Annotated in this window: 94 protein-coding genes, 3 tRNA genes and 2 pseudogenes (1 of these 99 running past the window's edge); 65 read left to right on the forward strand and 34 right to left on the reverse strand. The window is 67.0% G+C overall.

Translation table 11 applies throughout. The features are described from left to right. The 3 genes from acs to HWX08_RS15440 all read left to right on the forward strand — a co-directional run. Positions 1-1668, forward strand: a 1668-nt coding sequence (acs, locus tag HWX08_RS15430) for an acetate--CoA ligase (protein ID WP_175869753.1), incomplete at its 5' end; no start/stop codon positions are given. A gap of 83 nt (positions 1669-1751) precedes the next feature. Next, entirely contained in the window at positions 1752-2096 is a 345-nt protein-coding gene (locus HWX08_RS15435) for a DUF4212 domain-containing protein (RefSeq protein WP_174922414.1), read from the forward strand. 3 nt (positions 2097-2099) lie between these two features. Further along, positions 2100-4115, forward strand: a complete 2016-nt coding sequence (locus HWX08_RS15440) for a sodium:solute symporter family protein (protein WP_174922415.1) — start codon at positions 2100-2102, stop codon at positions 4113-4115. A 63-nt stretch (positions 4116-4178) separates the two neighbouring features. On the opposite strand, the gene HWX08_RS15445 is transcribed toward HWX08_RS15440, so the two are convergent. The 3 genes from HWX08_RS15445 to HWX08_RS15455 all read right to left on the reverse strand — a co-directional run bounded on the left by HWX08_RS15445 (position 4179) and on the right by HWX08_RS15455 (position 6172). Next, on the reverse strand, positions 4179-4757 hold the full coding sequence (locus tag HWX08_RS15445) for a hypothetical protein (RefSeq protein WP_236858154.1): 579 nt from the start codon (positions 4755-4757) through the stop codon (positions 4179-4181). A 180-nt stretch (positions 4758-4937) separates the two neighbouring features. Then, positions 4938-5546: a DUF2939 domain-containing protein gene (locus HWX08_RS15450; protein ID WP_174922416.1), complete on the reverse strand. Its 609-nt coding sequence runs from the start codon at positions 5544-5546 to the stop codon at positions 4938-4940. Positions 5547-6081: 535 nt separating this feature from the next. Beyond that, a tRNA-Ser gene (locus HWX08_RS15455) sits at positions 6082-6172 on the reverse strand. Between the two features lie 186 nt (positions 6173-6358). Between HWX08_RS15455 and HWX08_RS15460 the strand changes: the two genes are divergently transcribed. From HWX08_RS15460 to HWX08_RS15520, 13 genes are all read left to right on the forward strand, one after another. Then, complete coding sequence (locus HWX08_RS15460; RefSeq protein ID WP_174922417.1) at positions 6359-6988, forward strand: LysE family translocator; 630 nt, start codon at positions 6359-6361, stop codon at positions 6986-6988. 45 nt (positions 6989-7033) lie between these two features. Then, positions 7034-7459 carry a hypothetical protein gene (locus HWX08_RS15465; protein WP_069257140.1) on the forward strand — a complete coding sequence of 142 codons (426 nt, stop codon included), beginning with the start codon at positions 7034-7036 and terminating at the stop codon, positions 7457-7459. 230 nt (positions 7460-7689) lie between these two features. Then, positions 7690-10467: a type VI secretion system Vgr family protein gene (locus HWX08_RS15470; protein ID WP_174922418.1), complete on the forward strand. Its 2778-nt coding sequence runs from the start codon at positions 7690-7692 to the stop codon at positions 10465-10467. A gap of 23 nt (positions 10468-10490) precedes the next feature. After that, complete coding sequence (locus HWX08_RS15475) at positions 10491-12755, forward strand: T6SS effector phospholipase Tle3 domain-containing protein (RefSeq protein ID WP_174922419.1); 2265 nt, start codon at positions 10491-10493, stop codon at positions 12753-12755. Next, on the forward strand, positions 12752-14233 hold the full coding sequence (locus HWX08_RS15480; RefSeq protein WP_084636026.1) for a virulence factor: 1482 nt from the start codon (positions 12752-12754) through the stop codon (positions 14231-14233). The genes HWX08_RS15475 and HWX08_RS15480 overlap by 4 nt, the downstream gene beginning before the upstream one ends. Positions 14234-14242: 9 nt before the next feature. Beyond that, entirely contained in the window at positions 14243-14506 is a 264-nt protein-coding gene (locus HWX08_RS15485) for a PAAR domain-containing protein (RefSeq protein ID WP_069257136.1), read from the forward strand. Positions 14507-14632: 126 nt separating this feature from the next. After that, positions 14633-15970: a virulence factor gene (locus HWX08_RS15490; RefSeq protein WP_174922420.1), complete on the forward strand. Its 1338-nt coding sequence runs from the start codon at positions 14633-14635 to the stop codon at positions 15968-15970. Between the two features lie 433 nt (positions 15971-16403). Beyond that, the gene (locus tag HWX08_RS15495) at positions 16404-17489 is read left to right on the forward strand and encodes a toxic anion resistance protein (protein WP_174922421.1); all 1086 of its coding nucleotides are present in this window, start codon (positions 16404-16406) and stop codon (positions 17487-17489) included. Positions 17490-17509: 20 nt separating this feature from the next. Continuing rightward, a complete protein-coding gene (locus HWX08_RS15500; protein WP_174922422.1) occupies positions 17510-18250 on the forward strand; it encodes a VWA domain-containing protein in 741 nt (246 codons plus the stop codon). Between the two features lie 43 nt (positions 18251-18293). Beyond that, positions 18294-19310, forward strand: a complete 1017-nt coding sequence (locus tag HWX08_RS15505; protein WP_069257132.1) for a DUF475 domain-containing protein — start codon at positions 18294-18296, stop codon at positions 19308-19310. A 102-nt stretch (positions 19311-19412) separates the two neighbouring features. Further along, positions 19413-20069, forward strand: coding sequence for a TerD family protein (locus HWX08_RS15510; protein WP_069257131.1), 657 nt, complete (start codon positions 19413-19415; stop codon positions 20067-20069). 54 nt (positions 20070-20123) lie between these two features. Next, positions 20124-21005 (forward strand): hypothetical protein, encoded by an 882-nt coding sequence (locus HWX08_RS15515; protein WP_174922423.1) that lies wholly within the window; start codon positions 20124-20126, stop codon positions 21003-21005. Between the two features lie 145 nt (positions 21006-21150). Further along, a complete protein-coding gene (locus tag HWX08_RS15520; protein ID WP_174922424.1) occupies positions 21151-21771 on the forward strand; it encodes an HAD family hydrolase in 621 nt (206 codons plus the stop codon). Between the two features lie 18 nt (positions 21772-21789). On the opposite strand, the gene HWX08_RS15525 is transcribed toward HWX08_RS15520, so the two are convergent. Continuing rightward, entirely contained in the window at positions 21790-22899 is a 1110-nt protein-coding gene (locus HWX08_RS15525) for a fatty acid desaturase (RefSeq protein ID WP_174922425.1), read from the reverse strand. 204 nt (positions 22900-23103) lie between these two features. Here HWX08_RS15525 and HWX08_RS15530 point away from each other — a divergent pair, with 204 nt between their 5' ends. Then, a complete protein-coding gene (locus HWX08_RS15530; protein WP_174922426.1) occupies positions 23104-24141 on the forward strand; it encodes an AraC family transcriptional regulator in 1038 nt (345 codons plus the stop codon). Between the two features lie 61 nt (positions 24142-24202). On the opposite strand, the gene HWX08_RS15535 is transcribed toward HWX08_RS15530, so the two are convergent. The 5 genes from HWX08_RS15535 to cysD all read right to left on the reverse strand — a co-directional run bounded on the left by HWX08_RS15535 (position 24203) and on the right by cysD (position 31118). Further along, the gene (locus HWX08_RS15535; RefSeq protein ID WP_174922427.1) at positions 24203-25252 is read right to left on the reverse strand and encodes a lactonase family protein; all 1050 of its coding nucleotides are present in this window, start codon (positions 25250-25252) and stop codon (positions 24203-24205) included. Next, complete coding sequence (locus HWX08_RS15540; RefSeq protein WP_069257125.1) at positions 25239-26606, reverse strand: MFS transporter; 1368 nt, start codon at positions 26604-26606, stop codon at positions 25239-25241. The genes HWX08_RS15535 and HWX08_RS15540 overlap by 14 nt, the downstream gene beginning before the upstream one ends. A gap of 283 nt (positions 26607-26889) precedes the next feature. Then, on the reverse strand, positions 26890-28077 hold the full coding sequence (locus tag HWX08_RS15545; protein WP_174922428.1) for a helix-turn-helix transcriptional regulator: 1188 nt from the start codon (positions 28075-28077) through the stop codon (positions 26890-26892). Positions 28078-28215: 138 nt separating this feature from the next. Further along, positions 28216-30138, reverse strand: a complete 1923-nt coding sequence (gene cysN / locus HWX08_RS15550; RefSeq protein WP_174922429.1) for a sulfate adenylyltransferase subunit CysN — start codon at positions 30136-30138, stop codon at positions 28216-28218. Next, positions 30138-31118 (reverse strand): sulfate adenylyltransferase subunit CysD, encoded by a 981-nt coding sequence (cysD, locus tag HWX08_RS15555; RefSeq protein WP_174922430.1) that lies wholly within the window; start codon positions 31116-31118, stop codon positions 30138-30140. The genes cysN and cysD overlap by 1 nt, the downstream gene beginning before the upstream one ends. A gap of 130 nt (positions 31119-31248) precedes the next feature. Between cysD and HWX08_RS15560 the strand changes: the two genes are divergently transcribed. The 4 genes from HWX08_RS15560 to HWX08_RS15575 are packed head-to-tail and all read left to right on the forward strand — an operon-like array spanning position 31249 to position 35379. Then, entirely contained in the window at positions 31249-32358 is a 1110-nt protein-coding gene (locus tag HWX08_RS15560) for a DUF1214 domain-containing protein (RefSeq protein ID WP_174922431.1), read from the forward strand. Then, on the forward strand, positions 32355-33548 hold the full coding sequence (locus tag HWX08_RS15565; protein ID WP_174922432.1) for a sulfotransferase family protein: 1194 nt from the start codon (positions 32355-32357) through the stop codon (positions 33546-33548). The genes HWX08_RS15560 and HWX08_RS15565 overlap by 4 nt, the downstream gene beginning before the upstream one ends. 41 nt (positions 33549-33589) lie before the next feature. Further along, positions 33590-34381, forward strand: a complete 792-nt coding sequence (locus HWX08_RS15570) for an SDR family oxidoreductase (RefSeq protein WP_174922433.1) — start codon at positions 33590-33592, stop codon at positions 34379-34381. A gap of 17 nt (positions 34382-34398) precedes the next feature. After that, positions 34399-35379: an acetyltransferase gene (locus HWX08_RS15575; RefSeq protein WP_174922434.1), complete on the forward strand. Its 981-nt coding sequence runs from the start codon at positions 34399-34401 to the stop codon at positions 35377-35379. A gap of 58 nt (positions 35380-35437) precedes the next feature. Here HWX08_RS15575 and HWX08_RS15580 read toward each other — a convergent pair whose 3' ends face one another. Together HWX08_RS15580 and HWX08_RS15585 are read right to left on the reverse strand one after the other, a co-directional pair. Further along, positions 35438-35866 (reverse strand): nuclear transport factor 2 family protein, encoded by a 429-nt coding sequence (locus HWX08_RS15580; protein WP_174922435.1) that lies wholly within the window; start codon positions 35864-35866, stop codon positions 35438-35440. A 13-nt stretch (positions 35867-35879) separates the two neighbouring features. Further along, positions 35880-36359 (reverse strand): SRPBCC domain-containing protein, encoded by a 480-nt coding sequence (locus HWX08_RS15585; protein ID WP_069257117.1) that lies wholly within the window; start codon positions 36357-36359, stop codon positions 35880-35882. Positions 36360-36680: 321 nt separating this feature from the next. Between HWX08_RS15585 and HWX08_RS15590 the strand changes: the two genes are divergently transcribed. Continuing rightward, complete coding sequence (locus tag HWX08_RS15590; RefSeq protein WP_174922436.1) at positions 36681-38159, forward strand: cryptochrome/photolyase family protein; 1479 nt, start codon at positions 36681-36683, stop codon at positions 38157-38159. Positions 38160-38181: 22 nt separating this feature from the next. On the opposite strand, the gene HWX08_RS34610 is transcribed toward HWX08_RS15590, so the two are convergent. The 3 genes from HWX08_RS34610 to HWX08_RS15600 form a co-directional block, all read right to left on the reverse strand. After that, a complete protein-coding gene (locus HWX08_RS34610) occupies positions 38182-38304 on the reverse strand; it encodes a hypothetical protein (RefSeq protein ID WP_279610513.1) in 123 nt (40 codons plus the stop codon). After that, positions 38295-39527 (reverse strand): MFS transporter, encoded by a 1233-nt coding sequence (locus tag HWX08_RS15595; RefSeq protein WP_174922437.1) that lies wholly within the window; start codon positions 39525-39527, stop codon positions 38295-38297. Before HWX08_RS15595 ends, HWX08_RS34610 begins: the two co-directional genes overlap by 10 nt. A 180-nt stretch (positions 39528-39707) precedes the next feature. Then, positions 39708-40649: a LysR substrate-binding domain-containing protein gene (locus HWX08_RS15600; RefSeq protein WP_174922438.1), complete on the reverse strand. Its 942-nt coding sequence runs from the start codon at positions 40647-40649 to the stop codon at positions 39708-39710. Between the two features lie 159 nt (positions 40650-40808). Here HWX08_RS15600 and HWX08_RS15605 point away from each other — a divergent pair, with 159 nt between their 5' ends. Beyond that, entirely contained in the window at positions 40809-41849 is a 1041-nt protein-coding gene (locus HWX08_RS15605; RefSeq protein WP_174922439.1) for an alpha/beta hydrolase family protein, read from the forward strand. A gap of 164 nt (positions 41850-42013) precedes the next feature. Continuing rightward, positions 42014-42769: a 4'-phosphopantetheinyl transferase family protein gene (locus HWX08_RS15610; protein ID WP_174922440.1), complete on the forward strand. Its 756-nt coding sequence runs from the start codon at positions 42014-42016 to the stop codon at positions 42767-42769. A gap of 21 nt (positions 42770-42790) precedes the next feature. On the opposite strand, the pseudogene HWX08_RS15615 reads toward HWX08_RS15610, so the two are convergent. Continuing rightward, positions 42791-43168, reverse strand: a pseudogene (locus tag HWX08_RS15615) (amino acid ABC transporter substrate-binding protein); the annotation flags it as partial. Between the two features lie 179 nt (positions 43169-43347). Here HWX08_RS15615 and hutH point away from each other — a divergent pair. The 10 genes from hutH (at position 43348) to HWX08_RS15665 (ending at position 55900) form a co-directional block, all read left to right on the forward strand. After that, positions 43348-44871, forward strand: a complete 1524-nt coding sequence (gene hutH, locus HWX08_RS15620; protein ID WP_069257111.1) for a histidine ammonia-lyase — start codon at positions 43348-43350, stop codon at positions 44869-44871. Positions 44872-44875: 4 nt separating this feature from the next. Beyond that, the gene (gene hutC, locus HWX08_RS15625) at positions 44876-45571 is read left to right on the forward strand and encodes a histidine utilization repressor (RefSeq protein ID WP_174922441.1); all 696 of its coding nucleotides are present in this window, start codon (positions 44876-44878) and stop codon (positions 45569-45571) included. A gap of 39 nt (positions 45572-45610) precedes the next feature. Continuing rightward, positions 45611-47299, forward strand: a complete 1689-nt coding sequence (gene hutU / locus HWX08_RS15630; RefSeq protein ID WP_174922442.1) for a urocanate hydratase — start codon at positions 45611-45613, stop codon at positions 47297-47299. Positions 47300-47301: 2 nt separating this feature from the next. Continuing rightward, positions 47302-47925 (forward strand): HutD/Ves family protein, encoded by a 624-nt coding sequence (locus HWX08_RS15635; protein ID WP_174922443.1) that lies wholly within the window; start codon positions 47302-47304, stop codon positions 47923-47925. Positions 47926-47929: 4 nt separating this feature from the next. Beyond that, on the forward strand, positions 47930-49153 hold the full coding sequence (hutI, locus tag HWX08_RS15640) for an imidazolonepropionase (RefSeq protein ID WP_069257107.1): 1224 nt from the start codon (positions 47930-47932) through the stop codon (positions 49151-49153). A 199-nt stretch (positions 49154-49352) separates the two neighbouring features. Beyond that, complete coding sequence (locus HWX08_RS15645) at positions 49353-50729, forward strand: formimidoylglutamate deiminase (RefSeq protein ID WP_174922444.1); 1377 nt, start codon at positions 49353-49355, stop codon at positions 50727-50729. 59 nt (positions 50730-50788) lie between these two features. Next, the gene (hutG, locus tag HWX08_RS15650) at positions 50789-51586 is read left to right on the forward strand and encodes an N-formylglutamate deformylase (protein ID WP_174922445.1); all 798 of its coding nucleotides are present in this window, start codon (positions 50789-50791) and stop codon (positions 51584-51586) included. Between the two features lie 743 nt (positions 51587-52329). Next, positions 52330-53136, forward strand: a complete 807-nt coding sequence (locus HWX08_RS15655; protein ID WP_174922446.1) for a gamma-glutamyl-gamma-aminobutyrate hydrolase family protein — start codon at positions 52330-52332, stop codon at positions 53134-53136. Positions 53137-53148: 12 nt separating this feature from the next. Next, positions 53149-54486 carry a glutamine synthetase family protein gene (locus HWX08_RS15660; RefSeq protein ID WP_069257103.1) on the forward strand — a complete coding sequence of 446 codons (1338 nt, stop codon included), beginning with the start codon at positions 53149-53151 and terminating at the stop codon, positions 54484-54486. 28 nt (positions 54487-54514) lie between these two features. Then, a complete protein-coding gene (locus HWX08_RS15665) occupies positions 54515-55900 on the forward strand; it encodes an aspartate aminotransferase family protein (protein ID WP_174922447.1) in 1386 nt (461 codons plus the stop codon). Positions 55901-56275: 375 nt separating this feature from the next. On the opposite strand, the gene HWX08_RS15670 is transcribed toward HWX08_RS15665, so the two are convergent. The 3 genes from HWX08_RS15670 to HWX08_RS15680 form a co-directional block, all read right to left on the reverse strand. Then, positions 56276-56350, reverse strand: a tRNA-Val gene (locus HWX08_RS15670). A gap of 61 nt (positions 56351-56411) precedes the next feature. After that, entirely contained in the window at positions 56412-56597 is a 186-nt protein-coding gene (locus HWX08_RS15675) for a hypothetical protein (protein WP_157126755.1), read from the reverse strand. After that, positions 56594-57496: a LysR family transcriptional regulator gene (locus tag HWX08_RS15680; RefSeq protein WP_069257101.1), complete on the reverse strand. Its 903-nt coding sequence runs from the start codon at positions 57494-57496 to the stop codon at positions 56594-56596. The genes HWX08_RS15675 and HWX08_RS15680 overlap by 4 nt, the downstream gene beginning before the upstream one ends. A 174-nt stretch (positions 57497-57670) precedes the next feature. On the opposite strand from HWX08_RS15680, the gene HWX08_RS15685 reads away from it, so the two are divergent. The 3 genes from HWX08_RS15685 to HWX08_RS15695 all read left to right on the forward strand — a co-directional run bounded on the left by HWX08_RS15685 (position 57671) and on the right by HWX08_RS15695 (position 62188). Further along, positions 57671-59422, forward strand: a complete 1752-nt coding sequence (locus HWX08_RS15685; protein ID WP_174922448.1) for an acyl-CoA dehydrogenase family protein — start codon at positions 57671-57673, stop codon at positions 59420-59422. After that, positions 59419-60621 carry a CaiB/BaiF CoA transferase family protein gene (locus tag HWX08_RS15690; protein WP_069257099.1) on the forward strand — a complete coding sequence of 401 codons (1203 nt, stop codon included), beginning with the start codon at positions 59419-59421 and terminating at the stop codon, positions 60619-60621. The genes HWX08_RS15685 and HWX08_RS15690 overlap by 4 nt, the downstream gene beginning before the upstream one ends. A gap of 151 nt (positions 60622-60772) precedes the next feature. Then, positions 60773-62188, forward strand: coding sequence for an MFS transporter (locus HWX08_RS15695; protein ID WP_174922449.1), 1416 nt, complete (start codon positions 60773-60775; stop codon positions 62186-62188). Positions 62189-62364: 176 nt separating this feature from the next. On the opposite strand, the gene HWX08_RS15700 is transcribed toward HWX08_RS15695, so the two are convergent. Together HWX08_RS15700 and argA are read right to left on the reverse strand one after the other, a co-directional pair. After that, on the reverse strand, positions 62365-62640 hold the full coding sequence (locus HWX08_RS15700; protein WP_006478357.1) for an oxidative damage protection protein: 276 nt from the start codon (positions 62638-62640) through the stop codon (positions 62365-62367). Between the two features lie 49 nt (positions 62641-62689). Next, a complete protein-coding gene (argA, locus tag HWX08_RS15705; RefSeq protein ID WP_069257098.1) occupies positions 62690-64069 on the reverse strand; it encodes an amino-acid N-acetyltransferase in 1380 nt (459 codons plus the stop codon). 23 nt (positions 64070-64092) lie between these two features. Between argA and hrpA the strand changes: the two genes are divergently transcribed. The 5 genes from hrpA to HWX08_RS15730 all read left to right on the forward strand — a co-directional run bounded on the left by hrpA (position 64093) and on the right by HWX08_RS15730 (position 72204). Next, entirely contained in the window at positions 64093-68301 is a 4209-nt protein-coding gene (gene hrpA / locus HWX08_RS15710; RefSeq protein ID WP_175807035.1) for an ATP-dependent RNA helicase HrpA, read from the forward strand. Positions 68302-68472: 171 nt separating this feature from the next. Next, positions 68473-69462, forward strand: a complete 990-nt coding sequence (locus HWX08_RS15715) for a YVTN family beta-propeller repeat protein (protein ID WP_174921648.1) — start codon at positions 68473-68475, stop codon at positions 69460-69462. Between the two features lie 16 nt (positions 69463-69478). Further along, the gene (locus HWX08_RS15720; RefSeq protein WP_174921649.1) at positions 69479-70453 is read left to right on the forward strand and encodes a sterol desaturase family protein; all 975 of its coding nucleotides are present in this window, start codon (positions 69479-69481) and stop codon (positions 70451-70453) included. A 111-nt stretch (positions 70454-70564) separates the two neighbouring features. After that, complete coding sequence (locus HWX08_RS15725) at positions 70565-71392, forward strand: EI24 domain-containing protein (protein WP_069257094.1); 828 nt, start codon at positions 70565-70567, stop codon at positions 71390-71392. Next, positions 71389-72204 carry a competence/damage-inducible protein A gene (locus tag HWX08_RS15730; protein WP_174921650.1) on the forward strand — a complete coding sequence of 272 codons (816 nt, stop codon included), beginning with the start codon at positions 71389-71391 and terminating at the stop codon, positions 72202-72204. Before HWX08_RS15725 ends, HWX08_RS15730 begins: the two co-directional genes overlap by 4 nt. Positions 72205-72319: 115 nt before the next feature. On the opposite strand, the gene HWX08_RS15735 is transcribed toward HWX08_RS15730, so the two are convergent. Continuing rightward, complete coding sequence (locus tag HWX08_RS15735; protein ID WP_069257092.1) at positions 72320-72784, reverse strand: rhodanese-like domain-containing protein; 465 nt, start codon at positions 72782-72784, stop codon at positions 72320-72322. 406 nt (positions 72785-73190) lie between these two features. On the opposite strand from HWX08_RS15735, the gene glnA reads away from it, so the two are divergent. The 4 genes from glnA (at position 73191) to HWX08_RS15755 (ending at position 79671) form a co-directional block, all read left to right on the forward strand. Next, positions 73191-74606 carry a type I glutamate--ammonia ligase gene (gene glnA, locus HWX08_RS15740; RefSeq protein WP_069257091.1) on the forward strand — a complete coding sequence of 472 codons (1416 nt, stop codon included), beginning with the start codon at positions 73191-73193 and terminating at the stop codon, positions 74604-74606. 160 nt (positions 74607-74766) lie between these two features. Beyond that, positions 74767-75909, forward strand: coding sequence for a nitrogen regulation protein NR(II) (gene glnL / locus HWX08_RS15745; protein ID WP_069257090.1), 1143 nt, complete (start codon positions 74767-74769; stop codon positions 75907-75909). Between the two features lie 46 nt (positions 75910-75955). Continuing rightward, positions 75956-77467: a nitrogen regulation protein NR(I) gene (ntrC, locus tag HWX08_RS15750; protein WP_107313969.1), complete on the forward strand. Its 1512-nt coding sequence runs from the start codon at positions 75956-75958 to the stop codon at positions 77465-77467. A gap of 89 nt (positions 77468-77556) precedes the next feature. Next, positions 77557-79671 carry a prolyl oligopeptidase family serine peptidase gene (locus HWX08_RS15755; RefSeq protein ID WP_174921651.1) on the forward strand — a complete coding sequence of 705 codons (2115 nt, stop codon included), beginning with the start codon at positions 77557-77559 and terminating at the stop codon, positions 79669-79671. A gap of 23 nt (positions 79672-79694) precedes the next feature. Here the strand turns inward: HWX08_RS15755 and xth are convergent, their stop codons facing one another. After that, on the reverse strand, positions 79695-80471 hold the full coding sequence (xth, locus tag HWX08_RS15760) for an exodeoxyribonuclease III (protein ID WP_174921652.1): 777 nt from the start codon (positions 80469-80471) through the stop codon (positions 79695-79697). Between the two features lie 181 nt (positions 80472-80652). Here xth and HWX08_RS15765 point away from each other — a divergent pair. Further along, positions 80653-80729 (forward strand) — tRNA-Met (locus HWX08_RS15765). 108 nt (positions 80730-80837) lie between these two features. Here HWX08_RS15765 and HWX08_RS15770 read toward each other — a convergent pair. Next, the gene (locus HWX08_RS15770; RefSeq protein WP_069257086.1) at positions 80838-81530 is read right to left on the reverse strand and encodes an aspartate/glutamate racemase family protein; all 693 of its coding nucleotides are present in this window, start codon (positions 81528-81530) and stop codon (positions 80838-80840) included. A gap of 137 nt (positions 81531-81667) precedes the next feature. Between HWX08_RS15770 and dinB the strand changes: the two genes are divergently transcribed. Beyond that, the gene (dinB, locus tag HWX08_RS15775; RefSeq protein WP_174921653.1) at positions 81668-82831 is read left to right on the forward strand and encodes a DNA polymerase IV; all 1164 of its coding nucleotides are present in this window, start codon (positions 81668-81670) and stop codon (positions 82829-82831) included. 61 nt (positions 82832-82892) lie between these two features. Here dinB and HWX08_RS15780 read toward each other — a convergent pair whose 3' ends face one another. The 4 genes from HWX08_RS15780 to fixL form a co-directional block, all read right to left on the reverse strand. Continuing rightward, the gene (locus HWX08_RS15780) at positions 82893-84980 is read right to left on the reverse strand and encodes a M3 family metallopeptidase (protein ID WP_174921654.1); all 2088 of its coding nucleotides are present in this window, start codon (positions 84978-84980) and stop codon (positions 82893-82895) included. Positions 84981-85220: 240 nt separating this feature from the next. After that, a complete protein-coding gene (gene folD / locus HWX08_RS15785; protein WP_069257083.1) occupies positions 85221-86081 on the reverse strand; it encodes a bifunctional methylenetetrahydrofolate dehydrogenase/methenyltetrahydrofolate cyclohydrolase FolD in 861 nt (286 codons plus the stop codon). Positions 86082-86322: 241 nt separating this feature from the next. Beyond that, positions 86323-86961, reverse strand: a complete 639-nt coding sequence (fixJ, locus tag HWX08_RS15790; RefSeq protein WP_006493245.1) for an oxygen response regulator transcription factor FixJ — start codon at positions 86959-86961, stop codon at positions 86323-86325. Further along, positions 86958-89474 (reverse strand): oxygen sensor histidine kinase FixL, encoded by a 2517-nt coding sequence (gene fixL / locus HWX08_RS15795; protein WP_069257082.1) that lies wholly within the window; start codon positions 89472-89474, stop codon positions 86958-86960. The genes fixJ and fixL overlap by 4 nt, the downstream gene beginning before the upstream one ends. Here fixL and HWX08_RS34695 point away from each other — a divergent pair. The 4 genes and pseudogenes from HWX08_RS34695 to lpdA form a co-directional block, all read left to right on the forward strand. Then, positions 89394-89611, forward strand: a pseudogene (locus HWX08_RS34695) (hypothetical protein); the annotation flags it as partial. The gene fixL and the pseudogene HWX08_RS34695 overlap by 81 nt on opposite strands. 136 nt (positions 89612-89747) lie before the next feature. Further along, complete coding sequence (gene aceE / locus HWX08_RS15800; RefSeq protein ID WP_069257081.1) at positions 89748-92444, forward strand: pyruvate dehydrogenase (acetyl-transferring), homodimeric type; 2697 nt, start codon at positions 89748-89750, stop codon at positions 92442-92444. Between the two features lie 69 nt (positions 92445-92513). After that, complete coding sequence (gene aceF / locus HWX08_RS15805) at positions 92514-94160, forward strand: dihydrolipoyllysine-residue acetyltransferase (RefSeq protein WP_175807033.1); 1647 nt, start codon at positions 92514-92516, stop codon at positions 94158-94160. Between the two features lie 275 nt (positions 94161-94435). Further along, positions 94436-96202 carry a dihydrolipoyl dehydrogenase gene (gene lpdA, locus HWX08_RS15810; RefSeq protein ID WP_174921655.1) on the forward strand — a complete coding sequence of 589 codons (1767 nt, stop codon included), beginning with the start codon at positions 94436-94438 and terminating at the stop codon, positions 96200-96202. A gap of 203 nt (positions 96203-96405) precedes the next feature. Here the strand turns inward: lpdA and HWX08_RS15815 are convergent, their stop codons facing one another. Further along, the gene (locus HWX08_RS15815; RefSeq protein ID WP_069257078.1) at positions 96406-96972 is read right to left on the reverse strand and encodes a phasin family protein; all 567 of its coding nucleotides are present in this window, start codon (positions 96970-96972) and stop codon (positions 96406-96408) included. 655 nt (positions 96973-97627) lie between these two features. Here HWX08_RS15815 and pbpG point away from each other — a divergent pair. Then, positions 97628-98797 (forward strand): D-alanyl-D-alanine endopeptidase, encoded by a 1170-nt coding sequence (pbpG, locus tag HWX08_RS15820; RefSeq protein WP_069257077.1) that lies wholly within the window; start codon positions 97628-97630, stop codon positions 98795-98797. A 93-nt stretch (positions 98798-98890) separates the two neighbouring features. Here pbpG and HWX08_RS15825 read toward each other — a convergent pair whose 3' ends face one another. Continuing rightward, positions 98891-99700: an IclR family transcriptional regulator gene (locus HWX08_RS15825; protein WP_011352568.1), complete on the reverse strand. Its 810-nt coding sequence runs from the start codon at positions 99698-99700 to the stop codon at positions 98891-98893. A gap of 183 nt (positions 99701-99883) precedes the next feature. Here HWX08_RS15825 and HWX08_RS15830 point away from each other — a divergent pair, with 183 nt between their 5' ends. The 12 genes from HWX08_RS15830 to iscX all read left to right on the forward strand — a co-directional run bounded on the left by HWX08_RS15830 (position 99884) and on the right by iscX (position 109009). Next, complete coding sequence (locus HWX08_RS15830) at positions 99884-100606, forward strand: (Fe-S)-binding protein (protein ID WP_174921656.1); 723 nt, start codon at positions 99884-99886, stop codon at positions 100604-100606. 35 nt (positions 100607-100641) lie between these two features. After that, positions 100642-102054 (forward strand): lactate utilization protein B, encoded by a 1413-nt coding sequence (locus HWX08_RS15835; protein WP_174921657.1) that lies wholly within the window; start codon positions 100642-100644, stop codon positions 102052-102054. A 129-nt stretch (positions 102055-102183) separates the two neighbouring features. Continuing rightward, complete coding sequence (locus HWX08_RS15840; RefSeq protein WP_069257074.1) at positions 102184-102411, forward strand: hypothetical protein; 228 nt, start codon at positions 102184-102186, stop codon at positions 102409-102411. 101 nt (positions 102412-102512) lie between these two features. Next, a complete protein-coding gene (locus tag HWX08_RS15845) occupies positions 102513-102995 on the forward strand; it encodes a low molecular weight protein-tyrosine-phosphatase (protein ID WP_174921658.1) in 483 nt (160 codons plus the stop codon). 114 nt (positions 102996-103109) lie between these two features. Further along, complete coding sequence (iscR, locus tag HWX08_RS15850; RefSeq protein WP_009691731.1) at positions 103110-103649, forward strand: Fe-S cluster assembly transcriptional regulator IscR; 540 nt, start codon at positions 103110-103112, stop codon at positions 103647-103649. 64 nt (positions 103650-103713) lie between these two features. After that, positions 103714-104937 (forward strand): IscS subfamily cysteine desulfurase, encoded by a 1224-nt coding sequence (locus HWX08_RS15855; protein WP_069257072.1) that lies wholly within the window; start codon positions 103714-103716, stop codon positions 104935-104937. 68 nt (positions 104938-105005) lie between these two features. After that, on the forward strand, positions 105006-105413 hold the full coding sequence (gene iscU / locus HWX08_RS15860) for a Fe-S cluster assembly scaffold IscU (protein ID WP_006481982.1): 408 nt from the start codon (positions 105006-105008) through the stop codon (positions 105411-105413). Between the two features lie 65 nt (positions 105414-105478). Beyond that, positions 105479-105802: an iron-sulfur cluster assembly protein IscA gene (iscA, locus tag HWX08_RS15865; RefSeq protein WP_011885413.1), complete on the forward strand. Its 324-nt coding sequence runs from the start codon at positions 105479-105481 to the stop codon at positions 105800-105802. Between the two features lie 97 nt (positions 105803-105899). Next, positions 105900-106427: a Fe-S protein assembly co-chaperone HscB gene (gene hscB, locus HWX08_RS15870; RefSeq protein ID WP_042973645.1), complete on the forward strand. Its 528-nt coding sequence runs from the start codon at positions 105900-105902 to the stop codon at positions 106425-106427. A 54-nt stretch (positions 106428-106481) separates the two neighbouring features. Further along, positions 106482-108350 carry a Fe-S protein assembly chaperone HscA gene (gene hscA / locus HWX08_RS15875; protein WP_174921659.1) on the forward strand — a complete coding sequence of 623 codons (1869 nt, stop codon included), beginning with the start codon at positions 106482-106484 and terminating at the stop codon, positions 108348-108350. A gap of 88 nt (positions 108351-108438) precedes the next feature. Further along, positions 108439-108780 (forward strand): ISC system 2Fe-2S type ferredoxin, encoded by a 342-nt coding sequence (fdx, locus tag HWX08_RS15880; RefSeq protein WP_011352558.1) that lies wholly within the window; start codon positions 108439-108441, stop codon positions 108778-108780. 19 nt (positions 108781-108799) lie between these two features. After that, the gene (gene iscX, locus HWX08_RS15885; protein WP_069257070.1) at positions 108800-109009 is read left to right on the forward strand and encodes a Fe-S cluster assembly protein IscX; all 210 of its coding nucleotides are present in this window, start codon (positions 108800-108802) and stop codon (positions 109007-109009) included. Positions 109010-109138: 129 nt separating this feature from the next. Here the strand turns inward: iscX and HWX08_RS15890 are convergent, their stop codons facing one another. The 5 genes from HWX08_RS15890 to HWX08_RS15910 form a co-directional block, all read right to left on the reverse strand. Beyond that, on the reverse strand, positions 109139-109876 hold the full coding sequence (locus tag HWX08_RS15890) for a glycine zipper 2TM domain-containing protein (protein WP_069257069.1): 738 nt from the start codon (positions 109874-109876) through the stop codon (positions 109139-109141). Positions 109877-110222: 346 nt separating this feature from the next. Beyond that, entirely contained in the window at positions 110223-111749 is a 1527-nt protein-coding gene (gene lysS / locus HWX08_RS15895) for a lysine--tRNA ligase (protein ID WP_174921660.1), read from the reverse strand. 81 nt (positions 111750-111830) lie between these two features. Next, a protein-coding gene (gene prfB / locus HWX08_RS15900) for a peptide chain release factor 2 (protein ID WP_107312618.1) occupies positions 111831-112935 on the reverse strand; the annotation gives its coding sequence in 2 pieces (ribosomal slippage) (positions 111831-112853 and positions 112855-112935; 1104 coding nt in all). A gap of 152 nt (positions 112936-113087) precedes the next feature. Beyond that, complete coding sequence (gene recJ, locus HWX08_RS15905) at positions 113088-114785, reverse strand: single-stranded-DNA-specific exonuclease RecJ (protein ID WP_069257066.1); 1698 nt, start codon at positions 114783-114785, stop codon at positions 113088-113090. Positions 114786-114799: 14 nt separating this feature from the next. Then, on the reverse strand, positions 114800-115343 hold the 3' portion of the coding sequence (locus HWX08_RS15910) for a regulator (protein ID WP_174921661.1). 533 nt of this gene lie beyond the right edge of the window; only the last 544 of its 1077 coding nucleotides appear in the window; its start codon lies beyond the right edge, outside the window; the stop codon is at positions 114800-114802.

Genomic DNA, 115343 nt, shown 5'->3' on the forward strand with positions numbered 1-115343 from the left:
GCCGACGACGGCACCGTCACGCGCGTCACCTATGCGGATCTCCTCGCGCGTGTGTCGCGTTTCGCGAATGCGCTGAAGAAACGCGGAATCGGCAAGGGAGACCGCGTCGTCATCTATATCCCGATGTCGATCGAAGGCATCGTCGCGATGCAGGCGTGCGCGCGTATCGGTGCGACGCACTCGGTCGTGTTCGGCGGCTTCTCCGCGAAGTCGTTGAACGAGCGGCTCGTCGACGTCGGCGCGACGGCGCTCGTCACGGCCGACGAGCAGGCGCGCGGCGGCAAGACGCTGCCGCTGAAGAGCATCGCCGACGAAGCGCTCGCGCTGGGCGGCTGCGAAGCCGTGAAGAGCGTGATCGTCTATCGCCGCACCGGCGGCAAGATCGACTGGCACGCCGGGCGCGACCTGTGGATGCACGAACTGACGGACGGCGAATCCGACCAGTGCGAGCCGGAATGGGTCGGCGCCGAGCATCCGCTGTTCATCCTGTATACGTCGGGCTCGACCGGCAAGCCGAAGGGCGTGCAGCACAGCACGGGCGGCTACCTGCTGTGGGCCGCGCAGACGATGAAGTGGACCTTCGACTGGAAGCCCACCGACGTGTTCTGGTGCACGGCCGACATCGGCTGGGTCACGGGCCACACGTACATCACGTACGGCCCGCTCGCGTGCGGCGGCACGCAGGTCGTGTTCGAGGGCGTGCCGACCTACCCGGACGCCGGCCGTTTCTGGAAGATGATCGGCGACCACAAGGTCACCGTGTTCTACACGGCGCCGACCGCGATCCGCTCGCTGATCAAGGCGGCCGAGGCCGACGACAAGGTGCATCCGAAGAGCTACGACCTGTCGAGCCTGCGCATCATCGGCACGGTCGGCGAGCCGATCAATCCGGAAGCGTGGATGTGGTATCACAAGCACGTCGGCCAGGAGCGCTGCCCGATCGTCGACACGTGGTGGCAGACCGAGACGGGCGGCCACATGATCACGCCGCTGCCGGGCGCGACGCCCACCGTGCCCGGTTCGTGCACGCTGCCGCTGCCGGGCATCATGGCCGCGGTGGTCGACGAAACCGGCCAGGACGTGCCGAACGGGCAGGGCGGCATCCTCGTCGTCAAGCGCCCGTGGCCGGCGATGATCCGCACGATCTGGGGCGACCCGGAGCGCTTCAAGAAGAGCTACTACCCCGAGGAACTCGGCGGCCGGCTGTATCTGGCCGGCGACGGCACCGTGCGCGACAAGGACACCGGCTACTTCACGATCATGGGCCGGATCGACGACGTGCTGAACGTGTCGGGCCACCGGCTCGGCACGATGGAAATCGAATCGGCGCTGGTTTCGCATGAGCTGGTGGCCGAAGCCGCAGTGGTCGGCCGTCCGGACGATACGACCGGCGAGGCGGTGGTTGCGTTCGTGGTGCTGAAGCGCTCGCGTCCGGAAGGCGAGGAAGCGGCGGCGCTCGCGAAGACGCTGCGCGACTGGGTCGGCAAGCAGATCGGGCCGATCGCGAAGCCGAAGGACATCCGCTTCGGCGACAACCTGCCGAAGACGCGCTCGGGCAAGATCATGCGGCGCCTGCTGCGTTCGCTCGCGAAGGGCGAGGCGATCACGCAGGACACGTCCACGCTCGAGAACCCGGCCATCCTCGAGCAACTCGCCGAAGTGCGCTGATCGTACCGGTTGCGCATCGCGCGCACGAGCCCCTGCGCGGCAATCCCGATTGCCCGCGCAGGGGCTTTTTGTTACATAACGGCATGACCGTTCCGACCCGTCCCGCGCCTGCCGCGCCGCCTCCCGTTCCCGAGCCGCTCGCGCGGGCCCACGCGCGCTATTGGCGCTTCAACGTCGCGCTGATCGCGGTGCTGATGGTGATCGGCTTTTCGGTATCGTTCATCGTGCCGTTCTTCGCGCCGGCCCTTGCCGGTATCCGTTTCGCCGGGTTCAGCCTGCCGTTCTACGTTGGCGCGCAGGGCGCGATTCTCGTGTACCTCGTGCTGATCGTCGTCTACATCGGACTGATGCAACGCGCGGACCGCACGCTGCGCCGTGCGTACGACGATCATGCGGCACGCGCCGGCCTTGCGAACGGCGGGCGCTGATTCATGCTGACGCGCCGACTGATCCGCGCCTACGCGCTCTACACGCTGGGGTTTCTCGGGTTCGTGCTGCTGATGTGGCGCATCGAGCGCGCGGCCGGCTCCGGCGTCTGGATCGGCTATGTGTTCCTGTTCGTGCCGATCGCCGTGTATGCGGTGATCGGGCTGCTGTCGCGCACGTCCGATCTCGTCGAATACTACGTGGCCGGGCGGCGCGTGCCGTCCGCGTTCAACGGGATGGCGACGGCGGCCGACTGGCTGTCGGCCGCGTCGTTCATCGGCCTGGCCGGCTCGCTCTACGCGACCGGCTACGACGCGCTCGCGTACGTGATGGGCTGGACGGGCGGGTTCTGCCTCGTCGCGTTCCTGCTCGCCCCTTATGTGCGCAAGCTGGCGCGCTACACGATTCCCGATTTTCTCGGCACGCGCTTTTCGAGCACGGCCGTGCGCGCGCTGGCGGCCGGCGCGGCGATCCTGTGTTCGTTCGTGTATCTGGTCGCGCAGATCCAGGGCATCGGCCTGATCGCGACGCGCTTCATCGGCGTCGATTTCGCGATCGGGATTTTCTGCGGGCTCGCGGGCATTCTCGTGTGTTCGTTTCTCGGCGGGATGCGTGCGGTCACGTGGACGCAGGTCGCGCAGTACATCATCCTGATCAGTGCCATCCTGATTCCGGTGTCGCTGATCGCGATGAAGAACGGGCTCGGCCCCGTGCCGCAGTTCAATTACGGCAAGCTGATGGAGCGGGTCGCGGCGCGCGAGGCGCAGGTGCGCGATGCGTTCGACGAGCAGGAGGTGCGCGACGCGTATCGCAAGCAAGCCGCGGATATCCAGACGCGGCTCGACCGGCTGCCCGCATCCTATGCGGATGCGCGCCGGCATCTCGCCGACCAGCTGGCCGATTTGCGGCGCCACAACGGGCCGCTGCGCGAGATCAGCCAGCGCGAGCGCGAACTGGCCGACTTTCCGCGCGATCCGGCGGCGGCGCGGGTCGCGTGGACCCAGGCGCGCGACGATCTGCTCGCCCGGGCCGAGCCGCCGGTGCCGATGCACGAGCCGTTTCCCGCCGCGAGCGACGACGAACGCAAGCCGCGCGAACGGAATTTCCTCGCGCTGCTGCTGTGCCTGTCGCTCGGCACCGCGAGCCTGCCGCACATCCTGACGCGCTACAACACGACCACGTCGGTCGCGTCGGCGCGGCGCTCGGTCGGCTGGACGTTGTTCTTCATCGCGCTGTTCTACCTGAGCGTGCCGGTGCTCGCGGTGCTGATCAAGTACGAGATCCTCGCGAACCTCGTCGGGCGCCCGTTCGCCGAATTGCCGGCGTGGGTCACGCAATGGCATCACTTCGAACCCGACCTGATCAGCGTCGTCGAGGTGATTCGCGACGGCATCGTGCACTGGTCGGAAATCCAGATGCAGCCGGACATGGTCGTGCTGGCCGCGCCGGAGATCGCAGGGCTGCCGTATGTCGTGTCGGGGTTGATCGCGGCCGGGGCGCTCGCCGCGGCGCTGTCGACCGCGGACGGGTTGCTGCTGACGATCGCGAACGCGCTGTCGCACGACGTCTACTACTGCATGGTCGCGCCCGATGCATCGAGCCAGCGGCGCGTGACGATCTCGAAGGTGCTGCTGCTCGGCGTCGCGCTGTTCGCGTCGTATGTTGCGTCGCTCAATACGGGGAAGATCCTGTTTCTCGTCGGCGCCGCGTTCTCGCTGGCGGCCTCGAGCTTCTTTCCGGTGCTCGTGCTCGGCGTGTTCTGGAAGCGTACGACGACGCGTGGTGCCATCGCGGGGATGGTGACGGGGTTGGCGGTGTGCGTGTATTACATCGTGTCGACTTATCCGTTCTTCACGCAGTTGACCGGGTTCGCGGGGCGGACGTGGTTCGGGATCGAGCCGATCAGTTCAGGCGTGTTCGGGGTGCCGGCGGGGTTCGCGGTGGCGATCGTCGTGAGTCTGTGCGACAAGCGGCCGGATGAGTACACGCGGGCGCTGGTGGATTACATCCGGCATCCGTGACGCGAGTGTCGTTCGGCATTGCTCAAGTGCCGCCCCGTCCGTGTCGGCGCCTTGACGGGTGGGTCAGAGCGCTGAAATGCCGAGTTCGGCTCCCTTGGTCGTCCGCACCCGGCTGAAATCACAGCTTCCATCCGTCACGCCTTTGGCGTTCGGGATGGCGACGCAGACGTAGGCACGGATGCCATGCGGCAAGGCCACGTGGCGGAACTCGCCAACCTTGATCGTCGCGACCCGATCGACGGCAAATTGGTCGTTGATCGGCGTTACGCCCGACGGGATCGACATGGTCACTTCCGACGTGGCGTTCCCGGCTTGCGATGTCAGCGTCTGGCTGCTGCCGATTTCTCCGTTGACCGAGAAGCGGATCGCTGCCTGCCCCTCGGACACGCGCTGGACCGTGACCGCGAGGGTCGGCTTGGCAATTCCCGCTGCGCATTTGCCGGCGGCGCATTCGCGAACGGAAAGAAGCGTGCGAAATTGGGACGCGGGCTGACCGATGACCGACAGGTCGGTCGACGATCCGCCGTCGCGCAGCGATTTCTCGAGCGGTGGGGGAGCGGTCACCGCGATGGTGGTGCTGATCGACGCGGGCGAAAATGCCGTCGCGCAAGCTGACAGCATCGTCGCAGCAATAGCCATCATGGCGAACCGTGGACTCAATCGCATGGATCTGACTAGCGGTGATGAAACCCTGGATATCGTCAGGAGAATACACATCTTCAGCGTGTGGTGTTCGCGATTTGCTGCCCGTCGCAGGCTCGGCCCAAACGAGGAAGCGGACCGTCCGCGCTGAGTTGCCGGGTTCGGTTCGCTTCCTGGTAATCAGTTCAAACCGAACTTGTCGATCGGCAGATTGACTGCGCTCAGCTTCCAGGACCAGAGGCCGTCACGCTTGAGGATGAATGTCACCTCGTCGTCCGTTCCTTTTCGCGCAGTTGCGGTGACGGTCGACCAGTTCTTGTAGCCGACCGAATAGTCGGCCTTCGGCTTGCTGCTCGTTGTTTGCGGTGCGGCGTCACTTCCGGACCCCGCATGGGCCGTTTCCGATGGTTCGGGAGAGGACGCCGGCACGCCGACGTGCGCGGGCTTGGCTGGTCCCTGGGCCATCATGGTCATGACTCCCGCCGGCGTAACCATCGTGTCGATGGCCTGATTCACGAAACCCATCGCCATCACCATTCCCAGATCGGCGAATGGATTACCGTTCATCTCGGGGGAGTTCGCCATTTTCGCGTGCATCATGGTTATGAGTTGCGCACGCAGGCTTTCTCGCATCGATGGAAAATCGACATGGGAAGAAAAAGAGTCGGCATCGTTGTCGGCCAGGGCCGATCGCATCTGATACAGGGTGATGTACGGGCTCGCATAACTGGACGCCACGCCCGCGGCTATTGCGATTCCGGCGATCGCCATACGTTTTTTATTTTTCATGGTCTCTACACGCGTTCATATTGTTTATCGGGACGTCATTTTAACGGTCGCATGCCGGAGAATTTGAGTTTCCGAGAAACTGCGGCGCGGATATGCGATCGCTATTCCATTCCGAATGACGGATGGGTTGGAACGTTTTCAGGCTGAGCAAGACAAACGAGCGATCAAAATGCTTTGAATTGCATGACCCGCGCCCGCGCTCGATGCACGGTGGCGGAAATCGATGCGAAGCGTGCGATGGCGGGCGAGTTTGCGCTGGACGGGGGGATCGACGCTGCAAGAGCGCATCATGGGCGCCGCCAACGGTCGCCGCACTCGCGATCGACGGACGCTTTGGGGGGGGCAGACATGAAAAACGGGCCGGGCGGCCCGTTTTTGCTGATGTCCCGGCGGAGGAAGGGTGATTCGTCGACACGAGCGCGGGCCGCGGATTCGCTTGCGAGCGAATCCCTTCGAATCCCCCGCGCAATCCGAACTATCGGCTTGCCTCTCTCCGGAAACGAAAATGCCCGCTGGCGCGGGCATTTTTGAATACTGGCGGAGAGAGGGGGATTCGAACCCCCGATAGGCGATTAACCTATACACGCTTTCCAGGCGTGCGACTTAAACCACTCATCCATCTCTCCGGAAGACCGAAAGTATAGCAAACTCTGGGGGCGGTCCGCCACCCCGTCCGACGAGCCATGCAAATCGGACGGGGCGCGAGGTCGGCGGCCCGCCAGACAGCCGTCGAGCGGACGGTCGCGCCATCATGCGATCATGTTCAGTCCGCCTGCATTTTCCAGCCCTTCGTTCAACAGGAACGCCCCGCCATGTCGCTGTCCGCCTTGCTGGCTTTTGCCCTGATCCTGTCCGTCGGCGTCGCGACGCCCGGCCCGACGGTGTTGCTCGCGATGAGCAACGGCTCGCGGTACGGATTGCGTCACGCGATGGTTGGCATGCTGGGGGCTGTCACGGCCGATGTCGTGCTCGTTGCGCTGGTCGGGTGCGGTCTCGGGATGCTGCTCGACGCGTCGGAAACGGCATTCGTCACACTGAAGCTGGCCGGTGCGGCGTGGCTCGCCTATGTCGGCGTGCGGATGCTGCTGTCTTCCGGCGGTTCCACCGCTGCGCAGGCGCTCGATCACGCGACGCCCGATCGCCGGACCGCGTTCCTCAAGAGCTTTTTCGTCGCGATGAGCAACCCGAAGTACTACCTGTTCATGTCCGCGCTGCTGCCGCAGTTCGTCGACCGGGCGCATGCAATCGCGCCACAGTACGCGATCCTTGCGGCGACGATCGTCGCGATTGACGTCGTCGGGATGACCGGCTATGCACTGCTCGGCGTGCATTCGGTGCGCGTGTGGAAGGCCGCGGGGGAGAAGTGGCTGAACCGTGTCAGCGGGTCGCTGCTGTTGATGCTCGCGGGCTACGTCGCGCTGTATCGCAAGGCCGCGAACTGACGCGGCGATGCATCGGGAACCAGACCTTCACCAACTGGCTCGACGATGAAGCCGATCGAGCGCTTCACGCTCGAAACGCACGACGGTCCGTATGAAACGTGGCCGTCGCGCACGCACGTGCTCGTGAACGGCGAACGTTGCGGCCTCACCGTTTCCGGCTATGTGCTGCTTCGCCAGTTCGAGACGCCGGACGCCTATCTGCTCGTCACCGACTACGACTGCCTGTTCGAGGAGGCCGTCACGTTCACGCTCCTGTCGAAGAATCCGTTGAAGGAACTCGCGCGGCGCACGGTCGGCGCGATGTACGCGTCGTGCCATCTGGACGACATGACGTGGGCCGACGACCGCCATTTCAGCGCGACGTTCGTGGACATCGAAGGACGGTGGGATTTCACGATTCGTGACCGATCGGTGCCGTTCGTGCTGCCACGGCTAGGTATGCGGCAAGTGCCTGCCGGCGCGGCGTCATGACGACGATCGGGTGTCGCCGGACGAGGCGTGATCAATTCGAAAGATTGTGAAATTTTAAATCTGGTTAGAAGCATTGTACAAAGCGCTCTAAATCCTTTCAAAATTTCGTCACTCGGCTGACAAATTTGATATGCTCGCGAAAAAACAGGCGGGCGGCACTCCCAGGACGGACCAGCGGGCGTGATTTCCCGACGAACAACGAAGTAAAACAAAATCCTGAGAGTCATGCTGTGAATACAGCCGAATTGCTACGCGCATTTGCGTCCGGGGTGGTCGATCAGAACAATCGGCCGGTTCGCATGAACTGGGGGCCAGCCCAGAAGACGCTCGAGCAGGTGCTCGCGCTTCAGTATGCCGATATCCGGGAAGGGTTGATGACGGGCATCGAGGGGCATCTGACCTGCGTGTCCGCTCGGGCCGATCTCCCGATCCGCAGCTTCATCGGGCTACCGGTTTCCGTGGAGATGACGACCGATCGCGGGCGTCTCCATACCATCAACGGCATCGTCACCGACGTCCGCACCGGACAGTCGGACGGTTCGCTCACCTGCTACCAGTTGACGATTCGCGACGTGCTGTCGGTGATGGAGCGGCGAACCAATTCGCGATTGTTCCGCACCAAGAACCTGCCCGACATCCTCGGCGTGCTGCTCCAGGAGTGGCGCCAGCGCAGCTCGGCGCTGGCGGGCGCATTTGAATTCGACCTGTCCGGCCTGCAAGGCGAACGTTACCCGGCGCGCGAACTTACGCGGCAGGTCAACGAGTCGGACGCGCACTTCATCCGACGGCTGCTGCGGCGCGACGGTGCGACCGTCTTCGTCAAGGCAGGCAAGGCCGGTGAGCGGGCGAACGGCAACGCGAACGACACGCCGGTTCATACGCTGGTCTTTGCCGACGATTCGATGAAGTTGCCTGAGACGGTTGCCGGTACCGTTCGCTATCACCGTGATGCCGCCACCGAAGAGCGCGACTCGATCACGCTGTGGGCGACGAGCCGCAGCCTGATTCCGGGCAAGATCGTCCGGCCGACATGGGATTACAAGACCGGCCGGATGTCGCAAACCGAACAGGCGACGATCGTCGACCAGGGCGACGGCGGCAACGATCTCGGGCATTTGCTGGCCGACAGCGTCATCGATATTCCGCACGCGGGAAATTCGTCGGCCGATCTCGACCGGATCGGCAAGGACCGCATGCTTGCGCACGAACTGCGCGCGGAATCCGTCGACGGCGTGAGCAATGTGCGCGACCTGGCCGTCGGCCACTGGTTTGCGCTTGCCGAGCATCCGCAGCTCGACACATTGCCGGCCGAGCAACGGCAGTTCGTCGTCACGTCGCTTCATCACCGTGTACGGAACAACCTGCCGAAGGAACTGAACGAGCGCGCACAGTCGTTATTCGCGGCAAGCCGCGTGCTGTTCAACGCGGTGCCGACCGACGTGAGCAGCACGCCGGGCGATGAAAGCGACAGGCGCTACGAGAACACGTTCTCGTGCGTGCGGCGCGGTGTGCCGCTGACCCCGGCCTACGATCCCCATGTCGACCTGCCGGCCGTGCATCCGATGACGGCCGTCGTCGTCGGACCCGACGGGGAAGAAGTGTTCTGCGATGAAATGGGCCGCATCCGGGTGCAGATCCAGGGGCTGAACGCGGACGATCACGCGCATGCGCAGGGTGCCGGCACGAGCGGCACGCCGACCGACAGCGCGCCGGTGCGTGTCGCCTGCGCGCTCGCCGGGCCGAGCTTTGGCGCGAATACTTTGCCGCGCGTCGGCATGGAGGTGCTGATCGGCCATATCGGCGGCGACCCTGACCGGCTCGTCGTGATGGGCGTGCTGGCCAACGGGCCGAACATGCCGGCGACCTTCAGTCACACCGGCGCGCTGCCGGGCAACCGTTACCTGTCCGGTACGAAGACGAAGGAAATCAAGGGGCAGCGGTACAACCAGATCCGCTTCGACGATACGCCGGGGCAGATCAGCAGCCAGCTGGCGAGCGAGCATGCGCATAGCCAGCTGAACCTCGGCTATCTGACGCAGCCGCGCGACAACGGCCAGGGTACGGGGCGCGGCGAGGGCGCCGAGTTGCGCAGCGATGCGCACGTGGCGATTCGCAGCGGCAAGGCGATGCTGATTTCGGCCTGGGAACGGCTGCGTGCGAGCGACGGCCACCTGGCGCGGGACGAGTATCTGCAACTGATGCAGGAATGCGTCGAACTGTTCAAGAGCCTCGGGGACTATGCAGGCCAGCATCAGGGCGTGGCGCCCGATACGCAGCCGCACGACACGCTCATGACTACAGTGAAAGGCTGGCCGAATGGAGAACCGTCCGGCGGCGGCGACTCCTCGGGCGCATCGATGGCGGCGATCGGGATCACCGCGCCGGCCGGCATCAGCATGGCGACGCCGAAGACGGTCACGACCCATGCGGGCGGCAACGTCGATGTCGTTGCGCAGAATCATCTTCAGTACACGAGCGGGCAGCGGATCAACCTTCAGGCCGGGCACGGCGTGGCGATGTTCGCGCACAGCGAAGGCGTTTCGGCGATCGCCAACCAGGGGAAGGTGGCGCTGCAGAGCCAGAACGACGATACACAGATCGATTCCGCGAAAAACATCCAGATGACGGCGGCGGGCGGCAAGCTCGCGGGCATGGCCAGCGAGCAGGTCGTGTTCGTGACGTCGGGCGGCGCGTATTTGAAGCTGCATGGCGGGGATATCGAGCTCGGATGTCCGGGAAGTTTCACCGTCAAGTCCGCATCGCATACGTGGGCCGGCCCGGCGAGCATGAGCACCGATTTCCCGAAGTTCGATCAAGGTTCGCTGGGACGGGTGCCGAAGCTGGTCAGGGCTACCGACGGGCAACCGGTCGAAGGGATGGAAGCCGAGGTGCGCAAGGCATCGGGCGAATTGATCAAGGGGAAGACCGACGCGGAAGGCAAGCTGGCGCCGGTCAGCAGCGATCAGTTCGAGCAACTGGCGGTTCGCTTCTTCAAGTCGCGAACCTGAGCTGAGTCTTCAAGAAAAACAACATGTTCAACTACAACTTTTCGCAGAACCCGGGCGGACAGACGTCGACGGATGACCCGTCGCAGATGGCGGTGGGCGGTGGAGCGGGGACGACGCTGTTCAATCGCAACGATCTCCAATGCGTGATGCAGATGCCGCTGCCGGGTGTCGTCATTTTCGTTCACGGGGTGAATTCCGAAGGGGAATGGTTCAAGGACGCCGAGGAAGGGCTGTGCGCTGGATTGAACCGGCGCATGGGACGGTATGACGACCAGCTGTTCCAGCATGGGCCGGTGGCCGGGCAGATGACGCCGGTCAGCTACATTGACAGCCTGACGCCTGACGGATTTCTGAATCCGGAAATGTCCTCGCAGACGTATATCAAGCCCGATCCGTCCTTTTCGCCCGTCATTCACTTTCGGTGGGGCTACTCCGCGAATGCTGAGGAGTTGAAGGAGTATGGCGACAAGATCATGCTCAACGAGAACAATTATTGGGGTGGCGGGCCGTTCGCGGGCGGGTGTACAAGTCTGCCGGATCTATGGAACGACGGGTTGAACGACCGACTTTTTTTGTGGTTGACCGTCCAGCATATGAACTCCATCGGCAATCGCAAGATCTATTCGACACCGTCACGCGCCTACGGCGTGCTCGGTGCACTGCGACTTGCGCGCCTGGTCGAATCGATCCGCAAGCGGCAGGCCGACGTGCCGATCACGATCGTGTGCCACAGCCAGGGAAACATGATCGGGCTCGCCGCTGCATTCCTTGGTGACCGGTTGCCCGAGGTGACGGATCAGTGGGGCAAGAAAGGACGCTGCGTCGCAGACACTTACGTTCTTGCCAATCCCCCGTACAGCCTCGTGGAGAGCAACTTCACCGATACCTGGGCACAGCGCGGGGTACGCGACAAGAACGGGCATGTGGGGCGCGAGACCTATGTCGCACGCAAGGAGACGCTGAGGGAGTACTTCGATATCCTGCGCGCTCGGGCCGATCTGGAGATGCCAGCGGAGGATCTCGATCGCGCGATGGAAAACGCAAGACCGTCGAAGTGTGGGGGGAAGCCGTATAGCGCAGCCAAGGATCGGGAGGCGCACGGATTGTATGGAACAAACACCTACGGAAGAGTAACGCTGTACTGCTGCCCGCATGATCAGGTCATCTCAGCCCTGACCGTTCAAGGGATCGGCTGGCGCGGCATGAGTATCGAAGAGATCAGTGCGACAAATGCGTGGGGTGTTTTCTCGCAACGTGTGTTCGCGTCGAATTTCGAAGTCGGCGGTGACAACAAGCTATACCGGTATTGGGAGGATGACTGGCGTAGCAGCACGAACAAAACGGAGGGTTTCTGGTATCCGCCATCACCGCCCGCGCGGTACGGGTTTGCGCGAGGCATGCATTCCAATGAAGGGTGGATCGCGAAGTTTTTCACGTTTGTAACGAGCCCGGCCCTTTACCTGTTCAACTTGTCGGACATGGAGGTTAATGCCCTGCCGCCGGAAAAATGGGAAATTCCGATTACAGCACCGATGCTCGACAAGGAAACTCGCTTCTTTCCAACGGCGTTGCGCTACGGTAAGCCGTCGGGAGCGTGCGATGCGGACGGGAAACAGCTCGAAGGAGGGGCGTTCAACGAGGGCTACGATCCGCCGTCGGCTGGGCTCGATGCTAACAAGGAGAACAAGCGGGATAACGATCCATACGACAATTTCGACAAGCAGTCGGAAAAATTCGCTACGCCTGAGGGTAGCCTGCTGAAGGCGAAGGGTGACGCAGCATCCGAGGCTGCGCAGCGATACGAGGATCATTCCATTCTCCGGATGGAAGCGCGGAGATCAGGGAATCGCCACTGGGTCGACGAGGCAGGTAAAGTGATCGGAGAGGACAATCCGGCCGCCGCGAGCGCTGACTACACCGAGTGGAGAAACAAGGAGATCTTCGCAATTCTGAACGGAGGGGACAAGAATAACCCCACCAACCATTCGACCATCATGACCAACAAGGAGCATGCTGAAAAGGCACTGGCCTATGATGTGGCGATTGGCCTTTGTTATCTGACCGAAGATGACTTTGAGGACGCAAGAATTCAAGCTGATTGGCGATTTGCCAGTGATGCAGATAAGAATGGTCCGAATTCTAATTTGGCTGATTATATAAACACCGGAAAATGTGGCGGCTTTTATTTGCATGAATGGGCAAAAAAAGACGAGCACGCAAAGATGCCATCAAAGATACATGATGAACGAGATGGCGGGCTTTTCCTGAAGCTGGCGGGGAAATTATGAGAGCGGTCATTGCAACTTGGCCGCGCCGTGTCGGGGTTGCTGGTCTTGCATTGTTCCTTGCTTTAGGAGCATCGTTTTTGATATTGATTTCGTCCGGCAAGCCGGCGGGAGAGTTATTAAGTATGGGTAATCTGATGAAACGACTGGTGCTCATCCCCGGGCTCGTGGCAATCATGGTGTTCGCATTTGCTACGTTGATTGCAACCCCACGCGCGGTCGCCGCGTCGTCGACCGATAAGGCAGCTTCGATCGCTGGAGCGGGCTTGTCCAAGCCCTTCGTTGCGCAGGTCGTAGGGCTAGGGTGGATGAATCCACTTCAACGCAGGGATTATCCAACGGAGTGGCAAATATTGTGGACGCTCGGACTGGTCAAGCCGAATATCAACGATGATATGCTTCGAACGAATCCGAATAAATATTCAACGTTGCAGTCAATTTCTATCATTGCAGACGGTCGTCGCGGACGCGAATCGTTTTCCGGTTTTTACGAGAAATATGTCGATAAACTGCTGCTGCTTTTCCGGGTGCCGTATTTTACTGGGGAAGGTTATTTTTATACCGTCAGCCCGAACGAGCAACGGAAGTGGCGAGAGTTGGCCGGAATGCATGTCGAGCTGGCAGTCCCTTCTGGTCGAATTGATTCTGAGTTGGCCGGGTCCTATCTTCGGGATCGCATCGTCAACATCTTTGAAATCGGTAACCCGTCCGCGAAAAATCTTTCGAGCCACGATACGCCACCCGATGTTCACGTGACGTCGGGGCAAGGTAACGCCGGCTTTACGTCGCTCAACGCGGCGTTGGATTATCTGGCGACGCACCCTGACAAAAGCGTTTGGGTGATGAACTGGGACGCGCCTAATTTTCCGCCGAAGGACGGACAGATCAACGAGAACATGGTGGTGCTGTTCCTCGCCGGCCCTGATCTGAAGACCGAGCGTGAGCCGCTTGCCTGGATCGGCAAAGCTGCACGAAGCAACGTCAAGGATTTCGAGGCGAAGCAAGGCGCGAGCCGTGCGGTGCAGGCATGGAAGTCGACGATCGAAACGGCGGCGAGCAACGCAGGCGTGTCAGCCTCGTCGGTGAATTACATCGTGCACGACGCGGGCAAGGGCAGCGACGCTGCATCGACACGGATCGCCTCGCTGTCGCAGACGCTGACGGAAGTACTGCCGGAATACGATTTCCGTACGCAGACCTTCAATACATCGGCGTTGCTTGGTGACATGGGCGCCGGCGCAGCGCTGACCGATGTGGCGCTGGCGATCGGCCGAGCGAATCACCTCGGCGGAAACGTGCTCGTAGCAGGAACGACCGACGCGGAGCACCCGACAGCGGTAGTGGTGGTCGCGCCTTCGAAGCTGACGCCGATCGATGCAAGCAAGGACTGGTTCCGCGCTCGCGGCGGAAACAACGCGTACTTGCCGTGGTGGGGCCGTCGTCTCGACGCGCGTCCGACGTCGCAAGGCTATTCGGAATAAGGAGCGCGCGTGCGCGGAATCATTCGGGTCGGCGATGCGACGAGCCACGGCGGCCAGGTTGTGACCGGTAGTGCGGTCAGTGAGGTGATGGGGCGGCCGGTCGCTCGGCTCGGCGATACCTGTGTCTGCCCGATCTCGGGACATCAGGCCTGCTTTATCGCGGAAGGCGATCCGCAGGTGATCGTCGACGGCAAGCCCGCCGCATTCGATGGTCACAAGACATCGTGTGGCGCGACGCTGATTTCGAGTCTGGTGTCGTCCGGGCGGGAATGAGTTGCCGGGCCGGTTGCCGCGATGGCCTTTCCATCTGGAATGAAGACGGCGCTCCGGTTCCGACGGGCTCCGGCGCCGCGTTATCGGCAGCCAACGCTTTGCCGATCGGCTCGATTAGGAAACTTCATGTCGCGTTTCACGCTTGTCAGACACGTCGGGTCCGTTGTGATCGCGGCGGCTACCATCCTGTTGGCCTTGCCGGTACGTGCGGAGATGAACACCACATCAGCGCACGCCGTCGACGGGGCATCCGCCGTGCCGTTCGTTGCCCAGGTTGTTGGGCTTGAATGGCTCAATCCGCTGCAGCGCCGTGATTATCCGACTGAGTGGCAGTTGCTTTGGACGCTCGGGCTGGTCAAGCCGAATAGCGACGACGATATGGTGCGGATCAAGGCCGCGAAATACACGACCTTGCAACCGATATCGATCGTCGCAGATGGTAACTGGGGAAGCGAGTCGTTTTCCGGGTTCTATGAGAAGTATGTCGACAAACTGCTGATACTTTTTCGCACGCGCTATTTTACGAACGACGACTACTTCTATACCGTCAGCCCGCGCTGGCGGCGGAACTGGAGAGAGCTGGCTGGCATACACGTCGAGTTGGCCCTTCCCGGCGATCGACTGAACCCCGATTCCGCAGCGGAATATTTGCGTGACTACATCGTGAATGTCTTCGAAATCGGCAACCCGTCCGCAAAAAGTCTATGGAAGCACGATACGCCGCCCGATGTGCACGTGACGTCGGGCCAAGGCAACGCCGGGTTTACGTCATTGAACGCCGCGCTGGACTATCTGGCGGCCCATCCCGACAAAAGCGTCTGGGTGATGAACTGGGACGCGCCGAGCTTTCCACCGCAGGACGGGCAGATCAACGAAAACATGGTGTTGTTGTTCCTTGCCGGCCCGAAGCTGAAGACCGAGCGCGAACCGCTGGCATGGATCGGCAAGGCTGCACGCAGCAACGTCGACGATTTCGAGACGAAGCAAGGCACGAGCCGCGCGGTGCAGGCATGGGCCTCGACGATCGACGCGGCGGCGAACAATGCCGGCGTGGCTGTCTCGTCGCTGAACTACGTCATTCACGATGCAGGCAAGGGAAGCGATGCCGCGTCGACAAAGGTCGCCGCGCTGTCGCAATCACTGACGCAGTTACGGCCGGAATACGACTTCCACGCACAGACCTTCAATACGTCGGCACTGCTTGGCGACATGGGGGCCGGCGCGGCGTTGACCGATGTCGCGCTGGCGATTGGCCGCGTTAATCACCTCGGCGGAAACGTGCTCGTGGCGGGAACGGCCGACACCGACCATCCAACGGCGGTGGTAGTCGTCGCACCGTCGACGCTGACGCCGGTCGATGCCAGCAAGAACTGGTTCCGCGCTCGCGGTGGAAACAACGCGTACTTGCCGTGGTGGGGCCGTCGTCTCGACGCGCGTCCGACGTCGCAAGGCTATTCGGAGTAGATCCCGTCACCAGACGATCGTCGCAACGTGTCATAGGCCCGCGTGGCCGGAATCCATGGATTCGCCGCCGCCTGACATATCGCGACAATCGCGTTTGCCGCGTTAAGCAATTTGTAACAATCAGCGGAATAGCAAAAGCTGAAATCTTTCAAAATACTTTCGCGCGCTCGCTGCCTGCGTTTCCCGAGAAATCCGGATTCACGCTCCATCAAGGCATTTATCCTTACGTCACCCGGAGCGATACCGAGATTTCCATCACACACATTACAAAGTGTATGGATATTGAAAGATTCGCATCTCTTGACGCATCGCATCGTCGCCCTTTATTGTCCGACTGCCGCCCGTGAGAGAGCACGGTGGCAACCGCGGATGCGCGCGTCGCGCGCATGACAACACGCAGCAGAAAGCAAGAAAAAGGAAACGTGGTAGCCACATGAAGCCGCTATTCGACGACAAGAACGCCCTTGCGGCCAGCGATCGTCCTTCCGCCCCGTATTCGTCCGCCATGCCCGCCGCCGCCGTTGCCGTACCAGCAGCGCGCCCGACCGAAAACGTCCGCCTGATCACCGTAGACGAGATCGACCAGCTCGGCGCGACGCAGGGCACGCGGATCGCCGCCTTCTCCCAGCAGATTCTCGCGAGCGTGCGCGCATCGGATGCCGACCAGTTCGGCGACAAGCTCAACGAACTGATCGCGACCGCGAAGGGGCTCGACCCGCGCGGCGCCGACAAGGGCGGACTGCTCACGCAGGTCACGCGGCTGTTCCGCTCGACCAAGGAGAAGCTGCTGTCGCAATACGAGTCGGTGAGCAAGCGGATGGATACGCTCGTCGTCGAGCTCGAAACCCATGAGCAGCGCCAGAAGGCAGGCATCGACGAACTCGAGCGGATGTACAACGACAACTACGCGCTGCACCAGGAGCTCGCGCAGTCGAAGGCGCACGGCGAAACGGCGCTCGCGACGCTGCGCGCGCATCTCGCGGCCGGCCAGCAGCCGGCGGACGACGCGTTCGCCGCGCAGCGGCTGCTCGACGTGAAGCGCAAGGTCGACGCGCTCGAAAGCAAGCTCGACGACCTCGACCGCGCGATGCTGATGTCGAAGCAGCTCGCGCCGCAGATCCGGATGGAGCAGGACCAGAAACGCACGCTGACGTCGAAGTTCATGACGATCAAGACCGTGCTGATCCCCGCGTGGACCAACGCGTTCGCGCTCTACCTCGAGCAGCTCAGCACGAAGCGCGCGGCGGCGCTCGCGAACGCGACGTACGACGCGGCCGACGAGGCGATCCGCGCGCAGGCCGACCTGAATCGCCAGAACGCGCAGGAAGTCGCGAAGCTCGGCCAGCGTCCGGTGATCTCGACCGACACGTTCGAATACGCGCAACAGCAGCTGTTCGGCGCGTTCGACGACATCACGCAGATCATCGCCGACGGCAAGCGCCAGCGCGAGCAGGACGCGCCGCGCCTGCGCCAGCTCGAACAGGACCTGATCACCCGATTCGCTCCGAAGCACAACTGAAAGAACCGAGAGAACACCGCATGATTACGCTTGAGAAGCGCGCGGCGAAGGTCGCGATCGTCCTCGAAAAACGCCAGATCCTGAAGCCGCCCGTCGTGCGCGTCGGCGCGGCGCTCGACATCTCCGGCTCCGCGAAGCCGCTGTACCAGTCGGGCGTGATCCAGGACACGCACGACCGGATCCTCGGCATCGCGCTGAAGTTCGACGACAACGGCGAAGTCGACACGTGGACCTTCACCGAAGGCTACGACCGCCTGCCGACCGCGACGCCGGACAACTACGGTTCGTACATCTCCGATCACGTGCTCAACGCGCGGATCGACAAGTGGGGCGGCACGCAGTACGCGCCGGTGATGAACGACATCGTCGACTTCTTCTTCCGTGCGCCTGAGCCGAAGCGCGAGGAAAAGCGCGGCTTCCTGAGCCGGCTGTTCGGCGGCGCGGACGCCACGCCCGCGCCGGTAGCCGCCGCGCCGGTGAACGGCGATCTGCCCGCGTGGGTGCTGTTCGTCACCGACGGCCAGAACCCGACGAACGACCGCAAGCGCGTGCGCCAGCTGCTGGCCGAGTCGCAGCATTTCCCGCTGTACTGGTCGCTCGTCGGCGTGGGCGATCCGAGCGAATTCGGTTTCCTCGCGGAAGTCGCGGACGAGATGCCGAACGTCGGCTTCCTGCATCTCGAATCGCTCGACCTCAGCGACGAACAGATCTACGAACACCTGATCACGCAGGAATTCTGCGACTGGGTGCGCGCGAAGTAAGCGCGTCCCGCCTGCTCATTTTTCTGAACTCGGTTACCCCATCATGTTGAAAGACTTCAAGATCCCGTTGTCGCTCACGGTGCTCGCGCTCGTCGCGGCCTATTTCCTCGGCGGCGTGAAGGACATGCTGATCGTCGCGGTCCTGTGCGTGCTCGAAATTTCGCTGTCGCTGGACAACGCGGTCGTCAACGCATCGGTGCTCAAGAACTGGTCGGAGAAGTGGCGCAACCGCTTCATGGTCTTCGGCCTGCCGGTCGCGGTGTTCGGCATGCGGCTCGTGTTCCCGCTGCTGATCGTCGCTGTGATCGGCCATATCGGCCTGTGGGACGCGCTGACGCTCGCGATCGAATCGCCGGACAAGTATGCGGCGGTGCTGACGTCCGCGCATCACGAAGTGTCGGCGTTCGGCGGCGCGTTCCTGCTGATGGTGTTCTTCAAGTTCATGCTCGACACCGAGAAGGACGAGCACTGGATCGGCTTCCTCGAAGGCCCGATGCGCCATCTCGGCCGCATCACCGCGCTGGAAGTGGCGCTGACGCTCGCAATCGTGATCGTCGCGTCGTTCTACGTGCCGGCAGCCGAGCAGGTCAGCTTCCTGCTCGCCGGCGCATTCGGCGTGATCGGCTTCGTGATCGCGCACGGCGTGGGCGATCTGGTCGGCGGCGAGGACACGGGCACGCGCGTGGTGCGCGAAGGTGTCGCGGGTTTCATGTACCTCGAAGTGCTCGATTCGTCGTTCAGCTTCGACGGCGTGATCGGCGCGTTCGCGCTGTCGAACAACATCTTCCTGATCGCACTCGGCCTCGGCGTCGGCGCGGCCTACATCCGGGAAATGACGCTCGTGCTGCTGAAGAAGGGCACGCTCGCGCAGTACCGCTTCCTCGAGCACGGCGCGTTCTGGGCGATCGGCGCGCTCGCGACGATCATGTTCCTCGGCGTGAAGTTCGAGGTGCCGGAAGTCGTCACGGGCCTGATCGGCGCGGCGATGATCGCGGCGGCCGTGTGGTCGTCGATCGTCGTGCAGCGCAGGGAAGACCGCGCCGTGGTGGCGGGCAAGTAAGAAGCGCGCGTCACGCGGCGCGAACATCATCAACGAAGAGGCCGCACCGTGCGGCCCGGCATTGCCGCCGGCGCAACGGCGGTTCCAGCAGAAGAGGTTCAGATGATCAATTTGTCGAAAGGCGGTCGCGTCAACCTGTCGAAGGAAGCGCCCGGCACGCAGAAATTCCGCATCGGTCTCGGTTGGGACGCGAACGCGACGGACACGGGCACGGATTTCGATCTCGACGTGTCGGTGTTCCTGTGCAAGTACGACGCGCAGAGCAATCCGAAGCTGATTTCCGATCAGCACTTCGTGTTCTACAACAGCGAAGTGCGCACGATGGAGCGCAAGGAAACCTTCATCCAGCCGGGCGACGATTTCCCGAAGCGCGGGATGCCCGCGTCGAAGTGCCTGGGCGTCGTGCACAGCGGCGACAACCGCACGGGCAGCGGCGACGGCGACGACGAAGTGATCTTCATCGACGTGACGAAGCTCGCGGCCGACGTCGAGGAAATCTCGGTGGTCGTGACGATCGACCAGGCCGAAGCGCGTCGCCAGAATTTCGGGCAGGTTCGCAACAGCTACATCCAGATCGCCGACGAGGTATCGGGCGCGGTGATCGCGAAGTACACGCTCGAGGAGGACTTCTCGATGGAGACTTCGGTGCAGGTCGGTAGCTTCTATCGCCGCGACGGCCATTTCATGTTCAAGGCGGTCGGTGCCGGCTACAACCGTGGCCTCGGCGACTTCGTGCGCGCGTACGGCGGCGCGGTCTGACTGGCGGCAGCCCGGCGTGCGGAACACCGCCGTCGCGCCGGGCAGGAAGCAGCGATGACGAATCCGTCCGACGAGCCCAAGCGGCTCGAGTTCGATACGACGCCCGAGCGCACGCCCGGGCGTCTTGCGTTCGACACACCGCCCGCGGCGGCCGCGCCGGTCGTGCCGGCGTCGCGCGCGCCCGAGCGGTCGGCGCCGCAGGCGCTCGATTTCGGGCCGACGCCCGCGCCCGACCGGGCCGTGCGCGCGGCGCCCGCCGACGCGATCGGTCGCGCGGTGTTCGGCGAATCGAACCACCCGCAGCTCGAAGCGTGCTTCCGCGCCGCACAGGCCCGCTTCCCGAATCTCTATCCCGACTACGCGCCGCGCATCGAGCGGCACATCCGGCAACTGGTGCCGCTCAAGCTCGCGACGGTCGCGACGATCGGCGACGGCGCGCTGGAGACGGCGGGCAACCTCGTCGAAGCCGTCGCGGCGACGACGCGCGAATTCAACGAACTTGGAGCCGCCGACATGATGGCCGGCATGCTCGCGCAGGCAACGCGCAAGGCGGGCATGTTCGAGCGCTGGTTCGGCGCGGCGTCGGCGCACGTCGACTACCGGGCCGCGCTCGGCGCGCTCAAGCAGTCGCTCGGCTTCTTCCCGCGCCGTACCGAGGAACTCGCCGCGAAGGTTCGCCATGCGGAAGAAAACCTCGTGGTCGTGCTCGCGGCGCTGAGCGCGGTGTCGGACGTCGTGCGCGCACCGGACGATGCCGGTGTCGAGCGCACGCTGTTCGACCGCCGCAACATCGTCGGGCAGGCGGTGCAGCAGATCCGCATGCAGCCGGCCCAACTGCGCGGGCTCGACGAGCGCGTGACCGATCTGCTGTCGCGCGCCGATCACCTGATGAACATCGTGCTGCCGGCGGCCCTGGCGGCGCGGCCGCCGCGCTGAGCGAACGGCACGAAGGGCGCGAACGCATGCGCTGTGGCCGCGCGTGCGTTCGCTGCACAGGCCGTGCTGCGTCACGTCATTTCGCGTGCACCGGCGCGAGTCTGCTATCTTCCCGGGCATCTCATCGCTTTCCCGCCGATTCTCCATGACCGACCGCATCGTTGCCGCATTCGATTTCGACGGCACCATCACGACGACCGACAGCTTTCGCCATTTCGTCCGCTATGCGGTCGGCACGCCGCGCTTCGCGTGGGCCGGGCTTCGCGCACTGCCGTGGATCGTCGCGATGAAGGCCGGGCTGCTGTCGCGCGGCGACGCGAAAGCGACCTTCGCGAAGTTCGCGTTCGGGCCGGTGCGCGAGGACGCGCTCGATGCGCAGGCGCGTACGTTCGTCGACACCTATCTGCCGAGCCTCGTGCGTCCGGACATGCTCGAACGCATTCGCGAGCATCGGGCGCGCGGGCACGAAGTCGTGCTGGTGAGCGCATCGCCGTCGCTGTACCTGGAGAAGTGGGCGAAGACGGCCGGCTTCGACGCGGTGCTCGCGACACGGCTCGCGTTCGAGCGCGGCGTGTTCGCCGGGCGGCTCGACGGCGAGAACTGCTGGGGGCCGCAGAAGGTCGTGCGGCTGCGCGGGTGGTGGGGCGACCGGCCGCCGAAGCAGCTGTTCGCGTACGGCGACAGCCGCGGCGACAAGGAAATGGCCGAGCTCGCGAACTGGTCGTGGATCCGCGGGCAGGGGCCGATGCCGCCGATCGGCGAATGAGCCGGTGCGCGGCCGGCGTTACGCGTCGGCCTGCGCGTTGTGCGTGCCGCGCGACGGGCGATCGCCGCCCCAGCGGTTCGCGCGCGCGAACGTGCCGACGTCGTTGAAGCGCACGCCGACTTCACGCAGCGCCGCATGCGCGGTGCGCGCGGTCAACTGGCGAATGTAGAACGGATCGCGCACCACGAAGTGATGGATCGCGTGCGTGCTGCCGAAGTTGAAGCAGAACAACTGGAACGGCAGCATCCACCACGGGTTGAGTACCTGCGTCTGCTGGATCACGTTGCGCGAATCGATGTCGCCGAAGTAATGCATGTTCGAGCTGACGAAGTTGATGCAGAAGCTGCGCACGAAGTTCGGCCCGAGCCACACCACGGCCAGGAAGTCGACCACGCTCATCGCGCGTTCGACGACGGCCGGCACCGTCACCGCGACGCCGAACGCATGCAGCGCGAACAGGCCGACGTGATAGACGATGAACGCATGCCACAGCACGTAATACACGTGACCGACCGGCATGTACGACGATACCTGCTCGACGCGCAGCTGCAGGCGCTCCGCCGGATCCTGCACCGGCTGCGCCGCCACGTACTGCTTCACCTTGCGGCGCATCGCGGCCGGCCGCAGCACGATGGCGAGCATGCCGTCGGCGATCATCAGCAGGCGCTTCACGCCCCAGCGCTCGCCGTTGGTGATGCCGAATTCCTCGAGATCCGATTCGCCGCCCGACACCTTGTGGTGGTGCAGGTGCATCCGCCGCCGCGTCCACGGATTGATCGTGCCGGGCCGCGTGAGCCAGCACAGCGCCATCATCAGGTGATAGGCCCACGGCGTCTTCTTGAAGTACATCAGGTGGATCAGGTCGTGCTCGAGCTCGTGGATCAGCGACGTGACGAACGCGGCGAGCGGCAGCGCGACGTACCACGCGATCGCGCCGCGCGCGTACAGCCACGCGATCGCGAGCATCGCGCTCACCGATACCGCCATCACGGTCGCGCCGACGAGGTTCTGGTTGTCGAGCAGCGGAAAGCGCGCGCGGATCGCGTCGCTCGCGGCGTTGACCTCGCGGCGGACGTACGCGACCTTGTCCGCGTCGTGGCGAAAGGCGGTTCGTGCGGGTTGGCTCATCGACCGGTGTCCTGCGGAAAGAGTGGGGCGCAATGCCGATGGGACAAGCATAGGCGCGCGCCGGGCTGCGCGCGAGGGCCGTGGGTGCCAATGGTGGTGTCATTTCGGGCCGCGATGGCCGGCCCGCGCGCCTAGAGTCGCGCCCCGGTGTCATTGCGGGCCAGCGGCGCTACAATCCGCCGAAACCGCTCCGGAGTCCGCCGCATGGCCCAGTCCGCCCCGGATGCCGCGCGCCAGCTGAACAAGGCGACGGTATCGTCCGCGTATGCGTTGTTCATGCTGATGCTGGCCGAGGAGCGCGGCATCGACGGCGGCCGCATTCTCGCCGGCTCGGGCGTCGAGCGCGAGCGGCTCGCGCAGCCCGATGCGCGCATCACGCCGCTGCAGCAGGCGGTGATCGTCTTCAACCTGCTCGAGGCGACGGGCGATCCGTCGATCGCGATCGAGATCGGCCTGCGCAGCAGCCTGACGAAAGCGGGGCTGATCGGCTTCGGGCTGATGAGCTGCGCGACGCTCGGCGAGGCGATCGCGCTCGGCATCCGCTACCTGCCGACCCGCGTGCCGTTCTTTTCGGTGCGGCTCGCGCAGCTCGACGGAATCGTCGACATCGACGTGCTCGAAGCGTTTCCGCTCGGCCGGCTGCGCCAGTTCGCGGTCGAGAACTTCCTGGTCGAGACGGCGATCCTGTTCAATTCGCTGCTGTATCCGGTGCCGGGGCGCACGCTGCGCTCGCGTGCCGAACTCCATTTCGAATGGCCCGAGCCGCCTTGGTTCGAGCGCTATCGCGCGCGGCTGCCGCGCTGCCATTTCGATGCGAGCGCGAACCGCATCCGCTGCGACGCCGCGCTGCTCAACGAACCGATCGGCACCGCGAACGCGCACACCGCACAGATGATCGTCCAGCAGTGCGAGGCCGAACTCGCGCGGCTCGGCTATGCGGAGAGCATCGTCGAGCGCGTGCGCAACCTGCTGATCTGCGGCGAGCGCGGTTATCCGTCGGTCGACGACGTCGCGCGCGAGCTGCACGTTTCGGCGCGCACGCTCAAGCGCAAGCTCGCCGAGTACGGCGCGACCTATTCGGCGCTGCTCGACGAGATCCGGCTGCGCGACGCGCTGCGATTGCTCGAAGGCACGCGGCTGCCGGTCGACGAGATCGCGGCGCGCGTCGGCTATACGGACCGCGCCAATTTCACGCGTGCGTTCAAGCGCTGGACGGGCGTCGCGCCGAGCGAGCGGCGCTGAACGCGGGCCTGCACCGGCCCGCATGATGTGCCGGCGGGATCATCTCGCACGTGCCGCTGCGTCAGACGATCGCGACCCAGTTCGCCCCGCGTCCGCCCGGCACGCGCGCGTGCGGCGTCAGCGTGCCGTCGTCCGGCGCGATCGCGTACACCGACACGTATTCCGACTGTTCGCCGCAGGCGACGAGCCAGCGTCCCGACGGGTCGATCGCGAATCCGCGCGGCTGCGTTTCGGTGGCGGTCGCGTGCGCGGGTTCGAACGTGCCGTCTTCGCCGCGGCGATAGCAGAGCAGGCGGCTCGACGTTCGCTCGCTGACGTAGGCGAAACGCTCGTCGGGCATCAGGTGCAGGTCGGCGGCCCAGACGGACGGCTCGGCGGGCGCGGGCGGCCGCGCATGGCCGTGCGCGAGTTCGGCGACGGCCGGATGGCGTGCGCTCACATGGGCATCGCCGAGCCGGCCGGTGTCGGTGTCGCGCGCGAACGTCGCGAGCGTGCCGTCGAATTCGCTGACGACGACGAGCGCGCGGCCGTCGCGCGCGAATCGCAGGTGACGCGGCCCGAACCCGGCCGGCACGCGCGTTTCGCCATGTTCGAGCGCGCGCACGCCGGCCGCATCCTCGACGAGCGCGAAGCTGAACACGCGATCCGAACCGAGCGAGCTGACGTACGTGAAACGGTTGTCCGGCGACACGATTACCGAATGCGCATTCGCGATGCCGGGCGCGACCTGCAGCGGCGTGCCGTCGCCGTCGCGCACGCGCGCGGCGTCGTAGAGGCTCAGCGAATTCCCGCCGTACGACGCGCCGAGCAGCCAGCGGCCGCTGCGGTCGAGCGACAGGTACGCATGGCTCGCGTCGATCGCGGTCGCGCCGATACGCACGAGCGCGCCGGTGGCCGGTACGACGCGGAACGCGACGATCGTCGGCTGTTCGCCGCGCGTCGCGACGTAGAGGCGCGTGCGGTCGGCCTGCACGGCGATCGGCATCGCGACGTCGGCCGCGGCATGGCGGGCGAGCGGCGCGAGCGTGCCGTCGCCGGCGAGGGAGAACGTGGAGAGGTCGCCGTCGGCGGCATTCGAGACGACGACGGTCAGGCGGTCAGTGGTCGGCATGGCGGAGCATCGAAGCGTTCGTGAAAGAGGCGTCGGCCGGCAGGCCGCGCGGCGGGTCGCTGCGCCGGTGGGTGCGCGCGAACAGCGCGGCGACCGCGGCGACGAGCGAAGCGATCGCGAGCGCATACAGGCCGCCCGTGATCGAACCCGTATGTTGCTTCAGATAGCCGAAGGCCGTCGGCGCGACGAAGCCGCCGAGGTTGCCGACCGAGTTGATCAGCGCGATCACGGCCGCGGCCACGCGCGTGTCGAGATAGCCCTGCGGGATAGGCCAGAACAGCGACGACGCGGCCTTGAAGCCGAGCGCGGCGAAGCAGATCGACGCGAACGACCAGACCGGGTCGTGCGACGTCGACGCGAACAGCCCGCATGCGGCAAGCACGAGTGCACACGCGAGCCAGCGCTGCGGATGCTTCCACTTCGACGACAGCACCGCGAAGCCGTACATCGCGCCGATCGCGATCATCCACGGAATCGTGTTGTACAGGCCGACCTGGAAATCGGTGAGGCCGCCCATCTTGCGGATGATCGTCGGCAGCCAGAACGTGGCCGCGTAGATCGTCAGCTGGATCGAGAAGTACAGGAAGCAGAACAGCATGATCTGCGGATCGCGCAGCAGCGCGGTGGCGCGCACCGGCACGTTCGAGCGGACGTCGCGGGTCGCGCGTTCGTCGTCGAGCGCGTTCTGGAGCGCCGTGCGTTCTTCGGCCGTGAGCCACGTCGCGTCGCGGATGTGCGATTTGAGCAGCAGCCAGCTCGCGCCGCACAGCGCGACCGAGAACAGCCCTTCGATCAGGAACATCCATTGCCAGCCTTCGAGGCCGAAGCCGCGGATCGACAGCAGCGCGCCGGTCACGGGCCCGGACAGCACCGACGCGAACGCGGAGCCGCCGAGGAAGATCGCCATCGCCTTGCCGCGCTCCTGCGGCGGCAGCCATTGCGACAGGTACAGCACGACGCCGGGGAAGAAGCCGGCCTCGGCCGCCCCGAGCAGGAAGCGCAGCGCGTAGAACGACGTGTCGTTCCACACGAACGCCATCGCGGCCGCGACGATGCCCCACGTCGCCATGATCCGGGCGAGCCAGACGCGCGCGCCGTAGCGCTGCATCAGCAGGTTCGACGGCACTTCGAACAGCGCATAGCCGACGAAGAACAGGCCGGCGCCGAGCCCGTACGCGGCCGCGCCGATGCCGATCGACGCTTCGAGGTGGCGATCGACGAAGCCGACGTTCACGCGATCGATGTAGTTCGCGATGAACATGATCAGCACGAGCGGCAGCACGTGCCATTTCACTTTCGAGACGGCGGAAGCGAGCGGGTCGCGTCCGGGCAGGGCGGGCGAGGGCGGGTTCAAGCGTGTCTCCGGTCGGGCGTCGGCGGACGGGGCGGTGGCGCGCGTCAGCGTCGGGGTGGCGATTTATGTAGTATGTCGTCGTACGACATGGTACGCCTGAGCGTTGGCGGATGCGTCACGGGTTTACCCGGAATTTACCCAGATATCGGGGAATTCATGTGATATGTGGCTACACCATTCATGTCTGATGACGTATGACATGAAATGTGTGTCGCGATCCGCCCGCATGGTGAGGCATCGGTCGTTGCGCAGCCCGTCCGGCGGCGGCCGTCGTCGCGATGCGCTATGCCATCGATACGACGCTGTTGAGCAGCGTCTTCACCAGCACGGCCTGCCGCGTCGCGCCCGTCTTGGCGAAGATGCCGCGCAGGTGCGCGCGCGCTGTGTTCTTCGTGATGCCGGTCGCGGCGGCGGCCTCGTCGAGCGTGAGCCCGTCGACGAGCAGCAGCGCGATTTCGGTTTCCATCGGCGTGAGCCGGAACAGTCGATGCAGCATGTCGCGCGACGTCTGCGGCGACGACGCCGGATCGCGGACGAATACCGCGACGGCCGGCCGGTGCCGGCGGTCCTCGGCACCGCGGTAGGGCGCGAGCGGGCGCAGCAGCACGCTCAGCGGCATCGCGCCGCCGGGGCGCGACAGCGTGGTGGCTTCGATGCGCGCGAGCGCGCCCGCGCGGAAATGCTCGAGCGTGGCCTGCAGCGCCTTCTGCAGCCGGCGCTCGTCGAGCGGGCACGACGCATGGAGCCGCTCCTGACGCACGCACAGCCCGTCCTGCTGCGCGATCAGCCGCTCGGCGATGCGGTTGCGCTTGATCACGCGGCCGTCCTCGTCGACGATCGCGGTGCCGACATCGAGCCGGTCGACGGTGCCCGCGTACAACGCACGTTCGGCATCGAGCACGTCGAACGCCGCGTGCAGTTCGACCGCGCGCTGCAGGTGCGGCAGCAGCGTCGCGACCCGCGCGCGTTCGGCCGCGTCGAAATCGCGGCCGCCGTGCGCGCGGCTCACGAAGAACGCGCATTCGACGCCGCGTTCGCCGCGCAGGTTCGCGCCGAGGATGTAGCGCAGGTCGAGCGGCTGCAGGTACTGCCGGTAGAAATCGTGCGCGCGCCACGCGGTTTCGCCGAACAGCCGATCGGCCGTGAAGACGCGGCCGGGCGGCTGGTCGAGAAACGGGCACAGCGCGTAGAACTGCTGGCTGTACGACGGCTCGCCTGGCAGCAGCGGGCCGTGTGCCGACGCGTTGATGATGAGCCCGTGCCGGGCGCCGCCCGGATTGCGCAGCACGAGCGTCGTGAAGCGCGCGTCGAGCCGCTCGCGTACCGCTTCGAGGAAGCCGGCCCATGGCGTCGCTTCCGACGGGCCCTGATAGACGAGCCCGAGCCACGCGCTGAGCTCGCGCGCCGTCCATGCGGCGTCGTCGAAGCCGTCGTGCGCGGCCGGCTCGCCGGGTGCCAGCGCGATGGGCATGCTCGTGTTCTCCTGGATCGGGATGAAGGGTTCCCGAGCCAGCATACCGGCCGGCCGGCGGCCCGCGTCATCCGAACAGAGTAGGCGACGTGGGCAGGCGGGCAGGTGGGCAACGGCCGGGCTGGCCGCCTGCGGCGCTTACGCCGCGCGCTCGCGCATGAGGTACGCGACGATGCGCTCCGCCGCTTCCTCGGGCGACTCGGCGACCGTGTCGACGCGCAGTTCGGGCTGCGCGGGCGGCTCGTACGGCGAGTCGATGCCGGTGAAGTGCTTCAGCTCGCCGCGCCGCGCCTTCTTGTACAGACCCTTCGGATCGCGCTCCTCGGCGACCGCGAGCGGCGTGTCGACGAATACTTCGACGAACTCGTCGGGGCCGACGAGCGCGCGCGCCATGTCGCGTTCCGCGCGGAACGGCGAGATGAACGACACGAGCGTGATGAGCCCGGCGTCGAGCATCAGCCGCGCGACTTCGGCGACGCGCCGGATGTTCTCCACGCGATCGGCCTCGGTGAAGCCGAGATCGCGATTGAGCCCGTGCCGCACGTTGTCGCCGTCGAGCAGGTACGTGTGCTTGCCGAGCGCGTGCAGCCGCTTCTCGACGAGGTTCGCGATGGTCGACTTGCCGGCGCCCGACAGCCCCGTCAGCCATACGATGCGCGGTGTCTGCGCCTTCTGCGCGGCGCGCGCGTCGCGGTCGACGTCGACCGCTTGCCAATGAACGTTGTGCGCGCGGCGCAGCGCGAAGTGCAGCATCCCGGCGCCGACCGTGTCGTTGGTCAGCCGGTCGATCACGATGAAGCCGCCCGTCTGGCGGTTGCACGCGTACGGATCGAACGCGACGGGCCGGTCGAAGCTCAGGTTGCACACGCCGATCTCGTTGAGCGCGAGCGTGCGTGCCGCGAGATGCTCGCGCGTGTTCACGTCGATCTTGTACTTCGGCGTCGCGCAGGTCGCGCCGACCGTCTGCGTGCCGAGCTTCACGAGATACGGGCGGCCGGGCAGCAGCGGCGCGTCGTGCATCCATACGAGTGTCGCCTCGAACTGGTCGGCGACTTCGGGCGGCGCATCCGCGCGCGCGATCAGGTCGCCGCGGCTGATGTCGATCTCGTCGGCGAGCGTGAGCGTCACCGCATCGCCGGCGCGCGCGACGTCGCCTTCGCCGCGCGGCGTGATCACCGACGCGACGCGGCTCTCCTTGCCGGACGGCAGCACGCGCACGCGTTCGCCGACGCGGATCTCGCCCGATGCGATGCTGCCCGCGTAGCCGCGGAAGTTCAGGTGCGGGCGGTTGACCCACTGCACCGGCAGCCGGAACGGCTCGTCGCGCGTGACGCGCGCGGAGAGCGGCAGCGTGTCGAGATGCTGCATCAGCGTCGGGCCCGCGTACCACGGCATGCGCGTGCTCGATGCAATCACGTTGTCGCCGCGCAGCGCCGACATCGGGATGCTGACGATCTCCGCGAGCCCGAGCTCGGCCGCGAACGCGCGATAGTCGGCGTCGATGCGCTCGAACACCGCGCGGTCGTAGTCGACGAGGTCCATCTTGTTGATCGCGACCACCACGCGCCGGATACCGATCAGCGCGACGAGATGGCTGTGGCGGCGCGTCTGCGTGAGCACGCCCTTGCGCGCGTCGATCAGGATCACCGCGAGATCGGCGGTCGATGCGCCGGTGATCATGTTGCGCGTGTACTGTTCGTGGCCGGGCGTGTCCGCGACGATGAACTTGCGCCGCGCGGTCGCGAAGAAGCGGTACGCGACGTCGATCGTGATGCCCTGCTCGCGCTCGGCCGACAGGCCGTCGACGAGCAGCGCGAAATCGAGTTCGCCGCCTTGCGTGCCGACCTTCCTCGAATCGGCTTCGAGCTGCGTGAGCTGGTCGTCGAACAGCAGGTTCGATTCGTAGAGCAGGCGGCCGATCAGCGTGCTCTTGCCGTCGTCGACGCTGCCGCACGTGATGAAGCGCAGCAGGTCCTGGGGTGGCGTGTGCGCGTCGTCGGCAGCGCGCGTATCGGGAGTGGGGCGCGCGAGCGTGTCGGGCGCGGTGAGAACGTGTGCCATCAGAAATATCCCTCCTGTTTCTTCTTTTCCATCGAGCCGGCTGAATCGCTGTCGATCAGCCGTCCTTGCCGTTCGGACGTGCGCGTCTCGCGCATCTCCCGCAGGATGTCGTCGAGCGACGTCGCGTCGCTGTCGATAGCGCCCGTCAGCGGATAGCAGCCGAGCGTGCGAAAGCGCACCTTGCGCATCTGCGGCACTTCGCCTGCGCGCAGCGGCAGGCGATCGTCGTCGACCATGATCAGCGCGCCGTCGCGTTCGACCACGGGCCGCTCCTTCGCGAAGTAGAGCGGCACGATCGGGATGTCGTGAAGCCGGATGTACTGCCAGATGTCGAGCTCGGTCCAGTTCGAGATTGGGAACACGCGCAGGCTTTCGCCCTGGCGCTTGCGCGCGTTGTACAGCGACCAGAGCTCGGGGCGCTGGCGCTTCGGGTCCCAGCGGTGCTGCGCCGAGCGCAGCGACACGATGCGCTCCTTCGCGCGCGATTTCTCCTCGTCGCGGCGCGCGCCGCCGAACGCGGCGTCGAAGCCGTAGCGATCGAGCGCCTGCTTGAGCCCCTGCGTCTTCCACACGTCGGTGTGCACGGCCGAGCCGTGCGTGAACGGAGCGATGCCGTTCGCGATGCCGTCGGGGTTGACGTGCACGAGCAGGTCGAGGCCGAGCCGCGCGGCCGTGTCGTCGCGAAACGCGATCATCTCGCGGAATTTCCACGTCGTATCGACGTGCAGCAGCGGAAAGGGCGGCTTCGCCGGGTAAAACGCTTTCATCGCGAGATGCAGCATGACCGAGCTGTCCTTGCCGATCGAATACAGCATCACCGGGTTCTCGCTCTCGGCGACCACCTCGCGCATGATGTGGATGCTTTCGGCCTCCAGCCGCTCCAAGTGGGTCAACATCGTTCGTCTCCTTGTCTCATGCCGGCGCCGCGCGACATGTGCGGCGTTTCGTGCATGACACCGACGGTATCGAGCGGGTGGCATGCCGCTCTTCGTCCGGGTGGACTAAACCGCGGCACGGCGGCGGGGCGGATCTTTCCTTAGTCCACCCGGACGAAGTGGCGCGCGGCGGCGGCGCTTAAGGTGAGCGCTCGACCATCGGCGGAGACGACACATGACGGACGACACACGTGCGACGCAGCTGCTTTCGGGCCAGACCTGGGCCGACTTCTGCGACACCCTGAAACGCAGCGGACAACAGATCCTGCGCACCGAGGCGCCGGACGATCCGCTCACGCGCGCGGAAGGATTCCGCTACCTGAGCCGGCTGATGCGCATCGCGCTCGACATGCACGTCGAGTTCGCGGACGGCGCATGGCCCGGCTTTTTCTCGCCGTCGCACGAGACCGCGAAGATCGGCGCCGACAACCCCGACAACCTGTACCAGTACGCACGCGTCGACGGCCGCTGCGAATATCGCGTGACGGGGCGGCGCGGTACGGTCGCCTATCTGAGCTTCGGCACGCAGAAGGGCGGCTACGAGACCGACGGCAAGATGCTGCAGACCGGCTTTCTCGACGCGAAGCAGCTCGAGATCGCGGCGGACGGCAGCTTCGAGATCGTGCTGAGCGAGACGCCGCGTGCGGGCAACTGGGTGCGCATGGAGCCGGGCACGAACGCGCTGCTGGTGCGCCAGACGTTCCTCGACCGGCGCGCGGAAACCCCCGCGCAACTGAAGATCGAGCGCATCGGCGCGCACGCGTGCCCGGCGCCGCTCGATCCGCTCGTGCTGCAAGGCGGCCTCATGCGCGCCGCGCAATTCGTCGAGCAGACGTCGAAGCTGTTCGCCGACTGGGCCGCGAGCTACCGGTCGCACGTGAACGCGCTGCCGCCCGCCGATCAGGCGCTGTGCCAGTCGGTCGGCGGCGATCCGAACATCTACTACTACCACTCGTGCTGGTCGCTGGCCGACGACGAAGCGCTCGTGATCGACGTGGATGCGGTGCCCGATTGCGATTTCTGGAACGTGCAGCTCAACAACTACTGGATGGAGTCGCTCGATTACCGCTACTTCGACATCTGCGTGAACAAGCATCGCGCGCGGCTGAATGCGAACGGCGGCGTGACGGTGGTCGTCGCGGCCGCGCGGCCGGGCGACGCGAACTGGCTCGATACGGCCGGCCATCGCACCGGCACGATCTGCTGGCGCTGGGTCGGTGCCGCGCAACCGGTGCATCCGCGCACGCGGGTGGTGAAGCTCGCGACGCTCAAGGAGGCCGCATGAACGCGCCGCTCGACCGGACTCGCACGCTGCTCGCCGCCGACGGGTTGATCGCCGAAGCCGTGTCGCGCGCGAACGGGCTGAGCGCGTTCGGCGACGGGCCGTATCGCGAGGCGCTCGACGTGATGTGCGCGTCGCTGATCGACGAAGCGAACCTGTCTGCGCGCGGCGCCGACATGATGCGCGAGAAACTCGTCGGCCAGCTCGTGAACCGGCTCGTCGTCGAGGACTACTTTCGGCGTCATCCGGAGATCGAAGAAATCGAAATCGACGATCCGCTCGTGATCGTCGGCCTGCCGCGCACGGGCACGACGCTGCTGCAGCGGCTGCTGGCCGTCGATCCGCGTTTTCATTCGGCCGCATGGTGGGAAACCCGCTACCCGGCGCCGCTCGCGGGCGAGACGCTGGCCGAGCCGACGGTGCGCATCGCGCGCGCGCAGGCCGAGGTCGCAACGATGATCGACTGCATTCCGCAGATCCTGACGATCCATCCGCTCGATGCGATGCTCGCCGACGAGGAGTTCATGCTGATGGAGCATGCGTTCGTGTGCGCGATGGATTCGTACGCGAACGTGCCGCGCTACACGGCGTGGCTTGCGCGGCAGGATCTCACGCCGGTCTATGCGTACCTGAAGCGGATGCTGCAGTTCCTGCAGTGGCAGAAGGCGCGTCGCGGCGTTGCGCCGGCCGCGCGCTGGCTGTTGAAGACGCCGCAGCACCTGCATGCGCTCGACGTGCTGTGCCGCGTGTTTCCGCGCGCGCAGGTCGTGCTCACGCACCGCGACCCGGCGCAGACGATACCGTCGATGGCGAGCATGGCGCACACGCTGTGGCGGATGTATGCGGACGATCCCGATCCGCTCGCCGTCGGCGCGCAGTGGAACGCGGGTATGGCGCGCGCGATCGCCGCGGCGATGGCCGCGCGCGACGCGCTGCCGGCCGAGCGGTTTCTCGACGTGCGTTTCGAAGACACGGTGTCGAATCCGCGCGGCGTCGCCGAGGCCGTGTACGCGTTCGCGGGCATGTCGCTCGATGCGCGGCAGCGCGCGGCGATGGCGGACTGGCTGGCGCGCAACGGCCGCGACAGGCGCGCCGCGCACGACTATTCGATCGCGCGCTTCGGGTTCACCGATGCGCAGCTCGCGCGCGACTTCGCCGCGTATCGCGCGCGGCATCTGCGGGCGGCCGGCTGACGGCCGCGCCCGCGAGACGAACGACAAACAGGAGACACCCCATGTTGCTGAAAGACAAGATCGTCGTGATATCCGGAATCGGGCCGGGGCTCGGCGTGAAGCTCGCCGTCGAGGCCGCGCGCGAGGGCGCGCGCGGTGTGGTCGTCGCGGCGCGCACGATGGAAAAGCTCGACGACGCCGAAACACGGATCCGCGCGCTCGGCGTCGACTGCGACGTGCTGAAGGTGCGGACCGACATCACCGACCGCGCGCAATGCCGGCAGCTCGCGACGCAGGCCGTCGAGCGCTTCGGCCGGATCGATGCGCTCGTGAACAGCGCATTCGTGCACGGTACGTTCCCGGAACCGGTGGAGGACGCGGACCTCGACGGCTGGCGCGCGGTGTTCGACACCAACGTGTTCGGCACGATGGCGCTCACGCAGGAAGTCGTGCCGCACATGAAGCGGCGCAGGCGCGGCGCGATCGTGATGATCAACACGCAGGCGACCCGCAAGCCGTTTGCAGGGGAAGGCGGCTACGCTGTTTCGAAGGGCGCGCTCGCGGTTGCGGCAAAATACCTGGCGCGCGAACTCGGCGTGCACGGCATTCGCGCGAACAGCATCCACATGGGGTGGATGTGGGGCGTGCCGACGCAGGCGTATTTCCGGCAGGCGGCCGCCGAGTACGGGATGACGGAAGAACAGGTCGTCGCGCCGATCGCGGCGAACCTCGCGCTCGCGAAGCTGCCGACCGACGACGATTGCGCGCGCGCGGCGCTGTTCCTCGCGTCGGACTACGCGAACGCGGTGACGGGCGCGACGCTCGACGCGAACGGCGGCGATTTCATGCCCTGACGACGGAGCAAAGGATCATGCAGGACAACGACAACGCACGACATTTCTTTGCGTTCAACGGCGACGCGGACGGGCTGTGCGCGCTTCAGCAACTGCGGCTCGCGGAGGGCGTGCACGGCACGCTCGTGACCGGCGTGAAGCGCGACATCAAGCTGCTCGAGCGGATCGACGCGCGGGCGGGCGACTTTGTCACCGTGCTCGACGTGTCGCACGACCAGAATCGCGACGCGTGCGCACGGCTGCTGCGCGACGGCGCGACGGTCCGCTACTTCGACCATCACTTCGCGGGCGCGCTGCCCGACGATCCGCGCTTCGACGCGCATATCGACACGGCGGCCGACGTTTGCACTAGCGCGATCGTAAACCGTTATCTCGGCGGCCGGCACGTGCGCTGGGCGATCGTCGCGGCGTTCGGCGACGAACTGCCGGCGCTCGGCGATGCGCTCGCGCGCGAGCATGGCATCGACGAAGCGGAGCGCGGTACGCTCGCCGAACTCGGCCTCTACCTGAACTACAACGCGTACGGCGAGTGTGTCGGCGATCTGCATTTCGACCCGGCGGCGCTCGCCGACGCGATGCTGCCCTGTGTCGATCCGCTCGATTTCGTGCGCGGGACGCGCGTGTTCGCCGCGCTGCGCGACGGCTACCGCGACGACATGGCGTGTGCATGCGCGCTCGCACCGCTGCGCGAGGTGCCCGGTGCGACCTTGGTGCGGATGCCCGACCATCCGTGGGCGCGGCGCGCGACGGGCATGCTCGCGAACGAGCGGATGCGCAACGCGCCGCATGCGGCGCTCGCGGTGCTGTCGCCGCGCGCGGACGGTGGGCTCGTCGTCAGCGTGCGCGTGCCCGACGGCCGGGCGCTCGGCGCCGACGAATTCTGTCGCGGTTTTCCGACCGGCGGCGGGCGCAAGCGCGCGGGCGGCATCAACCATCTGCCGGAAACCGAGTTCGACGCGTTCGTCGCGCGCTTCGAGGCGGCGTTCCGGCTCGATTGACGTCGCCGCCGGCGTGGCGCGCCGGGCGACCTTCGCACGGCGCGCGCATCGTGGCGGATCAACCGGTCGCGCCCGCGAGCGCGGCCGGCACGTTGTGGCTGTAAGCGCGTTCCTCGACGCGTTCGGCGATACGCCAGCCGTGCGCGGTGCGCACGAACCGGTCGACGTACCACAGCCCGAGAAACATCACCTGCGTGCCGCCGTCCGGCAGCACGACTTCCATCGGATTGAAGCAGCTCGTGCGGCCGTGCGCGCGGTCGCCGTCGAGCCGGATCGACAGGTTGCCGACCAGGTGCTGGTAGTGCGGGAACCGCGGCAGCACGGTGCGCAGCCACGCCTTCACCGCCGGATAGCGGCCGGCGATGCCGCCCATCGCGCGATAGTCGATCGCCGCATCGGGCATGAAGACGCCGTCGAGCGCAGTCGAATACGCGACGATCAGCTCGCGGAGGTCGTGATGGTCGGACAGCGTTTGCAGATCGGGCATCGTCGGCGCCCGGTCACGCGCGATTGCGCCGGCGTGCCGCATGGAGCGTTTCGGCGCGCTGCTTCACATCGCGTGCGCACTGGTCGAAGCCCTGTTTCACCCACGCGCCGTGGTTCCGCATGATCGTGTCCGCGTTGATGCCGAGGAACTGGTCGGTCGTGAAATAGCGGCAGCGCTGCGCGTCGATCGCATCGATGTACTGGTCGCGGCGTGCCGCGTCCTTGTTGTCGTCGGTCGGGCGCTGCTCCCACGACAGCAGGCGTTCGGGTTCGTACGCGACGAGGATCTCGCTGACCGGAATCACGGTTTCCGTGCCGGGAATGCGCACCTGCATGTGCACGAAATCGCCGAGCTTGCCGGTCGTTTCGAAGCCGACGCAGAACGTGTTCCATTCGCCGTAGCGCGGGAAGTCGGTCAGCACTTCCCAGACGACGGCGGCCGGCGCGTCGATGTCGACGACGATCGAGGTGACGAGATTCGAGGGTTTGGTCATGGCGGCGTATCGGGTGAAGCCGCGCGTATCCGGGTGGCGGGGTGCGTCGCGGCGGTCGGAAGGAGCCGCGCCGGTATCGGCCGGCGCGCGCGGCGGGTGCGGATCGGCACGCGCGGGGCGTTCGATGCCCGTTCGTGCCGCGCAGTGTGGCGCACCCGACAACGAGCGTAGGCCGGCGTACGCGGCGAAGAATCGTCGATATGGACTAAGGCGTTTCACCGGGGCGGCAGGGCGGTGCGACCGTCGTGAGCGTCCGACGTCGACACCGTGCGGCGCAGCCGCGACAATACGCGTCTTCCCGTTTGCGTCATCGAGGTGCCCGTGTCTGCGAATTCGTCCGTTGCTCCTGCGATCGTCTGGTTCCGCGACGATCTGCGCGTGACCGATCAGCCCGCGCTGACGCGTGCGGTGGCGTCGGGCCGGCCGCTCGTCTGCGTGTTCGTCGACGACACGGGCGACGGCGCCGGGCGGCCGCCCGGCGGCGCGGCGCGCTGGTGGCTGCACGGGTCGCTGGCCGGGCTCGATGCGACGCTCGCGCGTCACGGCGGCCGCCTGCTGCTGTTGCGCGGCGACGCGCCGCGCGAGATCGAGCGCGTCGTGCACGACACGGGGGCGCAGGCCGTGTACTGGAACCGCCGCTATGCGCAGCCGCAGCGCGATGCGGACGCGGCGCTGAAGGCATCGCTCAAGGCGCGCGGCGTCACGGTCGAGAGCAGCAACGGCAGCCTGCTGAACGAGCCGTGGGAGGTGCTGACCGGCAGCGGCGGCCCGTACCAGGTGTTCACCGCGTACTGGCGCGCGGCGCGCCGCGATCGCACGGTCGCCGCGCCGCTGCCGGCGCCCGAACGGATCGGGTTTCATCCGTGGCCGAAGGCCGTGCGCGAGCGCGCGCTGGCGCTCGACGCGCTTGCGTTGCGTCCGCCGGTGCCGGACTGGGCCGGCGGCTTGCGCGACGCGTGGCCCGCGCCCGACGAAGCCGGTGCGCACGCGCAGCTCGACGCGTTCCTGACGACGGCGCTTGCCGGCTATGCGGATGCGCGCGACCGTCCCGACCGGCCCGCGACGAGCCGGCTGTCGCCGTTCCTGCGCTTCGGCAACGTGTCGCCGCGACAGGTGTGGCACGCGGTGCAGGGCGCCGCGAACGCGGGCGGCGCGGCGTATGCCGCACACGCCGACAAGTTCCTGAGCGAACTCGGCTGGCGCGAGTTCAGCTACATGCTGCTGTATCACTTCCCGGCGCTCGCGACCGACAACTTCCGTTCGCAGTTCGATGCGATGCCGTGGCGCGACGACCCCGCCGCGTTACGTGCATGGCAGCGCGGGCGCACCGGTTATCCGCTCGTCGATGCGGGCTTGCGCGAACTGTGGACGACCGGCTGGATGCACAACCGTGTGCGGATGGTCGTCGCGTCGTTCCTGATCAAGCACCTGCTGGTCGACTGGCGCGCGGGCGAAGCGTGGTTCTGGGACACGCTGGTCGATGCCGATCCCGCGAACAACGCGGCGAGCTGGCAGTGGGTGGCCGGCTGCGGCGCCGACGCCGCGCCGTATTTCCGCATCTTCAATCCGGTCGCGCAGGGGCGCAAGTTCGACCCGGACGGCGCGTACGTGCGGCGCTGGCTGCCCGAGCTCGCCGGCCTCGACAATGCATCGATCCATGCGCCGTGGGAAGCGTCGCCGCTGGAACTCGACGCGGCGGGCGTACGGCTCGGCGTCGACTATCCGGAACCGCTCGTCGAGCACGCGGCCGCGCGCGCCCGCGCGCTCGATGCGCTGGCTGCATTGCCCAAGCGCCGCTGAGCGCGCGCGCAGGGTGGCCGCATCAATTGCAGAACGCGACGTGTTCGAGTAGCGCGTACGCGACACCGGCGCTGAAATAGGCCGCGCCGCACCACGCGACGAACGCGAGCGCGGCGGCGGCCAGCGCCGCGCGGATCATGCCCACGCCGGGTTGCCCGCTGCGGGGCGCGCGACGCGTGCGTCGTCGATCGGCAGGTGCAGCAGCGCCGCGAGGACGCCGAGCGCGATCGAGCCGATCCACAGCGGCATGTACGAATGCGTCGCGTCGTACACGAGCGCACCGAGCCAGACGCCGAAGAAGCTGCCGAGCTGGTGCCCGAAGAACACGAAGCCGAACAGCGTCGCGATGTAGCGCACGCCGAACACCTGCGAGATCACGCCGTTCGTCAGCGGCACGGTGCCGAGCCACGTGAATCCCATCACGGCGGCGAAACCGTAGACGCTCGCGGGCGACAGCGGCGCGGCGACGAAGACCGCCATCGTGAGCGCACGCACGAGATACAGCACCGACAGCACGTACTTGCGCCGCAGCAGCCCGCCGAGATGGCCGCACGCATAGGTGCCGGCCACGTTGGTCAGTGCGATCAGCGCGAGCGCGATGCTCGCGTGGCGCGCCGGCAGCCCGTGGTCGAGCAGGTATGCGGGCAGGTGGGTCGCGATGAAGGCGAGCTGGAAGCCGCATGCGAAGAAGCCCGCGTTCAGCAGCCAGAAGCCGCGATGCGCGAACGCCTCGCGCACGGCTTCGCCGATCGATTGATCGGGGCCGGCGGCGGCGCCGGCCGCCTGCGCGGGCCGGTCGCGCAGCAGCACGGCGAGCGGCGCGAGCAGTGCCGCGACGAGCGCGAGCGCGATGAACGCGTGCCGCCAGCCGATGCCGCCGATCAGCGTCTGCGCGACGGGCACCATGCAGAACTGGCCGAGCCCGCCGATCGCGCCCGCGACGCCGAGCGCCCAGCCGCGCCGGTCCGGCGGAAACAGGCGGCTCAGCGCGCCATAGATCGACGCGAACGCGGAACCCGACAACGCGATGCCGATCACAAGCCCGGCGCCGACCGTGAACAGGCCGGTCGACGCCGCATGCGCCATCGTGACGAGCCCGGCTGCATACAGCAGCATCCCGGCGACGATCACGCGCAGCGAGCCGAAGCGGTCGGCGACCATGCCCGTGAACGGCTGCGCGACGCCCCAGATCAGGTTCTGCAGCGCCAGCGCGAGCCCGAACGCTTCGCGCGACCAGCCGTGGTCGAGCGACACCGGTGCGAGGAACAGGCCCTGCACGTGCCGGATGCCGAGCGCGACGCCCATGATCAGGCCGCCGGCCAGTACGGGCAGCCAGCGGCGGCGGACTTCCTGTTCGATCGGGGTCATGCGTGTCTCCGGAAGGGACGCGCGGCAAAACGGCCGCGCTCGATCCGATTAGACGATCGGGCTCGTCGTCGCTCAAGCGATCATTCGGTCAGATTGGCATGCGTGGAAGGAATGCGACGAGGGGCGATGGGGCGGGCGCGTCCGGCCATGTTCAGGCCGGTTCGTGAAGGCCGCGCCGGCTCACGCCGATGCCGTGTCGTGCGCCCGCATCGCGGCGTCGCATTCGGCGGCTTCGGCGAGCATCCAGTCGCGGACGTCGGCGACTTCGCGGCGCGGGGCCGGATCGTGCTGGAACAGCCAGTAGCCGTATGCATCCGACAGCGCCTGCGTGTGCGGCCCGAGCACCGCGAGCCGGCCGTCCGCGAGCATCGGCGCGACGAGCGCGAGCCGGCCGAGCGCGACGCCCTGGCCCGCGATCGCGGCCTGGATCACCTGGTCGTACTGGTTGAAGCGCAGCACGCCTTTCGCGCGCGCATCGCCGAGCCCGGCCGCGTGCAGGTGCGCGCGCCATTGCAATTGCGGCTGCGGCGGTCCGTCGAATTCGAGCAGCACGTGATCGGCGATCGCGGCCGCGTTCGTGACGGGCCGCGCGGCGAGCGCCGGATGCGCGACCGGCACGACGATCTCGTCGAACAGGCGCAGCGCGCCGGCCGGCGCGCGGTCGCGCGGACAATAGCGGATCCCGAGGTCGATGCCTTCGGCACGCAAATCGAGTACCTTGTCGTTCGCGGCCACGCGCAGGTCGATCTCCGGCAGGCGCGCCTGTAGCCGCCCGAGCCGCGGCAGCAGCCACAGCGCGGTGACGCCGATGCTCGCGGTGATCGTGACCGGCTGGCGCTCGCGCGCGGCGGCGAGCGATGCGACGGTGGCCTGCAGGTCGTGCAGCGCCGCATCCGCGACGCGGAACAGCCGCTCGCCTTCCGGCGTGAACGTGATCCTCCGGTAGCCGCGCTGCAGCAGCGCGACGCCGAGATGCGCTTCGAGCGCGTGGACCTGGCGGCTGACGGCCGATTGCGTGACGCACAGGTCCTGCGCGGCGAGCGTGATGCTCATGCGGCGCCCGACGGCGACGAAACCGCGGACGAGGTCGAGCGACGGGAGACGGACGAGCGGCGTTGACATGCGCGTGACTCATGCGAACGGAGCAGCAAGATTGGTTGAGAACGCGGGGCGCGTCAAGTTCAATGGAGGCTGGTGCGTGGCGTAACGCCTCGTGGAAGGGCGGGCCGGAGCCGGTGCGCGTGGGTTGTGCGCGGGTGGCGGAGCGCAGGTGGAGACACGATGACATTTTCGAACGAAGTCGACGGACCGAAGCCGGGCAACCGGGCGACGGACGCATTGCCGCCCGAGCCCGTGACGCTGCGCGCGGCCGACGGCTATGTATTGCGCGGCCATGTGTGGCGCCATCGCGGCGGCAGTGTCGTGCGACCGGTGACGGTCGTCAATTGCGCGACGTCGGTGCGGTGCGACTACTACTTTCGTTTCGCGGCGTGGCTGTTCGCGCAGGGGCGCGACGTGCTCGTCTACGACTACCGCGGGATCGGCGGGTCGCGCCCCGCGCAGCTTGCGAAGCTGCGCGCGAACTGGCTCGACTGGGGGCGGCTCGATTGCGAAGCCGCGCTGCAATACGCGCGCGACGCGTTCCCGGGCCAGCCGATCGACGTCGTCGCGCACAGCATCGGCGGGTTCGTGCTCGGGCTCGCGGCGTCGAACGTTCACGTGCGGCATGCGGTGACGGTCGGCGCGCAATATGCGTACTGGCGCGATTACCTGCCGGTCGAACGGCGGCGCATGTGGTGGAAGTGGCACGTCGCGATGCCGGTGCTCGCGGCCGTGTTCGGCTACGTGCCCGCGAAGCGGCTCGGCTGGATGGAGGACACGCCGCGCGGCGTCGCGTTGTCGTGGGTGCGCTCGCAGGCACGCTTCGAGGACGGCTACACGCGCGGCCTGCTCGCCGAGCCCGCCGCGAGCCGCGCCGCATTGCCCGCCCGCTTCGCGGCGCTGTCGGCGCCGATGCTCGCGATCGGCCTCGACGACGACGGCTTCGGCACGGTCGACGCGATCGAGCGGCTGGTCGGCTACTACACGGGCAGCGACGTCACGCATCTGCGAATCGCGCCGGCCGATATCGGCGTCGATGCGATCGGCCATTTCGCGTTTTTCCACAGCCGCTTCACCGACACGCTGTGGCCGGTGGCGCTCTACTGGCTGCAGCATGGCGTGCTGCCGGCCGATGCGCCGGGCAACGTGCACGCGCTGCACCCGGCATCGCGTCGGCGGCCCGCGGGCGGCGGCGTACCGGGCGTCGCGGCGAACGGCTGACGAAGCGGTTGCACGCATGCGCATGCCGGCAGGGGCGGCACCCGCGCGGCGCAACGCGCCGACTGCCGCCGCCGCCGCCATCGACACCGGCGGCCCGCGACGGCGCGCCGCGCCGCGTGATCGATTAACATCGGACGTTTGATCCCACAGGCCGCCGCACGTCGATGCTCGTCCCACCCGATTTCGCTTCCTCGTCCGAAACTCCGCGCGCGTGGCGCATGCAGGCGCTCGACGCGCCGCCCGCCGCCTCCCGTGCCGGCGTGCGGCTCGCGCGCATCGATTTCGACTGGCGCGTGCAGCTTGCGTCGCCCGCGTTCGCGGCGCTCGACCGAGCCGAGCGCGCGCGGGCGGCGCGCTTCCTGAGACACGAGGATGCGGTGCGCAGCGCTGCGACGCGCGCCGCGCTGCGCGACGTGCTCGGCGCGGCCCTCGGCATCGCGCCGCAGGCGGTCGCGATCGTCGTCGACGCGTCGGGGCGTCCGTCGCTGGACGGTGCGCATTGCACGTCGCTCGACTTCAACGTGTCGCATGCGGGCGATCATGCGCTGCTTGCGTGGGCGCCCGCGGGCCGCGTCGGCGTCGATATCGAGGGCTGCGATCGCGTGGCCGACTGGCGCGCACTGGCGCGTGAAGTCTGCGCGCCCGCCGAGGCCGCCTATCTCGACGGCCTGCCGGCCGCCGCGCGCGCCGGCGAATTCATGCGCGTCTGGTGCGCGAAGGAGGCGCTGCTCAAGGCGCTCGGCACGGGCATCGTCGGCGGCCTGGGCGCGTTCGCGGTCGTGCCGCCGCGCGATGCCGCGACCCCCGCGACGACGATCGTCGAGCCGGCCGCGCCCGCCGCGGGCGTCGCGGCGTTCGATGCGGCGTGGTTCGACGCGGCATCCGGCTACGCCGCGTGCGTCGCGTGGACGCGCGGGTGAGCCGAAGCCGGTGCGCGGCGCTCATTCGAGCGGCGCGTCGTTCGGCGCCGCATAGCGCGCCCTGATCACGTCGCTCATCGCGAAGTCGAACGACAGCCCCTTCGGCGGCACCGGCTTCATGAACCACTTGTCGTACAGCGCGTCGATGTCGCCGCGCTTCATCAACTGCACGAGCACACCGTCGACGAGCGCCTTGAACTGCGGATCGTCCTTGCGCAGCATGAACCCGTAGGCTTCCGACGATTGCGGCGTGCCGACGAGGTGCCAGTCGGCCGGCTTCGCGGCGAGCTGGCGCGCGCCCGCGAGCAGCACGTCGTCCATCACGTAGGCGGCCGCGCGGCCCGATTCGAGCGTGACGCGTCCTTCGCCGTAGTCCTTCGCGCTGATGATCCGCATGTTGCCAAGAACAAAATAATCGCAACATACGTTAAGAGCCGGTTCGCGCGCGCCGATCCGGCGGGCCGCACCGGGCATCAGGGAAACTCCCGAGTCGAAATCTGTGAAAAACGGGTTGTCTAGACAAGTTGGCGTAGCTACACTTCAATCCATTCCGAACTTGTCTAGACAGGATTGCTCACATGATTACGTTGACCCCCGGCCACCTGACCCTCCCGCAACTGCGCCAGATCGCGCGCGAATCGGTGCAGCTCACGCTCGACCCGGCGAGTTTCGCGAAGATCGACGCCGGCGCGAAGGCCGTCGCCGACATCGCGGCGAAGGGCGAGCCGGCCTACGGCATCAACACGGGTTTCGGCCGGCTGGCCAGCACGCACATCCCGCACGATCAGCTCGAACTGCTGCAGAAGAACCTGGTGCTGTCGCACGCCGTCGGCGTGGGCGAGCCGATGGCGCGTTCGTCGGTGCGGCTGCTGATGGCGCTGAAGCTGTCGAGCCTCGGCCGCGGCCATTCGGGCATCCGCCGCGAAGTGATGGACGCGCTGATCACGCTGTTCAACGCGGACGTGCTGCCGCTGATCCCGGTGAAGGGCTCGGTCGGCGCATCGGGCGACCTCGCGCCGCTCGCACACATGTCGGCCGTGCTGCTCGGCGTCGGCGAAGTGTTCATCCGCGGCGAGCGCGCGAGCGCGATCGACGGTCTGCGCGTCGCGGGCCTCGCGCCGCTCACGCTGCAGGCGAAGGAAGGTCTCGCGCTGCTGAACGGCACGCAGGCATCGACCGCGCTGGCGCTCGACAACATGTTCGCGATCGAAGACCTGTACCGCACCGCGCTGGTCGCGGGCGCGCTGTCGGTCGACGCGGCAGCCGGCTCGGTGAAGCCGTTCGACGCACGCATTCATGAACTGCGCGGCCATCGAGGCCAGATCGACGCAGCGGCGTCGTATCGCGACCTGCTCGAAGGCTCGCCGATCAACCAGTCGCACCGCGACTGCGACAAGGTGCAGGACCCGTACAGCCTGCGCTGCCAGCCGCAGGTGATGGGCGCGTGCCTGGACCAGATGCGCCATGCGGCCGACGTGCTGCTGGTCGAAGCGAACGCCGTGTCGGACAACCCGCTGATCTTCCCGGACACCGGCGAAGTGCTGTCGGGCGGCAACTTCCACGCGGAGCCCGTCGCGTTCGCGGCCGACAACCTCGCGCTCGCCGCAGCGGAAATCGGCGCGCTGGCCGAACGCCGCATCGCGCTGCTGATCGACGCGACGCTGTCGGGCCTGCCCCCGTTCCTCGTGAGGGACGGCGGCGTGAACTCGGGCTTCATGATCGCGCACGTGACGGCGGCCGCGCTCGCCTCGGAAAACAAGACGCTCGCGCACCCGGCATCGGTCGACTCGCTGCCGACTTCGGCGAACCAGGAAGACCACGTGTCGATGGCGACGTTCGCCGCGCGCAAGCTCGCCGACATCGCGGACAACACGAAGCACATCCTCGCGATCGAACTGCTGGCCGCCGCGCAGGGCGTCGACCTGCGCGCGCCGTACCACACGAGTCCGAAGCTGACGCCGGTGATGGAAACGATCCGCAGCAAGGTCGCACATTACGAGCTCGACCACTACTTCGCACCGGACATCGCGGCGATCGCGAAGCTGGTCGGCGAGCGCGCGTTCGCGAAGGTCGCACCGTTCTCGTTCGCATCGGAGCAGTAAGCCGATGAGCGCGCCGGTCTACCAGGAGATCAAGGATTTCATCCTGGGCCGCATTCATGCGGGCGAGTGGGAGGAGGGCGATCAGGTGCCGTCCGAGAACGAGCTGGCGCGCGAATTCAAGGTGGCGCGCATGACGGTCAATCGCGCGCTGCGCGAGTTGACGGCCGAGCAGGTGCTCACGCGCATGAAGGGCGCGGGCACTTACGTCGCGCGGCCGAAGTACGAGTCGACGCTGGTCGCGATCCGCAGCATCTCGGAGGAAGTCGGCGCACGCGGGCATGCGTATCGTGCCAGCGTGCTCGGCCTCGACACGATCCGCGCCGACGACGCGCTCGCCGACGAGATGCAGGTGGCCGTGCGCACGAAGCTGTTTCATTCGCAGGTGCTGCACTTCGAGAACGACGAGCCGGTGCAGCTCGAAGAACGATGGGTGAATCCGGCGGTTGCGCCGGATTACGCCGAGCAGGATTTCACGAACACGACGCCGAACCTGTACCTGATGCGCGCGGCGCCGCTGCAGCGCGTCGAGTACCGGATCGAAGCGGCGGCCCCGGCGCCGGAGCGGCGCGAGCAGCTGCGGATGGACGACGTCGAGCCGTGTCTGGTTTTACATCGGCGCACCTGGTCGCAGGGCGTCGTCGCCTCGGTGGCGAATCTGTGGCACCCCGGCAGCCGTTATCGCTTCACCGGGCATTTCTGATTCCTATTTGATAGTCATTTTCCTTCGGGAGCAGTCGTCATGAACCATCCGAAACACATCGATCCCCGTCTCGATCCGACGCGCACGATCCGCGCGCCGCGCGGCAGCGAGAAAGTCTGCAAGACCTGGCTGGCCGAGGCGGCCTACCGGATGATCCAGAACAACCTCGACCCGGAAGTCGCCGAGCATCCGCATGCGCTCGTCGTGTACGGCGGCATTGGCCGCGCGGCGCGCAACTGGGAATGCTACGACCAGATCCTCGCGTCGCTGAAGGATCTCGAAGAGAACGAGACGCTGCTGATCCAGTCGGGCAAGCCGGTCGGTGTGTTCCGCACGCACAAGGATGCGCCGCGCGTGCTGCTCGCGAACTCGAACCTCGTGCCGCACTGGGCGAACTGGGATCACTTCCACGAGCTCGACCGCAAGGGCCTGATGATGTACGGCCAGATGACGGCCGGCAGCTGGATCTACATCGGCAGCCAGGGCATCGTTCAGGGCACCTATGAAACGTTCTTCTCGGTCGCCAACCAGCACTTCAACGGCGATCCGTCGGGCCGCTGGATCCTGACGGGCGGCCTGGGCGGGATGGGCGGCGCGCAGCCGCTGGCCGCGACGATGGCCGGCTTCTCGATGATCGCGGTCGAATGCGACGAGACGCGGATCGACTTCCGCCTGAAGACGCGCTACGTCGACAAGAAGGCGACGACGCTCGACGAAGCGCTCGGCATGATCGAGGACGCGAAGCGCACCGGCAAGCCGGTGTCGGTCGGCCTGCTCGGCAACGCGGCCGACGTGTTCGCGGAACTCGTCACGCGCGGCATCACGCCGGACTGCGTGACCGACCAGACGAGCGCGCACGACCCGATCAACGGCTACCTGCCGCAAGGCTGGACCGTCGCGCAATGGCGCGAAGCGCAGAAGGTCGATCCGCAGAGCATCGTGAAGGTCGCGAAGCAGTCGATGGCGGTCCAGGTGCGCGCGATGCTGGCGCTGCAGGAACGCGGTGCGGCCACGCTCGACTACGGCAACAACATCCGCCAGATGGCGCTGGAAATGGGCGTCGAGAACGCGTTCGACTTCCCGGGCTTCGTGCCGGCATACATCCGCCCGCTGTTCTGCGAAGGCAAGGGCCCGTTCCGCTGGGTCGCGCTGTCCGGCGATCCGGAAGACATCTACAAGACCGACCAGAAGGTGAAGGAGCTGATCCCCGACGATCCGCACCTGCACAACTGGCTCGACATGGCGCGTGAGCGCATCGCGTTCCAGGGCCTGCCGGCACGGATCTGCTGGGTCGGCGTGAAGGATCGCTATCGTCTGGGCCAGGCGTTCAACGAGATGGTGAAGAACGGCGAACTGAAGGCGCCGATCGTGATCGGCCGCGACCACCTCGACACGGGTTCGGTCGCGAGCCCGAACCGCGAGACGGAATCGATGAAGGATGGTTCGGACGCGGTCAGCGACTGGCCGCTGCTCAACGCACTGCTGAACACGGCAGGCGGTGCATCGTGGGTGTCGCTGCACCATGGCGGCGGCGTCGGCATGGGCTTCTCGCAGCACTCGGGCGTCGTGATCGTCGCCGACGGTACCGCCGACGCGCACGAGCGTCTCGGCCGCGTGCTGCTGAACGACCCGGCGACGGGCGTGATGCGCCATGCGGATGCCGGCTACGAACTCGCGCAGCAGACGGCCCGCGAAGCCGGCCTGAAGCTGCCGATGCTCGGCCGCTGAGCATGACGGCGCTCCATCAGGCGCCGGTGAACGCGACGCCGGCCGCCGCGCTGATCCGCGCGGCGGATCTCGTCGCGTCGCCGTGGAAGAACGGCGGCGGCGTGACGCGCGAAATCGGGGCGTACCCGCCGGGCGCCGCGCTCGATGCGTTCGCGTGGCGCGTGAGTGTCGCCGACGTCGGCATGCCCGGGCCGTTCTCGCGTTTCGACGGGATCGACCGCACGCTCGTGCTGCTGTCCGGCGCGGGCATGACGCTCGCGGAAGGGGGCGGCGCGAAGCACGTGCTCGATGCACCGCTCGCGCGCGCGGATTTCGCCGGCGAAACGGCGATCGATGCGACGCTGCACGACGGCGCGACGCGCGACTTCAACCTGATGACGCGCCGTTCGGCCGCGCGCGGCACGCTCGACGTGTGGCGCGCAGGCACGCACCGCGTCGAGCGCGTCGATACCGTGCTGTTGTTCTGCGCGACCGGTGCGGTTGGCGTCGACATCGACGGCGCGCACTACGCGCTGCAGGAAATGGACACGTTGCGGCTCGACGGGCCGCAACGTGCGTTTGACGTCGTCGTGAGCGGAGGCGGCGTGCTGCTCGCCGTGTCGCTCGCCGTCGGCGAACGAGACTGAACGCATGAAACCGACTGTCTGGCATCACCTGAGGCTGTGTCCGCACGGCCATCCCGACGAAACGATCGACGACGCGGCGATCGCCGTCGACGAAACCGGCACGATCGTGTGGCTCGGCGCGATGTCCGCGCTGCCGCACGGTTACGCTCACTGGCAGCGCGAGGATCTGCACGGCGCGTGGGTGACGCCGGGCCTCGTCGACTGCCATACGCACCTTGTATATGGCGGCACGCGTGCCGACGAATTCGCGCAACGCCTCGCCGGCGTCAGCTACGAGGAAATCGCGCGGCAGGGCGGCGGGATCGTGTCGACGGTGCGCGCGACGCGCGCGGCCGACGAGACGACGCTGTTCGTGCAGGCCGCCGCGCGCCTGCAACCGCTGCTCGCCGAAGGCGTGAGCGCGATCGAGATCAAGTCGGGCTACGGGCTCGACCTCGCGAGCGAGCGCAAGATGCTGCGCGTCGCGCGCCAGCTCGGCGAGCGCTTCCCGGTCACGGTCTACACCACGTTCCTCGGCGCGCACGCGCTGCCGCCGGAATACGCGGGGCGTGCCGACGAATACATCGACGAAGTGTGCGAGCGCATGCTGCCGGCGCTCGCCGACGAAGGGCTCGTCGACGCGGTCGACGTGTTCTGCGAACGCATCGGCTTCTCGCTCGCGCAGACCGAGCGCGTGTTCGAGGCCGCGACGCGGCGCGGGCTGCCCGTGAAGCTGCATGCGGAGCAGTTGTCGAACGCGGGCGGCACGGCGCTCGCCGCGCGTTATCGCGCGCTGTCGGCCGACCACCTTGAGTTTCTCGACGAAGCGGGGATCGAGGCGATGAAGGCGGCCGGCACGGTCGCCGTGCTGCTGCCCGGCGCGTATTACTTCATTCGCGAAACGCAACTGCCGCCGATCGACCTGCTGCGCAAGCACGGTGTGCCCATTGCGCTCGCGACCGATCACAACCCCGGCACGTCGCCGCTCGAATCGCTGCTGCTGACGCTGAACATGGGCTGCACGCTGTTCCGCATGACGGTGCCCGAAGTGCTGCAAGGCGTCACGCGCCATGCGGCGGCGGCGCTCGGCCGCGCGGATCGCCACGGCGCACTCGAGGTCGGTCGCCAGGCCGACTTCGCCGCGTGGTCGGTCGGCTCGCTGTCCGAGCTTGCGTACTGGATCGGCCGGCCGCTGTGCGAGCAGGTCGTCCGTGGCGGCACGACGGTGTTTCGCCGGATGAACGGATAGGACGACGACGGATCGGGGCGATCATGACCGCCCCGATCCGCGCGACGCTTTGTATGAGACCGGGCCCCGCGCACCGATGCGCGGTCCGGTCGATCGCCGCGAAGCAGGGGCGGGCGCGCCGACGCGCCCGCGCTTGCCGAGCGCGGCACGCGGCCGGACGAGACGCCGGCGCGCCCGATCCAGTCAATAAGGACACGCAATGACCGATACAATGTTGTTCGCGGACCATGCCTACCTGCCCGATGGCTGGCGCCGCAACGTGCTGCTGCGCTGGGACGCGGCCGGCACGCTGATCGACGTGACGCCCGACACCGACGCACCTGCGGGCGTCGCGCGCGCGGCCGGGCCGGTGCTGCCCGGCATGCCGAACCTGCATTCGCACGCGTTCCAGCGCGCGATGGCGGGGCTCACCGAATATCGCGCGAATCCCGCCGACAGCTTCTGGAGCTGGCGCGACCTGATGTACCGCTTCGCGCTGAAGATCACGCCGGACGCGCTCGCGGCGATCGCGCGCTGGCTGTACGTCGAGATGCTCAAGTGCGGCTACACGTCGGTGTGCGAATTCCACTACGTGCATCACGCGCAGGACGGCTCGCGTTATCCGCAGATCGCGGAACTCGGCGCGCGCGTGGTCGACGCCGCCCGCTCGGCCGGCATCGGCATCACGATGCTGCCTGTGTCGTACCAGTTCGCCGGTTTCGGCAACAAGCCGCCGCGCGACGACCAGCGCCGCTTCATCAATACGCCCGACGGCCTGCTCGAACTGCTCGACGCGATGCGTCGCGACGCGCCGGAGCACGGCGGGCTGCGCTACGGCGTCGCACCGCACTCGCTGCGGGCGGTATCCGAAAACGGGCTGCGCATGCTGCTCGACGGGCTGCCCGACGATGCGCCCGTGCATATCCATATCGCCGAACAGACGGCCGAAGTCGACGACTGCGTGCGTGCGTACGGCGCGCGCCCCGTGCAATGGCTGCTCGATCGCTTCGACGTCGATGCGCGCTGGTGCCTCGTGCACGCGACGCACGTCGATGCCGCCGAAACGGCGGCGCTCGCGAAGCGTCGCGCGGTCGCCGGCCTGTGCCTGACGACCGAAGCGAATCTCGGCGACGGCGTGTTCCCGGCCGTCGACTATCTCGCGCAGGGCGGCGTGATCGGCCTCGGCTCGGACAGCCACGCGTCGGTCGACTGGCGCTCGGAACTGCGCTTGCTCGAATACGGGCAACGGCTCGTGCACCGCGCGCGCAACGTGCTGGCGAGCGACACGCAGGCGCATGTCGCCGACCGCCTGTTCGACGCGTCGCTCGCGGGAGGCGCGCAGGCGAGCGGGCGGCGCGTCGGTGCGCTGCGCGCAGGGTGCCGCGCCGACTGGCTCGTGCTCGATCCCGATCATCCGGCTGTCGCCGAACACGACAGCACGTCGTGGTTGTCGGGTATCGTGTTCGCGGAGCACGGCGAGACGCCGGTGCTCGACGTTTATACGGGCGGCGAGCGCGTCGTGAGCGGCCGCCGCCATCGCGACGAAGCGCTCGCGTATGCCGACTACCGCGCCGCGCTGGCGCAACTGCTGCGCTGATGCGCGCAACCGGCGCACGCCGCATGCGTGCGCCGGCAGACCTTCAACGGTGATGCGACATGACTGAACAACCGGCTGTATTCACGCTGAAGCAGGGCACGCTGCCGCTGCTGATCTCCATTCCGCACGCGGGTACGCACATCCCCGACGACATCGCCGCGACGATGACGGCCGACGCGCGTTTCGTCGACGATTGCGACTGGCATCTGGAACGGCTGTACGGATTCGCGGCCGAACTCGGCGCATCGATCCTCGTGCCGTCGCATGCACGCTACGTCGTCGACCTGAATCGTCCGCCCGACAACGAGAACCTGTATCCGGGGCAGGACACGACGGGCCTCGTGCCGGTCGATACGTTCGACAAGGCGCCGCTTTACCCGCCGAACGCGCTGCCCGGCAACGACGAGATCATGCGTCGCCGCGACCGCTACTGGCTGCCGTATCACGACGCGCTGCGAAGCGAGATCGCGCGCCTGAAGGGCGAACACGGCCGCGTGCTCGTGTGGGAAGCGCATTCGATCCGCTCGCACGTGCCGCGTTTCTTCGACGGCCGCCTGCCCGACTTCAACTTCGGCACGTCGAGCGGCGCGAGCGCCGCGCCGGGTCTGGCCGACGCGCTGGCCGCGCGCGTGCTCGAACACGGCGGCTATACGGCGGTCGCGAACGGGCGCTTCAAGGGCGGCTACATCACGCGTCACTACGGTGTGCCCGCAACCGGTGTCGAGGCCGTGCAACTGGAGCTCTCGCAGATCACCTACATGGACGAGACGCGTCCTTACGCGTACGACGAAGCGCGGGCAGCGCGGATTGTGCCGCTGTTGCAGACGCTCGTCGAAACCGCGCTCGCGCATCGTTGAACGCGGGCCTCACGGATGCGGCAGCGCGGCGAAGCAGCAGCACCGCGGCCCGCCGCCGCGCCGCGTCGCGCACCGATGCAACGCACAACACGGCATCGATCCTCAAGATCGATGCCGTTTTTTTCGCGTGTTTTTCGTCTGACCGATGTCGTCATCCGCACCTGAAAATTTGACGCAATTTTTAGGTGATATAAGCTGAATGTCAGGAAGTCGTCACGCGCGCACCGGCGGCGGGGCCGTCGATCGTGGCCGCACCGCGCCGGAATGCGCTGCGCGACACCTTGCCGACGTGTCGCCGCGCGGCATTGCCGCATGCGCTTCATCGCGACACGTGTCCTGCCTTCATCAGTCAGTCGAGTACGATCGTGAAAGCCGCCAGCCCTTCGATACGCCGGACGCGAAGTCCGTCGGCGGGCGCGCCGCCTCAGGCCGGGCCGATCCGGCATGCTGATCGCGGCACGCGTGCCGCCCCTTTACGCGAGCGTTGCCGCTTCGCCGTTTCCCATCGCGGCCTGCGCCGCTTCAATCTCGTGACCGCGCACGTGTTCAGCGCGGTGCAGTGCGACGGCAGCGCATCGTTGTTGCCCTAGCGTCCTTTTCCGCTTCCGTTCCCGTTCCGGGGCGCACCGCCCGTTGCCGCATCGTCCGTGCGGCAGGCTCGCGCATGCGTATGCGTGGCGCCGGTGCGAACCTTCGTCGTCCCGCGTGCGAACGTGTCGCACGCGATTTCCCGAGAGGCATCCATGCATGCGCGCCCGATCGTAGCCGTCACCGCCGACCGCATTCTGCGCGGCGCGCATCCGAACCACACGGCGGGAGAGAAATACCTGGCCGCGCTCGTCGACGGCGCCGGTGTGCTTGCGTTCGTGCTGCCCGCGCTCGGCGCGCGCCAGCCGGCCGACGCGATCGTCGCGGCGGTCGACGGGCTGCTCTTCACCGGCAGTTATTCGAACGTCGAGCCGCATCATTACGGCGGCGCCGCGAGCGCGCCCGACACGCTGCACGATCCCGCGCGCGACGCGACCGCGCTGCCGCTGATCCGCGCGGCGATCGAAGCGGGCGTGCCCGTGCTCGCGATCTGTCGCGGCATGCAGGAACTGAACGTCGCGTACGGCGGCACGCTCCACCAGCGGCTGCACGCGACGACCGGCTTCCACGATCACCGCGAGCGGCCGGCCGATCCGCTGGAGCGGCAGTACGGCCCCGCCCACGTCGTGCAGTTCGCGCCGGGCGGGCTGCTGCAGCGGGTCGCGCACGGCGCGGCGCAGGCGACGGTCAATTCGCTGCACGACCAGGGCATCGCGCGGCTCGGCGCGGGGCTCGTCGTCGAGGCCAGCGCGCCCGACGGGCTGGTCGAGGCCGTCAGCGTGCGCGGTGCGCGCGCGTTCGCACTCGGCGTGCAGTGGCATCCCGAATGGCGCTACGCGGAGCAGCCGCTGTCGCGCGACATCTTCGCGGCATTCGGCGCGGCGTGCCGCGCGCGCATGACCCATCGCATTCATGCGGCCGACGGCGCGATGCCGTCGCCGGCCGCATCCGACGTCGACTGAACGAGGCCGATCATGCAACCCGAACTGAGCGAATTCCTGCGTCAGCACCGCATCACCGAGGTCGAGGCGATCATTCCCGACATGGCAGGCATTGCGCGCGGCAAGATCATTCCGCGCAACAAGTTCGAATCCGGCGAATCGATGCGCTTGCCGCAGGCCGTGATGGTGCAGACCGTCACCGGCGACTATCCGGAGGACGGCACGCTGACCGGCGTGACCGACCCCGACATGGTGTGCGTGCCCGATCCGTCGACGATCTGCCTGATTCCGTGGGCCGTCGATCCGACCGCTCAGGTGATCCACGACTGCGTGCACTTCGACGGCTCGCCGGTCGAGATCTCGCCGCGCTACGTGCTGCGCCGCGTGCTCGATCTGTATCGGGCGAAGGGCTGGCAGCCGGTCGTCGCGCCCGAGCTCGAGTTCTATCTCGTCGACATGAACGCCGATCCCGACCTGCCGCTGCGTCCGCCCGTCGGCCGCACGGGCCGCGCGGAGACCGGCCGGCAGTCGTATTCGATCGAGGCCGTGAACGAGTTCGATTCGCTGTTCGAGGACATCTACGAATACTGCGAGATGCAGGGGCTCGATATCGAGACGCTGATCCACGAAGTCGGCGCCGCGCAGATGGAGATCAACTTCGTCCATGGCGATGCGCTGTCGCTCGCCGACCAGGTGTTCCTGTTCAAGCGCACCGTGCGCGAGGCCGCGCTGCGCCACAACATGTACGCGACCTTCATGGCCAAGCCGATGCAGGACGAGCCTGGCTCGGCGATGCACATCCACCAGAGCCTCGCCGACGCGCGCACCGGGCGCAATCTGTTCTCCGACGAAGACGGTGCCGTGTCGCCGATGTTCCACAGCTATCTCGCGGGGCTGCAGAAGTACACGCCTGCGCTGATGCCGATCTTCGCGCCGTACATCAACTCGTACCGCCGGCTGTCGCGCTTCATGGCCGCGCCGATCAACGTGCAGTGGGGTTACGACAACCGGACGGTCGGCTTCCGGATTCCGCAGTCGGACCCGTCGGCGCGCCGCATCGAGAACCGCATTCCGGGCGTCGACTGCAATCCGTATCTCGCGTTCGCGGCCACGCTCGCGGCCGGCTATCTCGGCTTGTCGCAACAGCTCGCCCCGACCGAGCCGATCGCTTCCGACGGCTACAACCTGCCGTACCAGCTGCCGCGCAATCTGGAGGAGGGCATCTCGCTGATGGCCGCCAGCACGCCGCTGGCCGGCATTCTCGGCGACAAGTTCGTGAAGGCCTATCTGGCGCTGAAGGAAACCGAATACGAAGCGTTTTTCCGCGTGATCAGCTCGTGGGAACGCAGGCATCTGCTGCTGCATGTATGAGCGTGCGGCAGCGCTATCCGGAGAAAACATGACCGATCGAAACGAAGCAGTCTCCCCGCCATCGACCGCGGATTATCGCGCGCTCGACGCCGCGCACCACATTCACCCGTTCTCGGACATGGGCGCGCTGAACCGCGCGGGCAGCCGCGTGATCGTGAAGGCCGACGGCGTCTACCTGTGGGACTCGGACGGCAACAAGGTCATCGACGGGATAGCCGGCCTCTGGTGCGTGAACGTCGGCTACGGCCGAAAGGAACTCGCCGACGCCGCGTATCGCCAGCTGCAGGAGCTGCCGTTCTACAACACGTTCTTCAAGACCACGCACCCGCCGGTGATCGAACTCTCCGCGATGCTCGCGGAAGTCACGCCCGCCGGCTTCAATCACTTCTTCTATTGCAACAGCGGCTCGGAAGGCAACGACACCGTGCTGCGCGTCGTGCACCAGTACTGGCGCGTGCAGGGCCAGCCGCAGAAGAAATACGTGATCTCGCGCAAGAACGGCTACCACGGTTCGACGATCGCGGGCGGCACGCTCGGCGGCATGGGTTACATGCACGAGCAGATGCCGTCGAAGGTCGAGCACATCGTGCACATCGACCAGCCGTACTTCTTCGGCGAAGCGCAGCCGGGCGAGACGCCCGAAGCGTTCGGCCTCGCGCGTGCGCAGCAGCTCGAAGCGAAGATTCTCGAACTCGGCGCGGAGAACGTCGCGGCGTTCATCGGCGAGCCGTTCCAGGGCGCGGGCGGCGTGATCTTCCCGCCGTCGACGTACTGGCCGGAAATCCAGCGGATCTGCCGCAAGTACGACATCCTGCTGGTCGCCGACGAAGTGATCGGCGGCTTCGGCCGCACCGGCGAGTGGTTCGCCCACCAGCACTTCGGCTTCGAGCCGGACCTGATCACGATGGCGAAGGGCCTCACGTCGGGCTACGTGCCGATGGGGGCGGTGGGCATTCACGAGCGTGTCGCGCGGCCGATCATCGACAACGGCGAATTCAATCACGGCCTCACGTACTCGGGGCACCCGGTCGCGGCGGCCGTCGCGGTCGCGAACCTGAAGCTGCTGCGCGACGAAGGGATCGTCGAGCGCGTGAAGAACGACATCGGGCCATACTTCCAGCGCCGGTTGCGCGAGGCGCTGGGCGACCATCCGATCGTCGGCGAGATTGCGGGGGCGGGGCTGGTCGCGGGCGTTCAGCTTGCGCGCGATCGCGGCCGGCGCGAGCGGTTCGGTGCGAACGTCGACGTCGGCACGATCTGCCGCGACTTCTGCTTCAACGGCAACCTGATCATGAGGGCAACCGGCGACCGGATGCTGCTGTCGCCGCCGCTCGTGATTCGCGAAGCGGAGGTCGACGAGATCGTCGACAAGGCGAAGCGTGCGTTCGATGCGACGGCGGAGCGGGTGCGGTAGTGCGGGAAAGCGATGTGCTGCGTTCGTGCGATCGCAATCACGCGAGAAGCATGGCGAATGGGTACTGACCGGGCTTGGATGTGTTTCGACGGATCCGTGCGTGGTCGGTCTTCATGCGGCACGGCGTGGCGTCTGAAAGCTTGTTGATGGCCTGAATCAAATATCTGAACTTCGTTCGCGCATCGGACGGGAAGACGGCGAGGATCCGATGGGGCTTGATGCGTGAAGAAATCCGGGATTGGGCCGTTTCCGGATCGACATCGGGATGGCGGATGCGTGGACGACGCGATGGCCGCCGACCCACGCGAGTTTGCGCGGGTGGGCCATGCAAAACGAAAAGGCCCTGCGTCGTGAGACGCAGGGCCTTGAATTCTTTGGTGGGCGGTACTGGGATCGAACCAGTGACCCCTGCCGTGTGAAGGCAGTGCTCTACCGCTGAGCTAACCGCCCAAAGAAGCTAAAATTATGTCAGGGCTTTGAGGGTCTGTAAAGCCCTTTCTGCAAATATTTTTCAAGGCCGCGCAAATTTCCGTCGGCCGGCCGTCGACGGCTCGACGAGATCGAGGATCGAGCCGTCGCGCTTAAGCGTCGCGAGCACGATACCCGGATTGATCGACATCGCGCCGGTGGCGCGGCGCAGTGAATGATGACCTTCGTCACGCACTATTGCTTCCGGCGTCGCCGCATGCCGATTCACCTCGCCAGCGCGGGCAGCGCGTCGATCGACGCACGTACGTAGTCGGCGAAGCGCAGCGCGACCGGTTCGGCGGTGCCGCTGCGCTTCAGCGCGAGCGTGCGCGATTCGAGCGACGCATCCTTCAGCGGCCGGAACGCGAGCCGCTCGCTCTTCACCTGCTGCAGCACGCGCGGCACGAGCGCGATGCCCATCCCGAATTCGATCATCGACAGGATCGTCTGCCACAGCCGCGCCTCGTGCCGGATCACGGGGCTGAAGCCGGCGTTCACGCACTGCGCGATGATCAGGTCGTGATAGTGCGGCGCCGCTTCGCGCGGGAACAGGATGAACGGTTCCGCGGCCAGCGCGGCGAGCGCGACCTGCCTGCGCCGCGCGAGCGGATGCGCGGCCGGCAGGCAGCACACGAACGGTTCCGCATAGACGGGTGCCGACTCGACATCGGGCGGGAAGTGGCCCCAGTGCGCGTAACCGAGGTCGATCTGGCCGCGCTGGATCGCCTGCACCTGCGCGTGCGTATTCATTTCGCTCAGCACGACCTCGACACCGGGGTAGTCGGCCTCGAAGCGCCGCACGGCATCGGGCAGCCCGCGATACAGCATGGAATGAACGAAGCCGATCCGCAGCCGGCCCGCGAGACCGGACGCGGAGCGCACCGTCAGGCGTTCGGCTTCGGCTGCCTGCATCAGCAACCTGCGGGCTTCGCCGAGCAGCACCTGGCCCGCGTTGGTCAGCGCGACGGTCTTGTTGGCGCGCGAGAACAGTTGCACGCCGAGCGCGTCCTCGAACTTGCGGATGTCGAAACTCAGCGCCGGCTGCGAGATGAACAGGCGCTTCGCCGCGCGCCCGAAATGCAGTTCCTCGGCGACCGCCACGAAGTAGCGCAACTGCCTCAGTTCCATGGTGTCTCCTTCCGGCCTCGGCATCGATAAGCGATATCTATCGTACCGGATAAATCCTGTATTGGACGCTTATCGATCGCGCGCCTACGCTCTGCGGAAGGCTTTGCACGGGACTGGCCGGGCGCGGCGGCGCCGCCCACCAGCCGACGTGCAGGCAACTCAGGAGACGCACGCATGCACGACACCGCTCGCACGCCGGACGCCGGCGCATCCAACATCCCCGACAGCCGGGGCATCGATTTCTTCACGGCCGATCCCGACCTCGGCGCGTTGCTGAAGCTGCATCTCGGCGCTGCCCGATACGCGGAACTCGAACCGCAGTTGCGCGCGCTCGGCGCCCGCGTGTCGGGCGAACTCGACGAATGGGCATCGCGCGCGGACAAGCACCCGCCCGTGCTCGAGCACCGCAACCGGCGCGGCGAGGCGCTGCAGCGGATCGACAAGGATCCCGCGTATGTCGCGCTCGAACGCGTCGCATATTCCGAACTCGGGCTCGCGGCGCTGAGCCACGGCGCCGAATCCGTTCCGCCGCTCGTCAAGTACGCGCTGACGTTCCTGTTCGTGCAGGCGGAATTCGGGTTGTGCTGCCCGGTCAGCATGACCGACTCGCTCACGCGCACGCTGCGCCGCTTCGGCGATCCGGCGCTCGTCGCGCGCTACCTGCCGATGCTGGCGTCGCGCGATTTCGACACGCTTTACCAGGGCGCGATGTTCATGACCGAGCAGGCGGCGGGTTCCGACGTCGGCCGCATCGCGACGCGCGCGACGCGCGAGACGGACGCACACGGCGAGACCGTGTGGCGCCTGACCGGCGACAAGTGGTTCTGCTCGAACGCGGACGCCGATCTCGCGATGGTGCTCGCGCGGCCCGACGGCGCGCCGGCCGGCATCAAGGGCCTGGCGCTGTTCCTGCTGCCGAAGACGCTGCCGGACGGTACGCGCAACCGCTACCGGATCGTGCGCCTGAAGGACAAGCTCGGCAGCCGTTCGATGGCGAGCGGCGAGATCGCGCTCGAAGGCGCGCAGGCATACCTGATCGGCGAGATCGGCCGCGGCTTTCACCAGATGGCCGACATGATCAACATGTCGCGGCTGTCGAACGGCGTACGCGCGGCCGGGCTGATGCGGCGCGCGCTGAACGAAGCGCTGCACGTCGCCGCGCACCGCGAGGCGTTCGGCCGCAAGCTGATCGAGATGCCGCTGATGCAGCGCCAGTTGCTGAAGATGCTGCTGCCGGCCGAGGCCGCGCGCGCGATGTTCATGCAGATCGCGATGCTGCTGCCGCAGGCCGATGCGGGCGACGAACAGGCCGCGCGCTGCGTGCGCATTCTGACGCCGCTGATCAAGTTCCGCGCGTGCCGCGATGCGCGGCGCGTGACGGGCGATGCGATGGAAGTGCGCGGCGGCACCGGCTACATCGAGGAGTGGAGCGATGCACGCATCGTGCGCGATGCGCATCTCGGCTCGATCTGGGAGGGCACGAGCAACATCGTCGCGCTCGACGTCGCGCGGGCCGCGCAGCGCGAACAGGCGCTCGATGCGCTGCGCGCGTTTCTCGGCGACCGCCTCGGCGCGGCGCCGCTGCCCGATGCGAGCCGTGCGGCGCTGCGTCGCATCCTCGCGCGTGCATGCGACGCGCTCGCACGGGTCGCGGCCGAAGGCGACGACGCACGCGTGCGGCAGGCCGCGTCCGCGCTGTACTACGCGAGCGCGGCCGTGCTGATGGCGTGCGAGGGCGTGCGGCTCGCACCGGATTTCCGGCGTCTCGCGCTCGCGCACCTGATCGTGCGCCACAAGCTGCTGCCGGTCGATCCGCTCGCGCCGGCATCGCGCGACGACGGATCGGCCGCATGCGACGCGCTGCTGCGCAACACGCCGATCGCGCTCGATACCGCGCTCGACCTGCTGCCGGAGGTCGAACGATGAGCACGACGCGTGGCGCACTGGACGGCCTGAAGGTCGTCGACCTGAGCCGCGTGCTCGGCGGCCCGTACTGCACGCAGGCGCTCGCCGACCACGGTGCGACGGTGATCAAGATCGAGCCGCCGGCCGGCGACGAGACACGCGGCTGGGGGCCGCCGTTCGCCGGCGATACCGCGTGGTACTTCATGGGCGTGAATCGCAACAAGGAAGGGCTGGCGCTCGACCTGTCGCGCGACGAAGGGCGCGCGATCCTGTGGCGCCTGCTCGAAGAGGCCGACGTGCTCGTCGAGAATTTCAAGCCCGGCACGCTCGCGCGCTGGGGGATGGACTACGCACGCGATCTGCAGCCGCGCCTGCCGCGCCTGATTCACTGCGCGGTGACGGGCTTCGGCGCGGACGGCCCGCTCGGCGGGCTGCCCGGCTACGACGCGGTGATCCAGGCGATGGCCGGGCTGATGAGCGTCAACGGCGAGCGCGACGGCGACGCGACGCGCATCGGCCTGCCGATCGTCGACATGGTCACGGGGCTCAACGCGCTCGCGGGCATCCTGCTGGCGCTCGCGGAGCGCGAGAAGAGCGGGCGCGGGCAGTCGATCGACATCGCGCTGTACGACTGCGGCGTGTCGCTGCTGCATCCGCACCTGCCGAACTTCTTCGGCGCCGGGCGCGTGCCGGAGCGCAGCGGCAACGCGCATCCGAACATCGCGCCGTACGACAGCTACCGCACGGCGACCGTGCCGATCTTCCTCGCGGTCGGCAACGACCGGCAGTTCGCGCGGCTCGTCGCGCATCTCGGCGTGCCGGCGCTCGCCGGCGATCCACGCTTCATCGACAACCGCAGCCGCTGCGCGCACCGGCCCGAGCTGAAGGCGGAACTGGAAGCACGGCTCGCCGCGCACGCGTGCGAGCCGCTCGCGCGCGATCTGATGGCCGCCGGCGTGCCGTGCGGACCGGTGCGCACGGTGGCCGACGTCGCGCACGATCCGCATGCGCTGCACCGGAACCTTTTCGTCGAGCTCGGCGCGTATCGCGGCACCGCGTCGCCGGTGAAGCTGTCGCGTACGCCGGCGACCTACCGGCGCGCGCCGCCCGCGCTCGGCGGCGACACGCGCGCGGTGCTCGATCGCCTCGGCGTCGATCCCGCGCTCCAGCAGCAATTGCTCGACGCCGGCGTGCTGAAGGCCGCGCCGGAGCCGACCTGACCGTTCGACGGAGTCGGCAGGCGCGCTTCCGTTGCCGCTACGACTCGACACGGCGCAACGCAGCGCAAACCCGCCAGCCGGCGGCGCAAGGCCGGCCAACCGGCCACGCGCGCGACAGTCGCGCCGCCGATCACGAAAAATGGAGACATCGATGAGCCGTCCGCAATCCCCGTCCGCCGCGCAGCAGCCGCGGCCCGGCCGCGCCGCCTTCGCGGCGTTCGTCGGCACCACGATCGAGTGGTACGACTTCTATATCTACGGTACCGCCGCGGCGCTCGTGTTCGGCAAGGTGTTCTTTTCGAGCACGATGGACCCCGGCGTCGCGACGCTGCTTGCGTTCGTCACGTTCTGGGCCGGCTTCGCCGCGCGGCCGCTCGGCGGCATCGTGTTCGGGCACCTCGGCGATCGCGTCGGCCGAAAGACCGCGCTCGTGATCACGCTGGTGATGATGGGCCTCGCGACGACCGGCATCGGCCTGCTGCCCGGCTATGCGCAGATCGGCGTGTGGGCGCCGGCCGGCCTCGTCGTGCTGCGCGTGCTGCAGGGCGTCGCGGTCGGCGGCGAGTGGGGCGGCGCGGTGCTGATCGCGAGCGAGAACGCACCGAAGCATCGCAGCATCCTGTATGCGGCGTTCGCGCAGCAGGGCTCGCCCACCGGCAACCTGCTGGCCACGGCCGCGTTCTTCGCGTTGAGCGCGCTGCCGACCCCGTCGTTCCTGATGTGGGGCTGGCGCATTCCGTTCCTGCTGTCGGCCGTGCTCGTGATCATCGGCATGGTGATCCGGCTGCGGCTCGAGGAGTCGATCGACATGCAGCGCGTGCTCGCGCGCAAGCGCACGGTGAAGCTGCCGCTGCGCGACGTCGTGCGCGATCACTGGGTGGTCGTGCTGCTCGCGGCGGGCACGCTGCCGGTGATCAACGTCACGTATTTCCGCAGCACGTTCGCGCTGTCGTGGGCGACCAAGACGCTCGGCTACGCGCAGGGCACGTTCCTCGGCATCCTGTCGATCTCGCTCGTCGTGCAGTTCCTGATGCAGCCGGTCGGCGCGTGGTTCGTGTCGAAGGTCGACATGCGCCGCGCGATGTGCTGGATCCTGATCCCGGAAATCGTGCTGATGCCCGTGATGTTCCATGCGCTCGCGACGCGCTCCTACTGGGTGGCCGTCGCGGGCATGTGCATCTCGACGATTCCGTCGGCGATGTTCTACGGCGCGGTCGGCGGCGTGCTCGCGCGCGTGTTTCCGGCGAACATCCGCTATACGGGCCTGTCGCTCGCATATCAGCTGAGCGCGCTCGTCGTCGGCGGCGGCACGCCGGTGCTCGCGCAGGCGATCCTGAACGCGACCGGCAGCATCGTCGGCGTCGCGATCGCGTCGGGGCTCTATGCGCTCGTGTCGCTCGCATGCATGCTCGCGCTGCTCAATCGCACCGGCTACCGCGCGGACGAACTGTCGAGCGCCGAGCGCAGCGATGCGCTCGAATGGGGTACGGAAGGCGCCGTCGCCGACACCCCGGCCGGCGCGGCCGCGTCGCCGGACGATCGCGGCGCGCTGAAGCCGGCGGGTTGAATCGGGCGGCCGATGTGACCGGTCGGCCCGGCGGTGTCGAGTGCGGCGGCCGCGTCGCATCGCACCGATTCGGATGCGCCAAAGGCAAACGGCACCGTGCGATGACACGGTGCCGTTTGTCGTTTGCCGTTTCCCCGCGACGAGACCGGCGCGGCCGGCCGTCGCGAACGACGCGGTCAGCCTTCGGTCGGCGGCACGTAGCCGGACGCCTGGTCCGCGCCGTCGCCGAAGAAGTATTTCTCGGTCTGCTTCATCAGGTACTGGCGCGCGCGCGGGTCGGCCATGTTCAGGCGGTTTTCGTTGATCAGCATCGTCTGCTGCTTGAGCCAGCCTTGCCACGCTTCCTTCGAGACGCTCTCGTAAATGCGCTTGCCGAGTTCGCCCGGCAGCGGCGGGAAATCGAGGCCTTCGGCTTCCTTGCCGAGCTTCGCGCATTGAATCATTCGAGCCATCGTGTACTTCTCCTGTAATCGGACGGGGGGAGGGCAGTCGTGCCGGTGCTCAGAGCTGTTTCATCAGCACGAGCGACTTGCGCTGCCAGTTATAGAGTTTGCGGCGGTCTTCCGGCAGGTCGTCGACGCTGACCTTGACGAAGCCGCGCTTGAGGAACCAGTGCTCGGTGCGCGTCGTGAGCACGAAGATGTGCGTGAGGCCGCGCGCGCGGGCACGCTGTTCGATGCGCTTGAGCAGGCGTTCGCCGTCGCCCGAGCCCTGCGCTTCCGGTGCGACCGTCAGGCACGCCATCTCGCCGATCTTCTCCTGCTGGTACGGGTACAGCGCCGCGCAGCCGAACAGCACGCCATCGTGCTCGATCACCGAGAAGTGGTCGATGTCGCGTTCGATCTGGTGGCGGCCGCGGCGCACCAGCGTGCCGTCGGATTCGAGCGGCTCGATCAGCGACAGGATGCCGCCAACGTCGTCCGGCGTCGCTTCGCGCAGGCTTTCGAGGTTCTCGTACGAGATCATCGTGCCGACGCCGTCGTGCAGGAACAGTTCGAGCAGCATGCTGCCGTCGAGCGACTGCGGGATCAGGTGGGCACGGGTCACGCCGCCTCGGCACGCGCGGATCGCGTGCTTCAGGAAGAACGCGTCGTCGCCCTGCACGTTGCCGGAATCGAGCAGCTCGGCGGCTGCGTCGAGCGACATTTCGCGCACCAGCCCGCCTTCGTCGTCGACGATGCCGGGCGCTTCCGTCAGGAAGATGATCTTGTCGGCGCGCAGCGCGATCGCGGCGGCCGACGCGACGTCTTCCATCGACAGGTTGAACGCTTCGCCGGTCGGCGAGAACCCGAGCGGCGACAGCAGCACGAGCTTGCGGCTCGCGAGCGAATGACGGATCGATTCGGCGTCGATCTTGCGCACGATGCCCGTGTGCGCGAAATCGACCCCGTCGAGAATCCCCACCGGCCGTGCGGTCACGAAGTTGCCCGACACGACGCTGATGTGCGCGTGCGCCATCGGCGAGTTCGGCAGACCCTGGCTGATCGCGGCCTCGATGTCGAGACGCACTTCGCCGGCCGCTTCCTTCGCGGATTCGAGCGCGCGCGCATCGGTGATGCGCAGCCCGTGCGAAAACTCGGATTCGACACCATGCAGGCTCAGCTGCTCCTCGACCTGCGGGCGCGAGCCGTGCACGAGCACGATCTGGATGCCCATTGCCTGCAGCAGCGCGATGTCGGACACGAGCGCGTTCAGCAGCCCCTGCTGCACCACTTCGCCGCCGAACCCCACGACGAACGTGCTGTTGCGGAACTTGTGGATATAGGGGGCGACGGAACGCATCCAGTCGACGAACTGCGCGTGGCTGGCGGCCGAATCGTCGGCAGCCGGCGGCGTCGCGGCGCCGGTCTGGGCGGGAGGGAGGTCGGTTTGGGAATTCATGGGCGGGATTATAATGCGCCCCCATGTCGAATGTTTCTAAAAGTCCCGCGCCGACGCGGGCCAATACGCCGTCGGCCCGGCACCCGGAGGGTGCGGCCGATGCACGCGAGCAGCCGGGCCAGCCGCCTCGCCGGCAGCAGGACAAGCCGGCGGGCACGCCGGCACACGCGCCGCGCGGGCCGCGCGGCGACGAACGGCGCGGCGATGCGCGCCAGCCGGCCGCGAAGGGCGCGCCCCAAGCGGCGGCCGAGCGCGCGCCGCGCCGCGAGCGTCCCCCGCGCGCGGCCGTCGCGCCGAATCCCGTTCCGCCGATCACGTACCCCGAAAGCCTGCCCGTGTCGGGCAAGCGCGACGAAATCGCGCGCGCGATCGCCGGTCATCAGGTCGTCATCGTCTGCGGCGAAACCGGCTCGGGGAAGACCACGCAGCTGCCGAAGATCTGTCTCGATCTCGGCCGCGGCCTCGGCGCGGGCGGCACGGGCCTGATCGGCCATACGCAGCCGCGCCGGCTCGCCGCATCGTCGACCGGCCGCCGGATTGCCGAAGAACTCGGCACGCCGTTCGGCGAGGTGGTCGGCTACAAGGTGCGCTTCACCGACAATCTCGCGCCGGGCGCGTCCGTGAAACTGATGACGGACGGCATCCTGCTCGCCGAGACGCAGACCGACCCGCTGCTGAAGGCGTACGACACGCTGATCATCGACGAGGCGCACGAGCGCAGCCTGAACATCGACTTCCTGCTCGGCTACCTGAAGGAAATCCTGCCGCGGCGACCGGACCTGAAGCTGATCGTGACGTCCGCGACGATCGACGCCGATCGCTTCGCGCGCCATTTCGGCACGGACGAGCACCCGGCGCCCGTGATCGAGGTGAGCGGGCGGCTGTATCCGGTCGAAATGCGCTACCGGCCGGTGGCCGAGGATCGCCCGGCCGTGAAGCATGCCGAAGGCACGGGCGGCCGCGACCGCGTGAAGACCGCGCGCGAGGCCGAGCGCGACCTGATGGACGCAATCGTCGACGCCGTCGACGAGCTGTGCCGCGAAGGCCCCGGCGACGTGCTGGTGTTCCTGCCCGGCGAGCGCGAGATCCGCGAGGCGGCCGAGGCGCTGCGCAAGCACCATCCGCCGCACACCGAGATCCTGCCGCTGTTCGCGCGGCTCTCGGCAGCGGATCAGGACAAGGTGTTCAAGGCGTCGAACGCGCGCCGGATCGTGCTCGCGACCAACGTGGCCGAAACCTCGCTGACGGTGCCGGGCATCCGCTACGTCGTCGACACCGGGCTCGCGCGCGTGAAGCGCTATTCGTACCGGAACAAGGTCGAGCAGCTGCAGGTCGAGTCGATCTCGCAGGCGGCCGCGAACCAGCGCGCGGGCCGCTGCGGCCGCGTGGCCGACGGTATCTGCATCCGCTTGTACGAGGAAAGCGACTACCAGGCGCGCGCGCGCTTCACCGATCCGGAAATCCTGCGCTCGTCGCTCGCGTCGGTGATCCTGCGGATGAAGTCGCTGCACCTGACGGCGATCGAATCGTTCCCGTTCCTCGAACCGCCGCCCGGCCGCGCGATCGCGGACGGCTACCAGTTGCTGAACGAACTCGGCGCGGTCGACGACGACAACGCGCTGACGCCGCTCGGCCGCGAACTCGCGCGGCTGCCGCTCGACCCGCGTGTGGGCCGGATGATTCTTGCCGCGCGCGACCAGCAGTCGCTGCGCGAGGTGCTGATCATCGCGAGCGCGCTGTCCGTGCAGGACCCGCGCGACCGCCCGATCGACGCGCAGGAGCAGGCCGACCAGGCGCACCGCCGGTTCGCGGACGAGCGGTCCGAATTCCTGCAGTGGCTGAAGATCTGGGCGTGGTTCGAAGACGCCGTCGCGCACAAGAAGTCGAACCGCCAGCTCGTCGACGCGTGCCGGCAGAACTTCCTGTCGCACCTGCGGCTGCGCGAGTGGCGCGACGTTCATTCGCAACTGCTGACCGTCGTGCGCGAGCACGGCTGGCGGCTGAACGAAGCCGACGCGACCTACGAACAGGTGCATCTGGCCCTGTTGACCGGCCTGCTCGGCAACCTCGGCCTGAAGGCCGACGACGATCCGCATTATCTGGGCGCGCGCGGGATCAAGTTTTACCTGTGGCCGGGTTCCGTCCTCGCGAAGAAGGCCGGCCGCTGGGTGATGGCGGCCGAGCTCGTCGAGACGAGCCGGCTGTACGCGCGCTGCCTCGCGAAGATCGAGCCCGAATGGGTCGAGAAGGTCGGCGCGCACCTGTTGAAGAAGTCGTTGTCGGAGCCGCACTGGGAGAAGCGCCCCGCGCAGGTCAGCGCATACGAGCGCGCGACGCTGTACGGGCTGCCGATCTACCACCGCCGGCGCGTCGCGTTCGGCAAGCAGGATCCGGCCCGCGCGCGCGAGTTGTTCATCCGCGGCGCACTGGTCGAAGGCGAATTCGACACGAAGCTGCCGTTCTTCGCGCACAACCGCAAGCTGCTCGCCGACATCGAGCAGCTCGAACACAAGTCGCGACGCCAGGACGTGCTGGTCGACGACGAGCTGATCTACGCGTACTACGACCACGCGATTCCGGCGGGTATCCACACGGGCGCCGCGTTCGAGCGCTGGTACCGCGACGAGGTGAAGAAGGGCGGCCAGCCCGACGACAGGCAGCGCCTGCTGTACCTGTCGCGCGACGACCTGATGCGCCACGAGGCGGCCGGCGTGACGACCGAGCTGTTCCCGAAGCGCGCGACGATGGCCGGCGTCGAGATGGCGCTCACGTACCACTTCGAGCCCGGCACGCCCCGCGACGGTGTGACCCTCGCGGTGCCGCTGTACGCGCTGAACCAGGTCGACGCACGCCGCTGCGAGTGGCTCGTGCCCGGGATGCTGAAGGAAAAGGTGCAGTTGCTGCTGAAGTCGCTGCCGCAGAAGCTGCGCCGGCATTGCGTGCCGCTGCCCGAGTACGCGGCCGGCTTCGTCGAGCGGATGGGCCGCGAGCGCTTCGGCGCGGGCGGGCTCGTCGAGGCGCTGATCGCCGACGTGCGCGGCCAGACGCAGGTCGCGATGAAGACGGCCGATTTCAAGCTCGAGACGCTGCCCGCGCACCTGTTCATGAACTTCAAGGTGATCGACGAGCACGGCCGCCAGCTCGCGATGGGGCGCAATCTCGCGCAGCTTCGCCAGGAGCTGGGCGCGCAGGCGCAGCAGCAGTTCCAGAAGATCGCGGCGGCGTCGACGCTCGCGACGGGCGGCGACGCCGATGCGGGCCAGCCGGTCGGCCAGGCTCCGGGCGCGGCTGCCGCGACGGGTGCCGCCGGCCGCAACGCGAAGGCGGGCAAGGGCGCGGCGCCGCAGACGGCCGCGGCGGCGGAAGCCGGTGCAACCGCGCTGTACGAGAACCTGACGACGTGGAATTTCGGCAAGCTGCCCGAGCTGCTGGAGATCCGCCGGCGCGGCCAGATGCTGTACGGCTACCCGGCGCTCGTCGACCGCGGCACGCATTGCGACGTCGAGGTGTTCGATTCGCCGGAGGAAGCCGCGCGCATCCACCGGGCCGGCCTGCGGCGGCTGTTCGCGCTGCAGCTGAAGGAGCCGATCAAGTTCCTCGAGAAGAATCTGCCGGGGCTGCGCGAGATGGCGATGCAGTACATGTCGCTCGGCACGCAGGACGAGTTGCGCGACCAGCTGATCGACACGGCGCTCGACCGCGCATGCCTGCAGGACCCGCTGCCGGACGACGACGCGAGCTTCCACGCGCGCCGCGACGAGGGCAGGAGCCGCCTGAACCTGCTCGCGCAGGAAATCGCGCGGCTCGTCGGGCAGATCCTCGCCGAGTACGCGGGGCTCGTGAAGAAGCTCGCGCAGGCGAAGCCGTTCGCACAGGCCCACGCGGACCTGCAGCAGCAGCTCGCCGCGCTGGTCGGCAAGCGCTTCGTGATCGATACGCCCTACGCGCAACTGGCGCATTTTCCGCGCTACCTGAAGGGCATCGCGCTGCGGATCGACAAGCTGAAGGCCGATCCGGCGCGCGACGCGAAGCAGTCGGCCGACCTGCTGCCGCTTGTCCAGCAGTACCAGCGCGCGGTGTCGCAGCGCGGCGGCGTGGCCGATTCGCGGCTCGCGGAATTCCGCTGGCTGCTCGAGGAACTGCGGATTTCGCTGTTCGCGCAGGAACTGCGCACGCCGATGCCGGTCTCTGTCAAGCGGCTGCACAAGGTCTGGGAGTCGATGCAGCGCTAGCGCAACAGCGGTTTGCCGGGCCCGCACCGGCGGCCGGCCGCGCGGGGCCTGCCCGGCCGGCCGACAGCGCCGCCGCGGCACGCGTCGAAGCGGCGCAATGCCCCGCTACGGTCAACCGTCAGGCCCGGTTGAACGTTTTACAATGACGGTTGTTCCTCGACGTGAGTCTTCATGCGTACTTTCCTTTCCCTCGGCCGCACGCTCGCGCTGGCCGCCGCCGTACTGGCGCCCGCCGCACACGCGAATAACGTGATCGTCCTCAATTCGGCCGAAGCGACGCTTTCCCTGATCGACCAGCAGACCCGCGAGGTCGTCAGCACGATGCCGACCGGCAAGGAGCCGCATCACCTGATGGCGACGCCCGACAACACGTCGCTGATCGTCGCAAATTCGGTCTCGAACAGCCTGATGTTCCTCGATCCGAAGACGGGCAAGCTGCAGCGCACCGTCGAAGGGATTGACGATCCGTACCAGCTCGGCTTCTCGCCCGACCGCAAGTGGTTCGCGGCGGCCGGCCTGCGGCTCGACCGCGTCGACATCTACGGTTACGACGGCCGAGACCTGAAGCTCGTGAAGCGCGTGCCGCTCGCGGTGATGCCGAGCCATCTCGCGTTCACGAAGGACAGCAGGACGCTGCTCGTGTCGCTGCAGGTGTCCGGCGAGATCGCGGCGATCGACCTGCCGACGCAGACGGTCAAATGGAAGATGAAAGTCGGCAAGGTGCCGGCCGGCCTGTGGCTCACGCCGGACGACAAATACCTGCTCGTCGGGATGACCGGCGCGGATTACGTCGCGGTGGTCGACTGGCGCAACCAGAAGGTCGTCAAGCAGATCTACACGGGCAAGGGCGCGCACAACTTCCGCTCGCTCGCCGACGGCACGCACGTCGCGGTGACGAACCGCGTCGCGAACACGATCAGCATCATCGACGAGAACACGCTCACCAACGTCGGCGACATCACCGGCCTGCTGCCGGGCCCCGACGACATGGAGCTGTCCGCCGACAAGAAGACGCTGTGGGTGACGTTCCGCTTCGCGAAGAAGGTCGGGATCATCGACCTCGCGTCGCGCAAGCTGGTGCAGACGATCGCCGTGGGCCGTTCGCCGCACGGCATCTATTTCTACGACCGCGCGCCGTGGCGCGCTGCGAACGGCGCATGACGGGCGGGGGAGAGCGATGCTGCACCTGATCGATGCGTTCGTGTCGGACATCCAGACCTGGCTGTACGTCGACGTCGTGCAGCCGCTCCTCTTCAAGTTCAACCTGATGGACTATGACGAGGACACCTACGACGCGCTGTACTGGGTGATCGTCGGCGCGCTGCAGATGGTGCTGATGTTCGTGCTGCTGCGCCCGCTCGAGGCGCTGCTGCCCGTCGAGCGCTGGACGAACCGCCGGGCGGTGCGGGTCGACGTGATCTACACGGCCATCTCGAAGCTCGGCATCTACTCGCTGTTCTTCTTCTTCGCGCTGCAGCCGCTGTTCGACAACTTCCAGGCGTGGCTGCGCCTGCACGGCGTCGCGAACGTCAATCTCGACTACCTGTGGCCGGGCGTGACCTCGCAGCCGATCGTCGCGTTCGTGATCTATCTCGTCGTGCTCGATTTCGCCGGCTACTGGTATCACCGCTGGCAGCACAAGTTCGGCATCTGGTGGGAACTGCACGCGGTGCATCACAGCCAGCGCCAGATGTCGCTGTGGTGCGACGACCGCAACCACGTGCTCGACGACGTGATCCAGTCGTGCTTTTTCGCGGCGATCGCGCTCGTGATCGGCGTGACGCCGTCGCAGTTCGTCGTGCTGACCGCGTTCACCAACTTCATGCAGAGCATTCAGCACACGAATGCGCGGCTGTCGTTCGGCTGGCTCGGCGAGCGCCTGTTCGTGAGCCCGATCTTCCACCGGCGCCACCACGCGGTCGGCTACGGCCACGAAGGCACGAAGTACGGCTGCAACTTCGGCGTGCTGTTTCCGTGGTGGGACATGATGTTCGGCACCGCGTCGTGGAACCGCACGGTCGAGCCGACCGGCATCCGCGACCAGGTCGAGGGCGTGTCCTACGGCGACGGCTTCTGGGCGCAGCACGGCCTCGCGTTCGTGCGGATCTTCCGGCGCCTGTTTCCCGCCAAGCGCGGCGCGGCATCGGCCTGATCCGGCCATTCCCACGTTGAGCGGCTCTCCCACGCGGCCCGCATGCGCTTTGGCGCATGCGGGCCGCGTGGTTTATCCTTTCCCCGTTTTTCTCCGTCGATACAGGCTCGCATGAACGATTTGCTGCGTTCCTTCCTCCGGGCATTGGCGAGCGCACTGCATCCGCGCATGCTCTGGCTCACGCTGATGCCGTTTCTGGTCTCGGCCGTCCTGTGGGGCGCCGTGCTGTGGTTCTCGTGGCAGACGCTGCTGGATCTCGCCCGCGGCGCGCTCGACGGCTTCGTGCTGACGGCCGCGCTGTATCGCGCGTTCGATGCGATCGGCATGTCGCAGCTGCATGCGGTCGTCGCGCCGTTCGTGGTCGTGTCGCTCGCGATTCCGCTGATCGTGCTGACCGTGCTGCTGCTGATCGCGACGATCTCGATGCCGGTCGTGATCAAGCACCTGTCGAACCGGCAGTTCGCGGCGCTCGAACAGAAGCGCGGCGGCACGTTCTTCGGCAGCGTGTTCAATTCGCTCGGCGCGGCGCTCGTCGGCGTCGTCGCGCTCGTCGTCACCATTCCGCTGTGGCTGATTCCGCCGTTCTTCGCGCTGCTGCCGCCCGTGATCTGGGGCTGGCTCACGTACCGCGTGATGACCTACGACGCGCTCGCGCTGCATGCGAGCCGCGACGAGCGCCGCGCGCTCGTGCGGCAGCGCCGCTGGCCGCTGATCGGCATCGGCGTCGCGACGGGGCTGCTCGGCACGGTGCCGACCTTCGTGTGGGTCTCGTCGGTCTGGATGATGGTGCTGTTTCCGTTCGTCGCGGCGGCCATGATCTGGGTTTACGCTTTCATCCTCGTCTTCTCGGCGCTGTGGTTCGGGCATTACTGCCTGCGCGCGCTGGAGGACCTGCGTGCGGGTTCGCGCGCCACCGCAATCGACATGGGGCAGGCATGAGCATCGGCATCATCATCATCGGCGACGAAATCCTTTCGGGCCGCCGGCAGGACAAGCATCTGGCGAAGGTCATCGAGCTGCTCGGCGCGCGCGGCCTCGCGCTCGACTGGGCCGAATACGTCGGTGACGATCCGGCGCGCATCACGGCCACCCTCGCGCGCGCGATTGCGTCGGGCGACATCGTGTTCTCGACGGGTGGCATCGGTGCGACGCCGGACGACCACACGCGCCAGTGCGCGGCCGCCGCGCTCGGTGTGCCGCTCGAGCTGCATCCGGACGCGAAGGTGCTGATTTCCGAGCGCATCCGTGAAACGCACACGGATCCGGCCACGCCGGTCGATTTCGATTCGCCGGAGAACCGGCACCGCTTCAACATGGGCGTGTTCCCGGCGGGCGCGACGATCATCCCGAACGGCTACAACAGGATTCCCGGTTTCTCGGTCGGCGACCTGCACTTCGTGCCGGGCTTCCCGGTGATGGCATGGCCGATGATCGAATGGGTGCTCGATACGAAGTACGCGCACCTGCATCATGCGACCCCGCATGCGGAGCGCTCGCTGTACGTGTTCGAACTGCCGGAATCGACGCTCACGCCGCTGATGGAGCGCATCGAGCGCGACTTCCCGGGCGTGCGCGTGTTCAGCCTGCCGAGCGTGGGCGATGCGGAGCGCGGCGGGATCTACGCGCGCCGTCACATCGACCTCGGCGTGAAGGGCGAGCCGGAAGCGGTTGCCGCCGCGTTCGTGAAACTGCGCGAAGGCGTGCATCTGCTCGGCGGCGACGTCGTCGAGCCCGACACGCCGCGCGCGTAAGCGGCCGGCCAGCCGGCCGCACCCAGGCCACGGACCGCGCAACGCGGCCCGTCATCGGCATGTCATCGCCCGGTTCGACGATGGGGTTGTCGTCACAGGCGGGAGCAGCGTGCCGTCAGGCGCCGATCCACGGCAGTTTCCGGAAGCACCAGCCGTCGACCGTCTTGCGGTGACCTTCGGCGTCCTTCGCGCCCTCGAAGCCTTCGAGCAGGTCGAACGCCTTCGTGAAGCCGGCCTGCGCGGACGCGACCGCGGCGAGCTTCGAGCGCGCGGCGCTGCGGCACAGGAACAGGATCGGCGTATCGGCCGGGAGGGCCGCCTTCAGTTCGTCGACGAATGCGGCGTTCGGCACGCCGCCCGGGTAGCGCGTCCATTCGACGTGCAGGTACTGGCCGTCGCCGACGAGCGGACGGCCGATCCAGTCGAGTTCGGCGCGGGTACGCACGTCGACGAGGCGCGCCGACGGGTCGAGCTGCAGCAGTTCGAATGCCTCGACCGGCAGCAGTGCGCCGGCGTAGTTGAGCGCGCCTTGTGCGCGGCGTTCGTCGGCCTTTGCGTAAAGCTGGTCGAGCGTACTCATGGCAGGGAGTCTCCGTATCGGTCAAACGAACATTCTAGCGCGGCGGTGCGGCCCGGACGCCCGCATGCGGTACGGTGCACGCGCGGCCCACGCGTTCACCAAAAGCGTGCAGAATGACGCGAATGCACCAGAATGATTCGGATGGCGACGCGAGTGGCGAGGATTGCACCATCGCGGTGCTTTCGATGAGAAGCCGGTGCGGCGCGAAGCCCCGGAATCGCGCAGCCCGGCCCCGTCGTGGCGAGCTCTGGCGCGATTTGCGCGCAGCGTTCGCACAGGTGGCACGGAAGCTGCTTTATAGAATTCGGTCGAATCGGGGCGCGCTGCGCCAAAGCAAGACCCCGGTCAGCTCGATAAACGAGGCGGTTCCCAGTCCGCCGGAATTGTTCAATCAGGAGAAGAGGTTATGAGTAAAACCGTCGCCGACGTCATGCAGCTCGTGAAGGACGAGGACGTCAAGTTTGTCGATTTCCGCTTCACGGATACGCGCGGCAAGGAACAGCACGTGTCGGTGCCGGTTTCGGCGTTTGACGAAGACAAGTTCGAAAGCGGCCATGCATTCGACGGCTCGTCGATCGCGGGCTGGAAGGGCATCGAGGCGTCGGACATGCTGCTCATGCCGGACCCGAGCGCGGCCTTCGTCGACCCGTTCTACGAAGAGTCGACCCTCGTGCTGACCTGCGACGTGGTCGAGCCGGCCGACGGCAAGGGCTACGAGCGCGATCCGCGTTCGCTCGCGAAGCGCGGCGAAGCGTACCTGAAGAGCACGGGCATCGGCGACACGGCCTTCTTCGGTCCGGAACCGGAATTCTTCATTTTCGACTCGGTCCAGTGGAACACGGACATGTCGGGCTGCTTCGTGAAGATCAACTCGGAAGAAGCGCCGTGGTCGTCGTCCAAGGAATTCGAAGGCGGCAACACGGGCCACCGTCCGGGCACGAAGGGCGGCTACTTCCCGGTCGCGCCGGTCGACACGTTCCAGGACATGCGTTCGGAAATGTGCCTGCTGCTCGAACAGCTCGGCATCCCGGTCGAAGTGCACCACCACGAAGTGGCGGGCCAGGGGCAGAACGAAATCGGCACGAAGTTCTCGACGCTGGTTCAGCGCGCCGACTGGACGCAATGGTCGAAGTACATTATCCACAACGTCGCGCACTCGTACGGCAAGACGGCGACGTTCATGCCGAAGCCGGTCGTCGGCGACAACGGTTCGGGCATGCACGTTCACCAGTCGATCTGGAAGGACGGCCAGAACCTGTTCGCGGGCAACGGCTACGCCGGCCTGTCGGAACTCGCGCTGTTCTACATCGGCGGCATCATCAAGCACGCCCGTGCACTGAACGCGATCACGAACCCGACGACGAACTCGTACAAGCGTCTGGTCCCGCACTTCGAAGCACCGGTCAAGCTCGCCTACTCGGCACGCAACCGCTCGGCATCGATCCGCATTCCGCACGTGTCGAACCCGAAGGGCCGCCGTATCGAAACGCGCTTCCCGGACCCGATGGCGAACCCGTACCTGTGCTTCACCGCGCTGATGATGGCCGGCCTCGACGGGATCCAGAACAAGATCCATCCGGGCGAAGCAGCGGACAAGAACCTGTACGACCTGCCGCCGGAAGAAGATGCAAAGATCCCGACCGTGTGCGCGGGCCTCGACCAGGCACTCGAAGCGCTCGACAAGGATCGCGAGTTCCTGACGCGCGGCGGCGTGTTCACCGACGGCATGATCGACGCGTACCTCGCGCTGAAGGAGCAGGAGCTGGCGAAGTTCCGCATGACGACGCACCCGATCGAGTTCGAGATGTACTACTCGCTCTAATCGGCGATGGCGCTTCGATTCAGCGCCGTCATGCCGGTTCGTTCCCGTCGCGCGGCCTGCGGCGGGAACGGCGGAGTCTGAAAGGGGCGGCGTCCAGCCGTCCCTTTTTTGTTCCGGCGATTTTCCTTTTCTGGCCCGTTGAGGCGCGACAGGCACGCAGATGGTTCTGAAGAATCTGATCAAGGCGAAAGCGGGGCAGCCCGAGCGACTGACGGACGACGAGCGGCTCGCGCGTTCGGGCCTGCTGGCGGGGCTCGAAGCACTGCCGACGGTCGTCATCGTGCTCGACCGCAAGACGCTGCGGATCGCGTTCGCGAACCCGTCCGCGGAGGCGATGCTCGACATCTCGCGCCGGCAGCTCGCGCAGCGGCCGTGGGGCGAGATCTTTCCGAACGCGAACGAGCTCGCGTCGACGATCACCGCGATCGGCGAGGAACGCTTTCACGCGACGCATCTCGATACCGTGCTCGACCGGCCCGGCCGCGAACCGCTGCACGTGCACGCGATCGTCGGCTTCCTCGAGACCGCGCCCGATTTCGTGCTCGTCGAGCTGTTCGAGAACGAGCGGCAGTCGCGCACCGACCGGGAAGAGCGCATCCACGACCTGACCGCGGTCAACAAGCAGCTGATCCGCAACCTCGCGCACGAGATCAAGAACCCGCTCGGCGGCATTCGCGGCGCGGCCCAGCTGCTCGAATTCGAACTCGGCGAGCGCGAGCGCGGCGAGTTGCGCGAATACACGCAGGTGATCATCAAGGAGTCCGACCGACTGCAGACGCTCGTCGACCGGTTGCTGGAGCCGCACAGGCATCCGCACATCGTCGGCGACGTGAACATTCATGAAGTATGCGAACGCGTGCGCGCGGTGATGCTCGCGGAATTCCCGCGCGGGCTCACGATCGAGCGCGACTACGACGTGAGCGTGCCGGACCTGCGCGGCGACAAGGAGCAACTGATCCAGGCGCTGCTCAACATCGTGCGCAATGCCGCGCAGGCGCTGCGCGAACGGATCGCGCAGGGCGACGCGAAGATCGAGCTGCGCACGCGCATCGCGCGCAAGGTGACGATCGCGAAGCGCCTGTACCGGCTGGCACTGGACTTGCACGTGATCGACAACGGGCCCGGCATTCCGGAAGAGATCCGCGACCGGATCTTCTACCCGCTCGTGTCCGGGCGCGACGACGGCAGCGGCCTCGGCCTCACGCTCGCGCAGACGTTCGTGCAGCAGCACGACGGGATGATCGAGGTCGAAAGCCGGCCCGGACGTACCGAATTTCAGATCCTGCTGCCGCTCGATCACTGAGCGGCGGCATGGCGATTCACCGGATTTACCCATACCTGACCGACCTATGAAGCCGATCTGGATAGTAGACGACGACCAATCGATCCGCTGGGTGCTCGAAAAGGCGCTCGCCCGCGACAGTTTCGCGACGAAGAGTTTCGCGAACGTGCGTGACGCGCTGGCCGCGCTCGACCACGAGACACCGCAGGTGCTCGTATCCGACATCCGGATGCCGGGCGGCTCGGGCCTCGAGTTGCTGCAGGCGATGCACGAGCGGCTGCCGGGCCTGCCCGTCATCATCATGACGGCGTTCTCCGATCTCGACAGCGCCGTCGCGGCGTTCCAGGGCGGCGCGTTCGAATATCTCGCGAAGCCGTTCGACGTCGACAAGGCGGTCGAACTGATCCGCCGCGCGGTCGAGGAAAGCCTGCGCGGCGGCGCGCCGCAGGACGAGCGCGTGGCCGAGGCGCCCGAGATGCTCGGCCAGGCGCCCGCGATGCAGGACATGTTCCGCGCGATCGGCCGCCTGTCGCACTCGGCCGCGACCGTGCTGATCACCGGCGAATCGGGCACCGGCAAGGAGCTCGTCGCGCGTGCGCTGCACCGTCACAGCCCGCGGGCGAACGGGCCGTTCATCGCGCTGAACACCGCGGCGATTCCGAAGGACCTGCTCGAATCCGAGCTGTTCGGCCATGAGCGCGGCGCATTCACCGGCGCGCAGACCACGCGGCAGGGCCGCTTCGAGCAGGCCGAGAACGGCACGCTGTTCCTCGACGAAATCGGCGACATGCCGTTCGACCTGCAGACGCGCCTGTTGCGCGTGCTGTCGGACGGGCAGTTCTACCGGGTCGGCGGACACAACCCGCTGCGCGCGAACGTGCGCGTGATCGCCGCGACGCACCAGAATCTCGAATCGCGCGTGCGGCAGGGGCTGTTCCGCGAGGACCTTTACCACCGCCTGAACGTGATCCGGCTGCGCCTGCCGCCGCTGCGCGAACGCAGCGAGGACATCGCGCTGCTCACGCGCCACTTCCTGCAGAAGAGCGCGCGCGATCTCGGCGTCGAGCCGAAGCGCGTGTCCGACGAAGCGCTCGCGTACCTCACGTCGCTGCAGTTTCCCGGCAACGTGCGCCAGCTCGAGAACCTCGCGAACTGGCTGACCGTGATGGCGCCCGCGCAGACGGTCGAGATCAAGGACCTGCCGCCCGACCTCGTGCCGTCCGGCGCGCCGGTCGCCGCGACGGGCGACGGGGCGGACCTGCACGGCAGCGGGACGGCGCTCGCGCAACCGGCGACCGGCGTGGCGCCGGTTGCGGCCTTGCCCGTCGCGGCCGCGCCGAACGGCAGCGCGCCGGCCGGCTATCCGCTGTGGGAGCACGGCCTGCGCACCGAGGTGGCACGCCTGTTGCGCGAGAACTCGTCCGACGTGATGGACGAACTCGCACGCCGCTTCGAGGCGGCCGTGATCCGCGAGGCGCTCGACTTCACGCGCGGGCGCAAGGTCGAGGCCGCGGAGCGACTCGGCATCGGCCGCAACACGATCACGCGCAAGATCCAGGAGCTCCATCTGGAGCCCTGAGCACGATTCGCGGCATGCGCACGCTTCGCGCATGCCGCGATCGGACATAATCGCGGTTTGCACGCCGTTTGCCATTCCGCCCATCCGCAATGTCCGATTCCTTCCGCTGGCCCGCCGGGGCCGACCCGTTCCGTTTCCTCGAAGCGCTCGACAGCAAGCGCGCCCGCGCGTGGGTCGACGAGCAGAATGCGCGCACGCGCGCCGCGCTGCGCGACGACGACGCGTATCGCGCGCTGACGGCGCGCCTCGCGAAAGCGTACCTGCCGCGCGAACGCCCGGTGATTCCCACCCGCTGGCGCGACTGGGCCTACGACCTGTGGCAGGACGATCTCCATCCGAAGGGGCTGTGGCGCCGCGCGCGCTGGGACGACTGGCGCGCGGGACAACCGGCGTGGGAAACGCTGCTCGACGTCGACGCGCTCGGCGCGCAGGAGGGCGAATCGTGGGTGTTCGAGCAGGACGCGATCCTGTATCCGGACGGCGATCGCGCGCTGCTGTCGCTGTCGCCGGGCGGCGCCGACGCGGTCGTCGTGCGCGAATTCGATCTCGTCGAACGCCGTTTCGTCGACGGCGGCTTCACGATCGACGAGCCGGGTCATCACACGGTCGGCTGGATCGATCGCGATACCGTCTACGTGAGCTGGGATCGCGGCGAAGCGCACGCGACCGCGGCCGGCTATCCGTATGAAGCGCGGCGCTGGGTGCGCGGCACGGCGCTCGCCGATGCGCCCGTCGTCTTTAGCGGCGAACCCGACGACATCAGCGCGGGCGCCGGTTTCGATCCGGTCGACAAGCGTCACGTCGCATGGCGCAGCGTCGATTTCTTCGACGCGCATGCATACCGCCTGACGGACGCGGGCGAGTGGGCGCGCTACGACGTGCCGACCCACGTCGAGGTCGGGTTCTGGGAAGGCTGGCTCGTGCTGGAGCCGCGCCTCGACTGGGAGTGCGACGGGGTGCGCCATGCGGGCGGCTCGCTGCTCGCGATTCGCGAGCAGGCGTTCCTCGCCGGGTCGCGCGCATTCACGACGCTGTTCGCGCCGCAGCCGTCGACGTCCGCGTGCACGTGGACCCACACACGCACGACGCTGATCGCGAGCTGGCTCGACGACGTGCACAACCGCACGATGCTGTGGCAGCCGCGACAGGCCGACGACGGCACGTGGACGTGGGACGCGCGGCCGTTCGAGTGGCCGGGGCCGGCCGATGCGCAAATCGATATCGAGCCCGTCGAGCCGACGCTGAACGACGAGATCTACGTGGACGTCGACACGTATCTCGATCCGCCCGAATGCTGGCTCGCCGATCTTGCGGATCACGCGGACGATGCGCGGTCGCGCCGCGTGCTGCTCGACCGGCCGCCGGTGCAGTTCGACGCGGCCGGGCTCGTCGTGCGCCGCGCGAGCGCGCGCTCGCGGGACGGCACGATGGTGCCGTACACGCTGATCGGGCCGCGCGACGCACTCGACGTACCGGAAGGCGGCGCGCGTGTCGCGCGGCCGTGCCTGCTGTCGGGCTATGGCGGTTTTGCGATCCCGAACCTGCCGGGCTACAGCGATGCGTTCGGTATCGGCTGGCTCGAGCGCGGCGGCGTGATGGCGTTCGCGCACATCCGCGGCGGCGGCGAGTTCGGGCCGCGCTGGCACGTCGATGCGCAGCGCGAACATCGTCAGCGTTCATTCGACGATTTCATCGCGGTGGCCGAGGATCTGGTCGCGACCGGTGTGACGAGCGCCGCGCAGCTCGGCATCGAGGGCGGCAGCAACGGCGGGCTGCTGGTCGCCGCGTGCATGGTGCAGCGGCCGGCGCTGTTCGGCGCGGTGCTCTGTCGCGTGCCGCTGCTCGACATGCGGCGCTATCCGAAGCTGCACGCGGGCGCCGCATGGCTCGACGAATACGGCGACCCGGACGATCCGCGCGAAGGCGCGGCGCTGGCCGCGTACTCGCCGTATCACCAGGTGCGCGAAGGCGTCGCGTATCCGCCGCTGCTGCTGACTACCTCGACGCGCGACGACCGCGTGCATCCCGCGCACGCGCGCAAGATGGCCGCGCGCATGCATGCGCTCGGTCACGAACGGGTGTGGTACTGGGAGAATACCGACGGCGGCCACGGCAGCGCCGACGATCTGGAACGCGCGCAAGCCGATGCGGCCGAATTCGGGTTCCTGTGGGCCCATCTCGGGCCGGCGCCCGCGCGGCGCTGAATGCGCGCGGGCGGCTCGAACGATCAGCCGACGACCGCGACGACGGGCGTGTGGTCGGACGGCTGTTCCCACGTACGCGGCGTGCGATCGACGACGCACGACGTGCACGTGTCGGCGAGCGCCGGCGACAGCAGCACGTGGTCGATGCGCAGCCCCGCGTTGCGGCGGAACGCCATCATCCGGTAGTCCCACCACGTGAAGGTCTTCTCCGGCTGCTCGAAGCGGCGGAACGCATCGACGAAGCCGAGTTCGATCAGTTGCGCGAAGTGCGCGCGTTCCTGCGGCGACACGAGGTTCTGGCCTTCCCATTTCGCGGGGTCGTGCACGTCGCGGTCTTCCGGCGCGATGTTGTAGTCGCCGAGCAGCGCGAGCTTCGGGTAGCGCTGCAGCTCGGTACGCAGCCACGCCTGCAGCGCGTCGAGCCACTGCATCTTGTAGACGAACTTGTCGGAGTCGGGCGCCTGGCCGTTCGGAAAGTAGGCGGACACGATGCGGATGCCGTCGACCGTCGCGGTGACCACGCGCTGCTGCGGATCGTCGAAGCCGGGAATGTTGCGCACGATGTCCGACTCGTCGACGGACAGCGTGTCGCGCGCGAGGATCGCGACGCCGTTGTAGGTCTTCTGGCCCGTGAACCAGCTGCGGTAGCCGGCCGCTTCGAGCTCGGCGCGCGGGAATTTCTCATCCGGCAGCTTCAGTTCCTGCAGGCACAGCACGTCGGTTCCGCTGTGCGCGAGCCAGTCGAGCACGTGCTGCTTGCGGACGTTGAGCGAGTTGACGTTCCAAGTTGCGATTTTCATGAACGGGAGTGTGCGTGCGGGGTGAATGCGAAGGCCGCCATCTTACCGCGAGCCCGCGGTGCGAACGCGCATCGTGCGGCGCGGGGGAGGAGCCTCACGCGGCCGCGTCGATCGACGAAGAAGAAATTGTGACAAAAGGATTGACGTGAGTGCTTCCTCACCCTATAATTTATTTCTCTGACGCGGGGTGGAGCAGTCTGGCAGCTCGTCGGGCTCATAACCCGAAGGTCGTAGGTTCAAATCCTACCCCCGCAACCAAGCACACCAGACGATGTGCAGCGCAAATGACCGATGCGCGCTTCGTCGACAAGAACCCGGCTCCGTGCCGGGTTTTTTGTTTTCCGCGCGCCGAGCGCGCCATCGCGGTTACCGCGCGGCCCACTCCACGGCCGCCTGCGCATGCAGCGCGGTCGTATCGAATACCGGCAGCGGCGAGTCGTCCGCGCCGATCAGCAGCGTGATTTCCGTGCAGCCGAGAATCACGGCCTGCGCGCCGCGCCGGGCCAGCGCCTCGATGATCGTCACGTACGTCGCGCGCGATTCCGGCGAAATGATGCCGTGGCACAGCTCGTCGTAGATGATCCGGTGCACGTCGTCGCGCCCGCGTTCGTCCGGCACGAGCACGTCCAGCCCGAAGGTGTCGCGCAACCGCTCCGCGTAGAACGGCAGCTCCATCGTGTAGCGCGTGCCGAGCAGCGCGACGCGCTGGACGCCGGCCTCGCGCAGCGCGGTGCCGGTCGGGTCGGCGATGTGCAGGAACGGCAGTTTGACCGCGGCTTCGATCGCATCGCACACGCGATGCATCGTATTGGTCGTCAGGACGACGAGATCGGCGCCGGCCGCTTCGAGCTGCCGCGCGGCGCCGGCCATCCGCTCGCCGAGCGCGGCCCAGTCGTGCGTGCGCTGCAGCGCCTCGATTTCCGCGAAATCGACCGTGACCAGCACGCTCTTCGCGTTGTGGTGCCCGCCGTGCAGCGCCTTCGAATGGCGGTTGATCATCCGGTAATACTCGGCCGACGATTCCCAGCTCATTCCACCGATCAGTCCGATCGTCTTCATCCGTCACCTTTGCGTTTCGTGTATTGCGGCACACGAGTATAGGCGCCGCTGCCCGCGCCCGGCCGGTACGATCCGCGCAAGGCGGGCCGGTACGGCGCAGCCGGGCAGGGCCGCACGCGACAGTTGAAACCGGCACTGTGTTTTTGTACAGTATCGGCACCGTGAACCCGACCATCATTCCGCCTGCCGAACCGCACGCGCCGCCGCCCGGCGACGCGCTGCCGCGCATGCGCAAGATCATTCATTGCGACTGCGACTGCTTCTACGCGTCGGTCGAGATGCGCGACGACCCGTCGCTGCGCAACCGCCCGCTCGCGGTCGGCGGCCGGCCCGACCAGCGCGGCGTGATCGCGACCTGCAATTACGAGGCGCGGCGCTACGGCGTGCATTCGGCGATGTCGTCGGCGCTGGCGATGCGCAAGTGCCCGGAGCTGCTGATCCTGCCGTCCGCGATGGACAAGTACCGCGCGGCGTCGCGGCAGATCATGGCGATCTACCGCGACTACACGCCGGACGTCGAGCCGCTGTCGCTCGACGAGGCGTACCTCGACGTCACCGGGTCGGAGCGCTGCCAGGGCAGCGCGACGCTGATTGCGCGCGAGATTCGCCAGCGCGTGTACGACACGGTCGGCGTCACCGTCTCGGCGGGCGTCGCGCCGAACAAGTTCATCGCGAAGATCGCGTCCGACTGGAACAAGCCGGACGGCCTGTTCGTCGTGCGGCCGCACGAGATCGACGCGTTCGTTGCGGCGCTGCCGGTGCGCAAGCTGCACGGCGTCGGCAAGGTGACGGCCACGCGGCTCGACCGGCTCGGCATCCAGACCTGCGCGCAGTTGCGCGACTGGCCGCTGATCGACCTGCACCGCGAATTCGGCGCGTTCGGGCGGCGGCTGTACGAGCTGTCGCGCGGCATCGACGAGCGGCCCGTGCAGGCCGACCAGGAGCGCAAGTCGGTCAGCGTCGAGACGACCTACGTGACCGACCTGACGACGCTCGAGCAATGCGCGGACGAAATCCGCCGCCTCGTCGTGCAGCTCGACGCGCGGATCGAACGGGCGGGCGCCGCGCGGTCGATCCGCAAGCTGTACGTGAAGATCCGCTTCGCCGATTTCCAGCGCACGACGGTCGAGTGCGTGGCCGATGCGACGAATGCGGACACGGCCGTCACGCTGCTCGCGAAGGGGCTGCAACGGCGCGCGCAGGCGGTGCGGTTGCTCGGCGTCGGCGTGCGCATCGACGAGGATACGGCCGCGCGCCACGGGCAGTTCTCGTTGTTCGACGACGAATCGTCCGCGCCATGAAAAAGGCACCGCCGAAGCGGTGCCTTTGCGGGCATGCAGCCGAACGGGCCGTGCGGCGCGCTCAGTGCGCGGGCGCGGTCATCCCGTTGTGGCGCAGCAGCGCGTCGATCTGCGGTTCGCGGCCGCGGAACGCCTTGAACGAATCCATCGCCGGACGGCTGCCGCCGACCTCGAGGATTTCGCGGCGATAGCGCGTGCCGGTCGCCGCATCGAGCACGCTGCCGCTCGCGGCGGCCGCTTCCTCGAACGCCGCGTACGCGTCGGCCGACAGCACCTCGGCCCATTTGTAGCTGTAGTAGCCGGCCGCGTAGCCGCCCGCGAAGATGTGGCTGAACGTGTTCGGCCAGCGCGAGAACGCCGCTTGCGGGATCACGTGGTAGCGCTCGTTGATCTCGCGCGCGAAGGCGGTCACGTCGGTAGCGCCGGCCGGGTCGAAGTCGACGTGCAGCAGCATGTCGAACATCGAGAACACGATCTGGCGCAGCGTGCCGAGCCCGCTCTGGAAGTTCTTCGCGGCGATCATCTTGTCGAACAGCTCGCGCGGCAGCGCGGCGCCCGTGTCGACGTGCGACGACATCGACGACAGCACGTCCCATTCCCAGCAGAAGTTTTCCATGAACTGCGACGGCAGCTCGACCGCATCCCATTCGACGCCGTTGATGCCCGACACGCCGAGTTCGTCGACGCGCGTGAGCATGTGGTGCAGCCCGTGGCCGAATTCATGGAACAGCGTGATGACTTCGTCGTGCGTGAAGCATGCGGGCTTGCCGCCGACCGGCGCCGAGAAGTTGCAGGTGAGATAGGCGACCGGCGTCTGCACGCTGCTGCCGCGCTTCGCGCGCGAACGCGCATCGTCCATCCATGCGCCGCCGCGCTTGCCTTCACGTGCGTACAGGTCGAGATAGAACTGCGCGACGAGCGAGCCGTCGCGGTTCTCGACGCGGAAGAACCGCACGTCCTGGTGCCACACCGGCGCGTCGTCCGGCTTGATCCGCACGCCGAACAGCGTTTCGGTGACGGTGAACAGGCCCTTCAGCGCGGCCGGTTCCGGGAAATACTGCTTGACCTCGTTTTCCGAGAACGCGTAGCGCTGCTGGCGCAGCTTCTCGGCCGCGTACGCGACGTCCCACGGCGCGAGTTCGGCGAGGCCGAGTTCCTTCGCGGCAAACGTGCGCAGCTCGTCCCAGTCCTTGTCCGCGTGCGGGCGCGCGCGTGTCGCGAGATCCTCGAGGAACGCGATCACCTGCTGCGGCGACTCGGCCATCTTCGGCGCGAGCGACACTTCGGCGAAGTTGCGGTAGCCGAGCATCTGCGCCTCTTCGCGGCGCAGCTTCAGCGCATCGATGACGATCTTCGTGTTGTCCCATTCGGCCTTGCCGTCGCCGTACTGCGGCCCGAGTTCCGACGCGCGCGTCGCATAGGCGCGGTAGAGCGTCTCGCGCAGCGCGCGGTTGTCGGCGTATTGCAGCACCGGGAAGTACGACGGGAAGTGCAGCGTGAACTTCCAGCCTGCCTTGCCGTCTTTTTGCGCGGCTTCGCGGGCGGCCTCGATCGCGTCGCCGGGCAGGCCGGCCAGTTCGGCTTCGTCCTGCACGACGTACGCGTACGCATTGGTCGCGTCGAGCACGTGATCGGAGAATGCCTTCGACAGCGCGGCCTGCTGTTCCTGCAGTTCCGCGAAGCGCGGCTTCCGGTCCTCGGGCAGCTCGGCGCCCGACAGGCGGAAATCGCGCAGCGCGTTGTCGAGGATCTTCTTGCGTTCGGCGGACAGCGTCGCGTATTCGGCGCTCGCGGCGATCGCCTTGTACTTCTCGTACAGCGCGAGGTTCTGGCCGACGCTCGACCAGAATTCGGTCACGCGCGGCAGGTTCTCCCCGTAGGCGGCGCGCAGTTCCGGCGTATCGGCGACCGCGTTCAGGTGGCCGACGATGCCCCACGCGCGGCCGAGCGGTTCCGTCGCATGCTCGACCGTCTCGACGATATCGGCCCAGGTTGCCGGCGTCGCGGCCGCGCTTGCCGTCTCGACCGCGCGGTTGGCGGCATCGAGCAGCGTATCGAGCGCGGGCGTCACGTGTTCCGGGCGGATCTCGCCGAAGCGGGGCAGGCCCGAGAAATCGAGCAGCGGGTTGGTGTTGGCGCTGGCGGACATAAGACTCCCTGTCTGTTGCCGGATGAACCGGAGTGAAAAGGGTAAGGCGCGCAAGACGACGCGGCGCCCGATATCGACATTATTGGGGCGCATCGCGCGCTTTCCAATCGTTAGTTTCTAACGACGCGATTGACGCGGGGTCGAATACGGAGCGGGGTGCCGGGCGGCGCGAGCGGGGCGCGGTGCGCCCCGGCGAGGAGCCGGCACGCGCCATCGCGCGCCGGCTGCAGGGGAAAGGGGTCAGGCGGCCGCGTCGGCGGCGCGTTCGGCCGATTCGATCGTGTTGATCAGCAGCATCGTGATGGTCATCGGGCCGACGCCGCCCGGCACCGGCGTGATGTGGCCGGCCACTTCCTTCACGCCGGCGAAGTCGACGTCGCCGCACAGCTTGCCCGCGTCGTCGCGGTTCATGCCGACGTCGATCACCGTCGCGCCCGGCTTCACCATGTCGGCGGTCAGGATGTTGCGCTTGCCGACCGCGGCGACGACGATGTCGGCCTCGCGCGTGTGCGCGGCGAGGTCACGCGTCTTGCTGTGGCAGATCGTCACGGTCGCGCCGGCGTCGAGCAGCATCATCGCCATCGGCTTGCCGACGATGTTCGAGCGGCCGATCACGACCGCGTTCGCGCCCTGCAGCGCGATGCCGTACGCGTCGAACATCTTCATCACGCCGTACGGCGTGCACGGGCGGAACAGCGGCTTGCCCGTCATCAGCGCGCCGGCGTTCGCGACGTGGAAGCCGTCGACGTCCTTCTCCGGCGCGATCGCCTCGATCACCTTGTGGCTGTCGATGTGCGCGGGCAGCGGCAGCTGGACGAGGATGCCGTGGATCTTCGGGTCGCGGTTCAGTTCGTCGATGCGCGCGAGCAGGTCGGCTTCCGACAGCGTGGCCGGGTACGCATCCTTCTGCGAGAAGAAACCGTTGTCCTCGCACGCCTTGATCTTGTTGCGCACGTAGACTTCGCTCGCCGGGTTGGCGCCGACGAGGATCACCGCGAGACCGGGCTGGTGGCCGCGTGCGGTCAGGGCGGCGGCGCGTTCGGCGGCCTGGGCGCGCAGGGTCTTCGAAAGGGCGTTGCCGTCGATGAGGAGGGCTGTCATGGTGGTGGTCCTGCCGGGAAGTTGGAATGCGGTCGTGCGACGCGCGAAGCGTCGCAGCAAAGCACGCGATTATACCGTTCGCCTGCTGCCGTCCGACAGCGAATACGCAGGAAGCGTCATGGCCGCGGCGCGTCGCGCCGGGAGGAAAGGCCGCCGCCGCGCAAGCGGGCCGCAATCGCGCGGCGGCGGCACGCCGTTCGCAGGCCGGGCGGGCAGCGCCGCCGCGGCCGGCATCGACGTTTCAGGCCTGCTTCTTCGACAGCGCGAGGCGCAGCAGGTCGGCCACCGTGTTGACGTTGAGCTTTTCCATGATGTTCGCGCGGTGCGCTTCGACCGTCTTGATGCTGATGCCGAGATCGTCGGCGATCTGCTTGTTCAGGCGGCCCGCGATGATCCGCTCGAGCACCTGCTGCTCGCGCGCGGTCAGCTTCGACAGGCGTTCGCTCGCGGCACGCTGTTCCTGAACGCTCTTGCTTTCGCTTCGGGCCTTGTCGAGCATCCGCTCGACGAGCTTGCGCAGCTCGGCCTCGTCGAACGGTTTCTCGATAAAGTCCATCGCACCCTTTTTCATCGTCGACACGGCCATCGGCACGTCGCCGTGACCGGTGACGAAGATGATCGGCAGCGCGGCATTGTCGGCAATCAGGCGCTCCTGCAGTTCGAGGCCGCTCATGCCCGACATCCGGACGTCGAGGATCAGGCATGCGATCTGGCCGGCCTGCTGGGCGGGCTGGTAGGCATCGAGGAACTGCTCGGCGCTCGAGAAGCATTGAACGCGATAGCCGTTCGCCTCCAGCAGCCAGCGCAGCGAGTCCCGTACGGCCTCGTCGTCGTCGACGACAAAGACGGTTTCCTGAGTGGTGGTGACAGGGCTATTCATAGTTCTCCCGTAACGGTATGTGATGCCGATGCCTCGCGCCCCCCTTGGCCGAGATCAGCGGGTTCCCCAATGGGCAGGCTGCAGTGGAACGTCGCGCCGGAGATGCGGCCATCCGGCTCGACGTTGTTGACCACCCACAGACGCCCCCGATGCGATTCGATGATCGAACGGCAGATGTTCAGCCCCATGCCCATCCCGTCGGACTTGGTGCTGTAAAACGGTTCGAACAGGCGCTCGGCGGTCGCTTCGTCGACGCCCGGGCCCTGGTCGATCACGCGGATGTCGACGAAGCCCGCGTCGATGTCGGCGACGACGCGGATCACGCCGTCCGCCGACACCGGCTTCACGTCGGCCATTGCTTCGGCCGCGTTCTTCATCAGGTTCACGAGCACCTGCTCGATCAGTACAGGGTCGACATAAATAATAGGCATTCTTGCGAGGATTTCCGTGACGATCCGGATCCTGCGCTTCCTGGCCTCGATTTCGGCGAGCCCGACCGCGTCGGCGACGATGTCCGCGACCCGCGCCGGCTGGCGCTTCGGCTCGCTGCGCTTCACGAATTCGCGGATCCGCTTGACGATCATCCCCGCGCGCAGCGCCTGCTGCGCGGTCTTTTCCAGCGCGGGCTGCAGCGTCTCGGGCGTGCCGCGGCCGCTCTTCACCAGCGCGAGCGTGCCCGAGCAATAGTTGTTGATCGCGGCGAGCGGCTGGTTCAATTCGTGAGCAATCGACGACGCCATTTCACCCATCGTCATCAATCGGCTCGTGAACTGCAGCTTCTCTTCCTGCTGGTGCGCGAGTTCCTGCGCCTTCTTGCGGGTCGTGATGTCGGTCGCGATCTGCATCTGCGCGAGGTGGCCGTCCACCCACTGGATGTATTGGCGGCGCACCTCGAACCACTTCTGGATGCTTTCGACGTACACCTCCTGCGCGTCCGCCGTGCTGCTCGTCAGCGCGGCGGCCGGCAGGCCCGCGAACGCGTCGACCATGTCGATCGAGTCGGACGAGGCCTGCGCGCGGTCGAAGCCGCCGCCGGACAGTTCGAGATGACCGTCCGGACGAATGCCGAACAGGTGGCGGTAGTAGCGGTTCGCGAACAGCAGCTCGGCTTCGTCGGCGGCCAGTACCGACACCGCGGCGTCGAGGCTTTCGAGCACCGTCGTGAAGCGCTCGTGCGCGGCCGCGAGTTCCTCGCGCGCGCGCTTCGGCTCGGTGATGTCGGTCATCGACGACATCCAGCCGGTCTGGCGGCCCGAGCTGTCGATCAGCGGCGACACGTACAGGCGCGCATGGAACAGCGTGCCGTTCTTGCGCCGCACGCGCAGCTCGAAGCCCGAGCTCGGCGCCTTGCCGCGCAGCGTCATGTCGAGCTGGCGCTGCATTTCCGGGTACGCGTCGCGCGGCCAGTACGGGAACGGCGCCACCTTGCCGACGAGGTCGGTTTCGTCCCAGCCCGTCATCCGGCAGAACGCCGGGTTCACGTGCGTGATGCGGCCGTGCATGTCGAGCACGCGCATGCCGATCAGCACCGAATTCTCCATCGCGCGGCGGAAGAACGCTTCCGCGTACAGCGCCTGCTGCGCCTCGAAGCGCTGGCGCGTGTGCTTCCACAGGCTCCAGAGGCTCCACAGCACGAAGCACGACAGGCCCGCGACGAGCCACACGAGCGTGTTGTTGGTCAGGTTCGTGAGCTGCGGGAATGCGTAGACGCGCACGGTCAGCCCCTGGCCGGGCGGGTCGAGCGGCAGGTCGTAGTGCGAGTCGCGCGGCAGGCGCGGGCGGGTGGACGTGGATGACAGCTCGCGGTTGTTCGCGTCGGTGATCGAGATCTTGTACTTCGACGACAGCTCCTGCGGGATGTCGTGCTTCAGGATGCCTTCGACCGAGAACACCGCGGCGATCGAGCCGAGGTACTCGCGATCGCCGCGCATCACGGGCGTCTGCAGCGTGATGAAGCCGTTGCCGAAGTCGTCGTAGATCAGTGGCGAATAGGCCTGGCGGCGCGTGCTGCGCGCCTCGTCGTAGGCGCCGCGCACGGCGTCCTGCAGCTGCGCGTCGCCGGGCTTCGCGAGCCGCTGGCCGAGCAGCGGCGGATGCACGGCCGGCCAGCGCTGCACGCCGGGCGACGTATACCAGTTCAGGTAGAGGATTTCCGGATGCGTCTGCATGACGTCCGCGACGGCCATCTGGAATGCATTCTGGTCGAGGCGGCCCGACGCGAGATCGCGCGACAGCGCCTGCAGCTGTTCCTGCGCGCCCGTCATCGACAGGCGGATCTGCTGCTGCGCCCACGCGACGTTACGAAAGAGGGTGTCTTCCTGCTGCTGCTGTTCGCGGCGATTGAGGCTCCACAGGATGAGGCTCATCACCACCAGGAACACGAGAATCGACAGCAGCGGCGTCAGCAAATAGGAATTGGACCACCACGGTCCGTGGTGCCAACGGGACGGCTGCGACTCCGCCGGCGGGCCCGACGGTCGCGCCGAGCGTGCGAAAAGCCGATCGGTCAACATGGCAGGATTGTAGCGCAGCGCAATACATGGAAAACCTATACCGGATATGTTGAACGGAAACGGATTTGTTCTGCGCAGACGCGCCGCGGAGCCCCGAAACATGGGTGCGGCGCAGCAATATTTCGCATTACGAGAAAAGATCTCACAATTCGAAAATTTTGTTGCGCAGCCCCGCGCACGCTCATTACAATCCGTCGGAGCTTGCCCGCAGCCGGTCGCGTCGCGTCGTCTGCATGAGAGCGATCCTCACATTCCAGGACCCAGGAGACGAGAATGTCCGCTGTACCGAACGAAGTGATGAAATATGTCGCCGCCGAACATGACGACGACCCGCAAGAAACCGTCGAGTGGCTCGAGTCGCTCGATGGCGTGATCTCCTCCGTGGGCACCGGCCGCGCGCACTACCTGATCGAAAAGCAGATCGAGTTCGCCCGCATGCACGGCGAACACCTGCCGTTCTCCGCCAATACCCCGTACATCAACACGATCCCGGTCGCCGCGCAGGCGAAGATCCCGGGCGACCAGGACATCGAGCACCGCATCCGTTCGTACACGCGCTGGAACGCGCTGGCGATGGTGCTGCGCGCAGGCAAGGACACGAACGTCGGCGGCCACATCGCGTCGTTCGCGTCGGCCGCGACGCTCTACGACGTCGGCTACAACCACTTCTGGCACGCAGCGTCCGACCAGCACGGCGGCGATCTCGTGTTCGTGCAGGGCCACTCGTCGCCGGGCGTGTACTCGCGCGCGTTCCTGCTTGGCCGCCTGACGGAAGAGCAGCTCGACAACTTCCGCCAGGAAGTCGACGGCAACGGCATTTCGTCGTACCCGCACCCGTGGCTGATGCCGGACTTCTGGCAGTTCCCGACCGTGTCGATGGGCCTCGGCCCGATCATGGCGATCTACCAGGCCCGCTTCATGAAGTACCTGCAGGCGCGCGGCATCGCGAAGACGGAAGGCCGCAAGGTGTGGGCATTCCTCGGCGACGGCGAGACGGACGAGCCGGAATCGCTCGGCGCGATCGGGATGGCGAGCCGCGAGAAGCTCGACAACCTCGTGTTCGTGATCAACTGCAACCTGCAGCGTCTCGACGGCCCGGTGCGCGGCAACGGCAAGATCATCCAGGAACTCGAATCGGAGTTCCGCGGCGCCGGCTGGAACGTGATCAAGGTCATCTGGGGCAGCCGCTGGGATGCGCTGTTCGCACGCGACAAGACGGGCGCGCTGATGCGCCGCATGATGGAAGTCGTCGACGGCGAATACCAGACGTACAAGTCGGAGTCGGGCGCGTTCGTGCGCGAGCACTTCTTCAACACGCCTGAACTGAAGGCGCTCGTCGCCGACTGGTCGGACGACGACATCTGGGCGCTGAACCGCGGCGGCCACGATCCGCACAAGATCTACGCGGCCTTCCACGAAGCCAGCAACACGAAGGGCGCGCCGACCGTCATCCTCGCGAAGACCATCAAGGGCTACGGGATGGGCGAGTCGGGCCAGGCGATGAACATCACGCACCAGCAGAAGAAGCTGCCGGTCGAGCAACTGAAGAAGTTCCGTGACCAGTTCCGCCTGCCGATCACCGACGAGCAGATCGCCGACGTGCCGTACCTGAAGTTCGACGAAGGTTCGAAGGAGCTCGAATACATGCGCCAGAAGCGCATGGACCTCGGCGGCTACCTGCCGCATCGCCGCGAGAAGGCGACGTCGCTGCCGGTGCCGGCGCTCGACGCGTTCGAGCCGCTGCTGAAGGGCACGGGCGAAGGCCGCGAGATCTCGACGACGATGTCGTTCGTGCGGATCCTGAACATCCTGCTGAAGGACAAGGCGCTCGGCAAGCGCATCGTGCCGATCGTCCCGGACGAGTCGCGTACGTTCGGCATGGAAGGCCTGTTCCGCCAGATTGGTATCTGGAACCAGGAGGGTCAGAAGTACGTGCCGGAAGATTCCGACCAGCTGATGTTCTACAAGGAATCGGAAACCGGCCAGATCCTGCAGGAAGGCATCAACGAAGCGGGCGGCATGTGCGACTGGATCGCGGCGGCGACGTCGTATTCGACGCACGGCGAGATCATGGTGCCGTTCTACATCTTCTATTCGATGTTCGGCTTCCAGCGGATCGGCGACCTCGCATGGGCCGCGGGCGACATGCGTTCGCGCGGCTTCCTGCTCGGCGGCACCGCGGGCCGCACGACGCTGAACGGCGAAGGCCTGCAGCACGAAGACGGCCACTCGCTCCTGTGGGCAGCGTCGGTGCCGAACTGCGTGAGCTACGACCCGACGTTCGGCTACGAACTGGCCGTGATCGTCCAGGACGGCCTGCGCCGCATGGTGCAGGACCAGGAAGACGTGTACTACTACATCACGGTGATGAACGAGAACTACGAGCACCCGGCGATTCCGCAGGGCGAGCACGTGGCGGCCGACATCATCAAGGGCATGTACGCGTTCAGGAAGGCCGACGCCGACAAGAAGGCGCCGCGTGTGCAACTGCTCGGCGCGGGCACGATCTTCAACGAAGTGATCGCCGCCGCCGACCTGCTGAAGAACGACTGGGGCGTCGCCGCCGACCTGTGGAGCGTGCCGAGCTTCACCGAACTCGCGCGCGAAGGTCACCAGGTCGAGCGCTGGAACCTGCTCCATCCGACCGAGGAGCGTCGTCTGTCGCACGTGCAGAAGTGCCTGAAGGACACGCAGGGCCCGGTCATCGCGTCGACCGACTACGTCCGCGCGCTGGTCGACCAGATCCGCGGCCAGGTCGATCGCCGCTTCGTCGTGCTGGGCACGGACGGCTTCGGCCGCTCGGATACCCGCGAGAAGCTGCGTCACTTCTTTGAAGTCGACCGTCACTGGGTCACCGTCGCCGCGCTCAACGCGCTGGCCGACGAGGGCACGATCGAGCGCAAGGTGGTCGCGGACGCGATCGCCAAGTACAACCTCGATCCGTCGAAGCCCAACCCGATGACCGTTTAACGCACACGCCGTGTGATGCCGCGCGCCGCGCCCGCAAGGGTGCGCGCGCGGCCATGGAGACAGAAACAGATGAGTCAAGCGATCGAAGTGAAGGTGCCGGACATCGGCGATTACAAGGACGTGCCGGTGATCGAGATCGGCGTGAAGGTCGGCGATACCGTCGAACCCGAGCAGTCGCTCGTCACGCTCGAATCCGACAAGGCGACGATGGACGTGCCGAGCCCGGTGGCGGGCGTCGTGAAGGAAATCAAGGTCAAGGTGGGCGATTCCGTGTCGGAAGGCTCGCTGATCATCCTGCTCGAAGGCGGTGGCGCGGCGCAGGCGAACGGCGCGGCAGCGCCCGCCGCTGCACCGGCTCCGGCCGCAGCGCCGGCACCGGCTGCTGCTGCACCGGCGGCCGCACCGGCAGCAGCCGGCGGCACGCTCGAAGTGAAGGTCCCCGACATCGGCGACTACAAGGACGTGCCGGTGATCGAGATCGGCGTGAAGGTCGGCGACACGGTCGAGAAGGAGCAGTCGCTCGTCACGCTCGAATCGGACAAGGCGACGATGGACGTGCCGAGTCCGGCCGCCGGCGTCGTGAAGGACATCAAGGTCAAGGTCGGCGATTCGGTATCGGAAGGCACGCTGATCGTGCTGCTCGAAGCCGCAGGCGCACCGGCTGCCGCACCGCAGGCGAGCGCACCGGCTCCGGCCGCTGCCGCCCCGGCGGCGCCCGCCGCTGCACCGGCACCCGCGAAGGCCGCACCGGCCCCGGCTGCTGCGGCACCGGCCGCCGCATCGTCGGGCGAGTACCGCGCGAGCCACGCGTCGCCGTCGGTGCGCAAGTTCGCACGCGAACTCGGCGTCGAAGTCGCACGCGTGCAGGGTTCGGGTCCGAAGGGCCGTATTACGAAGGAAGACGTCACGGCCTTCGTGAAGGGCGTGATGACCGGCCAGCGCGCAGCGCCGGCCGCGGCAGCCGCGCCGGCAGGCGGCGGCGAGCTGAACCTGCTGCCGTGGCCGAAGGTCGACTTCTCGAAGTTCGGCCCGTTCGAGGCGAAGCCGCTGTCGCGCATCAAGAAGATCTCGGGCGCGAACCTGCATCGCAACTGGGTGATGATCCCGCACGTCACGAACAACGACGAAGCGGACATCACCGAGCTCGAAGCGCTGCGCGTCCAGCTGAACAAGGAACACGAGAAGGCGGGCGTGAAGTTCACGATGCTCGCGTTCGTGATCAAGGCGGTCGTTGCCGCGCTGAAGAAATTCCCGACCTTTAACGCGAGCCTCGACGGCGACAACCTGGTGTTCAAGCAGTACTACCACATCGGTTTTGCCGCGGATACGCCGAACGGTCTCGTCGTGCCGGTGATCCGCGATGCGGACAAGAAGGGCCTCGTCGATATCGCGAAGGAAATGGCCGAGCTGTCGAAGGCCGCACGCGACGGCAAGCTGAAGCCGGACCAGATGCAAGGCGGCTGCTTCTCGATCTCGTCGCTCGGCGGGATCGGCGGGACGAACTTCACGCCGATCATCAACGCGCCGGAAGTGGCGATCCTCGGGTTGTCGCGCGGGCAGATGAAGCCGGTGTGGGACGGCAAGCAGTTCGTGCCGCGTCTGACGCTGCCGTTGTCGCTGTCGTATGACCATCGTGTCATCGATGGCGCGGAAGCCGCGCGGTTCAATGCGTATCTCGGGGCGTTGCTCGGGGATTTCCGTCGCATCATTCTTTGATGAGCAGAGGGGCTCGCGGGGGCGTGGGTTTTCTGTCGGTCATCCACGCCTCGTCGTTGAACTTGCTTTCTTGACGGTCTGCCAGCGTCGCCCCTGCGCGGGGCGGCGGTCACTTTTCTTTGTCTTCCAAAGAAAAGTAACCAAAAGAAAGGCGCGTCCTTGGGCGGACGGCAAAGGTGGTCCTGCCCAGCATCGCGTTCTCCTGTCAGGCCGGAGTCGGGTTCTTCCGCGGGTTTTCCTCCCTCTTTCAGCAGCCAAACAAGAAGGGGACGTACATGAGTCTCATCGAAGTCAAGGTTCCGGATATCGGCGATTTCAGCGGCGTCGATGTCATCGAAGTCAACGTGAAGCCGGGCGACGTGATCGAAAAAGAGCAAACGCTCATCACGCTCGAATCCGATAAAGCCTCCATGGAAGTGCCCAGCGACGTCGCCGGCACGGTCAAGGAAATCAAGGTCAAAGCCGGCGAGAAAGTCTCGCAAGGCACCGTCATCGCCATCGTCGAAGCAGCGGCAGGCGACGCCGCACCCGCGAAAGCTCCTGAGGCAGCGAAACCCGCGGCCGCTGCGCCGGCACCGGCCGCAGCCGCTCCGGCACCCGCGCCGCAAGCCGGCAGCTATGTCGGCGCCGCCGACATCGAGTGTGACATGCTCGTGCTCGGCGCCGGCCCCGGCGGCTATTCGGCCGCGTTCCGCGCCGCCGACCTCGGCATGAAGACGGTGCTCGTCGAACGCTACCCGACACTCGGCGGCGTGTGCCTGAACGTCGGCTGCATCCCGTCGAAGGCGCTGCTGCACACGTCGCTCGTCGTCGAGGAAGCCGCGGCGCTCGCGTCCCACGGCATCACGTTCGGCAAGCCGGAAGTCGATCTCGACAAGCTGCGCGACTTCAAGGGCGGCGTCGTCAAGAAGCTGACGACGGGCCTCGCCGGTATGGCCAAGGCACGCAAGGTCGAAGTGGTCACGGGCGTCGGCGCATTCGTCGATCCGTTCCACATGGAAGTGCAGGGCGAAAACGGCAAGAAGGTCGTCAAGTTCAAGCAGGCAATCATCGCCGCGGGTTCGCAGGCCGTGAAGCTGCCGTTCATGCCGGAAGACCCGCGCGTCGTCGATTCGACCGGCGCACTCGAACTGCGTCAGTTGCCCAAGCGCATGCTCGTGATCGGCGGCGGCATCATCGGCCTCGAAATGGCAACCGTGTACTCGACGCTCGGCGCCGAAATCGACGTGGTCGAAATGATGGACGGCCTGATGATGGGCGCCGACCGCGATCTCGTGAAGGTCTGGGAAAAGTACAACGCGAAGCGCTTCGGCAACGTGATGCTGAAGACCAAGACGGTCGGCGCGGAAGCGAAGGAAGACGGCATCTACGTGAAGTTCGAGGGCGAGAAGGCGCCAGCGGAACCGCAGCGCTACGACCTCGTGCTCGTCGCGGTGGGCCGCAGCCCGAACGGCAAGAAGATCGGTGCGGACAAGGCCGGCGTCGCGGTCACGGATCGCGGCTTTATCGACGTCGACAAGCAGATGCGCACGAACGTCCCGCACATCTTCGCGATCGGCGACGTCGTCGGCCAGCCGATGCTCGCGCACAAGGCCGTGCATGAAGGCCACGTCGCAGCGGAAGCCGCGCACGGCGAGAAGGCGTACTTCGACGCGCTGCAGATCCCGTCGGTCGCATACACCGATCCGGAAGTGGCGTGGGCCGGCAAGACGGAAGACCAGTGCAAGGCCGAAGGCATCAAGTACGGCAAGGCCGTGTTCCCGTGGGCAGCGTCGGGCCGTGCGATCGCGAACGGCCGCGACGAAGGCTTCACGAAGCTGATCTTCGACGAGGAAACCCATCGCGTGATCGGCGGCGGCATCGTCGGCCTGAACGCGGGCGACCTGATCAGCGAAGTGTGCCTCGCCGTCGAGATGGGCGCGGACGCGGAAGACATCGGCAAGACGATCCATCCGCACCCGACGCTCGGCGAGTCGGTCGGCATGGCCGCCGAACTGTACGAAGGCGTCTGTACGGACCTGCCGCCGCAACGCAAGAAGTAACGCGACCGGCACGGCCGGCCATGAGCCGGCCCAAAAAAAACGCCGCCGCCCGGGCAATCCGGGCGGCGGCGTTTTCTTTTGTCCGCGTGTCGGCGGCGGCCGGCGCTGCGATCGACGAACGATGGTTCGAGCGCGACCGGCTGCTGCGGCGCCGGAAAAGAAAAAGCCGCGCTGGGCGCGGCTCTTTCAGGAGCAGGTGGCGCTTACGCGGCCGGCTTGCTCGTACGGCGTGCAGCAGCGGCAGAAGCAGCCTTCGTTGCGACGGCAGCCGCCGCGTTGAAGTTCGTTTCAGCGATTTCGACCGCTTGCTTCGTGGCCTTCTGAACCGTTTCGTACGTGGTGTTCGCAGCGTTCAGCGCCGACTTCAGTGCGGCGACGGCCGTTTCCGAACCGGCCGGAGCGTTCTTCGCGACGTTGTCGACGAGCGCCTGGACCTTCTTGTTCTGTTCGTCGAATTGCGCTTCGGCAACCTTCGCGAACTCGGCTTGCGTCGACGACGCGATTTCATACAGGTGACGGCCGTACGACAGCACCTTTTCCGCGACCGGCTGCGACAGGCTGGCTTGCAGGGCGATCAGTTCCTGTGCGTCCTTCACCGACAGCAGACGCTGTGCGTTTTCCTGGCCTTCGGCCAGCGTCGACTTCACGACCTGCAGGTTGAGTTCGATCAGCTTTTCGACGCCTTCGAACGCCTTGGTCGTCAGACCGAACAGGCTTTCGAGGTTGGCTTTCTGGGCGGCGGCGATTTGCTCGGGGGTCAGCAAGGACATGTCAAGCTCCTGAAAAGCGATCGCGTCGATCGCAGGATAAAGGGCACTACACTGGGGAACCTCGGATGCGCGTGCTTTGTGCAACGCAGCAATGAGGCCTATTTTAGGGCAGAGAAAGCCAATGTCAAGTATTTTTTGTGCGTTGCACAATTGCGACAAATTATCGATAAAACAACGAGTTATCGTGTCCGTCCGGAATCGGTTTCAGGCGTGATCCCACATGGTGCGCACGCGCGCGGGGCAAGCCCGGCGCACCATGATCATGCGCAGGTAAACCTGACAGGCCCGTGGAACGTTATCCTTCTGTTCCTGTCGAAAAGTGCGCCGTTTCGATGCGCGTACCGTGGTGGCGTGCCGTCGCCACGGCCGAGACCGGCGCCACTGGCACCCCGAGCGCCGGATACGTAGTTTCCCCGCTTTAAATCGCCTCCGAAGTGACGTTATCTCAATTAACCGTGTGGTAATCGGGAGACGGGCGCTGTCGGGCAGCGCGTCCCATGCATTTTTTCGATGGGAGCGGGAGGGTTCATTGGTCAGCAGGTTGGCCGACCCTTACATTCCGGTTTAACGACGATCGGTAAGTGCCTAATATTGCTCTTTTTTTCAGCTTTAACTACACTTGCGGAAACCTCCCGCCCGCTTTGTCCAGACCCCAATGAAAGCCGAATCGTTTTCACCGCGCAGATTGTTGCAGAGCATGACGCTCGGCACGGCTGTGTCGGTCGCAGTCGCGCTGCTGGCGACCACCGCGTCCGTCGCACCCGCTGACGCCTTTGCCGCCACTGCGAAGACCCAACAAGCCGCCAAGAAAAAGGCTGTCGCTCCTGCTTCGTCCGCGAAGAAGAAGTCGGCCAAGGCCAGCTCCGAGAAATCTGCGAAGGTCGCCGCGGCCGATGCGCCGCGTGCGAAGGCGTCGCGCAAGCGCGTGACGCTCGCGGCGAACAGCGTGCACGGCGGCCATCGCGGCGCGGTACGCAAGGTCGCGTTCCAGCCGCGCCGGCCGACCGTCGGTCAGGCCTTCGGCCTGCACGACACGCCGGACGCGCTCGCGCTGCGTTCGAGTGTCGCGTACGTCGTCGACCAGAACTCGGGCGAGCCGCTGTTCGACAAGAATTCGCACGCGGTCGTGCCGATCGCGTCGATCTCGAAGCTGATGACGGCGATGGTCGTGCTCGATTCGAAGTCGCCGATGACCGACCAGCTCGAAGTCACCGACGAAGACCGCGACTACGAGAAGGGCACGGGCTCGCGCCTGTCGGTCGGCTCGGTGCTGTCGCGCGAAGACATGCTGCATATCGCGCTGATGGCGTCGGAAAACCGCGCGGCCGCCGCGCTGTCGCGTTACTACCCGGGCGGCCGTCCGGCGTTCATCGCCGCGATGAACGCGAAGGCGAAGTCGCTCGGCATGACCGATACGCACTTCGAGAATTCGACGGGCCTGTCGAGCTCGAACGTGTCGAGCGCGCGCGACCTCGTGAAGATGGTCAATGCGGCATATCAGTACCCGATGATTCGCCAGTTCTCGACCGATCGCACCTACGAGGTGTATACGGGCAAGCGCAACCTGATCTACAACAGCACGAACGCGCTGATCCGCGGCAACGGCTCGTGGGACATCGGTCTGCAGAAGACGGGCTTCATCAACGAAGCGGGTGAATGCCTCGTGATGCAGGCGACGATCCACGGCCGTCCGATGGTGATGGTCCTGCTCGATTCGTTCGGCAAGTATTCGCGCTTTGCCGATGCGGCGCGCCTGCGCAACTGGCTCGACGCCGGCGGCGGCGAGCGCCTGACGGCGGCCAACACGCCGAGCGGCGGCACCTGATCACAGCTGGCGCGGCGGTTCGCCGCCGCGCCGACGGCCGAAAAAAAGCCCCGCAATCGCGGGGCTTTGTCATTTCGGGGGCGGGCAACGGGCTTACGCCTGCCGCTGCAGCCCGTCCGTATCCTTCGTGGGCGCCGGCCGGTAGCCGAGCGATTCCGAAATGGTGAGGGCCGTGCGGCTCAACTGGCCGAGCCACGCATCCTGCAGGCGATCGGCCGGCGCCGACAGCGACAGGCCCGCGACGAGCTTGCCCGAATCGTCGTAGATGCCTGCCGCGATACACCGCACGCCGAGCTCCAGCTCCTCGTTGTCGCGTGCGCACGATTGCTGGCGGACGATCGTCAGCTCGCGCTCGAGCTTCGCGATGTCGGTGATGCTGTTCTGCGTATGGCCGGACAGCCCCGTGCGCGTCGCATAGGCGCGCACGCGCGACGTTTCGTCGGCCGCGAGGAACAGCTTGCCGACCGACGTGAGGTGCAGCGGCGCGCGGCCGCCGATGGCCCGGACGACCTGCATCCCCGAGCGCTCGGAATACGCACGCTCGATGTAGACGATCTCGTCGCCCTGGCGCACCGACAGGTTCACGGTCTGCCCGGTGAGGCGGTGCAGCTCGCGCATCGGCATCAGCGCCGCGTCGCGTACCGACAGGCGCGCTTTCACCAGGTTGCCGAGTTCCAGCAGCCGCATGCCGAGCCGGTACGTGCCGGGATCGGAGCGGTCGACCAGACGGCAGGTCACCATGTCGTTGAGGATGCGGTGCGCGGTCGACGGATGCAGCTCCGTGCGCTGCGCAAGCTCCTTCAGGCTGACGGGGTCGCTGTGCGCGGCGAGCGCGTCCAGCAACCGCATCATGCGTTCGATCACCTGGATCGACGTTTTGGAATCCGGGGTGGGTTGGCTCATGTCGGGGGAGAAATCGGTTGACGCGTCAAGCGGTGTGGCAACGATTGTATCTCGTATTGTGAAAAAAGCGAACGCCGTTCGAGGGAATCCTCGTTTCGCGCCATGCGGGCTTGCGCAAGCGCCGGCGTTGGTCTTGCCGGCCAAACGGCGGATAATGAGATCCGTTTTCTCGAAGGAGCACGTATGCGAGTCGGTTTGTTCGTGACCTGCCTGGTCGATCTGATGCGCCCGGAAATCGGCTTTTCGGCGCTCAAGCTGATTCGCGACGCCGGTTACGAGGTGTTCGTGCCGCCCGCGCAAACCTGCTGCGGCCAGCCGGCCTACAACTCCGGCGAGCGCGCGCTCGCGCGCGATCTCGCGGAAAAGACGCTGCGCGAGTTCGAGCAGTTCGATTACGTCGTCGCGCCGTCGGGTTCGTGCGGCGGGATGATCCGCGCGCACTACGGCGACCTGTTCCGCGACGACCCCGAACTGATGGGGCGCTACACGCGGTTCCAGCAGAAAGTCTACGAACTGACCGATTTCCTGGCGAACGTCGCGAAGGTGTCGCTCGCGCCGGGCGAATTCACGGGGCCCGTCACCTACCACGATTCGTGCTCGGGCCTGCGCGAGCTCGGCGTGAAGGCGCAGCCGCGCGCGCTGCTCGCGCAGCGCGGCGTCGCGGTGACCGAGATGAAGGACTGCGAGCACTGCTGCGGCTTCGGCGGCACGTTCGCGATCAAGTACGGCGACATTTCGGCGGCCATCGCGGACGAGAAATGCGCGAACGTGCGCGCGTCGGGCACGGGCGCCGTCGTGCTCGGCGATCTCGGCTGCATGCTGAACATCGAAGGGCGGTTGCGCCGTACCGGCGACCGCGACACGCGCGTGCTGCACGTCGCGCAGGTGCTGGCGGGCGACGTCTGACGCCCGGTTCCGCTCACATTTCCCCCGATACCGCGATGCAAGTCCAATCGATGCATTTCAAGGCGCGCGCCGGCCAGAAGCTCGCCGACCAGCGCCTGCAGCAGAACCTGAAGAAGCTGTCGACGAAGTTCGTGTCCGCGCGCGCCGACGCGATGACCGCAATCGACTTCCCGGCCACGCGCGCCGCGCTGAAGGCGCGCCGCAACCGCGCGCTGGAGAACCTCGACGGTTGGCTCGAGGCGTTCGAGCGCGAGGCGACGCGGCGCGGCACGACGGTGCTGTTCGCCGAAACGACCGCGGACGCCGCGTGGCTCGTGGCCGACATCGCGCGCCGGCACGATGTGAAGAAGGTCATCAAGACCAAGTCGATGGTGTCGGAGGAAATGCGCCTGAACGCGGTGCTCGCGGAAATGGGCGTGCAGTCGATCGAGACGGATCTCGGCGAATACATCCTGCAGATCAACGACAACGAGCCGCCGAGCCACATCATTGCGCCCGTCGTGCACAAGGACAAGGACGAGATCGCCGACCTGTTCGCGCGCACGCACCATCGCGAGCGGCTCACCGAGATTCCGGACATGACGCGCGAGGCGCGCGAGGTGCTGCGACCGCATTTCATGTCGGCCGACATGGGCGTGACCGGCGGCAATTTCGTGATCGCCGAGACGGGCTCGGTCGCGATCGTGACGAACGAAGGCAACGAGGGGATGTGCACGGTGATGCCGCGCGTGCACGTCGCGGTGACGGGCATCGAGAAGGTGCTGCCGACGCTCGAGGATCTCGCGACCGCGATGCGCCTGCTGCCGCGCTCCGCGACCGGGCAGACGACGTCGAACTATTTCTCGCTGCTGACCGGGCCGCGCGGGCCGGGCGACGAGGACGGTCCCGAGCACAACTACGTGGTGCTCGTCGACGGCGGCCGCACCGGGCTGCTCGGCGGCGAATTCCAGGAGATGCTGCGCTGCATCCGCTGCGGCGCATGCATGAATCATTGCCCGGTGTACCAGAAGGTCGGCGGCCATGCGTACGGCTGGGTCTACCCGGGACCGATGGGATCGGTGCTGACGCCGAGCTACGTCGGGCTCGACCGCGCGCTCGATCTGCCGCAGGCCGCGACGCTGTGCGGAGAATGCGACAGCGTGTGCCCGGTCGGGATTCCGTTGTCGCACCTGCTGCGCAGGCTGCGCGAGAAGCAGGTCGAGCGGCATCTGCGGCCGTGGCGCGAGCGCGCGGCGCTCGCCGCATGGGGTTTCGTCGCGCGGCGGCCGACGCTGTACGCGCTGACGACCAAGCTCGCGGTGCGCGTGCTGGAGCGGCTGGGCGGCAACGGCGGCACGCTGCGGCGCCTGCCGATGATGGGCGGCTGGACGGACACGCGCGACATGCCGACGCCGACCGGGCGCACGTTCCGCGAACTGTACGCGGCCTCGCAAAGCCACCTCGGCTGACCACTGTTCATCCGGCGACAACAGTGCGTTCGCTATTTGCATATTTATCTCGATAGATGCGGTCTATAGAATCCTGTCTGTAGTCCCCGGAATTGGGTTTCGGGGTACGAGGTCAAGGAGGTCCGCATCATGAAAAAGACAATATCGATGTACTGGCCGCTGGCAATCGTCGTTCCGCTGGCCGCGGCAGCCTATCTGCATACGATGGCCGATGCGCCGTCGCGTAGCCCGCTGGCGGTTCACCAGGCATCCGCCGAGCTGGCGCGTGCGGTGTCGTTCGGGCTCGTCGACGACGCGGCGAAACCGCTGCCGGCGGCATCGGGCGACGTCGTGCTCGCCGCGCCGAAGGCGCTGTGAGGCAGGGCGCGGTCGCTTTGCGCGACGGCGCGATTTCGGCCGCCTTTGTATAATGGCGTGTTCTTCTCCCACGCGGTTCGCCGCGGCATTCCGTTAGTGTGATGACCCGCGTTTCGATCTGTTTCGTCTGCCTCGGCAACATCTGCCGTTCGCCCACCGCGGAAGGCGTGATGCGTCACCAGGTCGACGCGGCCGCGCTGGCGGACCGGATCGCGATCGATTCGGCCGGCACCGGCGACTGGCACGTGGGCGAGCCGCCCGATACGCGTGCGCAGGCTGCCGCGCTCGGGCGCGGCTACGATCTGTCGGCGCTGCGCGCACGGCAGGTGAGTGCGGCGGATTTCGAGCGCTTCGACCTGCTGCTCGCGATGGACGCGGCGAATCTCGCGGAGTTGCGCCGCCGCTGTCCGCCGCAGTATCGCGACAAGGTCCGCCTGCTGATGGAATTCGCGCCGGATTCGACCGAAACCGAAGTGGCCGATCCGTATTTTGGCGGCGCGCAGGGCTTCGAGCAGGTGCTCGATCAGATCGAGCGCGCGTGCGCGGGCCTGCTGGACACGCTCCGGGCCCGCACCGCGCGCTGATCGCACGGAATTCAGCGGTCTGCGAATACCCTTTCAAAGACATGGATACTTGACTAAAAACGTCAAATATTTATACTTGACCAAAATCGTCAAGATTGCAGTCCCCTAGACACCATGAGACTCACCACCAAAGGCCGTTTCGCCGTCACGGCGATGATTGACTTGGCACTGCGCCAGGAGCAGGGCCCGGTGACGCTTGCAGGCATCAGCCAGCGCCAGCGGATTTCGCTTTCGTATCTCGAACAGCTGTTCGGCAAGCTGCGCAGGCATGAAATCGTCGAATCCGTGCGCGGCCCGGGCGGCGGCTACAACCTCGCGCGTCGCGCGCAGGACGTCACCGTTGCCGACATCATCATCGCGGTCGATGAACCGCTCGACGCCACGCAGTGCGGCGGCAAAGGCACGTGCGACGGCTCGAAGCAGCCCGACGGCCATTGCATGACGCACGAGCTCTGGTCGACGCTGAACCAGAAGATGGTCGAATACCTCGACTCCGTGTCGCTGCAGGATCTCGTCGATCAGCAGCGCGCGCGTGAGGGCGCCCCCGCGGTGCTGCGCGACCGGCGCACGCCGGAGCCCGTCGCGGCACCGGCCGAGCCGGTGCGCACGATGCCGCTCGGCCCCAATTCGGTGTTCAACATCGCGAGTTCGTGAGCGCGAACGCGCACGCCCTACCCATAACGCACATAGTCCCTGCACAGAATTCCCGGAGCGACAGATGACCCAAGACACTCTCCACCTGCCCATCTACATGGATTACAGCGCGACGACGCCCGTCGATCCGCGCGTGGTCGACAAGATGGTGCCGTACCTGCGCGAGCAGTTCGGCAACCCGGCGTCGCGCAGCCACGCTTACGGCTGGGACGCGGAGCGTGCGGTCGAGGAGGCGCGCGAGCAGGTCGCCGCGCTGGTGAACGCGGATCCGCGCGAAATCATCTGGACGTCCGGCGCAACGGAATCGGACAACCTCGCGATCAAGGGCGCCGCGAACTTCTACAAGGGCAAGGGCAAGCACATCGTCACGGTGAAGACCGAGCACAAGGCCGTGCTCGACACCTGCCGCGAGCTCGAGCGCGACGGCTTCGAAGTGACCTATCTCGACGTGAAGGACGACGGCCTGATCGACCTCGACGTGTTCAAGGCCGCGCTGCGCCCGGACACGATCCTCGTGTCGGTGATGCACGTGAACAACGAGATCGGCGTGATCCAGGACATCGAGGCGATCGGTGAGATCTGCCGCGAGAAGGGCATCGTGTTCCACGTCGACGCCGCGCAGTCGACCGGCAAGGTTGGGATCGACCTCGCGAAGCTGAAGGTCGACCTGATGTCGTTCTCCGCACACAAGACCTACGGCCCGAAGGGCATCGGCGCGCTGTACGTGCGCCGCAAGCCGCGCGTGCGCATCGAAGCGCAGATGCACGGCGGCGGTCACGAGCGCGGCATGCGCTCGGGCACGCTGCCGACGCACCAGATCGTCGGCATGGGCGAAGCGTTCCGCATCGCCCGCGAAGAAATGGCGACGGAAAACGAGCGCGTGCGCATGCTGCGCGACAAGCTGCTGCGCGGCCTGTCGCAGATCGAGGAAACGTACGTGAACGGCGACATGGAGCGCCGTGTCCCGCACAACCTCAACATCAGTTTCAACTTCGTCGAAGGCGAGTCGCTGATCATGGCGATCAAGGACGTCGCGGTGTCGTCGGGTTCCGCATGCACGTCGGCATCGCTGGAGCCGTCGTACGTGCTGCGCGCGCTCGGCCGCAACGACGAACTGGCGCACAGCTCGATCCGCTTCACGGTCGGCCGCTTCACGACGGAGCAGGAAGTCGACTTCGTGATCAACCTGCTGAACAGCAAGATCGCGAAACTGCGCGAACTGTCGCCGCTCTGGGAAATGCACCAGGAAGGCATCGATCTGTCGACGATCGAATGGGCCGCACACTGAGCGCCGGATTGAACATACCCGCGGGCGGATTCGCGCACGCAGACGTAACGAGTCAAGGAGTCTGAGTCATGTCTTACAGCAACAAGGTTCTGGATCACTACGAAAACCCGCGCAACGTCGGTTCGTTCGCGAAGGACGACGACACGGTCGGCACGGGCATGGTCGGCGCGCCGGCCTGCGGCGACGTGATGAAGCTGCAGATCCGCGTCGGCGCGGACGGCGTGATCGAAGACGCGAAGTTCAAGACCTACGGTTGCGGTTCGGCGATCGCGTCGAGCTCGCTCGTCACCGAATGGGTGAAGGGCAAGACGCTCGACGAAGCACTGTCGATCAAGAACACGCAGATCGCCGAAGAACTCGCGCTGCCGCCGGTGAAGATTCACTGCTCGATCCTCGCGGAAGACGCGATCAAGGCAGCCGTGGCCGACTACAAGAAGCGTCACGACACCAAGGAAGGCGATCAGGCAGCGGCCTGAGCGGCATCGAGCACGTGAGTGAAGGAACGCGGCGGGCCCCGGTGGCGCGCCGCGGCAAGGACATCATGGCAATTACACTGACCGAAAAAGCAGCACAGCACGTCCAGAAATACCTTGTCCGTCGCGGCAAGGGGGTGGGCCTGCGGCTCGGCGTTCGCACGACCGGGTGCTCGGGGCTCGCGTACAAGCTCGAGTATGTCGACGAGCTCGCTCCCGAGGATCAGGTGTTCGAGAGCCATGGCGTGAAGGTCGTCGTCGATCCGAAGAGCCTGGCCTACATCGACGGCACCGAGCTCGACTTCGCACGTGAAGGCCTGAACGAAGGGTTCAAGTTCAACAACCCGAACGTGAAGGACGAGTGCGGCTGCGGCGAATCGTTCCGCGTGTGACCACGCGGGTCTCCGCGCGATGCGGGCAAGAGGCGGCGCGGGCCGCCTTTTTAATGTGCGGCGTTTGCCGCGCGACGAACCGGAATTGAACGCGACGATGGTTTCGCTGAAAGACAGCCACTTCGACCTGTTTCACCTGCCGGCGCAATTCGCGCTTGACGAGACGGCGCTCGACGCCGCCTATCGGACGGTGCAGACGCAAGTGCATCCGGACCGCTTCGCGGCGGCCGGCGACGCGCAGAAGCGTATCGCGATGCAATGGGCAACCCGTGCGAACGAGGCGTATCGCACGCTGCGCGATCCGTTGAAGCGCGCGTCGTATCTGCTGTCGCTGCGCGGCGTCGACATCGGCGCGGAAAACAACACCGCGATGGAGCCCGCATTCCTGATGCAGCAGATGGAGTGGCGCGAGGGCATCGAGGATGCCGCGGCCGCCCGCAACGTCGACGCGCTCGACGCGCTGCTCGCCGAGCTGCGCGAAGAGCGGCGCGTGCGCGTGGAGCGCCTCGGCACGCTGCTCGACAGCGGCGCCGATCAGGCGGCGGCCGAGGCCGTGCGCCAGTTGATGTTCATCGAACGGGTCGCGTCGGAAGTGGGCGCGCAGATCGAGCGCCTCGAAACTTAACCGCGTGCCTCGCGGCACGCGCAGCAAACGGGCCGAGCGCCCGAACGAACCAAGATGGCTTTACTGCAAATTTCCGAACCGGGCATGGCGCCGGCGCCGCATCAGCGGCGACTCGCCGTCGGGATCGATCTCGGCACGACGAACTCCCTCGTCGCGGCCGTGCGCAACAGCGTGCCCGAAGTCCTGCCGGACGAAGCGGGCCGCGTGCTGCTGCCGTCGGTAGTCCGTTATCTCGAGAAGGGCGGCCGTCGTATCGGCCATGAGGCGAAAGAGCAGGCCGCGACCGATCCGCGCAACACGATCGTGTCGGTCAAGCGCTTCATGGGCCGTGGCAAGGCCGAAGTCGAAGGCGCGGCGAACGCGCCGTACGAATTCGTCGACGCGCCGGGCATGGTGCAGATCCGCACCATCGACGGCGTGAAGAGCCCGGTCGAAGTGTCGGCCGAGATTCTCGCGACGCTGCGGTATCGCGCGGAGGATTCGCTCGGCGACGACCTGGTCGGCGCGGTGATCACGGTGCCCGCGTATTTCGACGAAGCCCAGCGCCAGGCGACCAAGGATGCGGCGCGCCTCGCGGGCCTCAACGTGCTGCGCCTGCTGAACGAACCGACCGCCGCGGCGATTGCCTATGGTCTGGACAACGGGGCCGAAGGTCTCTATGCGGTGTACGACCTCGGCGGCGGCACGTTCGACCTGTCGATCCTGAAGCTGACGAAGGGCGTGTTCGAAGTGCTGGCCGCGGGCGGCGATTCCGCGCTCGGCGGCGACGATTTCGACCATGCGCTGTTCGACCACGTGCTCGAGCAGGCCGGCATCGACGTGAAGACGCTGGCACCCGAAGACGTGCGCCTGTTGCTCGACCGCGTGCGCGTGCTGAAAGAAGCGCTGTCGTCCGCGCCGCAGGCGTCGCTCGATGTCACGCTGTCGGGCGGCGCGCACCTCGTGCAGACGATCTCGCACGACACGTTCGCGTCGCTCGTCGAACCGCTCGTGCAGCGCACGCTCACGCCGACCCGCAAGGCGCTGCGCGACGCGCAGGTCACGCCGGCCGACATCAAGGGCGTCGTGCTCGTCGGCGGCGCGACGCGCATGCCGGTGATCCGCGACGCGGTCGCGAAATATTTCGGCCAGCCGCCGCTCGTGAACCTCGATCCGGACCAGGTCGTCGCGCTCGGCGCAGCGATCCAGGCCGACCTGCTCGCAGGCAATCGCGGCACCGGCGACGACTGGCTGCTGCTCGACGTGATTCCGCTGTCGCTCGGTGTCGAGACGATGGGCGGTCTCGTCGAGAAGATCATTCCGCGCAACTCGACGATTCCGATCGCACGTGCGCAGGAATTCACGACCTTCAAGGACGGCCAGACCGCGATGGCGATTCACGTCGTGCAGGGCGAGCGCGAGCTCGTCGCCGACTGCCGGTCGCTCGCGCGTTTCGAGCTGCGCGGCATTCCGCCGATGACGGCCGGCGCGGCACGGATTCGCGTGACGTACCAGGTCGACGCGGATGGTCTGCTGTCGGTGTTCGCCCGCGAACAGCTGTCGGGCGTCGAGGCGTCGGTCGTCGTGAAGCCGTCGTACGGCCTTGCCGACGACGACATCGCGAAGATGCTCGAGGACAGCTTCAAGACCGCTGAAATCGACATGCGTGCGCGCGCGTTGCGCGAAGCACAGGTCGAGGCCGAGCGGATGCTCGAGGCGACGCAGGCCGCGCTGGCGGCCGACGGCGAACTGCTCGATGCGAACGAGCGCACGCAGATCGACGCGCTGGCCGCGGCGTTGCGCGCGGTGGCGCAGGGCGACGATACGAACGCGATCGAAGCGGCGACCAAGGCACTGGCCGACGGCACCGACGAATTCGCGGCGCGCCGGATGGACAAGAGCATCAAGCGCGCGCTGTCGGGCCGCCGGCTCGACGAGATCTGAACTCACGAACTGCGCATCGGCCGGCAACGGCCTGCGCGACAATCAACCGTGCGGCGCCGCGCGCCGCACCCTGACTGACGGAACGGACATGCCTCAACTGGTGGTGCTGCCTCACGTCGAACTGTGCCCGGACGGCGCAGTGATCGACGCGACGCCCGGCAAGAGTATCTGCGACAACCTGCTCGAACACGGAATCGAGATCGAGCACGCATGCGAGAAGTCGTGCGCATGCACGACGTGCCACGTGGTGATCCGCGAGGGCTTCAACGATCTGACGCCGTCCGAGGAGGACGAGGACGATCTGCTGGACAAGGCGTGGGGCCTCGAGCCGACGTCGCGCCTGTCGTGCCAGGCGATCGTGAAGGAAGATTCGGACCTGGTGGTCGAGATTCCGAAATACTCGATCAACCACGCGAAAGAAAACCACTGACCGGAACCGGAGGCAGGCGATGAAATGGACCGATTCGCGTGAAATAGCCATTGCGCTGGCGGACAAGCACCCGGACATCGACCCGCAGCGGATCAACTTCGTCGACCTGCGCCAGTGGGTGCTCGAACTCGACGGCTTCAACGACGATCCGTCGCACTCCGGCGAGAAGATCCTCGAGGCGATCCAGGCCCACTGGATCGACGAATCGGACTTCGACGACGAGGACTGAACACCGGACGCGCCGTTATCGCGCATTCGGGCAGCAATAAAAAACGGCTCGTGAGCAAGCGCTCGCGAGCCGTTTTTCATGTTCGGGCCGCTGCCCGCGCGGATGACGCGGGCAGGGGGTGCCGCACGATCACGCGCCGACCAGCGTCCCGTTCTCGATCCGCACGCGCTGGCCCTGGCCGAACGGCGGCTGCTGGTTGCGGTACGTGAACGTGCGCGTCGCGCCGCTCTCCATCTGGACCTGCACCTGATAGTCGGTTTCCGCGCGCACCTGTTTTTCGACCTGGTTGCCAGCGAGGCCGCCACCCAGTGCGCCGATGATCGTCATCGCGGTGCGGCCGTTGCCGTGGCCGAACTGGTTGCCAAGCAGGCCGCCTGCTGCTGCGCCGCCGACCGCGCCGATGCCCGAGCTCTGGCCGGCCGTGCGGATCGGCGTGATCGCGACGACCGTACCGCAGCTCTGGCAGTAGGTCTGCGCGGGTACCGACGGCTGCTGCGCGTATTGCGGCGGCTGCGGCGCCGTGGTGTGACGGCGGTGCGGCGCAGCCGGACGCGGCGCGGGCTTCGGCTCGGCCTGCGCGACGGCGGCCTTCTCCTTCTGCTGCGCGGCGGCCTGTTCGGCAGCCTGCTGCTGGGCCTGCGCGGCGAGTGCTGCGCTGGCGGCCGCGGCCGTATCGACGGCCGGCTGCGACGCGATCAGCGCGGCTTGAGTCTGGCCGCTCTGTGCATTGCTGCTGCTGGCCTTCGGGAAGATGCCGGTGATCGCTGCCGTCGCCGCGAGGCTGGCGACGATGACGGCGCCCGCGGCGGTGGCGATCAGCGGGTGGAGGCGTTGCTTTTGCGGCGTGGTCTGATTCTGGTTGTCCATTTTTTTCTCCGATGTCGATCCGGATCGGCACGTCGGCGCCGGGCCGGATCCCACGCTCGGGATCGAGCAGACTTGGCGTTCCTGCGCCGCGTTCTGGTCCCGTGGTCATGCGTGGTGACGCAACAGGAGTGTCGTCCAGCGGCACGGAGCGCGTCGTATCAAGGTGTAACGAATTGCAGCGGCGCGCGCGCGTTCACGGCAGGGAAAACCCGGAGAAGGCCGTCGCGACGGGGAAATGAAACGGGGGAGGATCGAAAGCCGGCGAGCGCCGGCGGGCGGGATTTACGCGTCGTTACAAAGCCGACGCGTGCGCGCCACGGCGGCGGCGCACACGCGGGCGCGGCGGTCAGTCTTCGCGGCGCAGATGCGGGAACAGCAGCACGTCGCGGATCGTCGGGCTGTCGGTCAGCAGCATCACGAGACGGTCGATACCGATCCCGCAGCCGCCGGTCGGGGGCATCCCGTATTCGAGCGCGCGGATGTAGTCGGCGTCGAAGAACATCGCTTCCTCGTCACCCGCATCCTTCTGTTCGACCTGCTTCTTGAAGCGCGCGGCCTGGTCTTCCGGATCGTTCAGCTCCGAGAAGCCGTTCGCGATTTCACGACCGGTCATGAACAGTTCGAACCGCTCGGTGATGCCCGGCACCGTATCCGATGCGCGTGCGAGCGGCGACACCTCGACCGGGTAGTCGATGATGAACGTCGGTTCCCACAGCTGCGCTTCGGCGGTTTCCTCGAACAGCGCGAGCTGCAGCGCGCCGATGCCCGCGTTCAGGAACGCCGGCTGCGACACGTCGACGCCGAAGCGCTTCAGTTCGGTGCGCAGGAAGGCGTCGTCCGACAGCTGGCCGTCGGTGTAGTCCGGCGCGTACTTCTGGATCGCCTGCGTGATCGTCAGCCGATGGAACGGCTTCGCGAGATCGAGCTCGCGGCCCTGATACTGGATCGTCGCGGTGCCGAGCGCATCGATCGCCGCCTGGCGGATCAGTTGCTCGGTGAAGTCCATCAGCCAGCGGTAATCGGTGTACGCGGCGTAGAACTCCATCATCGTGAATTCCGGGTTGTGACGCGGCGACACGCCTTCGTTCCGGAAATTGCGGTTGATTTCGAACACGCGCTCGAAGCCGCCGACGATCAGGCGCTTCAGGTACAGCTCCGGCGCGATGCGCAGGAACATCTGCATGTCGAGCGCGTTGTGGTGCGTGACGAACGGCTTCGCGGCCGCGCCGCCCGGGATCGGGTGCAGCATCGGCGTCTCGACTTCCATGAACTCGGCGTTGTCCATGAACTTGCGGATCGACGCGATCGTCTTCGTGCGGGCGCGGAACGTGTCGCGCGTTTCCGGCGTGACGATCAGGTCGACGTAGCGCTGGCGGTAGCGCATTTCCTGGTCCGACAGCCCGTGGAACTTGTCCGGCAGCGGGCGCAGCGCCTTCGACAGCAGGCGCAGTTCCTTGCACTGGACCGACAGTTCGCCCTTGTTGGTGCGAAACAGCACGCCGCGCGCGGCGACGATGTCGCCGAGGTCCCACTTCTTGAATGCGTCGTAGGTTTCCGTGCCGACGTCGTTCGGCGTCACGAAGAACTGGATCTGGCCCGAACCGTCCTGCACCGTCGCGAAGCTGGCCTTGCCCATCACGCGCTTGAGCATCATGCGGCCGGCCACCGACACCTCGACCGGGTTCGCTTCGAGCGCGGCCTTGTCCGACTCGGCGAATTTCGCCTGCAGGTCGGCTGCATGGTGCTCGGGGCGGAAATCGTTCGGGTAGGCGACGCCTTGCTCGCGCAGGGCGCGCAGCTTCTCGCGGCGCTCGGCGATGATCTGGTTTTCGTCCGCGGTGACGGCGGGCTGCGTTTGGGTCGGTTCGGTCATGATGGTCGGAATTCGGAGTGGTGCGGCAACGCAAACGGGAAGGGCAAGGGGGCGCGACCCGACAGGATCGCGCCGCGGCGCTTACACGCCCTGTTTGAGGCTCGCGCTGATGAAGTCGTCGAGGTCGCCGTCGAGGACGGCGCGCGTGTTGCTCATTTCGACGTTGGTGCGCAGATCCTTCACGCGGCTCTGGTCGAGCACGTACGAACGGATCTGGTGGCCCCAGCCCACATCGGTCTTGCTCGATTCGAGCTTGTCCTGTTCGGCCTGGCGCTTGCGCATCTCGACTTCGTACAGGCGCGACTTCAGCATCGCCATCGCTTCGGCACGGTTGCGGTGCTGCGAGCGGTCGTTCTGGCACTGCACGACGATACCGGTCGGCATGTGCGTGATCCGCACCGCGGAGTCGGTCTTGTTGATGTGCTGCCCGCCCGCGCCCGATGCGCGGTACGTGTCGATGCGCAGGTCGGCCGGGTTGATCTCGACTTCGATCGAGTCGTCGATTTCCGGATAGACGAACACCGACGAGAACGACGTGTGGCGGCCGCCCGACGAGTCGAACGGCGACTTGCGCACGAGGCGGTGGATGCCCGTTTCGGTGCGCAGGAAGCCGTATGCGTATTCGCCCGTCACCTTGACCGTCGCGTTCTTGATGCCAGCGACGTCGCCGTCGGACTCTTCGAGCACTTCGGCCTTGAAGCCCTTGCGCTCGCAGTAGCGCAGGTACTGGCGCAGCAGCATCGACGCCCAGTCGCACGCTTCGGTGCCGCCGGCGCCGGCCTGGATGTCGATGAAGCAGTTGTTCGGGTCGGCCGGGTTCGAGAACATCCGGCGGAACTCGATGTCGCCGACGCGTGCCTCGAGCTTCGCGGCGTCTTCTTCCGACGCGACGAGCGTATCTTCGTCGCCTTCCTCGCGGGCCAGCTCGAACAGGTCGAGCGCGTCGCGCAGGTCGTTATCGAGCGCGGTGAGCGTCATGACGACGCCTTCGAGCAGCTTCTTCTCGCGACCGAGTGCCTGGGCGTTCTTCGAATCGTTCCAGACGTTCGGGTCTTCGAGTTCCTTGTTGACTTCGATCAGACGCGCAGCTTTGGCGTCGTAGTCAAAGATACCCCCGAAGCTCGCCCGCGCGGTTGCGCAGGTCGAGCAGGGAGCTTTCGATCGCGTTGAGACGTTCCGCTTCCATGATCGCTCGCTATTCTTGCTTCGTAAAAAAGCGGAATTATAGCCGATCGGCAGGGTTGCCCGGTGACGCAAACCGTGCCTGCCCGCACGCGGCGGCGGCGTCCGGCGCGGTGCGCATGCGTCGGCGGGCGTCGCGGGCCCGGCGGCCCGCGTTCAGCCGGCCGCGTGTTCGACGATCAGCTGGACGCGCGTGACGCCGTTCCACGTGTCCGCGACGAGGCGGTACGCGACCAGCGCGCTGTCCGGCAGCGGCTCCGTGTGGTTGAACCAGATCGCGTTGAAGCGCTGGCGGCCGCGTGCCAGTTGCAGCTTCAGGTGTTTTTCCTTCACGAGCGATTGCGACACGACGTCGAATTCGCCGGAGAAAAGCGGGGCCGGAAAACCTTGCCCCCAGACCGCTTCGTCGAGCAGCCCGACGAACTGCGGCGTGAAGTACGCGTCCTCGAGTTCGCCGTCGGTCTCGATCACGCGGGCGAGCGCGTCGTCGGACAGCCATTCGCGCGCAACGGCCTCGAACGCGGCGGCGAAGCGCGGCACGTTTTCGGTGTCGAGCGTGAGGCCGGCCGCCATCGCGTGGCCGCCGAACGCGACGATCAGGTCCGGTTCGCGTTTCGACACGAGGTCGAGCGCGTCGCGCAGGTGGAAGCCGGGAATCGAGCGGCCCGACCCTTTGACCCGCTTGCCTTCGTCGTCCGCGTGCGCGAACGTGAACGACGGGCGGTGGAATTTTTCCTTGAGCCGGCCGGCGACGATGCCGATCACGCCCTGGTGCCACTCGGGGTTGAAGAGGGTGATCGTGCACGCGTCGGCCGGATCGACGTCGGCGAGATCGGCGAGCGCCTGCTGCTGCATGCCCGCCTCGATCTCGCGGCGCTCGCGGTTCATCACGTCGAGCTGCTGCGCGAGATCCCAGGCGCGGCCGATGTCGTCGGTGATCAGGCACTCGATGCCGAGCGACATGTCGGACAGCCGCCCGGCGGCGTTCAGGCGCGGGCCGAGGCCGAAGCCGAGGTCGAAGCCCGACGCGGTGCGCGCTTCGCGCGCGGCGGCGCGGAACAGCGCGGCGATGCCGGGCTGCATGCGGCCGTTGCGGATGCGCTGCAGCCCCTGCGCGACGAGCACGCGGTTGTTGCCGTCGAGCCGCACGACGTCGGCGACGGTGCCGAGCGCGACGAGGTCGAGCAGGCCGTCGAGGCGCGGCTCGGCTTCCTTGCTCGCGAACGCGCCGCGACGGCGCAGCTCGGCGCGCAGCGCGAGCAGCACGTAGAACATCACGCCGACGCCAGCGAGGTGCTTGCTCGGGAACGCGCAGCCGGGCTGGTTCGGGTTGACGATCGCGCGCGCGGCGGGCAGTGCGTCGCCGGGCAGGTGGTGGTCGGTCACGAGCACGTCGATGCCGCGTGCGTTCGCGGCTTCGACGCCCGCGACGCTCGCGATCCCGTTGTCGACGGTGATCAGCAGGTCGGGCTTGCGCGCGGCGGCGAGTTCGACGATTTCGGGCGTGAGGCCGTAGCCGTATTCGAAGCGGTTCGGCACCAGGTAATCGATCTGCGCGCCGAACATCCGCAGGCCGCGCACCGCGACCGCGCATGCGGTCGCGCCGTCGCAGTCGTAGTCGGCGACGACCAGCAGGCGCCGCTTGTCGGCGATTGCGTCGGCGAGCAGCGACGCCGCGTCGGCGCAGCCTTTCAGCTCGGTGGGCGGCACGAGCCGCGCGAGCGCGGTCTCGATGTCGGCGGGGGACTGCACGCCGCGCGACGCGTACAGGCGCGCGAGGACGGGGTGCAGACCGTGGCGCGCGAGCGCTTCTGCGTCGGCGGGCGCGACGGGGCGGGTAACGATCCGGGTCATACGGGGTCTGCTGGTTATTCGAACAGGGAGGCCAGCGCACGGCGGCGCCAGAACTTGCGCAGGTCGCCGCGCGTCGCGTGCAGCGTCACGGAGCTCGTGTCGCCGCACAGCGTGAAGTCGACGCTCGCGAGCTCGCCGTTGCGCAACGCGGCGAGGGCCGGCGCGAACCAGTCGCGCTCGAGTGCGGCGAGCCCGTCGTGCCAGCGCGCCCAGTCCTGCTCGATGAACGGAGTGGTCAGCGCCGGCAGTTCGACGAGCGTCGCGCCGTCGCCGGCGGCGAGCGCGCCGAACGCGGCCGGCGGCGCACCGGTGTCGGCCTGCGCGGCGCGCGCGAGGCCGAGCGCGGCCGGCGAAGTGGACAGCACGCGCGCGAACGGCTTGCCGACCGGCTTCAGCGTGCCCTGTGCGTGGAACCAGATCGAATTGACGGCCGGCAGCCCGCGCGCTTCGCGGGCTTCGTTGACCGGATGCTGGAACCACGCCATCTGCACTTCGTTCTGCAGCTTCATCCACATCCGCGAGCGCTCGCCCGTATGCGCTTCGTGCGGCAGCCAGATT

It is taken from the genome of Burkholderia metallica, assembly GCF_902832845.1.
GTDB classification, from domain to species: domain Bacteria; phylum Pseudomonadota; class Gammaproteobacteria; order Burkholderiales; family Burkholderiaceae; genus Burkholderia; species Burkholderia metallica.

Bases quoted from the DNA above. Each gene is read 5' to 3' on its own strand.
- HWX08_RS15435 (WP_174922414.1), top strand. From the start codon at position 1,752: ATGACCGTTCCGACCCGTCCCGCGCCTGCCGCGCCGCCTCCCGTTCCC.
- HWX08_RS15440 (WP_174922415.1), top strand. From the start codon at position 2,100: ATGCTGACGCGCCGACTGATCCGCGCCTACGCGCTCTACACGCTGGGG.
- HWX08_RS15445 (WP_236858154.1), bottom strand. From the start codon at position 4,757: ATGATGGCTATTGCTGCGACGATGCTGTCAGCTTGCGCGACGGCATTT.
- HWX08_RS15450 (WP_174922416.1), bottom strand. From the start codon at position 5,546: ATGAAAAATAAAAAACGTATGGCGATCGCCGGAATCGCAATAGCCGCG.
- HWX08_RS15460 (WP_174922417.1), top strand. From the start codon at position 6,359: ATGTCGCTGTCCGCCTTGCTGGCTTTTGCCCTGATCCTGTCCGTCGGC.
- HWX08_RS15465 (WP_069257140.1), top strand. From the start codon at position 7,034: ATGAAGCCGATCGAGCGCTTCACGCTCGAAACGCACGACGGTCCGTAT.
- HWX08_RS15475 (WP_174922419.1), top strand. From the start codon at position 10,491: ATGTTCAACTACAACTTTTCGCAGAACCCGGGCGGACAGACGTCGACG.
- HWX08_RS15480 (WP_084636026.1), top strand. From the start codon at position 12,752: ATGAGAGCGGTCATTGCAACTTGGCCGCGCCGTGTCGGGGTTGCTGGT.
- HWX08_RS15490 (WP_174922420.1), top strand. From the start codon at position 14,633: ATGTCGCGTTTCACGCTTGTCAGACACGTCGGGTCCGTTGTGATCGCG.
- HWX08_RS15495 (WP_174922421.1), top strand. From the start codon at position 16,404: ATGAAGCCGCTATTCGACGACAAGAACGCCCTTGCGGCCAGCGATCGT.
- HWX08_RS15500 (WP_174922422.1), top strand. From the start codon at position 17,510: ATGATTACGCTTGAGAAGCGCGCGGCGAAGGTCGCGATCGTCCTCGAA.
- HWX08_RS15505 (WP_069257132.1), top strand. From the start codon at position 18,294: ATGTTGAAAGACTTCAAGATCCCGTTGTCGCTCACGGTGCTCGCGCTC.
- HWX08_RS15510 (WP_069257131.1), top strand. From the start codon at position 19,413: ATGATCAATTTGTCGAAAGGCGGTCGCGTCAACCTGTCGAAGGAAGCG.
- HWX08_RS15515 (WP_174922423.1), top strand. From the start codon at position 20,124: ATGACGAATCCGTCCGACGAGCCCAAGCGGCTCGAGTTCGATACGACG.
- HWX08_RS15520 (WP_174922424.1), top strand. From the start codon at position 21,151: ATGACCGACCGCATCGTTGCCGCATTCGATTTCGACGGCACCATCACG.
- HWX08_RS15525 (WP_174922425.1), bottom strand. From the start codon at position 22,899: ATGAGCCAACCCGCACGAACCGCCTTTCGCCACGACGCGGACAAGGTC.
- HWX08_RS15530 (WP_174922426.1), top strand. From the start codon at position 23,104: ATGGCCCAGTCCGCCCCGGATGCCGCGCGCCAGCTGAACAAGGCGACG.
- HWX08_RS15535 (WP_174922427.1), bottom strand. From the start codon at position 25,252: ATGCCGACCACTGACCGCCTGACCGTCGTCGTCTCGAATGCCGCCGAC.
- HWX08_RS15545 (WP_174922428.1), bottom strand. From the start codon at position 28,077: ATGCCCATCGCGCTGGCACCCGGCGAGCCGGCCGCGCACGACGGCTTC.
- cysN (WP_174922429.1), bottom strand. From the start codon at position 30,138: ATGGCACACGTTCTCACCGCGCCCGACACGCTCGCGCGCCCCACTCCC.
- cysD (WP_174922430.1), bottom strand. From the start codon at position 31,118: ATGCCACCCGCTCGATACCGTCGGTGTCATGCACGAAACGCCGCACAT.
- HWX08_RS15560 (WP_174922431.1), top strand. From the start codon at position 31,249: ATGACGGACGACACACGTGCGACGCAGCTGCTTTCGGGCCAGACCTGG.
- HWX08_RS15565 (WP_174922432.1), top strand. From the start codon at position 32,355: ATGAACGCGCCGCTCGACCGGACTCGCACGCTGCTCGCCGCCGACGGG.
- HWX08_RS15570 (WP_174922433.1), top strand. From the start codon at position 33,590: ATGTTGCTGAAAGACAAGATCGTCGTGATATCCGGAATCGGGCCGGGG.
- HWX08_RS15575 (WP_174922434.1), top strand. From the start codon at position 34,399: ATGCAGGACAACGACAACGCACGACATTTCTTTGCGTTCAACGGCGAC.
- HWX08_RS15580 (WP_174922435.1), bottom strand. From the start codon at position 35,866: ATGCCCGATCTGCAAACGCTGTCCGACCATCACGACCTCCGCGAGCTG.
- HWX08_RS15585 (WP_069257117.1), bottom strand. From the start codon at position 36,359: ATGACCAAACCCTCGAATCTCGTCACCTCGATCGTCGTCGACATCGAC.
- HWX08_RS15595 (WP_174922437.1), bottom strand. From the start codon at position 39,527: ATGACCCCGATCGAACAGGAAGTCCGCCGCCGCTGGCTGCCCGTACTG.
- HWX08_RS15600 (WP_174922438.1), bottom strand. From the start codon at position 40,649: ATGTCAACGCCGCTCGTCCGTCTCCCGTCGCTCGACCTCGTCCGCGGT.
- HWX08_RS15605 (WP_174922439.1), top strand. From the start codon at position 40,809: ATGACATTTTCGAACGAAGTCGACGGACCGAAGCCGGGCAACCGGGCG.
- HWX08_RS15610 (WP_174922440.1), top strand. From the start codon at position 42,014: ATGCTCGTCCCACCCGATTTCGCTTCCTCGTCCGAAACTCCGCGCGCG.
- hutH (WP_069257111.1), top strand. From the start codon at position 43,348: ATGATTACGTTGACCCCCGGCCACCTGACCCTCCCGCAACTGCGCCAG.
- hutC (WP_174922441.1), top strand. From the start codon at position 44,876: ATGAGCGCGCCGGTCTACCAGGAGATCAAGGATTTCATCCTGGGCCGC.
- hutU (WP_174922442.1), top strand. From the start codon at position 45,611: ATGAACCATCCGAAACACATCGATCCCCGTCTCGATCCGACGCGCACG.
- HWX08_RS15635 (WP_174922443.1), top strand. From the start codon at position 47,302: ATGACGGCGCTCCATCAGGCGCCGGTGAACGCGACGCCGGCCGCCGCG.
- hutI (WP_069257107.1), top strand. From the start codon at position 47,930: ATGAAACCGACTGTCTGGCATCACCTGAGGCTGTGTCCGCACGGCCAT.
- HWX08_RS15645 (WP_174922444.1), top strand. From the start codon at position 49,353: ATGACCGATACAATGTTGTTCGCGGACCATGCCTACCTGCCCGATGGC.
- hutG (WP_174922445.1), top strand. From the start codon at position 50,789: ATGACTGAACAACCGGCTGTATTCACGCTGAAGCAGGGCACGCTGCCG.
- HWX08_RS15655 (WP_174922446.1), top strand. From the start codon at position 52,330: ATGCATGCGCGCCCGATCGTAGCCGTCACCGCCGACCGCATTCTGCGC.
- HWX08_RS15660 (WP_069257103.1), top strand. From the start codon at position 53,149: ATGCAACCCGAACTGAGCGAATTCCTGCGTCAGCACCGCATCACCGAG.
- HWX08_RS15665 (WP_174922447.1), top strand. From the start codon at position 54,515: ATGACCGATCGAAACGAAGCAGTCTCCCCGCCATCGACCGCGGATTAT.
- HWX08_RS15680 (WP_069257101.1), bottom strand. From the start codon at position 57,496: ATGGAACTGAGGCAGTTGCGCTACTTCGTGGCGGTCGCCGAGGAACTG.
- HWX08_RS15685 (WP_174922448.1), top strand. From the start codon at position 57,671: ATGCACGACACCGCTCGCACGCCGGACGCCGGCGCATCCAACATCCCC.
- HWX08_RS15690 (WP_069257099.1), top strand. From the start codon at position 59,419: ATGAGCACGACGCGTGGCGCACTGGACGGCCTGAAGGTCGTCGACCTG.
- HWX08_RS15695 (WP_174922449.1), top strand. From the start codon at position 60,773: ATGAGCCGTCCGCAATCCCCGTCCGCCGCGCAGCAGCCGCGGCCCGGC.
- HWX08_RS15700 (WP_006478357.1), bottom strand. From the start codon at position 62,640: ATGGCTCGAATGATTCAATGCGCGAAGCTCGGCAAGGAAGCCGAAGGC.
- argA (WP_069257098.1), bottom strand. From the start codon at position 64,069: ATGAATTCCCAAACCGACCTCCCTCCCGCCCAGACCGGCGCCGCGACG.
- hrpA (WP_175807035.1), top strand. From the start codon at position 64,093: ATGTCGAATGTTTCTAAAAGTCCCGCGCCGACGCGGGCCAATACGCCG.
- HWX08_RS15715 (WP_174921648.1), top strand. From the start codon at position 68,473: ATGCGTACTTTCCTTTCCCTCGGCCGCACGCTCGCGCTGGCCGCCGCC.
- HWX08_RS15720 (WP_174921649.1), top strand. From the start codon at position 69,479: ATGCTGCACCTGATCGATGCGTTCGTGTCGGACATCCAGACCTGGCTG.
- HWX08_RS15725 (WP_069257094.1), top strand. From the start codon at position 70,565: ATGAACGATTTGCTGCGTTCCTTCCTCCGGGCATTGGCGAGCGCACTG.
- HWX08_RS15730 (WP_174921650.1), top strand. From the start codon at position 71,389: ATGAGCATCGGCATCATCATCATCGGCGACGAAATCCTTTCGGGCCGC.
- HWX08_RS15735 (WP_069257092.1), bottom strand. From the start codon at position 72,784: ATGAGTACGCTCGACCAGCTTTACGCAAAGGCCGACGAACGCCGCGCA.
- glnA (WP_069257091.1), top strand. From the start codon at position 73,191: ATGAGTAAAACCGTCGCCGACGTCATGCAGCTCGTGAAGGACGAGGAC.
- glnL (WP_069257090.1), top strand. From the start codon at position 74,767: ATGGTTCTGAAGAATCTGATCAAGGCGAAAGCGGGGCAGCCCGAGCGA.
- ntrC (WP_107313969.1), top strand. From the start codon at position 75,956: ATGAAGCCGATCTGGATAGTAGACGACGACCAATCGATCCGCTGGGTG.
- HWX08_RS15755 (WP_174921651.1), top strand. From the start codon at position 77,557: ATGTCCGATTCCTTCCGCTGGCCCGCCGGGGCCGACCCGTTCCGTTTC.
- xth (WP_174921652.1), bottom strand. From the start codon at position 80,471: ATGAAAATCGCAACTTGGAACGTCAACTCGCTCAACGTCCGCAAGCAG.
- HWX08_RS15770 (WP_069257086.1), bottom strand. From the start codon at position 81,530: ATGAAGACGATCGGACTGATCGGTGGAATGAGCTGGGAATCGTCGGCC.
- HWX08_RS15780 (WP_174921654.1), bottom strand. From the start codon at position 84,980: ATGTCCGCCAGCGCCAACACCAACCCGCTGCTCGATTTCTCGGGCCTG.
- folD (WP_069257083.1), bottom strand. From the start codon at position 86,081: ATGACAGCCCTCCTCATCGACGGCAACGCCCTTTCGAAGACCCTGCGC.
- fixJ (WP_006493245.1), bottom strand. From the start codon at position 86,961: ATGAATAGCCCTGTCACCACCACTCAGGAAACCGTCTTTGTCGTCGAC.
- fixL (WP_069257082.1), bottom strand. From the start codon at position 89,474: ATGTTGACCGATCGGCTTTTCGCACGCTCGGCGCGACCGTCGGGCCCG.
- aceE (WP_069257081.1), top strand. From the start codon at position 89,748: ATGTCCGCTGTACCGAACGAAGTGATGAAATATGTCGCCGCCGAACAT.
- aceF (WP_175807033.1), top strand. From the start codon at position 92,514: ATGAGTCAAGCGATCGAAGTGAAGGTGCCGGACATCGGCGATTACAAG.
- lpdA (WP_174921655.1), top strand. From the start codon at position 94,436: ATGAGTCTCATCGAAGTCAAGGTTCCGGATATCGGCGATTTCAGCGGC.
- HWX08_RS15815 (WP_069257078.1), bottom strand. From the start codon at position 96,972: ATGTCCTTGCTGACCCCCGAGCAAATCGCCGCCGCCCAGAAAGCCAAC.
- pbpG (WP_069257077.1), top strand. From the start codon at position 97,628: ATGAAAGCCGAATCGTTTTCACCGCGCAGATTGTTGCAGAGCATGACG.
- HWX08_RS15825 (WP_011352568.1), bottom strand. From the start codon at position 99,700: ATGAGCCAACCCACCCCGGATTCCAAAACGTCGATCCAGGTGATCGAA.
- HWX08_RS15830 (WP_174921656.1), top strand. From the start codon at position 99,884: ATGCGAGTCGGTTTGTTCGTGACCTGCCTGGTCGATCTGATGCGCCCG.
- HWX08_RS15835 (WP_174921657.1), top strand. From the start codon at position 100,642: ATGCAAGTCCAATCGATGCATTTCAAGGCGCGCGCCGGCCAGAAGCTC.
- HWX08_RS15840 (WP_069257074.1), top strand. From the start codon at position 102,184: ATGAAAAAGACAATATCGATGTACTGGCCGCTGGCAATCGTCGTTCCG.
- HWX08_RS15845 (WP_174921658.1), top strand. From the start codon at position 102,513: ATGACCCGCGTTTCGATCTGTTTCGTCTGCCTCGGCAACATCTGCCGT.
- iscR (WP_009691731.1), top strand. From the start codon at position 103,110: ATGAGACTCACCACCAAAGGCCGTTTCGCCGTCACGGCGATGATTGAC.
- HWX08_RS15855 (WP_069257072.1), top strand. From the start codon at position 103,714: ATGACCCAAGACACTCTCCACCTGCCCATCTACATGGATTACAGCGCG.
- iscU (WP_006481982.1), top strand. From the start codon at position 105,006: ATGTCTTACAGCAACAAGGTTCTGGATCACTACGAAAACCCGCGCAAC.
- iscA (WP_011885413.1), top strand. From the start codon at position 105,479: ATGGCAATTACACTGACCGAAAAAGCAGCACAGCACGTCCAGAAATAC.
- hscB (WP_042973645.1), top strand. From the start codon at position 105,900: ATGGTTTCGCTGAAAGACAGCCACTTCGACCTGTTTCACCTGCCGGCG.
- hscA (WP_174921659.1), top strand. From the start codon at position 106,482: ATGGCTTTACTGCAAATTTCCGAACCGGGCATGGCGCCGGCGCCGCAT.
- fdx (WP_011352558.1), top strand. From the start codon at position 108,439: ATGCCTCAACTGGTGGTGCTGCCTCACGTCGAACTGTGCCCGGACGGC.
- iscX (WP_069257070.1), top strand. From the start codon at position 108,800: ATGAAATGGACCGATTCGCGTGAAATAGCCATTGCGCTGGCGGACAAG.
- HWX08_RS15890 (WP_069257069.1), bottom strand. From the start codon at position 109,876: ATGGACAACCAGAATCAGACCACGCCGCAAAAGCAACGCCTCCACCCG.
- lysS (WP_174921660.1), bottom strand. From the start codon at position 111,749: ATGACCGAACCGACCCAAACGCAGCCCGCCGTCACCGCGGACGAAAAC.
- recJ (WP_069257066.1), bottom strand. From the start codon at position 114,785: ATGACCCGGATCGTTACCCGCCCCGTCGCGCCCGCCGACGCAGAAGCG.